This is a genomic window from Micromonospora sp. WMMA1998 (assembly GCF_027497375.1).
Classification (GTDB): Bacteria; Actinomycetota; Actinomycetes; order Mycobacteriales; family Micromonosporaceae; genus Micromonospora; species Micromonospora sediminicola.
Genome location: NZ_CP114911.1, coordinates 2,425,429 through 2,538,368, shown reverse-complemented (window position 1 = coordinate 2,538,368; position 112,940 = coordinate 2,425,429). Strand labels below are relative to the sequence as shown.

Here is a 112,940-nt window from a genome sequence, read left to right as displayed (position 1 = left end):
GGCGCCCGGGTCCTTCGCCTCGCCCTTCAACTCGGCGACGCCGCCGAAGAGCCAGAGCGTGATCCCCTCGACCTCGATGCCGTTGCGCTTGGCCACCACCGCGTGCGACACCTCGTGGGCGAGCAGGCCGAGGAAGAAGACCACCGCGGCGGCCAGGCCGGCGGCGACGTAGGCGAGCGTCGAATTTCCCGGGTACGAGCGCGGGAACAGGCTCGCCGACAGCGACCAGGCGATCAGCACGAAGATCACCAGGACGCTCCAGTTGACGCCGACGGGTACGCCCGCGATCCGGCCGAGCCGGAAACTCGCCCTCATATCCCTGTCATACCCGGCGCGGGCACCCCCACACCAGGGCCGAACGCCACCGCGCGCCGTACCGGGGGAGAGAGTATGCGTCAGCTATGGTGAGAGTATGACGCGGCGCATCACCATCAGCCTGCCCGACGACGTCGCCGAGTACGTCGAGCGGTCGCAGGGGACGACATCCGGGTTCATCGCGGACGTCCTGCGGAGGAAGATGCGGGCGGACGGGTTGCGGGCACGTTGGGCCGAGCACGGTTACGTGGTGACCGACGAGGACGTCGAGCGCGCACGGCGTCGCCTCGCGGAACAGCCACCGATCACCGATGAGCGGCACGACCGGAACATGCAGTGGCTGCGCCAGTTCGGCGACGACGAGGGGGCGGCAGCGGCGTGAACGGGCTCGTCCTGGACACCTCCGCCCTGCTCGCGTACGCCTCGGGCGACAGTGTCGAGCCCGGCGCGCTGCTCGCCCTCGCGCAGGAGGACCCGGAGCAGGCGGTGTGGATCCCGGCGCTCTGCCTGGGGGAGGCGCAGCTCCGGCTCGCCGGGTCGCCGGCGACCGACCTGCTGGACCTGCTCCTGGACGGCGACCGGGACATCGGGATCGCGGTGTACGACGGCCCGACCAGCCGCCGGGTTGCCCGGATAGCGGCGAGCTGCAAGGTGCCCCTCGACGTGGCTCACGCCGTGGCCACGGCCGTCCTCTACCGCTGCTACCTGGTCACCCGGGACGCCCGGACGGTGGCCTCGGCGGCCCCACCCGACCTGGAGATCCTCGACATCTCCGACTCGTGGACCTGAGGACTGCCCGGTGGGGGCAGGTTGTCAGCGTCGGGGTGCCTCGCTGACCACGGTCGGGGAGAACTCGTTCGCCGCCTCCACCGCCCACTCCAGCGCGAAGTCGGCCTCCTCCTCCCAGCCCGGTTCGCCGCCGACGAAGTGTGACCGGCCGGGGAACTCCCGGTAGCTGGTGATCGCGGTGGAGCTGCGGTAGAGGTTGGCCAGGCTGACGGCCAGCGACGGCGGGATGACGTGGTCCTCGCCGCCGGCCGTGATCAAGAGCGGGGCGCGGTCGTCGCGCGTGCGGTCGATCTCGGTCGCCGAGTGCGGGTCCAGGTTGGCGAACGAACCCTCGAACAGCACGTGCCCGGCGCCGGGGACGGCGTACCGCTCCCAGGCGGCGTCGGACTGGTCCTGGCTGATCGTGTTGCCGAAGGCGTACCGGAAGTCCTCGGCGGTGAACGGCACCGCGCGGTGGCGGTTGGCCGGGTTGTGCAGGATCGAGAAGCCGGAGCGCAGCGTGCTCAGCGGCAGCTTGAGCACGCCCTTGACCGGCGCGGGGTGCACGCCGACGACGGCCGCGCCGAGACGGCGGTCGAGCAGCAGTTGGGCGATCAGGCCGCCGAACGAGTGACCCATGACGATCGGCGGGCGGGGCAGCTCGCGGATGATCGCCGCGTAGTGGTCGACGATGGCCGCGATCCGTTGGCCGGCGATCGGGGTGGGGTCGGCGCGCAGCTCGGCCGGCTCCCGGTCCATGCCGGGCCAGGCCGGGGTGAGCACCCGGAAGCCGCGCGCCGCGTAGCGCTCGGCCCAGTGCTCCCAGCTGCGTGAGGTCATCCAGAGCCCGTGGATGAGCACGATCGTGTCGACCCGTCCCGTCGGTACACCCATGCCGCGGGTTACCCGGCCCGGTGGCCCTCACTCCCGGCCGGCGCCGTCGCGGCCAGCCCGTCGATCAGCAGGTCCAGGCCGAAGCCGAAGCGCTCGTCCCCACCGCCGGCCATCAGCTCGTCCAGGTGGCCCAGGATGCGCGGGTACGTCGGCGCCGGCAGGCCCTGGTAGTAGGCCCGGAGCTGCCGGTGCATGGTCGCCCACCACGTGGCCGGGTCCTGCCCGGCGGCGCGGGCCTTCTCCGCGTACAGCGCGCCCTCGTAGGCGTCGCCGGCGATGTAGAGGAAGAGCCGGTCCAGGAACCAGGCCGCCCGCTGGGGCGGTACGCCGCCGGCCAGCAGGATCTCCAGCATCCCCTCGGTGACGCGTAGCGCGTTCGGGCCGGTGGGGATGGTGGCGAGCGAGGCGAGGGCCAGGTTGGTGTGGGTGGCGTAGACCCGGTACGCCTGCCAGGCGACCTCGCGGATCTGCTCGGCCCACCGCGCCGGGTCCGGCGCCGGGACCACGATGTCGGCGCTGGCCCGGTCGACCAGCAGTTCGAGCAGTTCCTCCTTGCCGGAGACGTGGGCGTAGAGCGACGCGGGCCCGGTGCCCAGCTCCTGGGCCACCCGCCGCATGCTCAGCGCGCCCAGCCCCTCGCGGTTGATCAGGGCGAGCGCGGTGTCCACCACCGCCTGCTGGCTGAGCGGCCGGCGGGGGGCCGGCCGGCTGCGGGCGCGGGTACGCCACGGCGGGGCGGGCTGGTCGCTCACGGACACCTCCGACGGTCGGGACTCGAACATCGTACTTGCCGCGAACGCCGTTCGTTGCTAGAACGGTGTTCGAAAACGAACGCTGTTCGACTCGATCGGGGGAGCCATGACCACCGGAACCGTGACGCCGGAGCGGGCGGGCGCGTCCACCACCGGCCACCGCTGGCGCTGGATCGCGCTCGCGGTGATCCTCAGCGCCGAGGTGATGGACCTGCTCGACGTGCTGGTCACCAACCTCGCCGGCCCGGCGATCCGGGCCGACCTCGGCGGCTCGCCCGCCGTCATCCAGTGGCTCGGCGCCGGCTACACCCTGGCCATGGCCGTCGGCCTGGTCACCGGCGGCCGGCTCGGCGACCTGTACGGCCGGCGCCGGATGTTCCTGGTCGGGGTGCTCGGCTTCACCGCCGCCTCGGCCCTGTGCGCGCTGGCCGCCGGCCCCGGCACGCTGATCGCCGCCCGGGTCGTGCAGGGCCTCTTCGGCGCCCTGCTCCTCCCGCAGGGGCTCGGCCTGATCAAGGAGATGTTCTCGGCCGACGAGCTGGCCGCCGCCTTCGGCGCCTTCGGCCCGGTGATGGGCCTCTCCGCGGTCGGCGGTCCGATCCTGGCCGGGTGGTTGGTCGACGTCGACCTGGCCGGCACCGGCTGGCGAGCCATCTTCCTGATCAACGTGCCGCTCGGCCTGCTCGCCGCGCTCGGCGCGCTCTGCTTCCTGCCCGAGTCCCGGGCCACCCGGGCCACCCGCCTCGACCTGCCCGGCGTCCTGCTCGTCTCGCTCGGCGCGGTGCTGCTGGTGTATCCACTGGTGCAGGGACGGGAGCTGGGCTGGCCCTGGTGGACGCTGGCCATGCCGGTCGGCGCGGTCCTGGTCCTCGCGCTCTTCGCCCGCTACGAGCTGGCCCGACAGCGCGCCGGCCGCGACCCGCTGGTCGTGCCGACGCTGTTCCGCCGCCGCGCGTTCACCGGTGGGCTGGTCGCGGGCCTGGCGTTCTTCACCGCGCTGACCGGCTTCTCGCTGGTGTTCAGCCTCTATCTCCAGCTCGGCCTGGGCTGGTCACCGCTGCGCACCGGCCTGGCCTCGGTCCCGCAGGCGCTCGGCATGGTGCTCGCGTTCGTGCTGGCCGGCGCCGGCCTGGCGCGGCGTCTCGGCCGGCGGCTGATCCACCTCGGCCTGGGGGTGGTGGTGGCCGGCGTGGCCGGGATGCTGCTCACCCTGCGTCTGGTAGGCGACGACGTCACCCCGTGGCGGCTGACGCCCGCGCTGCTCGCGGTCGGCTTCGGGATGGGGCTGGTGATGGCGCCCTTCTTCGACATCGTGCTCTCCGGGGTGGACGAGGAGGAGACCGGCTCGGCCTCCGGCACGCTCACCGCTGTCCAGCAGCTCGGCGGCGCGCTCGGTGTGGCCCTGCTCGGCACCGTCTTCTTCGACGCCGCGACCGCGGGGGTCGGCCACGCCGTGCGGGTCACCCTCGTCGCGGAGCTGGGCCTGCTGCTGGTCACGATCGCCGGCGCGTTCCTGCTGCCCCGCCGCGCCCGCGAGGGCGTCGCCCACTGACCGGCACGCCCGGGTGGCGGCCCCGCCGCCCGGGCGGTCCTGACAAATGTCACGGGCGGAAGGTGACGGCTGCTCCCGGGTCCGGTGCGTCGCGGGCCGGAGCATCGTGGACATGACCGACACCGCACCGGCCGTCGAACTGGCCGGACTCACCAAGACCTTCGGCCCGGTGACCGCCGTCGACGGGCTCAGCCTGCGGATCACCCCCGGTGAGGTGGTGGCCTTCCTCGGCCCGAACGGCGCCGGCAAGACCACCACCGTGGACATGCTGCTCGGGCTGGCCCGCCCGGACGCGGGCACCGTCCGGCTCTTCGGCGGCACCCCGGCCGACGCCGTCCGGCTCGGCCGCGTCGCCGCCGTGATGCAGACCGGCGGCCTGCTCAAGGACCTCACGGTCGCCGAGACGGTACGCATGACCGCGCACTTCTACGGCCACACCCGGCCGGTGACCGAGGTGCTGGAGCGCGCCGGCATCGCCGAGATCGCCGACCGGCCGGTCGGGAAGTGCTCCGGCGGCCAGCAGCAGCGGCTGCGCTTCGCCCTCGCGCTGCTGCCCGACCCGGACCTGATGGTGCTGGACGAGCCGACCACCGGCATGGACGTCGAGGGCCGGCGCGACTTCTGGCGGGCGATCCGGGCCGACGCCCGCTCCGGCCGAACCGTCCTGTTCGCCACCCACTACCTGGACGAGGCCGACGCGTACGCGGACCGGATCGTGCTGGTTAGGCAGGGACGGGTGGTGGCCGACGGCACCACCGCGGAGATCAAGAACCTGGCCGCCGGCCGGGTGGTGCGCGCCACCCTGCCCGGCGCCGACCAGGCCGCGCTCGCCGCGCTGCCCGGCGTGCGCTCGGTCGAGGTACGCGGCGACGCGATCCTCGTGCACAGCGAGGACTCCGACGTGGTCGCCCGGCACCTGCTGACCCGGACCGACGCCTGGGACCTGGAGATCACCTCCCGCAACCTCGAGGACGCGTTCCTCGCCCTCACCGCCGCCGCCTGACACCGACCTTCCCGGGAGCATCGCCATGACCGCCACCTCATCGCCCACCACCGCCGAGCCCCGCCGGGCCGACCGCCGGCCCCCCGCGCTCGGTGGCTTCTGCACCCCGGTGCTCGCAATCGAGATCCGCCGGGTGCTGCGCAACCGCCGCACGCTGATGTTCATCCTGGTCATGCCGGCGGTGTTCTTCCTCCTGTTCGGACTGCCCTCGCGCGGCGACAAGCTGGACAACGGCCTGCCGGTCACCGGTTGGATCATGATCAGCCTGGCGGTGTACGCGGCCATGGTCGCCACCACCAGCGCCGGCGCCGCCGTCGCCACCGAGCGCGCGCTGGGCTGGAGCCGGCAGCTGCGGCTGACCCCGCTGCGCCCGGCCGCGTACGTGGCGACGAAGGTGGCCACCGCGATGGTGCTCGGCCTGCTCGGCGTGCTGGTGGAGTTCGCCGTCGGGGCCGCCTCCGGGGTCCGGCTGCCGGCCCACGTCTGGCTGGAGTCCGGCCTGACCGCCTGGATCGGCTCGCTGGTCTTCGCCGCGTTCGGCCTCTTCGTCGGCTACCTCGCCCCGGCCGAGAACGTCATGCAGTTCATGGGCCCGGCGCTGGCCATCCTGGCCATGCTGGGTGGCCTGTTCGTTCCCCTCGACCTGCTGCCCGACGTGATGCGGCAGATCGCCACGTTCACCCCGGTGTACGGGGTCGGTCAGCTCGCCCGCGCGCCGCTGACCGGCACCGGGGTGGACTGGGCGGCGGTCGCCAACGTGGCCGCCTGGACCGCGTTCTTCGGCCTCGGCGCGGCCCGGCTGTTCCGCCGGGACACCACCCGGGTCTGAGCGGGGTCTAGCGTGGTCGGCGTGACGTCGCCGCCCGACCGGGTCCGGCCGGCGAACCGCCACTGGCGGTTCACCGGCTGGCTCCTGGCGGCGGTCTGGCTGTTCTTCCTCAACATCCCGTTCGTCACCGCGCTGCACCAGCCGGAGCTGTGGCGGCGGTTGCTCGGGCTCGCCTCGGTGGTCGCCTTCGGCGTCGCGTACGTGCTGATCTTCGAGTGGGGCCGGGCCTGCCGGCAGCAGCACCGCCCGGTCCCGCCGGGACGGGCCCGGCTGCTGATCGCGCTGCTGCTCGCGCTCGGCCTGGTCGGCATCCCGGGCACCGGCGGCGACTGGCTGGCCACGCTGGTCTTCGTGGCCGCCGCCGCGGTGTTCCTGCTGCCACCGGTGGAGTCGCTGGTCGTGGTGGCGCTGGCCGCGGCGACGCCGCCGGTGACCTCGCGTCTCGTGCCCGGCTGGGAGTCGGAGAGCACCGTCGTCTTCGCGGTGCTGCTCGCCTCGTTCGCCATGTTCGGGGTGAGCCGGCTGGCCCAGCGCAACGCCGAACTCCAGGCCGCGCAGCGGGAGATCCACCGGCTCGCGGTCGCCGAGGAACGCGCCCGCACCGCCCGCGACCTGCACGACATCCTCGGGCACTCGCTGACCGTGGTGGCGGTCAAGGCCGAGCTGGCCGGCCGGCTGCTGGAGCTGGATCCGGCCCGGGCGGCGACCGAGATCGCCGACGTGGAGCGGCTGGCCCGGGAGGCGCTGGCCGACGTGCGGGGCACCGTCGGGGCGTACCGCGGGGTGGACCTCGCGTCCGAGCTGGCCGGCGCCCGGTCGGCGCTGGCCGCCGCGGGCGTGGCGGCGGAGCTGCCGGAGGAGGTGCCGCCGCTGTCGGCGGACCGGGACGAGCTGTTCGGCTGGGCGGTGCGGGAAGGGGTGACCAACGTGGTGCGGCACAGCGGCGCGCGGCGCTGCGTGATCCGGGTGGATCCGACGGCGGTGGAGGTGCGCGACGACGGTCGGGGACCGGCCGGCGAACCGGCCGGGTCCGGGCACGGGCTGGTCGGGCTGCGGGAGCGGGCGGCCCGGCTGGACGCGACGGTGACGGTGGCCCGGTCGACCGGCGGGCGCGGCTTCCTGCTCCGGGTGTCGGTGCCCGCCGCGGACCCGGACGGGGTGCGCGGGTGACCGGGGCGATCCGACTGCTGCTCGCCGACGACCAGGCGCTGGTGCGCGGCGCGCTGGCCGCGCTGCTGTCGCTGGAGCCGGACCTGACCGTGGTGGCCGAGGTGAGCCGGGGCGACGAGGTGGTGCCGGAGGCGCTGCGGACCCGCCCCGACGTGGCGTTGCTCGACGTGGAGATGCCCGGCCTGGACGGGGTGGCCGCGGCGGCCGCGCTGCGCGACGCGCTGCCCGCCTGCCGGGTGCTTGTGGTGACCACGTTCGGTCGGCCCGGCTACCTGCGCCGGGCGATGGAGGCGGGCGCGAACGGCTTCGTGGTCAAGGACACCCCGGCCCGGCAGCTCGCCGATGCGGTCCGCCGGGTGCACGCCGGCCTGCGGGTGGTCGACCCGACGCTGGCCGCCGAGACGCTGGCCAGCGGGTCGAGTCCGCTCACCGAGCGGGAGACCGAGGTGCTGCGCACGGCCCGGGGCGGTGGCACGGTGGCCGAGCTGGCCGCGACGCTGCACCTGTCCGAGGGGACGGTCCGCAACCACCTCTCGTCCGCCATCGGCAAGACCGGCGCCCGCAACCGCGCCGACGCCGTCCGTGTCGCCGAGGCCAACGGCTGGCTGCTCGGGTAGAAGGAAGGGCCCCCTCTTAACGCCTCCGGTAGAGGAAGGGCCCCTTCTTAACGGGGAGTGTTAAGAAGGGGCCCTTCCTTGCACGGCTGGGCGGTCAGGGGAGGCGGTCGACGACCACGAGGCTGGTGCCGGGTTCCAGTTCCGCGAGGAGCTGGCGCTGGGCGCTGCGGGTCAGCCGGATGCAGCCGTTGGTGACGTTCTCGCCGAGTGTGTCGTCGTTGTACCAGCTGTGCAGTCCGATGTGGGCGCCGCGCAGCCCGGTCGGCACCGCGTCCGGGTCGTCGGGGATCGCGCCGAGGGCGAAGATGTCGACGCCGCCGTAGACGTCCTGCGGGGGTGGGGTGCGACCCAGCACGAACGTGCGACCGAGCGGGGTGAGCTGGCCGGACATGCCGAGGCTGACCGGCCAGGAGCGCACCGCGCGCCCGTCCCGGTTCCAGGTGAGCCGGTGCGTGCGGCGCTCCACCAGGATCTGGTCGCGCAGCGCCACGGTGGTCCAGCCGCCGGACGGCAGCCAGCCGACGGTGCGGTTGGCCGAGGGGAGCAGCACCGCGGTCCAGCCGGCCCGGCGTTCGACGATCGGCACGGTCAGCCGGACCCCGCTGATGGTCGGGGCGAGGAAGGCCAGCGGTCGACCGCCGGGCGCGTCGTAGGCGGCCACGTTCCGGTCCGGGCGCAGCCCTTCGCCGAGCGGGCTGGTGTCGGCCGGGGCCGGATCGGCCGGGAAACCGCGGGGCGCCGGGTCGTAGGTGACCACCGGCAGGTCGGCGGGCGCGGGCGCGGCGGGCGGGACGGACTCCATCGGCGACAGGCTCGGCGAGGCCGGCGGGGGCGTCGGAGGTCCGGCCACGGTCGGCGCGGGCGGCGGAGCGGTGGCGCTGAGCGCACGGCCCACCAGCAGCGCGGCGACCAGCAGCAGCGGTACGCCGAGCGCGGCGAGCAACCAGCCGGGAGGCCAACGCGCGGTAAACCGGTCGAACAGCACGAAACTGACTGTAACCGAACGGAAGCCCCCGTACCGCTAAGTGCGGCACGGGGGCTTCCGGGTGAGGTCAGCTCAGCTTCGCGCCCACGTGAATGGCGATCGCGTCGTGCGCGTTGACGGTGGCCGCGAACCAGCCCGCCGAGTCCACGGTGATCACCGGTCCGCTGCACGAGCCGTTGCTGAACGTGCCGTGGATGATGTCGCAGTAGCGCCCGGCCGGCAGGCCGGTGTAGTACGACCGGCCGCTGATCGCGGAGTCCTCGTCGTTGAGGGTCAGGTAGCCCTTGCCGGCCCGGCTGAACGCGATGTGCTGGTAGCCGTTGTCGTACCAGTTGGTGACGCCGGCGCCCTCGGTGGCGTTGCGGAAGCCCACCATGTTGGCGATGACCGGCCAGCGGTGCTCGCACTCCCAGCCCGAGTAGCAGGTGGTGTTGGTGACCTTGTTGCTGCCGTCCGACGGGGGACCCTGGTCCCGACCGGAGTACGTGAAGCTCGACATCACCGCCGGGGTGCCGTACGGCCAGGCCAGCATGAACGCGTTGGCCAGGGCGTACTCGCCGCGGTCGCGGTAGGTGAGCACGCCGCCCTCGCGCTGGGTGTCGTGGTTGTCCGTGAAGACCACCGCCTTCGCGCTCGACAGGTAGCCCCAGGACTCGCCGAAGTTCCGCAGGTACGCCAGCCGCTCGTTGTTGAACATCCGGGCCAGGTCCTTGCCGTACCGGAACTCGTGCACGTCGCCGTTGCCGGTGTACTCGGTCGGCTGGACCGGCTCACCCGCGCCGTAGATGACCTCCTGCACCAGGTACGCCGGCCGGGACAGCTTGGCCTTGATCGCCGCGATGTCGGCGGCCGGCATGTGCTTGCTGCCGTCCAGCCGGAACCCGTCGACGCCGAGCGAGAGCAGGTCGTTGAGGTACGTGGCCAGCCGGGTGCGGACGTAGTCCGACTCGGTCTTGAGGTCGGCGAGGTTGACCAGCTCGCAGTTCTGCACCTCGTACCGGTCGTTGTAGTTGGCGATGTCGTTGTTGCCGTTGCGGCCGCAGTAGTGGAAGTCCTGCGACGAGTAGACACCCGGGTAGGTGTAGTGGCCGTACGACGTGCCGGCCCAGCCGGTGCCGCCGTTCTCCTGCCCGGACATGTGGTTGACCACGGCGTCGACGATCACCTTGACGCCGGCGTTGTGGCAGGTGTTCACCATGGACTGGAACTGGGCGCGGGTGCCCTTGCGGGACTCGATCCGGTAGCTGACCGGCTGGTAGGACACCCACCACGGGCTGCTGTTGACGTGCTCCTGCGGCGGGGACACCTGGACGTAGCCGTAGCCCTTGGGGCCGAGCGTGCTGGTGCACTCGTTGGCCACCGAGGTCCAGTTCCACTCGAAGAGCTGGACGATGACCTTCTTGCTTCCGGGGGTCGCGGCGGCGGCCGGGGGAGCCGCCACTGTGGTCGGGACGAGCAGGCTCGCGGCCAGGCCCAGGACGAGGGCCGCGGCGCGGCATCGGCGTCGATGCATCAGGACTCCTGCGGGGTGCGGGGGTGCGGGGGAGTGGAGCCTGGGGAGGGCGTCAGTGCCGGCTTCTTGCAACCGACGCTGAAATTTTCCGCAAGGTTACGAGTGTGTTGCAAGGACTGTCAATGCATGGGCATCCGTCGTTGCGTTCCGTGCTACACGCGCGCCCGGTCGGGACGGTTCGAGGAATCGACCGAGAAATTCCTTACCGGAGGTGATCCGTCCGGGGCGTCGCTCCGTACCTGAGGTGGGAGCAGGGTCGGCCGGTGGGGGCGCCGCCGCGAGACGATCGAGGAGCAGATGGCCCGGGCACAGCAGAACGAGAAGGCGACGACCGTCCGGACCACCACCACCAGCCGTGGTGTCCGGACCATGTCGAAGTCCGCGATGGTGGCGCTGACCGCCTCCGCGCTCGGCCTCGCGTGGGCGGGTGTCGAGCTCGCCGGCGCCGGCGGCGTCATGTACTCGTACGGATTCTTCTTCACCGAGTTCTTCGCCGGGGTGGTCGCCCTGGTCTCACTGAGCCTCACCGTGATGCTGGGGCTGCTCGCCACCGACCGGCTGGTGCTGCTCATCCGACACCGGGTGCTGCTCCAGTCGGCGCACCGGGCCACCGGCGTGCTCGGCGTGGCCGGGCTGCTCTTCCACGTCATCACCAAGATCGCGATCGGGCGGGCCGGGCCCACCGACGCGGTGGTGCCGTTCGTCGGCGGCAGCGGCCTCTACGTCGGGCTCGGCACTGTCGCCGCGATGCTGATGGTCAGCGTGCTCTGGACCGGCCTGATCCGGGTCCGGTTCGCCGGCGTCGGTCCGAAGTGGTTCTGGCGGGCGCTGCACTCGATGGCGTACGTGTCCTGGCCGTTCGCGCTGCTGCACGGGCTCAACGCGGGCCGGACGGCGGCCGGTTGGGTGGTGCTCAGCTACCTCGCCTGTGTGCTGCTCGTGGTGATGGCGCTGCTGGTGCGCCTCTCCGTCCACCTCGGCAAACGCAGCCGCGAGCAGCACCAGGCCGCCGCGCTGAACAAGGCGATGGCGGGCAAGGGCGAGGAGCGCACCGGCGTGTTCGCCGCGCTCGGCCGCAAGAAGGCCGCTGACAAGGAGGAGAGCGGCACCGACCGGGGCCGCTGGGCCGAGGCGACCGCCACCTGGACCGCGCCGGCCGGCACCGCCCGCCGGCGGGACCCCGAGCGGTTCGCCGTACCGGTGGTGCCGGAACCCGGATCGTTGCGCGAGCCGGTGCGCGCGGCCGCCGCCCGGCGGCGCGGCGGGGAGACGGACGCGCCGGAACGCCGCGTCCGGACGCAGGAGGTCCCGGTCGCGCGGCGCACCTCGCGGCGCGGGGACGACGAGCGCGAGCCGGTACGCCGCGGCCGGGACTCCGAGCGGGTGCCCGCCGTCCGGCGGAACACCGAGGAGTTGGAGCCGGTCGGCCGGCGGGACGGGGAACGGTCCCGTCGCCGCCGCCGGGACGACGAGGAGCGGGTGAGCCGCCGGTCCCGGGCCGACGAGGACATGGTCGCGCAGTACTCGGCCCCGCCGGAGAGCGGCGGCCGGCACTCCGCCCCGCCGGACACCGGCGGCCGCCACTCGGCCCCGCCGGACAGCAGCCGGTACGCCACCCCCGCCGAGGTGGCCCGCTACTCGGCCCCGCCACGTCCGACGGACGAGGCGGAGGAGCCGTGGGACAGCCCGCGCCGCTGGGAGAGCCGCCCGGTCTCCGGCGAGCCGATCTCGGCCGGACCGATCTCCGGAACCCCGGTCACCGCGGAGCCGCGCAGCGGTTCCGGCCGGCGCTACCGCGACGAGGAGGAGGACGTGCCGGAGGAGCCGGACTACTGGCGGCCGCCGGCCCGCTACGCCGCCGACGACGAGTTTGTCGACGACACCCCCACGCTTGTCGACCTGGCCTCCCGCCGGGCGCTGCGGGCCACCAAGGAGAGCCGCTCCAGCCGGCGCAAGCGGGCCGACGCGGACGCGGTCGACGGCGCCTACTGGGCCGGGCTGCGGGGTGAGGCCCGATGATGCGGACGACCGTTCCCCCGGTCGCCTGCGTCGGCGAACCCCGCCTGACCGCCGGCTTCGCCGAGTTCGGCCGGCTCGACCTGCTCGCCCACGAGGAGGTGCACGGCCCGATCGGTCCGATGGAGCCGGCGGCGCTGCTGCGGCTCGCCGAGGCGATCGACCTCAAGGGCAAGGGCGGCGCGGGCTTCCCGTTCGCCCGCAAGCTGCGCGCGGTGCTGGAGTCCTGCGAGCGGCAGGACCTGTCCGCCGTGGTGGTGGTCAACGCCAGCGAGGGCGAGCCGGCCAGCTGGAAGGACAAGGTGCTGCTCACCCGGGCCCCGCACCTCGTCCTGGACGGCGCCGCGCTGGCCGCGTTCGCGCTGGACGCCGACGAGATCGTGATCGGGGTGGCCGACGACGACGTGGGCCGGCCATCGCTCACCGAGGCGTTGCAGGAGCGGCGGATGCCGGTGCCGACCACCATCGTCACCGTGCCGCACCGGTTCATCTCCGGTGAGGGCGGCGCGCTGGTCAACGGCATCAACGGCCTGCCGCACATCCCGCCCGGCACCAAGAAGCGCTCCAGCGACTCCGGCGTCGGCGGGCTGCCCACCCTGCTCTCCAACGCCGAGACGTACGCCCAGCTCGCGGTCGCCGCCCGGATCGGCCCGTACGAGTACGCCGCGCTCGGCACCGACGACGAGCCGGGCACCGTGCTGCTCACCGTCACCGGGTCGGCGAAGCGGCCGGCCGTGGTGGAGTGCGCGGCCGGCACCCCGCTGCGCGAGATCCTCGACCTGTGCGAGGTGCCGCCCGGGCCGGGCATCCTGATGGGCGGCTACCACGGCAAGTGGATCACCGCCGAGGCGGCGGAGCGGGCCGAGGTCTCCCGCAAGGGACTGGCCGCGGTGGGCGGCACGCTCGGAGCCGGCATCATCGTGCCGCTCGGCACCGACACCTGCCCGCTCGGCGAGGCCGCCCAGGTGGTCCGCTACCTGGCCGGTGAGTCCGCCGGGCAGTGCGGCCCGTGCAAGATGGGGCTGCCCGACCTGGCCCGCTCCGTCGACCTCGCCGTCTCCGGCAGCGCCCCGATCGAGCTGGTCCGGGCCGCCGCCGGCGACGTGAAGGGGCGCGGCGCGTGCAGCCACCCGGACGGCACCGCCCGGTTCGCACTGTCCGCCATGGAGGTGTTCGCCGACGACCTGCGGCTGCACGCCACCGGGGAGGGCTGCGGCAGACGGGTCAAGGGCACGATGGGCCTGCCCGGCGCGCCCGACGGCAACCCGCAGAAGCTCACCCTGGACTGGTCCCGCTGCGACGGGCACGGACTCTGCGCGCACGTGGTGCCGGACTTCATCCGGCTCGACGGCAACGGCTTCCCCGCCTTCCCCGCCACCCCGGTGCCGACCTGGCTGCGCGAGGGCGCGCTCAAGGCGGTCAAGGTCTGTCCCGAACTCGCGCTCCGGCTGGTCAAGGCGGAGTGACGACCACGTCAGGAGCGTCGATGGCAGCACACACCGTTCGTCGTCTCGGGGCCGCCGCCCTGCTGGCCGCCACGCTCACCGTCACGGCGGCCTGCGCGGTCGGCCCGGAGCGGACCACGTCGGTCGGTGCGGTGGCCGCCCCGTCCGCCGCCGCGCCGGCCGCCGCCGCGAGCGCGCCGGCCGGCCCGTCGTCGACCGCCCCGTCGCCGTCCGCGCCGGCCCGGGTGCCGAAGACGCTGGCTTTCGACGCGAAGACCCTCGACGGTACGGCGTTCTCCGCCGCCGCCCTGGCCGGGCGGCCGGTGGTGCTCTGGTTCTGGGCCCCCTGGTGCGCCACCTGCGCCAGCCAGGCGTGGACCGTCGCCGAGATCGCCCCGACCTACCGGGACACGGTGCCGATCGTCGGCGTCGCCGGGCTCGGTCAGCAGAAGGCGATGAGGGAGTTCGTCACCGAGTTCGACCTGGCCGGCACCCCGCAGCTCGACGACCGCGCCGGCGCGGTGTGGCGCCGCTTCAAGGTGGTCGAGCAGAGCACGTTCGTCATCCTCGACCGGGACGGCAAGGTGGTCCACCAGGGCTTCCTCGACGGCGAGTCGCTCACCCGGCAGGTCGAGACGCTGGCCCGGGGATGACCGGCGCACTGCTGCTCGCCCGGCGGCTACGTCGCCTGGTACGGCTGGTACGAGGTGCGCCTCGCCCGGGGCCGCCACGACGCCTTCACCGACCCGATGATCCGCACCGCCGCCCGAGCGCAGCAGGCCCTGGTGGGCGCCGTCGACACTCTGGGCCCCGCCGTCCTCACGGCCCTCCTGAGCCTGCTCCTCCTAACCACCCTCACCCCCCGCCCCCGCCCCCCGCTCCCGCTCCCGCTCCCCCTCCCGCGATCTTGCAGTTGGTGCCCGGGCGGAAGGGGTGAAGCGGACTTCCCGCGGGCCGAAAGTGCAAGATCGCGGGGGAGAGGTGGGGGCGGCGGGGGAGCGGGGGCGGGTCAGCGCGGCGTGAGGCGGTCGGTGCCGAGCTTGTCGCGCAGCACCTCGGGGACCACGACCGAGCCGTCGGGCTGCTGGCACTGCTCCAGGATGGCCGGGAACAGCCGGCTGGTGGCCAGCGCCGAACCGTTGAGCGTGTGCACGAACCGGGTCTGCTTCGCGCCCGGCTCGCGGTAGCGGATGGCCGCCCGGCGGGCCTGGTAGTCGCCGGCCCAGGAGACCGACGACACCTCCTTGTACTTGCCGGTGCTCGGCATCCACACCTCGACGTCGAGCGTCTTCTTCATCGAGGCGCTCGCGTCACCGGCGGCGAGCAGGCTGGTCTGGAAGTGCAGACCGAGCTTGTCGACCAGGCCCTCGACGTGCCCGACCATCGCCTCCAGCGCCTCGCCCGCCTGCTCCGGCAGCGTGAACTGGAAGATCTCCACCTTGTTGAACTGGTGGCCGCGCACCGTGCCGCGCTCGTCCGAGTGCGAGCCGGCCGCCTCGCGGCGGTAGCACGGGGTGTAGGCGAACGCCTTGACCGGCAGCCGGCCCGTCTCCAGGATCTCGTCCTGGTAGGCGCCGAGGATCGCCGTCTCCGACGTGGGCAGCAGGAACTGCCCGCGCGGGGCCGACTGCCGGTCCAGGTGGTAGACGTCGTCGTAGAACTTCGGGAACTGCCCGGCGGCGAAGCCGGCGGTGTCCAGCAGCAGGTGCGGCGGGAGCAGGAACTCGTAGCCGGCCTGGATGTTCTGCTCGATCAGCCAGTTGACCAGCGCCCACTCCAGCCGGGCGCCCATGCCGGTGTACATCCAGAAGCCCGAGCCGCCGAGCTTCACGCCCCGCTCGTGGTCGACCAGGCCGAGCGCGCGGCTCAGCTCCACGTGGTCGCGCACCTTCTCGATGGCCGGCGGCTCACCGAACGTCCGCACCACCCGGTTGGCCTCCTTGCCCCCGGCGACCACGTCGTCGGCGGGCAGGTTGGGCAGCTCGCTCATCGCCGAGCGGAGCCGGGACTGCACCTCGTCGAGCTGGGACTCCAGCTCCGCGAGCTGCTTGCGCTCGGCCTCCGGGGCGACCGGCTGCGGCGTGGTGCCGGACCGCTTCGCCTCCGCGTACGCGCGCGCCTCGGCCTTGCGGCGCTGCCGCTCGGCGTCTATCTCCGTGATCAGCGCGCGTCGTTCCTGGTCGAGCCGCTGGATGTCGTCCAGCGCCCGGGTGACCTCGGCGGGATCCAGACGCTTCGCCAGCGCGGTCGCCACCGCCTCGCGATCCTTCCGGATCAACTCCATGTCGAGCATGCTGCTCGTACGCCTCCGTCCAGGCAGTCAGGTGGGACCCCCAGATGCTACCGTCGCGGCCCCGCCGGCCCGGGCCCGCCCGGTCTACAGGCGCACGGGCATGAGGACGGAGAACGCGTGCGCGTCGTCGGCCCGGCGCACCGCCAGCGGGGTGATCGGCCCGTCCAGCTCCAGCACGAGCTGCCCGCCGCCGGCGTCCAGCGCGTCGAGCAGGTACTCCCGGTTCACCCCGACCCGCAACCCGTCCGCGACCGGCGCGGCCTCCGGGTCGACCAGGCGCAGCTCGCCCCGGCCGTCCAGGCCCAGGGCCACCACCTCGTGCGCGACCCCGTCGTGCGCCCGGTGACAGACCGGGACGTCGGCCGCGGTGAGCGCCGCGCGCAGCGCCGCGCCGTCCACCGGGATCCGGTACGCGGGCGCGTCGCCGACCCGCGCGCGCAGCAGCCGGCGGACGTCCGGGAAGTCGTACGGCAGCGGGACGGCGGTCACCGGCCGGTCCCCGACCGAGACGGTCACCCGGTCCGCGGCGACCTCGGCCGCCACGGTCGGCCCGGCGTCGGTGTCCAGCGCGGCGCGCAGTTCGTCGACGGCGGCCACCGGCAGCAGCGCGGTCACCGGCGGACCGTCGACCGTGGCGTCGACCCGGGCCACGGCCATCCGGAACCGGTCGGTGGCGGACAGGTGCACGCCGTCCGGCTCGACCGCCAGCAGCACGCCGGACAGGGCCGGCAGCTCCGGATCGGCGCCGACGGCGAAGCGTACGGCGTCCACCGCCTCGGACAGGGCGGCGCGGGACAGCACGAGTCGGGTGGTCACGGTGGTCTCCTCCGGGTCGATCAGTCGACGGATCCGGGAGAGCTCGCGTCGCGCGTCGGTGAGGCCGTCCTCCAGCCGCCGCAGGTGCGCGTCGAGCAGGCGGTGCACCTCGGCCGGCCGGTGCCGGTGCCGCAGCGCCTCGGCGATCCCGGCCAGCGGCATGCCGACCCGCCGCAGCCCGGCCACCAGGCGCGCCGGCGCCACCTGGTCGCCGGTGTACCAGCGGTAGCCGGTCACCGGGGCCACCCGGGCCGGCGTCAGCACCCCGGAACGGTCGTAGAACCGCAGGGCGCTGATCGTCAACCCGCTGGCCCGGGCCAGCTCACCGATGCTGCGAAGTTCGCTCTCCACGGCCGTCATCCTGTGACCTCGACCAGGTCGAGGGTCAACGTCCCTCGGGCAGGGTGCGGAACGTGATCCCGGCCCGGACCAGCCGGTCCAGCAACGCGTCGCCCATCGCGGCCACCGGGGTGACCTGGCCGGCGGTCTCCGGCAGGTCGTCGAACGCCAGGCAGAGCGCCGACTCGGCGAGCATCTTGGCGGTCTCGTCGTAGCCGGGGTCGCCGCCGGCCACCTCGGTCACCACCCGCCGGCCGCCGCCGGCGCCCACGAACCGCACCCGGAACCAGGACTTCGCCCGCTGCTCGGCGCTCGGCCCCTGGCCGGAGGCGAGCCGACCGAGCAGCCAGCGTCGGGTCGGCGGCACCTTGACCAGCCCGAGCACACCGGCCAGGCCGGCACCGGCCACCAGCACGGTGGGCAGCCGCTTCACCGCCGCGAAGTGCCGGTAGCGGAAGTCCGGGCCGTACTCCGGGCGGGCCGCCGCGGACCGGCGGACGACCTGCGGGTCGATGGTGGGCAGCGGGACCGCCCACTGGTCGAACTCGCGGACCCGGCCCACCTTGCCGGGCACCGCCCGCACCCGCCGCCCCTCCGGTCGCGGCTCCACCGCCCGGCGGGCCCGGGCCGCCCGGCTCGCCTCGCCGGTGCGGGCGAACGCGGTCAGCGCCGAGTGGTACGTGCCGGCGGAGAAGCGGCCACCGGCCCGCACGTAGCCGTCCACCGTGACCGGGCCGTCGGTGGGAAGCTGCTTGACCGTGTACCAGACGCCCAGGTCGTGCGGGATCGAGTCGAAGCCGCAGGCGTGCACCAGGCGCGCGCCGGTGCGCACCGCCTCGGCGTGGTGCCGCACGTACATGAGGTCGACGAACTCCGGCTCGCCGGTGATGTCGAGGTAGTCGGTGCCGGCGCCGGCGCAGGCGGCCACCAGCGGGGCGCCGTGGTGCACGTACGGGCCGACGGTGCTGGCGACCACCCGGGCGCTCTCCGCCACCGCCCGCAGCGACGCCGGGTCGGTCACGTCCGCGGTGAGCAGGGGCAGGTCCGCCAGGCCGGGGTCGATCGCGGCCAGCCGGTCGCGGACGGCGGCGAGCTTGGCCGGGTTGCGCCCGGCGAGCGCCCAGCGCAGCCGGTCCGGCGCGTGCCGGGCCAGGTACTCCGCGGTCAGGCCGCCGGTGAAGCCGGTGGCGCCGAACAGGACGAGGTCGTACGGACGGTCTGCGCGCATCCGCCGAGTGTGCCATCCGCGCCCGCCCGGATCACGGGGTGAAGACCACCCGGACGCAGCCGTCGGCCCGGTCCCGGAACAACGCGTACCCGTCGGCGCCCCGCTCCAGCGGCAGCCGGTGGGTGGCCAGGTGCTCGGTCACCAGCTCGTCCCGGGCCATCCGGTCCAGCAGCTCGGGGATGGCGCCCGGCCCGGCGCGTCGGCCGCCGCGCACCACCAGACCCTTCTCCGCCACCGCGCCGACCGGGAACCGGTCAACGAACCCGGCCCCGCCGTCGAGCACCACCACCGTGCCGCCCTTGCGGCAGGCGTGCACCGCCTCGCGCAGCGCCACCCCGCCGTCCGGCTCGCCGGTCGGCCACCGCGTCGGCCCGGCCGGCGGACCCGCCGCGTCCACGCACACGTCCGGTCCCCGGCCGCCGCTGCGTTCCCGCAGCTCGGCGAGGACGTCCACGTACCGGTGGTTGAGCGCCTCGACGCCCGGATTCCGGGTCACCATCCGCAGCCGGTCGTCGTGCTCGTCGACCACGACCACCCGGGCCGCGCCGCGCGCCACTGCCGCCCCGGCGGTGAGCTGGCCCACCGCGCCCGCGCCCCAGACGGCGACCACGTCGCCGGGGCCGATGCCGCCCAGCTCCGCCCCGTGCCAGGCGGACGGGGCGGCGTCCGCGGCGAACACCGCCCGGTCGTCGTCCACGCCCGCGGGTACGGCGAACGCGCCCACGTCGGCGTACGGCACCCGGACGAACTCGGCGTGACCACCGGCGAAGCCACCGAGCCGGGCCGGCCGGCCGTAGCAGCCGGCGGTGGGCGGACCCCACTCCGGCTCGGCCGCCCCGCCGGACGTCCCGTTGTCGCAGCAGGCCAGCAGACCCTGCCGACAGAACCAGCACGCCCCGCAGGCCACCGACGCGCCGACCACCACCCGGTCCGCGACCCGGTGTCGCCGCACGTCCGGCCCGACCTCGACCACCTCGCCGACGAACTCGTGGCCGAGCACCTCGCCGGCGGCCGCCTCCGGTATCCGCCCGGCCAGCAGCGGCAGGTCACCGCCGCAGGTCACGCTGCGACGCACCCGGACGATCATGTCGTGGGCGTTGCGCAGCTCGGGGTCGGGGACCCGGCGCACCGCGAGCGCGTCCGCGCCCTCCCAGCAGAGCGCCCTCACCCGGCCGCCCCGGGCCGGTCCAGCGCCGAGCGGTCCGCCCGCAGCACCTCCCCGGTCTCCAGGAGCTGCTTGGTCTCCCGCAGCACCTGGCGCAGGAACCGGCCCGGGTCGTCGCCGACCAGGTGCGCGGCGAACCCCGGCAGCGTCGGCTCCCCGCCCAGCGGGCGTACCGCCAGTTCGGTGCCGCGTCCACCCGGGGCCGGACGCGCGTGGACCTCCACCGCGCCGTCCAGCCGGCGCAACGGCTCGGGCCACCGCCCGGGTGGCAGCACCTGGTCGGGCCGGCCGGTCACGGTCACCACCTGCCAGCGCCCGGGCCTAGGGTCCGTGCCGGGGCGGCGTGCGCGCCGACGTGCCAGGACGTTCGCGCCGCCGGCCGCCAGCGCGAGCGCGCCGCCGGCCCACCGTCCGGTCCGCGCCACCTGCCCTCCCGAGGTCGTGGGTCGCCGGGCGGCCGGAGCTGGATGGCCGGCCGCCCGCGTACCCCCAGGGTGGGGGTGGTCCGGGTGAGGCGGGTTCGCCCCGAAGGGGTGAACCGGTCCGCTCCGGGTAACCGTCCCCCGCGCCGACGGGGGAGGGGGACGCATGCCGGAGGAGGCCGACCAGGTCCGGTTCGCCACCGCGCCGACCGACGCCACGACGGAGGTCTCCGGTACGCCGGAACCGCCCACCACCGATGCCGCCGCGCCGCTGCTGGCGTCCCGGCTGACCCCGCCCGTGCCGCCCGAGCCGGTGGTGCTCCGCCCACGCCTGCTGGAGCGGCTGGAGCGCGGCGCGGGCGGACCGGTCACGCTGGTCCTGGCCCCGGCCGGCTGGGGCAAGACGACAGTGCTGTCCGGTTGGGCGCGCGGGGAGCGGGACGGCCCGGCGCCGGTCTGGGTGACCGTGGCGGGGGGCGACACCACCGGGCGGCTCTGGGCGTACCTGGCCGCCGCGCTGCGCGCGGCCGTCGCCGAGGAGCCGGACGAGGGGTCACCGCCGGTGCCGGACGGTCCGCCCCGGCCGGAGCAGCTCGAGACGCTCGCCGCCGCGCTCGCCACGCGGGAGCGGCCGGTGCTGCTGGTCCTGGACGACCTGCACCGGGTGACCGACCCGGCGGCGCTGGCCGGGCTGGAGTTCCTGCTCCGCCACGGTGACGGGCGGCTGCGGCTGGTGGCCGGCGCCCGGCACGAGCCGCCGCTGACCCTGCACCGCTGGCGGCTGGCCGGTGACCTCACCACGATCGGTCCGGACGAGCTGGCGTTCCGCACCGACGAGGTCGCCGATCTGCTGGTCGCGCACGGGGTGCCGGTGCCGGCCGAGGCGGTGCCCCGGCTCGCCGAGCGGACCGCCGGTTGGCCGGCGGGGCTGCGTTTCGCCGCGCTGTCGCTGGGCGCCGGGGCCGACCCCGCCCGCGCGGTCGAGCGCTTCGGCGGCGACCAGCCGGACGTCGCCGCGTACCTGCGCGACGAGGTGCTCACGCCGTTGGACCCGGCCGCCCGCGACGTCCTGCGCCGCTGCGCGGTGACGGTCGCGGCCAACGCCGACCTCGCCGCCGCGCTGACCGGCCGGGCCGACGCCGGGCACCTGCTCGCCGAGGCGGCCCGGGAGGGCGGTTTCGTCCAGCGCGACGGCGGCGAGCCGCCCTGGTACCGGCCGCACCCGCTGCTGGCCGACCTGCTCCGCCACGAACTGGACCGGCTCCCCGCCGAGGAGGTGCGCGAGCTGCACCGGCGGGCGGCCGGCTGGTGCGCGGCCCACGACCGACCGGCCGAGGCGCTGCGCCACGCGCTGGCCGCCGCCGAGTGGGACGACGCCACCACGCTGCTGCTGACGCGCTGGCCCGAGCTGGCCCCCGACGAGCCGGCCCGGGCCGCCGCCCCGGCCCCGCCCGAGCCGCCGGCCGAGGCGGTACGGCGGGATCCCGAACTGGCGCTGGCCGCGGCGGCCGAGCGGGCGTACGCCGGGGACCCGGCCGCCGCCGACGGGCAGCTGCGGCGGGCGGTCGCGCACGCGGTCGACCTGCCGGAACCACGTCGGGACCGGTTCCGGCGGCTGGCCGCCGCGGTGGAGCTGGGCCTGGCCCGGCTCGCCGGCGACCACGAGGAGGTACGCCGGGCCGCCGACCGCCTGCTCACCACCGCCGCACCCCCGGTCGGCGGGCCCGGGGCCGGCGCGCCCGGGATCGGGGTGCCCGCCGCCGACCCGCGCGCCGGGATCGGCGAGGAGGACGACGTACGGGCCGTCGCGGATGCCGCGCTGGGGCTGGTGGCGCTGGCCGAGGGGGCGCTGACGACGGCGGGGGCGCGGTTCGGGACGGCGCTCGTGGCGGCGCGGCGGGCCGGCCGGCCCCGGATCGAGCTGCTCTGCGCCAGCCGCTCAGCACTGCTGGAGGCGGCCCGGGGCGCGCTGCGGGCCGCCGACGAGCACGCCCGGGAGGCGCTGGCGATGCCGCCCTGCCAGGGCTGGTCGTCCCGGCGGGACTGCGGCCACGCGTACCTGGCGTTGGCGCTCGTCTGTTGGCAGCGGGACCGGCCGGCGGAGGCCGCCGCGCACCTGGCGCTGGCCGGGCCGGCGGGCGCGGAGCCCGGCGCGGCGGCGCTGGCCGCGCTCTGCCGGGCCGGGTTGCTGGCCGACGGCGGGGAGCCGGCGGCGGCGCTGCGTACCCTCGCCGCCGCCCGGGCCGGGGCACCGGGGCCGGAGCTGGGCGCCTGGCTGAGCGCCGCCGAGGCCCAGCTCCGCGCGGCGGTCGGTGACCTGGAGGGCGCCCGCGCGCTGCTGGACGTGGTCGGCGACGGTGGATCACCCGATCCCGCGCTGGCGCTGGCGTCCGCCCGGCTGCGGCTGCGGGTCGGTGATGCCCGCGGGGCCGAGCGGGCGTTGCCCGACTGGACCGCGCCCGAGGCGGCGGACTGGCCGCTGCCGGTGCGGCTGGGCGCCGGGCTGCTGGAGGCGGCGTCGGCCGGGTCGGCCGGCGACGGGCGGCGGGCCGGACGGCTGCTGGAGGAGGTGCTGGCGCTGGCCGAGCCGGAGGGCTGCCGGCGCGTGTTCACCCGGGCCGAGCCGGACGTCCGCGACCTGCTCGCCACGCATCTGGACTCCGGGACGGCCCACTGGGCGACGGTGAGCGACCTTCTCCGCGACGTGGACGCGCACCGGCCCGAGGCGACCCCGGACGCCTCGGCGCGGGCCCTGGACGAGCCGCTCACCGAGCGGGAGCTGACCATCCTGCGCTACCTGCAGAGCATCCTGTCCAACGTGGAGATCGCCGCCGAGCTGTCGCTGTCGGTCAACACCGTCAAGACGCACGTCCGCAACATCTACCGCAAGCTCGACGCGACCCGCCGGCGGGAGGCCGTCCGGCGGGCGCGCGAGCTGCGGTTGATCTGACCGGTCAGGCGTTCGCGGCGGCGTCCACCACGGCCAGCAGCTCGGCCAGCTCGTAGCCGCCGTCGTGTCGGACGTCGTTGACGAACAGCGTCGGGGTGCCGTTCACCCCGCTGCGGATGCCGCCCACGAAGTCCTGCCGGACCCGGTCCGCGTGGGCCTGCCGACCCACCTCCGCGCCGACCTCCTCGGGCGGCAGCCCGAGCTGCTCGACGCCGAGCGACAGGTGCACCGGGTCGAGCTGGTCCTGGTGCTCGAAGAGCCAGTCGTGCATCTCCCAGAACCGGCCCCGTTCGCCGGCCGCCTCGGCGGCCTCCGCCGCGCTCTCCGCGTACGGGTGGACGTTGGTGATCGGGAAGTGGCGGTACGCCAACCGCACCAGGTCGGCCCGCTGGCGCAGCACCTCGGCCAGGTTCGGGTACGCCGCGCCGCAGAACCGGCACTGGAAGTCGCCGTACTCGACGATGGTGACCGGCGCGTCGGCCGGCCCACGGACGTGGTCGCGTTCGGACACCGGGATCCGCAGTCGGGCGGTGGTGACCTGCAACGGCGTCGTCATCGGGTGCTCACCCGCCGATCCGTGCCCAGCTGCTCCAAGGCGTCGAGGATGCCGTCCACGCCCGGGTTCACCTCGGGCGGGGAGAGGTGGCTCCAGGCCACCCGGCCGTCGGGGTCGATCACCACGAGCGCCCGGTCCGACTGCCCGCGCGGCGCGTACGCGCCGTAGCGGCGAGACACCTCGCCCTTGGGCTCGAAGTCGGCCAGCAGCGGGAAGCGGATGCCCCGGCTCTCCGCGAACGCCCGGTGCGAGTCGACGCTGTCCACCGAGATGCCGAGCAGCGTCGCGTCGTACCGCTCCAGCTCGGGCAGGGCGGCCTGGTAGAGGGCCATCTGGTCGCCGCAGACCGGGGTCCAGTCGGCGGGATAGAAGGCCAGCACCACCGGACGGCCACGGAACTGTCCGGGGCCCACCTCCCGCCCGTCCGGCGACGCCGGCAGGGTGAACCCGGGCGCCGCCCGCCCGGGTGCGATCAGCCCGTTCGGATCACTCATACCTCCCACCCTGGCCCGGGTCCGGGTGAGCCGGGCTCACCCGGGCCGGGTGGTTCGCCGGCTCACCGCCGGACCGACAGGTGGTTGTGCACCTCCCGGATGCCGGGGGCGTTCCAGACCACCCGCTCGATCTCGTCGCGTTCGGGCCCGGAGTGGACCTGGCCCTCCAGCAGGACGGTGTCGCCGTGGACCCGGACGCCGACCTGTTCGGCCTCGGTCGCGCCGTTGCGGGCCAGCGCGTCCACGATCTGTTCGGCCAGGTCCCGCCCGTCCGCGCGGACCGCCGGCCGGACGGTGATCCCGTTGCTCAGTCCGCGTACGCCGGTGAGCCGGGCGACGGACCGTTCGGCGGCGCGCCGCTGGTACTCCCACTCGACCTCGCCGTGCAGGGTGACCCAGCCGTCGGCCACGGTGACGTGCAGCGCCTCGACCGGCACGAAGGCGTCCCACTCCAGGGCGCGGGCGGCGGCGACGGCGATCTGCGGATCCTCCCGGCCGGCGGCGGTGTCGATCCGGACGGCGAGGTCGTTGGCGACCGCGCGGACCCGGGCCACCCGGTGCGCGGCCCGCTCGGCGGCCCACTTCTTGGCGTAGCTGTCGACCCGCCCGGTCAACGTCACCACGCCGTCGGTGACGGTCACCCCGATCTCGTCGGGGCCTACCCGGGGTTCCCAGGTCAGCTCGTCGAGCACGGCGGACTGGATGTCCCGGTCCGTACGCGTGGTCGTCTCGGTGGCCATCCGGCTCTCCTCCCCGTCGGTCGGCGACGCGGGCACGTACTCCCGCACCACCGATCCTGGGCCCGGACCGGGTGACCCGCCCTCACCCGGTCCGGGCGAGGAACGCCCCCGCCGGGTGGTGGAGACGCCGGTGGCCGCCCCCCCCGGGGGTCGGGGGGCGGCCACCGGCCGGCTCGTAGGGTCCCGGTCAGCCGTCCAGGCCGGCGGGGGAGTTGGGCCGGTCGACGTCGACGAACTCGATCTCGTCGGCGACCCGGTCCCGGCTGCCGGCGGCGCGGGCGGCGGTGCCGGCGGCCCAGCCGACGGCGGCGCCGGCCAGGGCCGCGGCGATCAGCAGCGTCCAGGGCAGCGCGGGCCGGCGGCCGGCGAGCGCGTCGAAGGCGAGGCTGGCCCGCCGGCGCGCCTCGTCGGCGGCGGTGCCGACCAGGTCGGTGGCGTCGTCGGCCAGGCCGGAGGAGTTGCGACGGGCCGCCCGGGTGGCGTCCCGCACGCTGTCACCGGCGGAGCCCACGGCGGAGAGCAGGTGCTGCCACGCCTGGTCCGCGACCCGCTCGGGCTTGCTGCGGCGGTCCATCAGGCTGGATCCGAACATCGTTCTACCTCCTCGGGTGCCGAAGCCCGGCGGCCACTTCGGACTCCGGTGTTCATCCGGCGCGTCAGGGTTCACTCCCCGTGGGCTGTGCCCCATCGGGGCCCGCGCCAAACCCGTCCCGACGGCGGCCCGGGTCCGCCGCCGGGGCGAACCGGACGAACTGTGGAGAACGTGTCGGGGACCGGGTGTCCGCGCGAGGTGCGCGGGCCCGCTACCCTGGGTCGGCGGATCGGCCGGTCCGGCCCGGTCGTTCGGCCGGTCCCGGTCCGCGTCGAAGGGGAAATTGGAACCCGGAGGTCCGGATTGGGTTCGCCCAGGTGTGCCCACTCCGCGAATTGCTCATCCCGGGGGGTGGCGACGAGGGCCGTCGGAGGAATACTCTCGGTCGCGGCCCGCGTACTGATGAGGCGCCCGTACGGGCGAGTGGAGGTGCTCGCGTGAGCCTGTCGATCGTGAAGTCGGTGCGTCCGGGTGGTGTCGTCCAGATCGCGCCCCGTGGGGAGATCGACGTCGACACCGCGTACGAGGTGCGGGAAGCGATCGCCGAGGTGCTCGCGAAGGCCCGTCCCGCCCGGATCGAGCTCAACATGCGGCTCGTCACGTTCATCGACTCCGTCGGCATCAGCGCCATGGTCGCCGGCTTCCAGACGTGCGAGGTCAGCGGCGTCAAGCTCGTGGTCACCGAGCCGAGCCGGTTCGTGCACCGGCAGCTCTGGGTGACCGGCCTGCTCGGCCTATTCGGCGCGCCCGAGCCCTGGTTCGCCGACGACGCCCCCGAGGTGCTGCCCGGCGCCTGAGCGCCGCCCTCGACCCCCCGGCCTGGGGACCTTCGACCCGTTGCCAGCCCGGCTCCGGTACGGGACGATCGTCGCGACCCACGACGGCGAGGGGGATCGGTTGCAGAGCAGCGACAGCTTCAGCTACACCGTGCAGGCCCGGTGCACCCGGGCGGACGCGGTGGCCCTGCTCGGCGACCTGAGCCGGCAGGGCGAGCTGCATCCGCTGATCGTGCGGGTCCGGCAGGTGCCGTCGCGGCCCGGAGCGCTGACCAGCTATGCGATCACCGACCGGCTGGAGCTGGGCCCGCTGCACTTCCCGGTGACCTACCAGGCGGACGTGCTGGTCGCCACCGAGGACGAGGTGGTCACCGTGGCCCGGCAGCAGCCGGCGACGACGGTTCGCAACCACACCCGGCTGCGCGACGAGCCCGACGGCGTGGTGCGGATCGACGTGGAGATCACCCTCACCGCCCCGGCCCCGCTGTTCGGCTACGCGTTCCGCCAGGCCCGCGCCGCCCACCTGGGCCTCGCGGCCCGTCTGGGCGCGACCCTGGAGGGCCGGCCGGCCTGACTCAGCCGGCCCGTCTGGGCGCGACCCTGGAGGGCCGGCCGGCCTGACTCAGCCGCCCCCACGGCTTCCAGGTGGACAGCACGGTGGCCACGAGCAGCAGCGTGGTGGAGACGGCGGGCGGCACCACCAGGTCGATCCGCAGGTGCGCGTCGGCCGCGCCGGCCAGCGCGCCGAGGTGCCGGACCCGGGGCGTCAGCAGGAGCAGCACCAGCCCGAGCATCACGGTGGTGAGCGCGAACTTCACCAGCACCCACCGCCACCGCAGCAGCCCCCACGGGGTGAGCAGCGCGCTGGCCACCCCGATCAGCCAGACCGCGACGCTCAGCGGCGCGAACAGCCAGGTGACCAGCAAGGCCGCGGCGGGGTAGACGACCTCCGGGTCGGCGCCGCGCAGCCCGGCCACGCCCAGCGCGAGCAGCCCCAGGTCGACGCCGAGCCAGCCGAGCGAGGTGACCAGGTGCGCGGTGAGCAGCGCCTTGCGTCCGCCGGGGGAGAGTCGTCTCATGCCACCGATCGTCGGCCGTCGCGCGGCCCACGTCGTGGGCCGCGCGACGACACCCGGGGTACGTCGGGGAGCGTAGTGCTCAGTAGACCGACAGGTGCACGTGGTTGGTGTGGTCGCTGGACGGGTCGCCGTTGCCGCCGCTGTACGACTTCCAGCCGCTGCTGGGCAGCCAGATCTGCTTGAACCAGATCACGTAGAGCACGGCGAGCGGGTCGGCGTTGCGCACGAAGTACGCGGCCAGGTTGTTGCCGTACGTCCTGTCGCCGCCGCTGGCCACCCCGCCGAAGCCGTTCTTCTGGGCGGCGAAGTCGCAGGCGCGTCCCTTCGGGTGCTCGCCGGAGCCGCTGGGCCGGTGGCAGGAGACGTACCGGGTGAAGCCGGCGGCCTTGGCCTGGTTGAGCGCGTGCAGGGTGCGCGGGGTGATGCAGCCGTCGGCCGGCGTCGGGTCGTTGACGCTGCACGACTCCGCCGGCCAGGAGCCGTCGGAGTTGCGCTTGGCCGGCGTCGCGTTCGCCGTCGAGGTGCCCCGGACGCCGCCGCTGCCGGCGGACGGCCGGTCGTTCGCCACCTCCAGCGCCCGCTCGGCCTGCTGCTTGCGCTTGGCCATCACCGTGACCTGCTTGCGCTGCTCCCGGATCTCGCCGTCGAGCGCCGCGCGGGTCCGGGTCGCCTCGTCCCGGGTGGTGATGAGGTCGCGTAGCGTCCGGTCCTCGTGCGCGGCGACCTGCTCCAGCGCGGCCGCCCGGTCCATGAAGCCCTCCGGGCTGCTGCTGCCGAGCAGGGCCGCGGCGGTGCCCATCCGGCCGGTGCGGTACGCCACCTCGGCGATCTCGCCGACCTTGGCGTCGCGTACGGCCAGCTCGGCGCCGACCGCGTCGAGTCGCTCGGTGAGCTGCTTCTGCCGGGCCACCGACCGGCTCAGCGCGGCCTTGGCCTCCAGCCAGCCCTTGCTGGCCGCGTCGAGTTGGGCGCGCAGTTCCGGCGTGCCGCCCTCGTCGTCGCCGCCGGGGGCGGCGAGCAGGCCGGTCGGGGCGGCTGACCACGTCGCCGCGGCGGGGGTGGCCGGCACGGTCACGACGCCGAGGGTCAGCATCGCGGCGAGCAGGGCCGCCATCCGGGCGGCCGTCCGTCGTACAGGTGCCACTGGGGGCATTCACATGTCCTTCCGTCAACCGCCGACCGGGTTAGCTGACGGGTTCGGGACGGAAGATCCCTACCGCTGACGCGGATGCACCCCACGTACGTGGTTCCCCGGCTCGCCCTGCGGGCGATTAGGCGACGGCCGCTCCACCGGCGCCGGGGTGGCACCCGCGGTGTGGCCGCGACCGAGCCTACCGGCGCTGCCCGGGGCCGGCTCCGTCGCCCGGAGCGGTGATCCCGGCAAAGCCGGCATTACGCCACAATAGCGGCCGAGATTTAAGTTTGCCCTAATTACCACTCGGTCGGGCCGCACGCTCCGGTCGACGCTCCGGGTTCGATCTGCAACGTGGCGTGATCGATCGAGAAGTCCTCGTGCAGGGCGGCGCGGGCGGCGGCCAGCACCGTGGCGACCTCGGCGCCGGGATCGGTGGTCAGGTGCGCCGAGGCCACCTCCATGCCCGAGGTGAGCGTCCAGACGTGCAGGTCGTGCACCTCCGCCACGCCCGGCACAGCGGCCAGCCGGTCGTGCACCGCGGTCACCTGGAGGTGTTCCGGCGCGGCCTGCACCAGGATGCGTACCGCCGCCCGGCCGAGCCGCCAGGTGCGGGGCAGGATGAACAGACCGATCGCCACGGCCACCAGCGGGTCGGCCCACCACCAGTCGGTGACCGCGATGACCAGCGCGGCGCCGATCACCCCGAGCGAGCCGAGCAGGTCGCCGAGCACCTCCAGGTACGCGCCGCGCAGGTTGATGCTCTCCTGCGCCCCGGCGCGCAGCAGCGCGAAGGCGCCGACATTGGCGAGCAGGCCGAGCACCGCCACCACGAGCATCGGGCCGGCCAGCACCTCCGGCGGGTCACCGAACCGGCGTACCGCCTCGACCAGGACGTAGACCGCGACCGCGCCGAGCAGCACCGCGTTCGCCAGCGCCGCGAGGACCTCCAGCCGGTAGAGGCCGAACGTGCGCTGCGGATCGGTGGTGGCGCGCCGGGTGGCGGTGATCGCGGCCAGCGCCATGCCGATGCCGAGCACGTCGGTGAACATGTGCCCGGCGTCGGAGAGCAGCGCCAGCGAACCGGTCGCGAAGGCGGCCACCGCCTCGACCAGCATGAGGGCGGTGAGCAGCGCGAACGCCGCCCAGAGCCGGCCCCGGTGACGGTGCGCCGCGTTGGTCACCGCACCGCTGTGGTCATGACCTGCGCCCACGCACACACCCTTCCCTCCCGCACCCCGGCCAGGCCTAATGTATGTTCACATCGCTATGTGTGCAAGTGAGGGTGGGTCACCCGGTCGGGTCGAGCGTGGTGAGGCGCTGGGTGGCCCGGGACAACGCGACGTAGAGCGTGCGCACCCCCGAGCCGGGGTCGGCCCGGATCTCGCTCGGCGCGACCAGCACCACGCCGTCGTACTCCATGCCCTTGGCCTGCAGGCTGGTCACCACCTGGAGCCGGCCGGCGCCGAGGCCGTCCAGCCAACCGGCCACCTCGTCCCGGCGCGGCACCGGCGTGATCACGCCGACGGTGCCCTCCACCTCGCCCAACAGGATCCGGGCCGCCTCGACGGTGCTCGCCGGCAGCTCGGCGGCGGGCACCGTGCGCTCGACCGGCGACACGCCGGTGGAACGCACCGCGTCGGGCAGCGTCAGGTCCGGATACAGCCGGCGGATCTCCGCCGCCGCCACCGCGAAGATCTCCGCCGAGTTCCGGTAGTTGGTGGTCAGCTCGTAGCGGTGCCGGCGGCGCCGCCCCAGCGCCTGGTCGCGGGCCCGGTCCAGCTCCTGCGGGTCGCCGGTCCAGGCGGTCTGCGCCGGGTCGCCGACCACCGTCCAGGACGCCAGCCGGCCCCGGCGCCCGATCATCCGCCACTGCATCGGCGAGACGTCCTGCGACTCGTCCACCACCACGTGGGCGTAGTCGCGGTAGTCCGCCGGACGCTCCCGGGCCGCCGCCCGGGCGGCGCGCTGCCGGTCGGCGTACGTGCTCAGCTCGCGCACGCCGCCGGCCAGCTGGTACGGGTCCCGCTTCGGCTTCGCCCGCCGCACCGGAGTGCCGAGCAACGCGTCCAGCTCGTCCAGCAGGGCGATGTCGGCGACGGTCGGCCCGTCGGCGTCGAGCGTCCGGTACGCCTCGGTGAGCGACCGGATCTCGGCCGAGGAAAGGATCCCGCCGGCGTAGCGGCGCAGCCGATCCGGGCGGGCGAGCCACCCCAGCACGTGGCGCGGGTGCAACCGGGGCCACCACGCCTTGAGGAACTCCCGGAACTCCGGCCGCTCGATGATCTCGTCCTCGAACGCGGGCTGCTCCGGCAACCGGCCCACCCGCAGCGTGCGGGCCTGCGCGTAGAGCGCGGCGAGCACCGCGTCGAACGCCGACCGGCGCACCTCGTTGCGGCGCGCGCCCCGGGTCAGCGTCCGGTCCCGGATGCCGTCCAGCGCCGGCCGCTCCAGCCGCAGCAGCTCACCGCGGTAGAGCAGGCGCAACTCCGCCGGGGAGTCCGGCACCGCGTCCCGCACCGCCCGCTCCAGCACCCGGCGCATCCGCAGCGACCCCTTGACCGCGGCCACCTCCGGCGGATCGGTCCGGGTCGCCGACATCCCCGGGAAGAGCGAGCCCAGCGAGTGCAGCGTGGCCGTCTCCTCGCCGAGCGAGGGCAGCACCGAGGCGATGTACTCGACGAAGACGCCGGACGGCCCGACCACCAGGATGCCGCCGCCGGCGTAGCGGGCCCGGTCGGAGTAGAGCAGGTACGCGGCCCGGTGCAGCGCCACCGCCGTCTTGCCGGTGCCCGGGCCGCCGGAGACGATCGTGACGCCGCTGGCGGGGGAGCGGATCGCCTCGTCCTGCTCCCGCTGGATGGTGGCGACGATGTCCCGCATGCCCCGGCCGGTGGCCCGGGACAGCGTGGCCAGCAGCGCGCCGTCGCCGACCACCGCCATGTCCGCCGGGGCCGCCTCCGGATCGAGCAGGTCGTCCTCGATCCGGGTGACCTTTTCCGCGGCCGACTGGATCGTGCGCCGGCGTACGACGCCGCGCGGCTCGGCGGGCGTGGCCTGGTAGAACGCCGCCGCGGCCGGCGCCCGCCAGTCCACCACCAGCGTCTCCGCGTCCTCGGCGCGTACGCCCAGCCGGCCCACGTGCAGCACCTGCCCGGTGCGCAGGTCCAGCCGGCCGAAGACCAGCCCCTCGTGCTCCGCGTCCAGCACGTGCCGCCGCTGGGCGGCGTGGAAGACCATCGCGTCCCGCTCGACCAGGGCGCCGAAGGTGCCCACCCGGGCCAGCCGGTACCCCTCCCGCTCGGCGTCGGCCGCGGACCGGCGCAGTTCGGCCAGCCGGGCGTACACCCGGTCGAGATGCCGCTGCTCGGCGGCGATCTCCCGGTTCAGCGTGGTCTGGTCGGTCAACGCGGTGCTCCTGGGGTCGGACGGCACGACGGGCTGAATGAGGGTACGGGCCGCCGGCAAGGCGGACGTCGGGGCCATGCCGCCGGCCGGGGCCGCGTCCACGGCGGTTGCCCGTTATCCGGTCGTTCCCACCCGTTTTCCGGGCCGTCGCACCGCGGCCGGGCATGGCACCGCGACGGTGGCCGTCAGGGTGTGACGGCGGCGGCGGGGCCGCCCCCACCCCCGCCCGGCGTGGCGAGGACCCGGTCCAGCACCCCGGCGACGGCCGCGTTGACAGCGTCCGGCCGTTCCATCATCAACATGTGACCGGCGCCGGGGCAGACGGTCAGCTCGGCGGTCGGCAGCGCCGCCGCGATGGACTCGGCACAGGGCGGCGGGGTGAGCCGGTCCCGGTCGCCGACCAGCGCCGCCGCCGGCAGCCCGCCCAGCGCGGTCAGCGTCTCCAGCCGGTGCTGGGCGCCGATCGAGGCGCGGAACCCGCCGATCGACCGCAGCGTGGCGTGCGCCACCGCCGAGGTGACCAGCCGGATGTCCGCCGGGTCGCAGCGGTCGCCGAAGAGCATCCAGCGGATGCTCGGGCGCAGCGCCCGCAGCAGCGCGTGCGGGGGACGCCAGCCGCCGCAGCGGGCCAGCACCCCGGCGCCGGTGGTCTCGGCGAGGCGGATCAACCGGGCGATGCGGGGCGAGAGCCCGTAGACGGTGTGCGTGTGCCCCTCGGCGGTGGTCGAGACGAAGACCAGGCCGGCGGTGCGCGCGGCGAACCGGTCGGGGTGGCGGTGGGCGTACTCCATCACGGTCATCCCGCCCATCGAGTGCCCGACCAGCACGACCGGCCCGGACGGAGCGATCTCGTCGACCACCGCCGCCAGGTCGTCGCCGAGCTGCGCGAGGGTGGCGTCGCGCAACGCCAGGCAGCTCGACCGGCCGTGGCCGCGCGCGTCGTAGGTCACCAGGCGCACCCGGTCGGCGAAGCGCTCCCGCAGCTCGGCGACCTGGTGGTGCCAGCTGCGCCCGTCCAGCGTCCAGCCGTGCAGCAGAACGACGGTGACCTCGGCGTCGACCGGTCCGCTGACCGTGACGTGCAGGCGCACGTCGTCGGAGAGCCGCAGTTCCCGATGCTCCGGCATCGTCCACCTCCCCGGGGCCGACCGGCGCACGCACCGGAGTGACCCGGCGGTAACACCGGCGTTACCCGCCATGACACCACGGCAACCGGGGTGGGGAGAAGATTCGACGTCCGGCCCCGCCCGGTCGGATCGGTGACCAGGCTGGAGACATGCCCGCCACCCCCGCCGCCCGCAGCCCCCGGGCCGCCCTGGCCGAGCTGCTCACCGGCAACCGCCGGTTCGTCAGCGGCCAGCCGCTGCACGGGCACGACGTGACGGCGGCCGCGGCGGTGGCCTCCGGCGACCAGCAGCCGTACGCGGTGCTGCTGGGCTGCATCGACTCCCGGGTGCCGCTGGAGGCGATCTTCGACCAGACGTTCGGGTCGATCTGTGTGATCCGCACCGGCGCGCACGTCCTCGACCGGGCGGTGTGCGGCTCGATCGAGTACGTGGTGGGCCAGCTCGGCGTACGGCTGGTGATGGTGCTCGGCCACGAGCGCTGCGGCGCGGTCGGCTCGGCGGTCGACGCGCTGCGCACCGGGCGGCGGCCCGGCGGCGCGTTGGCGTACGTGGTGGACCGGATCGCGCCGGCGGTGGTCGAGGTCGGCGTGGACGACCCGGCCGCCCATCCGCTGGCGATCCGCCGCCACGTCCGGCGCACGGTGGCCGCGCTGCGCGCCGACGACCTGCTCGCCGGACCGGTGCGGGCGGGGGAGCTGGCCGTGGTTGGGGCGCTCTACGACCTGGCCACCGGCGAGGTCACCCTGCTGCCGGAGGAGGAGACGCGGAACCGCCCGCCGGGGTGATCCCCGACGGGCGGTCCGGTTGGTGCGGGTGAGGGCGCTCAGCCCTCGAAGACGCCGGCCTCGACGAGACGCTTCTCGGCGGCGTCCCAACCGTGACCCGGGTGGGCCGCGGCCAGGCCGTTGATCTCGGCGCGGATCTTGGCGGCGTGGCCGGCGGCGGCCAGCACGCGGATCTCCTCGACGAAGGCGTCGGAGTCGGTGCGCAGGTGCACGGTCTTGCCGTTGGTCAGGTTGCGCACGTAGGCGTGCTTGCCGCCGTTGAGCGGGATCAGGTACTTGAACTCGCCCAGCACGCTGAGGGCGCCACCCTGGCCAGCCTGGCCGGCCCGGACTGACGCGCGCGCGGTCTTAGAGGTGTTGCTCGCCACGGAGGTACTCCTTGCAGACGTACGGTGGGGACGGGATCCGTCCGGGGGCTGTGCGAGTGACGCCCGGGGTGAGCGCCGGCCCGCGAAGACGTGCGGCGGCACAGAACCGCCCAGAGAACTGTACACGAACCCGACGCCTGGCTGGTCGTCGCGCCGTCACGGTGCACAACCGGGTCAGCCGCCCGGGTATTTCCCGCCGCCCGGCCGCGGCGAATTTTCCGATTCGCTGGCGCACCACCTGTCACAGCGGTCATCATGTGTGCCAGGGACCACTCGGGTGACGAGGTCGTAGGGGAAGACGCACCTCGGCTCACCGGGAGGTCACCGTGCCAACGCGTGGCGTCGTATACGTCCACTCGACCCCGCTCGCCGTGTGCTCGCACGTCGAGTGGGCGATCGCGCGCGTCCTCGCCGCGCCGGTCAACCTGCACTGGACGGCGCAGCCCGTCGATCCGGGCGCCCGACGCGCCGAGTGCGGCTGGACCGGCAGCCCGGGGACGGGCGCCGAGCTGGCCGCTGCCCTCCGGCAGTGGCCCATGATCCGTTTCGAGGTGACCGAGGAGCCCAGCCCCGGCGTCGACGGCGAGCGCTTCATGTACGTCCCGGGCCGGGGCCTGTTCCGGGCCACCGTCGGGGCGGCCGGCGACATCCAGCTCGGCGAGGACCGGCTGCGCGCCCTGATGGCCGCCGCCCGCGCGCCGGAGGCGCTCGCGCACGCGCTCGACAAGGCGCTCGGCACCGCCTGGGACGCCGAGCTGGAGCCCTACCGGTACGCCGGCGACGGCGCGCCGGTGACGCTGCTCACCCGGGTGGGATGACGCCGGCCGAGTTGCCCCGATACGGTGGGACGCGTGTCGATTTCCCCGCGACGCTCCGCCGTCGCGCTCGCCGCACTGACCGCGCTGGTCCTCTCCGGCTGCTCGGACGGGCCGGACCGGCCCCGCCCGGCGCCGTCGACAGCGGCGCCGTCGTCGGCCGCGCCGACCCCCACCGTCGACGACCCGGCCGCCCGGGCCGCCGCCCTGGTCGCCACGCTCTCCGACGAGGACCTGGTCGGGCAGGTGCTGATGCCGTACGCCTACGGCAGCTCGGCGACCGACGTGTCCGCCGGGTCGGCCGCCGGCAACCGGGCCCTGGCCGGCGTCGACACCCCGGCCGAGATGGTCGCGAAGTACCGCCTCGGCGGCGTGATCCTGGTCGGCTTCAGCGCCGACGACCCGACCTCGGGCAACCAGGCCACCACCAACGTCGACAACCCGAAACAGGTCCGCGCGCTGACCGACGGGCTGCGCGCCGCCGCCGGGAAACTGCCCGCCGGCGCCGCGCCCTTCCTGGTCGGCACCGACCAGGAGTACGGCGTGGTCACCCGGATCACCGACGGCGTGACCCAGCTGCCCAGCCCGCTCGCCGCCGGCGCGGCCGGCAACCCGGCGCTGACCGAGGCGGCCTGGCGGGCCGCCGGCGCGGAGCTGGCCGCGATGGGGATCAACATGGACTTCGCCCCGGTCGCCGACGTGCTGGCCACCCGCAGCACGGTGATCGGCTCGCGTTCCTTCGGCGCCGACCCGGCGACCGCGTCGCCGCAGGTGGCCGGCGCGGTACGCGGGCTGCAGGCCGAGGGCGTCGCGGCCGCCGTCAAGCACTTCCCCGGGCACGGACTGAGCGCCGCCGACTCGCACACCGAGCTGCCCGTGGTCGGCCAGTCCCGGGCGGTGCTCGACCGGACCGCGTTCCCGCCCTTCCGCGCCGGGATCGACGCCGGCGCGATGGCGGTCATGTCCGCCCACCTGAACGTCAAGGCCGTCGACCCGGGCACCCCGGCCACCTTCTCCCGCAAGCTGCTCACCGACGTGCTCCGCGGCCAGCTCGGCTTCCGCGGCGTGGTGATCACCGACGGGATGAACATGGCGCCGGCGAAGAAGTGGTCGCCGGGCGAGGCCGCGGTCCGGGCGCTCAACGCCGGCAACGACCTGATCCTGATGACCCCGAACGTGGGCCAGGCGTACGACGGGCTGCGCGCCGCGCTGACGGACGGCTCGCTGCCCCGCACCCGCCTGGTCGAGGCGGTCACCCGCGTGCTGACCATGAAGTTCCGGCTGGCCGGAAACACCCAACCGGCGCTCGGGACGCTGGACGACGCCGGCCACCGCAAGGCCGCCGCCGACCTGGCCGCCGCCGCGGTGACCGTGCTGCGCGGCCGGTGCGGCGGCGCGGTGCCCGGGCCGGTCAGCGTCACCTCCTCCGGCGGCCGGGACCGCACCCGGGCCGTGCTGACTGAGGCGCTCACCGCCGCCGGGGTGAAGGTGGTGCCGTCCGGCGGCACCGTGGTGCACCTGGTCGGCTACGGCGACGGGGCGAAGGACCTGCGGGCCGACGCCGACGTGACGGTGGCGATGGACACCCCGTACGTGCTGTCCGGGGCGAAGTCGCCGACGGTGCTGGCCACCTACTCGTCCACCCGGGCCTCGATGACCGCGCTGGCCGCGGTGCTCGCCGGCAAGGCCCGCCCGACCGGCCGCTCCCCGGTCCCGGTCCCCGGCCTCCCCGCCACCACCTGCGGCGCCTGAGATGTAAGGAAGGGCCCCCTGTTAACGCCTCCGGTAGAGGAGGGGGCCCCGCTTAACACCCCGGGCGGCGGAAACCGGATGCGGCACCGGGTGTCCGGCTGGCAGGGTGAGCGCCCATGGGAGAGCCAGCACAGGGTTTCCGCTACGTCGAGCGCGCCGACGGCACGGTGGTGATCACGCATCACGGGCGGGTCGCCGGCACGCTGCGGGGCGGTCGGGCCGCGCAGTTCCTGGCCGAGGTCGAGGACGACGCGCAGCTGGTGATGGCCCGGTGGACCGGCAACTACCGGCGCGGCAACGAGCGGACCGCGCGGCAGCACCCGCGCAACCGCGCCTGATGTGGGGAAGGGCCCCTAGAAGGGGCCCTTCCCCACATCAGGGCGGCTCAGGGGCGGGTGAAGACCAGCGCCACGTTGTGACCGCCGAAGCCGAACGCGTTGTTCAGCGCGGCCGGGATCTCCAGGTGACGCGCCTTGTGCGCGGCCACGTCCAGGCTCAGGCCCTCGTCCGGGTCGTCCAGGTTGATCGTCGGCGGGATCACGCCGTCCCGGATGGCCAGGATGGTGGCGATCGACTCCAGCGCCCCCGCCGCGCCGAGCAGGTGCCCGGTCATCGACTTGGTGGCGGTGAGCACCGGGTGGTCGCCGAGCGCCTGCCGCAGCGCGCCGATCTCCAGCATGTCGCCCACCGGGGTCGAGGTGGCGTGCGCGTTGACGTGCACGATGTCCGTGCGGGCCACGTCCGCGTCGGCGACCGCCCGGGCGATGGCCCGGACCGCGCCCTCGCCCTCCGCGTGCGGCTGCACGATGTCGTACGCGTCCGAGGTGATTCCGGCGCCGGCCAGGCGCGCGTACACCCGGGCGCCGCGGGCGGCGGCGTGCTCGGCCCGCTCCAGGACCACCACGCCCGCGCCCTCACCGAGCACGAAGCCGTCCCGGCCCTTGTCCCACGGCCGGGAGGCCCGCTCCGGCTCCTCGTTGCGGGTCGACATGGCCCGCATCGAGCTGAAGCCGGCGATCGGCAGCGGGTGGATGACCGCCTCGGTGCCACCGGCCACGACCACGTCGGCCCGGCCGGCGCGGATGATGTCCAGGCCGAGCGCGATCGCCTCCGCGCCGGTCGCGCACGCGCTGGCGACCGAGTGCACCCCGGCCTTGGCGCCCATCTCCAGCCCGACCCAGGCGGCCGGACCGTTGGGCATCAGCATCGGGATGGTGTGCGGGGAGACCCGCCGCGGGCCGGACGCCTCCAGGATGTCGTCCTGGGCGAGCAGGGTGGTGGCGCCGCCGATGCCGGAGCCGACGCTGACCGCCAGCCGCTCCGGGTCGGGCCCGGCGTCGGCCAGCCCGGCGTCCGCCCAGGCCTGCCGCGCGGCGATGATGGCGATCGCCTCCGAGCGGTCCAGCCGGCGCAGCTTCACCCGGTCCAGCACCTCGGCCGGGTCCACCGCCAGTTGGGCGGCGATCCGGACGGGCAGTTGCGCGGCCCACTCCTGGGTGAGCGCACTCACCCCGGAGCGGCCGGCGAGCATGGCGTCCCAGGTCGACGCGACGTCCCCGCCGAGCGGGGTCGTCGCGCCGAGCCCGGTGACGACGACGTCGGGGCGACTCATGATCAGGACTGCGCCTCGATGTAGCTGACCGCGTCCCCGACGGTCTTCAGGTTCTGCACCTCGTTGTCCGGGATCTTGACGCCGAACTTCTCCTCGGCGGCCACCACGACCTCCACCATGGAGAGCGAGTCGACGTCGAGGTCGTCGGTGAAGGACTTCCCCTCGGCCACGTCGTCCGGGTTCACCCCGGCAACCTCTTCGAGGATCTCGGCGAGGCCGGCGGTGATCTCGTCACGGGTCATTGCGGTTGGTTCCTCTCATCGGGGGTTCTCGGTGCCCGGCGTCGCCGGGCACCGCACCTGGAGCGCGTGTGCGCCCGAGGGGGTCTTCAGGGGCAGCGGACGACCTGACCGGCGTAGGTCAGGCCGCCGCCGAAGCCGAACAGCAGCACCGGGGCGCCCGAGGGCACCTCGCGCCGCTCGACCATCTTCGACAGGGCCAGCGGGATGCTCGCCGCCGAGGTGTTGCCGGACTCGACGATGTCCTTGGCGATGATCGCGTCCGGGATGTTCAGCCGCTTGGCGATGCCGTCGATGATCCGGGCGTTCGCCTGGTGCGGCACGAACGCGGCCAGCTCGGACGGGTCCACCCCGGCCCGCTCACAGGCCTGCAGCGCGAGCGGGGCCAGCGCGGTGGTCGCCCAGCGGAACACCGACTGCCCCTCCTGGGCGATGTACGGCCGCCAGCCCTCGATCCGGACCGCGTCGCTCTTCTCCGGCGCGGAACCCCACACCACCGGCCCGATCCCGGCCGGCTCGTCGTCGGCGGTCGCGGTGACCACCGCCGCGCCGGCGCCGTCGCCGAAGATGATGCAGGTCGAGCGGTCGGTCCAGTCGGTGAAGTCGGAGAGCTTCTCGGCGCCGACGACGATCGCGTTGCGCGCCGCGCCGGCCCGGATCGCGTGGTCCACCGTGCCCAGCGCGTACGCGAAGCCGGAGCAGGCGGTGTTGACGTCGTACGCCCCCGGCGCGCTGATCCCCAGCTTGGCCGCGACCCGGCAGGCCACGTTCGGGCTGCGGTCCACGGACGTGCAGGTCGCCACCACGACCAGGTCGATGTCGGCGGCGGTGAGGCCGGAGTTGGCCAGGGCCTTGCCGGCCGCGGCGGTGGCCATGTCGGCCACCGTCTCGTCGCCGGCGATCCGCCGGGTGACGATGCCGACCCGATCCCGGATCCACTCGTCGTTGGTGTCGACCATCTGCGCGAGTTCGTCGTTGGTGACCACGCGGGAGGGCTGGTAGTGCCCCATCGCGGCGATCCGGCTGCCGGCCATCTAGTGCGATCCTCCGATGCGGACGAGGGGCTGGCCCGGGGCGACCGGGTCCTCGTGGTGCGCGAGCCACTCGGTGAGCGGCCCGCTGTCGTGCGCGGTCACCTCGACCGGCCCCTGCCGGCCGGTGACGTGACCGACGACCTGGCCGGCGCGCAGCTCGGCGCCCTCGGCCAGCTCGGCCACCGGCCGGAAGACTCCGGCGGCGGGGGAGACCACCACCCGGAAGTGGAACGCCGGGGGGCGGGCGACGACGCCGCCGTGCCGGGCGATCAGGGCGCGCGCGGCGGGCAGGTCGTCGGGGGTGTTCAGGGTGACGATCTCCGGCGCGCCCTCGCCCTTGAGCTCCCGCTTCACCAGGCCGGCCAGGGTGCCGGCCGGCGGCAGCTCGACCACGCCGGTGACGCCGAGGTCGGCCAGGGAGCGCATGCACAGGTCCCAGCGGACCGGGGCGGTCACCTGCCGGACCAGGCGGCGCACCGTCTCCCGGCCGTGCCCGACCGGGGCACCGTCCAGGTTCGACAGGAGGATCCGGGTCGGGTCGGCCACGGTCACGCCGGCGGCCACCCCGGCCAGGGCGGCCTCGGCCGGGGCCATGTACGGCGTGTGGAACGCGCCGGCCACCTGGAGCCGGATGATCCGGGCCCGGGTCGGCGGCTCGGCGGCCAGCTTCTCCAGCCCGCCGACCGCGCCGGCGGCGACGATCTGCCCGGCGCCGTTGCGGTTGGCCGGGTGCAGCCCGTGCGCCTGGAGCGCGGCGAGCACCTCGTCCGGGTCGCCGCCGAGCACGGCGGCCATCCCGGTCGGCTCGAGCGCGCAGGCGGCGGCCATCTCCCGGCCGCGTACGCCGGCGAGGGTCACGGCCGCCTCGGCGGGCAGCACCCCGGCCAGGGCGGCGGCGCCGAGCTCACCCACGCTGTGCCCGGCGACCAGCCCGACGTCGTGCATCGGCAGGTGCTCGGCGGCGAGCAGCGCGGCGGCCACCAGCAGCGGCTGGGTGCGGGCGGTGTCCTTGATCTCGTCCGCGTCCGCCCGGGTGCCCAGGTGGACGAGGTCGACGCCGGCCAGCGCCGACCACCAGCGCAGGCGCGCCTCGACGTCGGCGAGGTCGAGCCAGGGGGTCAGGAAGCCGGGCTTCTGCGAGCCCTGTCCGGGGGAGAGTACGGCGAGCACGTGTACGACTCTGACGGATACTCGCGGGTCGCGCTGTAACGCACGGCACGAAACCGCACTAGAAGCTTTAGAGGAAACCTACAAAGATCGGTGGCGATCATCGCCGCTCTGGGTGGTTTTCCGGCCCCCTGGGTTCCCTGTCTGGCTCGGGACGGGTGCGACTGCCGGTACCACCGGGTCCAGCCTACCGACCGTCAGCGCGACCTGCAGCGCGAAGGCGTCCCGCGGGGCGAGCGGCGAGAAGCCGGTCACCTCGGCGATCCGCTTGAGTCGGTAGCGCACCGTGTTCGGGTGCACGAACAGCGCCCGGGCGGCGCTCTCCAGCGTGCCGCCGGCGGCGAAGAACGCGTCCAGCGTCTCCAGCAGCTCGCCGCCGGAGCGGGCCAGCGTCGCGTACACGTCGTGTCGCAACCGCCGGCGGGCCTCGGCGTCGCCGGCCAGGGCCCGCTCGGGCAGCAGTTCGGCGGCGGCGACCGGGCACGGCGCGGTCGGCCAGGCCGGCGCGGCCCGGAACCCGGCCAGCGCGGCCCGGGCGGACTCGGTCGCCTCGTCCAGACTGGGCACGGCCGGACCGACCACCACCGGCCCGTCACCGAACGCGGTCCGCAGCTTCTCGGTGGCCGCCAGCGGGTCGGCCGCCCCGCCGAGCACGATGACCAGGCGGTCGCCGTGCACCCCGCCGATCACCTCGACGCCGATGCGTCGGGCCTGCCGGTAGACGGTGTGCAGCACGGCCGCCACCTCACCGCCGGGCGAGCGGCCCACCGCCACCGCCACCGGCGGGGCGTCCGACCAGCCCAGCGCGGCGGCCCGGCTGGCCAGCACGTCCGGCGAGTCGCCGCGCAGCAGCGCGTCGACCAGCAACGCCTGGAGCCGGGCGTCCCAGGAGCCCCGGCTCTCGGCGGCGCGGGCGTAGACCCGGGCGGCGGCGAACGCGATCTCCCGCGAGAAGCGCAGCACCGCCTCCCGCAGCGACTGCTCCTCGCCCGGCACGGCCAGGTCCGACACCTGCTCCTCGACCACCTCGATGGTCACCTTGATCAGGGCCACGGTCTGTTGGAGGGTGATCGAGCGGGCGAGCGCCTGCGGCGCGGCGGCGAAGACCTCGTCCGAGACCTCCTGGGTGCGGTCGGTCGCGCCGCCGCCCTGGCGCAGCCACTGCACCAGTGACCGCACGCCGGCCTGAGCGACCAGCATGACCCAGGAGCGCTGGTCGGCCGGCAGCTCCCGGAACCAGGGCAGCGTCTCGTCCATCCGGGCCACGCTGGCGGTGGCCAGGCCACCCGCCGCCCGCTCGATGCGGCGCAGCGTCGCCGACGTCTCGGTCCCGCCCGATTCGCTCACCGCCCCAGCCTGACACGCCGTGACCAGCGGTTCCACTCCGAGGCCGGTCCGCGTGACCGCCGGGCGGAGAGGTCAGCGGCGCGGTGGCAGGCCGCGCACCCCGACACCGGCCAGCGACCGGGTGAGCTTCCTGCCGTCGCTGTGCAGCAGACAGAGCACCCTCTGCTCACCGGCCGCCAGGTCCTCCTCACGCGGCGGCAGAAAGAGCGGCCGTAGCCGACGTCGGATCTCGTCGTCCTCCCCGAGACCGACGTGCCGGGCGATGACCCCGTAGCAACCATTCATCATGGTGTCGCTCGGGATCTCCTCGCCGTAGGGCACGCTGTCGTCCCGCCAGACGCCGGCGAACTCGGTCCGGTGCGGCCCGGTGCACGAGGCCGGGGGCAGCGAGGTGATGGCGCCGTACTCGTCGAGGGCCGCCGTGTAGCAGGCGTGCCGCAACGGGGAGGACGGCGACTCCAGCGCCCCGCGCAGGCTGTTTGCCCGGGGATTCGGCTCGTAGAGGTCGAGCGCGACGAACTCCACCACGTCGCAGCGGTACCACCGTTCGTCCGCGGCCCACCCGTCGGCGGTCGGGAGGACCAGCCGCACCGACAGTCGGCCCTCGGCCACGTCGTCACCGAGGAAGTCCGATGCGCCGGCGGTGCAGGACCAGTAGGCGCGGACGGCCGCGAGGCTTCCGGTTGCCGGCGGGCCGTCCGACTCGGCGTCCTCGCCGGCGAACGCGCCCACCATGACCGTCTCGGCCTCGTGCCGCTCGGTGCAGCGCACCGGCCGGTAGGCGTCGCCGTCGGCGTTGTCCCCTGGCTTCAGGTGACACATTCCGGCCTGCGGGCGGAACCCGGAGGGCGGTGGCCCGCCGAGCGCGTCGCACGCGGTGACGGGTACCAGGACGAAGATCGCCAGCAGTGTCAGGACCGCGCGTAACCTCATGTCCGCCTTCCCCGAGATCATCGACGGCGAAGCGTACGACGGGAGCGCCCGGGCCCGCGGCCCCCGATCGGACGATCTCCACCGGTACGCGCTGACGATCTCGTCCGGCCGGGCCAGTACGGTGTCAGGGCGCGTCGGGGCGTTCCGCCCGGCGGGCGACGGCGAGATGGAGGAGACCGGGATGGCGCACGGGGAGGCCGAGCACGGCTGCGCCCAGGGCGAGCCCTGCCGGCCGGGTCACGAGCAGCCGGCGGCGGCCAAGCACCCGCGCCGGGCGGGCCTGACCCACACGGGTGAGCCCGCGGTCGGCCGGGGGCCCGAGCGCGCCGACGACGAGCCGGTGATGCCGCGTCAGCGCGCCGCCGAGCCGTCGCCGCACGCCGGCGATCCGACACCGGTGCCGAGCTGCCGCAGCGACCGGGCCGGCTGGGCCGGGGCCCACCGGCACGGCGCGGTGCGCCCGGGCAACCGCACGACGCGCCGGGAGCGGCCGCCGCGCCGCTGGTGCTGACCACGCGAGCGCCGCCCGGCGGTTAGCGTGGGTGGGGTGAAGGCGATCGCGATCGACGCGTACGGGCCGGCCGACCGGCTGACCCTGCGGGAGCTGCCCACCCCGCCGGTCGGGCCGGACACGGTCCTGGTCCGGGTGCGGGCGGCCGGGGTGAACCCGGTCGACTGGAAGGTCCGCGAGGGGCACCTGGCGGGCGCCTTCCCGAGCCACTTCCCGCTGGTGCCGGGGTGGGACGCGGCCGGGGTGGTGGAGGCGGTCGGTCCGGCGGTGGCCGGGTTCGCCGTCGGCGACGAGGTGATCGGCTACGTCCGCCGCGACGACGTGCAGCACGGCACGTACGCCGAACTGGTCCCGGCCCCCGAGCGGTGCCTGGCCGACAAGCCGGTGCGGGCGTCCTGGCCGGAGGCGGCCGGGCTGCCGCTGGCGGGGCTCACCGCGTACCAGGCGTTGCAGCTGGCCCGTACGGGCGCCGGTGACACGGTGCTGGTGCACGGCGCGTCCGGCGGGGTGGGGCACCTCGCGGTGCAGGTGGCCCGCGCGCTCGGCGCGGACCGGGTGATCGGCACGGCGAGCGAGGCCAACCACGACTTCGTCCGGTCGCTGGGCGCGGAGCCGGTCGTGTACGGCGACGGCCTGCGGAACCGGGTCCGGGCGGTCGCGCCGGACGGGGTCGACGTGGTGCTGGACCTGTTCGGCGGCGACGCGCTCGACGTCTCCGCGGAGCTGATCACCCGGCCGGCCCGGATGATGTCCACCGCCGATCCCGAGCACGTGACCCGGCTCGGCGGCACCTACCTCTTCGTGAAGCCGTCCGCGGCGGACCTGGCGGTGCTGGCCGGGTTGGTCGACGCGGGCCGGCTGACCGTGCACGTGGCTCGCACGCTTCCGCTGGCCGAGGCGGCCGAGGCACACCGCCTCGTCGAGGCGGGGCACGTCCGGGGCAAGGTCGTGCTGACGGTCTGAGTCGACGCTCAGCGGGTGCGGCGACGGACCAGCAGCGCGATGCCGGCCAGCCCGGCCGTGATGACCACCACCACGCCGATGTTGAGCAGCAGCAGCCGCTGCAGCTCGCCGAGCGCGGTGTCGAGGTCCTGCACCGGGTCGAGCGCGTCCTCCGGCAGGACCCGCTCGCCGCCGCCGATGCCGCCGGAGAGCGTGTCGAACCGCGGCTCCAGCGGCACCCCGACCGAGCGCAGCGTCTCGGACATGGTGAGGCGCCCGAAGAACCAGCCGGCCCGGGGGTGGCTCAGGTCGGGCTGCTTGGCCGGCCGGTAGACCCGGGGACCGCCCTTGGCCAGGGGGAAGAGGTCGAAGGTGTTCTTCGCGGTGCCGGCGACGAGCACCACCACCGTGTACTTCGGACCGAGGTCCTTGGCGGCGGGACCGCGCAGTTGACCGGTCGCGCCCAGCCACCTGACCTGGTCGACGATCAGGTTCACGTCGGCCGGGCGGGTGTCGGCCCGCAGCTGGAGCGGCTGGTCGAGCCGGTCGCCGGTGATGTCCACCCCGCTCGGGGCGAGCTTCGGCTTGGGGGCGGCCTGGACCGCCGCCGGGCCGGCCAGGGCCAGCGAGCACACCAGTGTCACCGCCGCCCCGGTCAGGACGGTCAACAACCGTCTCACCTTCCGGACCATCGCCGCCTCCTCGCCCCGTTCGATGGCTGGCTTTCGCTGCGGGTCACACTGGACCTGTCCACCTCAAAGACTCCGCGGAACGTCGCCTGGTTGCAGCTGGTGGAAGAGTATTTGGAACTATCTGCGAGCTGAGACCGACCAATAGCCGGCCGATGATCAGCGGCCGGATCCTACCCGGATGGAGGGGCTCATGGGGGGCAGGGTTGCCCGTATGGCGCGTACCTGGCTGGTGGTCCTCGGGGTGGCGGCGGGAGCGTCGCTGCTGCTGCCGGCCGCGCCGGCCGCCGCGCACAATTCCCTGACCGGCAGCGATCCGCAGAACGGGGCCCGGCTGGCCGCCGCGCCGAAGCGGATCGAGTTGCGGTTCCTGGCCACACCGAAGGAGGCCACGACGAAGGTCACCGTCACCGGGCCGGACAACGTGGCCGCCGCGGGCGGCGCGCCGACGTTCGCCGGCAAGCGGGTGAGTGTGCCGTTCAAGCCCGGCGCCGCGGGGCTCTACATCGTGACCTACCAGCTCGCCTCCGACGACGGACACCCGGTCAAGGGGGAGGTCCGGTTCACCCTGACCACCGGCACGCCGGCCGAGCCGCCGTCGGCGAGCGCCGCGCCCAGCAGCGCCGCGCCGACCACCGCGCCGGCATCCACCGCCGCCGGCTCGCCGTCCGCCGGGTCGCCGTCCGCGGTGAGCCCGTCCCCGGCCGCCGCCGGGGACGACGACGGGGGTACGGGCTGGCTCTGGACCGTCGTCCCGGTGGTGGTGCTGGGGCTGCTCCTGGTCGGAGCGCTCGTGCTGCGCCGTCGCGCCACCCGCCGCTGACTTGGGCGAGTACGCCGAACACGCCGCGTGACGGCCGCGGAAGAAGGGCGCCCGGACGAGCGATATACCGCTGAGTCATATTTATGACCCAGCGGTATATCGCTCGCAGTTGTATCGGCTTCCGGCCGCGACACGCCTGCAGACGACACGCCGGCAAGCTCCCCACCCGGTGCCGGGCGCCGGGCGGGTCAGACCAGGCGCACCCGGGCGGCGCGCAGTCGGGTGAGCGTCCGGTCGCGGCCGAGCACCTCCAGGGACTCGAACAGCGGCAGCCCGACGGTGCGTCCGGTGACCGCGACCCGGACCGGCGCCTGTGCCTTGCCCAGCTTCAGCCCGCGCTCCGCGCCGACCGCCTCCAGCGTGGCCTTCAGCGACTCGGCGTCCCACGAGCCGAGCGCGTCGAACGCGGCGATCGCGGCGTCCAGCAGCTCGGCGGCGCCTTCCTTCATCGCCTTCGCCCAGGCCGCCTCGTCGATCAGCGGGTCGGCCAGGAAGAGGAAGTCGACGTTCGGCACGATCTCGCTGAGGACCGCGATCCGGGTCTGCGCCAGCGGGGCCACCGCGGCGAACGCGGCCGGATCGAACTCGGCCGGCTGCCACGGCGGCGGGGCGATCGTGTCGGTGCCGGTGAGCCACGGCTGGCAGGCGGCGACGAAGTCCTCCACCGGCAGCGCCCGGATGTACTCCCCGTTGAAGGCCCGCAGCTTCTTCTCGTCGAAGAAGGCGGGGGAGGGGTTGACCTCGTCGAGCCGGAACTCGTCCTCGATCACCGACCAGGGCACGATCTCCCGGTCGCCCGACGGCGCCCAGCCGAGCAGCATCAGGTAGTTGCGCATCGCGTCGGCGAGGTAGCCCTCGTCCCGGTACGCCTCCAGGGCGACCTTGTCGCGCCGCTTGGACAGCTTCTGCCGCTTCTCGTTGACCACCACCGGCACATGCGCCCAGATCGGCGGCTTGACCCCGAGCGCGTCCCAGAGCAACTGCTGCTTCGGGGTGTTGGGCAGGTGCTCCTCGGCCCGGATCACGTGGGTGATCCCCATGGTCATGTCGTCGACCACGTTGGCGAGCAGGAAGACCGGCGACCCGTCGCCACGGGCGATGACGAAGTCCTCGATCAGCTTGTTCTCGAACGTCGGCTCGCCCCGGATCAGGTCGACCACCACCGTCTCGCCCTCGTCCGGCGTACGGAAGCGCAGTGCCCGACCCTCGCCCGGCCCCAGGCCGCGGTCGCGGCAGAAGCCGTCGTAGCCACGCTGCTGGGGGCCGGTACGCGCCTGCACGTCCTCGCGGGTGCAGTCGCAGTAGTAGGCCCGGCCGCCGTCGTACAGGCGCTGGGCGGCGGCGCGGTGCTCGCCGGCGTAGGAGGACTGGAAGTACGGGCCCTCGTAGCTGCCCCGCGAGATGCCGATCCAGTCGAGCGCGGAGAGGATGCCCTCGGTCCACTCGGGCTTGTTGCGGGCCGCGTCGGTGTCCTCGACGCGCAGCACGAACACCCCGCCCTGCTGCTTGGCGAAGATCCAGTTCTGCAGCGCCGAGCGGGCGCCGCCGACGTGGAACATTCCGGTCGGGGAGGGGGCGAAGCGTACACGTACCGTCACGTCCCCCAGCCTACGGCGGGCTGCCACCGAGAAAGGAAGGGCCCCTTCTTAACGCCTCCGGAGGTGAAGGGGCCCCTTTTTAACACGCACCGACAGGCGCGACGGCCGGTGGGCGTCACGGCACGGAGCGGATCTTCACCACCAGGGCGCTGCCGAGCAGGGTGACCGCCGCGGTCACCGCGTACAGCGTCGGGTAGCCGCCGAGGTGCACGACGATCGGCGCGGACAGCGCCGGACCGAGCACCTGCGGCGCCGAGTTGGCAATGTTGATCACGCCGAGGTCCTTGGCCCGGTCGGTGGCGGCCGGCAGCACCTGGGTGATCAACGCGGCGTCCACCGCCAGGTAGACGCCGTAGCCCGCGCCGAGCAGCAGCGCGGCCACGATCGCCATCGGCCAGACCGGCGCGACGGCGAGCAGCGTCGCCGCCACCGCCATGATCAGCCCCGACACGATCACGAAGACCTTGCGCCGGCCGGATCGGTCGGAGAGTCGCCCGGCGACCACGGCGGTGAGCATCATGCCCAGCGTGTAGAGCAGGATCAGCACCAGCAGCGAGCCCTCGGGGTCGGTCACCCGTACCCCGTCGGTGAGGAAGTAGAGCAGGTAGAGCGTGCCGAGCGCGTTGCCGGTCTGCACCAGGAAGCGGGTGAACCAGGCCCAGGCGAAGTCGGGGTGGCGGCGCGGGCTGATCCACATCGAGGCGAGCAGGGCGCGCAGCCGCACCGGCGACCGGTGCTCCCGGGGCAGCGGGTCGTCCTGGGTGAGCAGTGCGAACGGCAGCGACAGCAGCAGCACGGCGAGCGCGATCGCCGCGTACCCGGCGGCGTTGCCGGTCACCACGGCGGTGACCAGCACCGCGCCCAGCACCAGGCCGAGCGCCTGCGGAATGCCCACCCAGCCCGAGACGCCGCCGCGCTGGGCCACCGGCACCCGGTCCGGGATCGCGGCGGTGAGGCTGGCCAGCATCGCGTTGAAGCAGACCTGCGCGGCCACCCAGGCCACCGCCACCCCGGCGATGCTGTCCTGGCGGGCCAGCAGCACCAGAGCGGCCGCGCCGACCACCGCGCCGGTCGCGGTCCAGACGTGCCGGCGGCCGAAGTGCCGGTTGGCCAGCCGCAGCGAGGTACGGTCCGACAGCGCGCCGGCGAGCGGGTTGGCCAGCACCGCGGCGAGCGCGCCGAGCCCGGTCACCACCGCCAGCATGGCCTCCTTGTCGCCCGGCGCGATCCGTTCCACCTGCTGCGGCAGCAGAACCTGGATCGGGGTGAAGAACGCCATCCAGACGCCCAGGTTGGCCGCGAAGATCAGCGCGATCCAGCTCCTCCGGACCGGCACCGTCGGCTCGGCGAGCGCCGCCGGCAGCGAGGCCGGCGTCGGGTTCACCGTGGTCATCGCCGCACCAGGTCACGGAACCAGGCGTACGACGACTTCGGCGTGCGCCGCTGGGTCGGGTAGTCGACGTGCACCAGGCCGAAGCGCTTGGTGAACCCCTCGGCCCACTCCCAGTTGTCCAGCAGCGACCAGACGAAGTACCCGGTCACCGGTACGCCCGCGCCGATCGCCTCGTGCACCGCGCGCACGTGCCCGTCCAGGTACGCGATCCGCTCCGGGTCGTCCACCCGGCCGTCGGCGTCGGGCGCGTCGTCGTAGGCGCACCCGCTCTCGGTGACCTGGATCGGCGGCAGCGCGTCACCGTACCGGTCCCGTAGCTGGAGCAGCAGCTCACGCAGGCCGTCCGGGGCGACCGGCCAGTCGAACGCGGTACGCGGGTAGCCGTCCAGTGGCACGATCTCGAACGGCAGCGGCGACCCTTCCTCGGGCGCGCGGATGCCCGTCGGGTTGTAGTAGTTCACGCCGAGCACGTCGATCGGCGCGGCGATGACGTCCAGGTCGCCGTCGCGGACCACGGTCGGGTCGACGCCGGGCGCGTCGGGGTAGCCGAGACCGAGCAGCGGGTCGGTGAAGAGCCGGTTGTGCAGCGCGTCGTACGCCGCGGCGGCGGCCCGGTCGGCGTCGCTGTCCCCGGCCGGCCGCACCGGCGAGTAGTTGTTGGCGATCGCCACCGGGCTCGCGGTGCGGGCCCGCAGCGCGGCTACCGCCAGACCGTGCCCGAGGAGCTGGTGGTGGGCGACCGGGAAGGCGTCGAAGAGCAGCACCCGGCCGGGCGCGTGCACGCCCATGCCGTGTCCGAGGCTCATGTGGATGAACGGCTCGTTGAGGGTGATCCAGAGCTTCACGCGGTCGCCGAGGCGGGCGGCGGTGACGTCGGCGTACTCGGCGAAGCGGGCGGCGGTGTCCCGGTTCAGCCAGCCGCCGGCGTCCTCCAGCGCCTGCGGCAGGTCCCAGTGGAAGAGCGTGGCGACCGGGTCCACGCTGGCCGCGAGCAGACCGTCCACCAGCCGGTCGTAGAAGTCGAGGCCGGCCGTCAGGGCCTGACCGGCGCCGGTGGGCTGGATCCGGGGCCAGGAGATCGAGAACCGGTACGCGGACACCCCCAGCCCGGCCAGCAGCGCGGTGTCCTCGGCGTACCGGTGGTGGTGGTCGCACGCCTCGTCGCCGGTACTGCCGTCGACGATCCGGCCGGGCTCGCGGGCGAACGTGTCCCAGATGGACGGCCCGCGACCGTCGACGGTGGTCGCCCCCTCGATCTGGTACGCGGAGGTGGACACCCCCCAGCGGAAGTCGGCGGGGAAGTCGGGCATCGGCGCGGTCGTCAAGTCACCCTCCCGAGACGTGAAGCGTGTTCGCGACTCTAGGGCTCGGACGACCGCCGCGCCATAGGCCGGAGAGTGCCGACGGCACAAGGGGTTTCGGCGTGTCTTTTCCGAACCCGTCCGCTTAAGTCCGATTTACACATAGAGTGCCGAATATCGCGGATGTGATTTAAGTGGGGGAAAGATACTCATGATCCTCGTGGAACGCAGCGCACACGTGGCGGCGCCTGTGGAAGTGGTCTGGGACGTCGTGCAGCGGGCCGAGCAGCTGCCGGCCTGGCTGGCGGGGGTCCGCGCGGCCGAGGTCCTCTCGGGGGAGGGATTCGGCCGGCGACAACTGGTCCAGGCCGGACGCGGCTCCGCGCACGAGGCCGAGGTGATCGCCTACCAGGAGCCGACCCTGATCGGCTGGCGCGAACGGGCCAAGGGCGCGGGCGCCCGGGCCGAGGCGCGTACCGAGATCTACGTCCAGCTGACCGCGGACGAGGAGGACGGTGGCACCGTCGTACGACTGATCGTCGTGCGGTGGCCCGCCGGCCCCGTCAAGGCCGCCCTGCTGCGGCTCGGCCTGCGCCGGGTCGGCGCCGACCTGGAGGACTCGCTGGCCCGGCTGACCGACCTGGCCGCCGTCGGCTGACCGAGCCCGTCCCGGCGTCGCCCGCGATGGTGATGGTCCGGCGTCCCCGCCAGGGACGCCGGACCATCGTCGTCTGTGCCCGAAGTGTTAAGAAGGGGCCCCTTCTCTACCGGAGGCGTTAAGAAGGGGCCCTTCCTTTCAGCTGTCGCCGCCGGTTTCGCCGACCGGGGCGGCGGTGACGTCGTCCAGCGCGTACTTGCGGGCGGCGTCGGCCGGCACGTGGGCCGGCACCGTGCCGCGCAGGGCGAGCTGGCGCAGCGTGGCGACAGCGATCGACTCGGCGTCGACGTGGAAGTGGCGGCGCAGCGCGTGCCGGGTGTCCGACATGCCGAAGCCGTCGGTGCCGAGCGAGGTGTAGTCACCGGGCACCCAGCGGGAAATCAGGTCCGGCACCGCGCGCATCCAGTCGCTGACCGCGACCTTCGGCCCGTCGGCGTCGGCCAGCTTCCGCGCGATGTACGGCACCCGCTGCTCCTCGCCCGGGTGGAGCAGGTTGTGCTCCTCGCACTGCACCGCGTCGCGGCGCAGCTCGGTCCAGGACGTCACCGACCACACGTCGGCGGACACACCCCAGTCCTCGGCGAGCAGCTGCTGGGCCTTGAGCGCCCACTGCATGCCGGTGCCGGAGGCGAGGATGTTCGCCTTCGGCGCGTCGTCACCGACCTGCGGCGCCGGCGAGTAGCGGTGGATGCCCTTGAGGATGCCCTCGACGTCCACGCCCTCCGGCTCGGCCGGCTGGAAGATCGGCTCGTTGTAGACGGTGAGGTAGTAGAAGACGTTCTCCTGCTCCTCGCCGTACATCCGGTGCAGGCCGTTCTCCATGATGTGCGCCAGCTCGAAGGCGAACGCCGCGTCGTAGGAGACCACCGCCGGGTTGGTGGCGGCGAGCAGCAGCGAGTGGCCGTCCTCGTGCTGGAGGCCCTCACCGTTGAGCGTGGTCCGGCCGGCGGTGGCGCCGAGCACGAAGCCCCGCGCCATCTGGTCGGCCGCCGCCCAGAAGCCGTCACCGGTGCGCTGGAAGCCGAACATCGAGTAGAAGATGTACAGCGGGATCATCGGCTCGCCGTGCGTGGCGTACGCCGTGCCGGCGGCGGTGAACGAGGCGACCGAACCGGCCTCGTTGATGCCCTCGTGCAGGATCTGCCCGGTGGTCGACTCCTTGTAGGACAGGAACAGCTCCCGGTCCACCGAGGTGTAGCGCTGGCCGTGCGGCGAGTAGATCTTCTGGGTCGGGAAGAGCGAGTCCATACCGAAGGTGCGGGCCTCGTCCGGGATGATCGGCACCCAGCGCTTGCCGAACTCCTTGTCCTTCATGATGTCCTTGAGCAGGCGGACGAACGCCATCGTGGTGGCGACCTTCTGCTTGCCCGACCCACGCTTGACGTCGGAGAACCGCTCGCTGCCCGGGACGGCCAGCGTCTTGCGCGCGGTGTTGCGCGTGGGCAGGTAGCCGCCGAGCTGCTGCCGCCGGTCCTTGAGGTAGGCGATCTCGTCCGACTTCTCGCCCGGCGTGTAGTACGGCGGGAGGTAGGGGTTCTCCTCCAGCTGCTTGTCCGGGATGTCCAGGTAGAGGCGGTCGCGGAAGAGCTTCAGGTCCTCCAGCGTCAGCTTCTTCATCTGGTGGGTGGCGTTGCGGCCCTCGAAGTGCGAGCCCAGCGTCCAGCCCTTGATCGTCTTGGCGAGGATCACGGTCGGCTGGCCGGTGTGCTCCGTCGCCGCCTTGTAGGCCGCGTAGAGCTTGCGGTAGTCGTGACCGCCCCGCTTGAGGTTCCAGATCTCGTCGTCGGAGAGGTGCTCGACCATCCTGCGGGTGCGCGGGTCGCGGCCGAAGAAGTGCTCCCGGACGTACGCCCCGGACTCCGCCTTGTAGGTCTGGTAGTCACCGTCGGGCGTGGTGTTCATCAGGTTGACCAGCGCGCCGTCGGTGTCCGCCGCGAGCAGCGGGTCCCACTCCCGGCCCCAGACGACCTTGATGACGTTCCAGCCAGCGCCCCGGAAGAACGCCTCCAGCTCCTGCATGACCTTGCCGTTGCCGCGGACCGGTCCGTCCAGGCGCTGGAGGTTGCAGTTGATCACGAAGGTGAGGTTGTCCAGCTCCTCGCGGGCGGCCACGCCGATCGCGCCGAGCGACTCGACCTCGTCCATCTCACCGTCACCGAGGAACGCCCAGACGTGCTGCTGGGAGGTGTCCTTGATGCCCCGGTGGTGCAGGTAGCGGTTGAACCGCGCCTGGTAGATCGCGTTCAGCGGGCCGAGGCCCATGGACACGGTGGGGAACTCCCAGAAGTCCGGCATCAGCCGCGGGTGCGGGTACGACGGCAGCCCGCCGCCGGGGTGCGACAGCTCCTGCCGGAAGCCGTCGAGCTGGCCCTCGCTGAGCCGGCCCTCCAGGAACGCCCGCGCGTACATGCCGGGGGAGGCGTGACCCTGGTAGAAGATCTGGTCGCCACCGCCGGGGTGGTTCTTGCCCCGGAAGAAGTGGTTGAAGCCCACCTCGTAGAGCGACGCGGAGCTGGCGAACGTGGAGATGTGGCCGCCGACGCCGATCTCCGGCCGCTGCGCCCGGTGCACCAGCATGGCGGCGTTCCAGCGGATGTACGCCCGCAGCCGCCGCTCGATGTGCTCGTCACCCGGGAACCACGGCTCCCGCTCCGGCGCGATCGTGTTGATGTAGTCGGTGGTGGTCAGGGACGGCACCCCGACCTGGCGCTCGCGGGCCCGCTCCAGCAGGCGCAGCATGACGTACCGGGCGCGCTTGGTTCCGCGCTCGTCGATGACACCGTCGAGCGACTCGACCCATTCGCTGGTCTCTTCAGGGTCGATGTCCGGAAGCTGGCTCGGCAGACCAGCGGTGATCACCGGGCGCTTGCGTTCCGTAGCCACAGGCGTTCCCTCGGTTCTGTGTGGGATAGGTCTCTAGCGCCATCCTGCCCCCTCGTGGCGCTCGTCGTCACGTCTCCCTCCCCCAGACGCGACGCTGAACACAGGTACCCACCAGTAACTTTGTGCGATCACCGGGTGCGCTAGCCGGCCCCGCCGGCACGCGGCGGGAACCGGCCGGCTGCGGCAGAATGCGCCGTATGCGCAGTGAGGTGATCAGCGTCCGGACCGGGTCCCGGCCGACCGTCCGGGACATCACGGCCGAGGCCGAGCGGTTCGTCGCCGGGGCCGGCGACGGGTTGCTGCACGTCTTCGTGCCGCACGCCACGGCCGGACTGGCGATCATCGAGACCGGCGCCGGGTCGGACGACGACCTGCTCCGGGCGCTCGACGACCTGCTCCCCACCGACGACCGGTGGCGGCACCGGCACGGCTCGCCCGGGCACGGCCGCGACCACGTGCTCCCGGCGTTCGTGCCGCCGTACGCGACGCTGCCGGTGCTCGACGGGCGGATCCAGCTCGGCACCTGGCAGTCGATCTGCCTGGTCGACCCGAACGGCGACAACCCGGACCGCCAGGTGCGCTTCTCGTTCCTCGCCGGCTGAGCCGGCCGGGGCCGGGACGACGCCCCGGCCCGGCCGGACCCGTCACGGGCGGACGGTCTCCGCCTCCACCGTCTGCCGGCCCTGGTCCGCCTCGGGAGCGACGGTCCGCGCCGCGGCCGGCGGCCGGTCGTACGTCAGGTTCAACCCGGGGACCCGGTCCTCGATCACGAACGTGGCCCGGGTGTACGCCGGCGCGTCCGGGCGGCTCACGTACGGGAGCACGTCGAAGTTCGCGGTCAGGTCCCTCGGGGTGATCGTGGTGCGGACGTACCCGCGCAGGTTGTTCTGGAAGCGCAGGTGCGGGTTGAACGCCAGCCACGGGTGCGAGCCGGTGGGCGAGTCCGCGCCGTCCCCGGTCGAGGTGATCGAGGAGCAGACCAGCTCGCTGCCGACCGTGCGCGACGTCGGGTCCGCGTAGTCCAGTTTCAGGTCGCTGGCCCAGTGGGCGTGCACGTCGCCGGTGAGCACCACCGGGTTGCGCACCCCGGCGGCCACCCAGCCCCGGGTGATCCGGTCCCGCGAGGCGACGTACCCGTCCCAGGCGTCCATGCTGGTGACCGTCAGCGGACCGGAGTTGTTGTCCCGCTGGGCGAAGAAGACCTGCTGGCCGAGCAGGTCCCAGCGGGCCTCGGAGCGGCGGAACCCGTCCAGCAGCCACGCCTCCTGCGCGGCGCCGGTGATCGACCGGGCCGGGTCGGACGCCGCCGCGCAGTCCTTGTAGCCGTCGCCGCACGCCTGGTCGTCCCGGTACTGCCGGGTGTCGAGCATGTGGAACGTGGCCAGCCGACCCCAGCGCACCCGCCGGTAGAGCTGCATGTCGATGCCGCGGGGGATCGAGGTGCGGCGCAGCGGCATGTTCTCGTAGTACGCCTGGAACGCCGCCGCCCGCCGGGTGAGGAAGTCCGGGTCGGGCGCCTCGGGCACCTCGTCGGCCCAGTTGTTCTCCACCTCGTGGTCGTCGAAGACCACCACCCAGGGCGCGACCGCGTGCGCCGCCTGCAGGTCGGTGTCGGTCTTGTACTGGGCGTGCCGCTGCCGGTAGTTCGCCAACGTCCGGGTCTCCGGGCCCTCGTGGTCGCGCGGGTTGCCGCCGGGGACGGTGTAGGTGTCCTTGGCGTACTCGTACTGGTAGTCGCCGAGGTGCAGGATCAGCTCCGGCTCGGTCTCGGCCAGCCGGCGGTAGGCGGTGAAGTAGCCGTGCTCGTACTGCGAGCAGGAGACGAAGCCCATGGCCAGCGCGGACGGCATCAGCCACGGCGCCGGGGCGGTGCGGGTGCGGCCGACCGGGGAGAGCCAGCGCTCGGCCCGGAACCGGTAGAAGTACTCCCGCCCGGGGAGCAGGCCGTCCAGCTCGACGTGCACGCTGTGCGCCGACTCCGGCCGGGCCAGCCGTACGCCGCGCCGCACCACGTGCCGGAAGCGCTCGTCGGCGGCCACCTCGAAGGACACCGGCACCACCCGGGACGGCATGCCGCCCAGGCCGTCCTCGGCCAGCGGCTCCGGCGCGAGCCGGGTCCAGAGCACGAAGCCGTCGTGGTCGGGGTCGCCGGAGGCCACCCCGAGCGTGAACGGGTCGCGGCGCAGCGGGCCGGGCGACGCGGCGGCCGCGACCGGCAGGCCGGCTGCCGCGCCGGCGGCGCCGAGCGCCGCGCCGCTGAGCAGGATGGTACGTCGGGACAGTGCCACGGTTTCCTCCCCGGAGTCCGGTTCGTCGACTCCGGGCAGCCTCGCGAGCGTCGATGGCCGTCAGGTGACACCGAGGCGACCGCACGGCACTTTCCGCCGAACAGCGGTCGGCGGACGAAAGGCGGCGACGTCAGCCGAGCAGTCGACGCAGATCGCCCGGCGTGTGGCCGAGGTGGGCGCGGACCGTGCGGGTCAGGTGCGCCTGGTCGCTGAAGCCCAGCTCGCCGGCGAGGTCGGCCAGGCGTACGTCACCCTGCTCGATCCGGTCCAGCGCCCGGGCGACGCGCAGCCGGTTGCGGTAGCGGGTGAGCGGCACCCCGGTGCGGGCCTGGAACTCGCGGCTGAGCCGGTAGGGCGACACGTCGAGCGCCCGGGCCAGCGGGAGCAGCCCGGCGGCCTCCGGGGAGTCGTCGTGCAGCGCCGCCCGGGCCCGCTCCACCAGCCGCCGGCCCGGCCCGCCGCCGCCGTCGACCGGCGTGACGGCGCGCCCGACCAGCCGTACCAGCCGCTCGGCGGCGGCGTGGTCGGGATCGGCGGCGTCCCGCAGCAGGAGCCGGTGGGCCAGGTCCAGCGGGCCGTCCACGTGCACCGTGCCCGGCGCCGGCCGGTCGTCGAACAGCTCCCGCCACAGCCGCTCCGACAGGTGCACCGACGTGCACTCGTCGCCGCCGGCCGGGTGCGCGAACCGCTCCTCCTCGCCCGGGACCGTCAGGTAGGCCACCGTCGACCCGACCCACGTGGCCCCGTGGCGACCGGCCCGCCGGAAGGCGCCCCGCCGGGCCAGCACCAGGCCGTACGCGTCGGCCGGCTCGGGCGCGGACCAGCCGCGGTGGTCGTCCCGGCAGCGCACCACGGTGACCCGGAAGTCCGGTCGGGCCAGCAGCCGGGTGGCGGTACGCATGCGGGTCAGCGTAGGCCGCCGCGACGACGGAAACGCCCCGCAAGGATCGACAAGACCGGGGACGGCCGGCCCGGCAGGGTGGCCGGCGTGACCACTTCGCCCCGCCGACCCGCCGCCCTGCTCGTGGTGCTGCTCACCGGGCAGGCCATGGCTTCCATGGACACCTCGATCACGGCCGTGGCCGCGCCGGCGATCCGGGCCGACCTGGGTGGCTCCGCCGCCGTCCAGCAGCTCGTGCTGGCCGGCTACACGCTCACCTTCGCCGTGCTGGTGGTGGTCGGCGCCCGCCTGGGCGCCCGGCACGGCGGCCCTCGGATCTTCCTGCTCGGCCTGGCCGGCTTCACGCTCGCCTCGTTGGCCTGTGGCCTGGCCCCGACCCCGGTCACGCTGGTGCTCGCCCGCGTGGCCCAGGGCGCGGCGGGCGCGCTGATGGTGCCGCAGGTGCTCGCGCTGATCCGGGCCGCGCTGCCGGACGCGGCCCGGGCGCGCGCGATCGGGGCGTACTCGATGGTGCTCGCCCTCGGCGTCGCCGCCGGTCAGGTCCTCGGCGGGCTCCTCGTCACGCTCGACCTCGGCGGCCTCACCTGGCGGCTGGCGTTCCTGGTCAACGTGCCGGTCGGCGTTGCTCTCCAGATCGTCGGCCGGCGGGTGCTGGCCGGCCCACCGGCCGCGCCGCCCCGGCGGGAACCGCTCGACCTGGCCGGCGCGGCGCTGCTGGCCGCGGCGATGCTCACCCTCGTGCTGCCGCTGGTGCTGGACACGGACACCGGGATCCGCGTCGCCGCGGTGGCCGCCGGCGCCGTCGGGCTGCGGCTCTTCCTCGGGTACGAGCGCAGGCGGGCCCGTCGGGGCGACGCCCCGCTGCTGGACGTGACAGTGCTGCGTCATCCCGGCGTCCCGGCCGGACTGCTCGCCTGCTGCGGGGTGATGGGCTGCTACGCGGGCTTCCTGTTCGTGTTCACCCTGCGGGCGCAGGACGCGCTGGGCCTCAGCCCGCTCGCCGCCGGGCTGGCGTTCCTCCCGTACGCCGCGGGTTTCGCCCTGTGCGGTCTGGCGGTCGCACGACTGCCGGAGGCGACCCGCGCGGTCCTGCCGGTGGCCGGGCCGCCGGTGCTGGCCGCGGTGACGGTGCTCCTCGCCGCGCTCTCCGCCCGGGGTTGGCCCTGGGTGGCCGGCGGCGCGTTGCTGCTGCTCGGCGGCGCGGCGCACGCGGCGGCGTTCAGCCCGCTGGTCACCCGGCTCACCGACGCGGTGCCGGCGGGCGCGGCGGCCGCCCTGTCCGCGCTCGTCTCCACCGGCACGCTGCTCGCCGCCGTGCTCGGGGTGACCGTGGTCGGCGGCGTCCACCTGGCGCTGACCGCGGCCGACCTGCGGGGGGCCGCGCTGGCCCTGCCGCCCGCTGTCGTCACCGCCGGGTTGCTGCTGGCCGGCGCGGTGGCCGCCCGGCGGGCGCTCCGGCCGGCCCGACCGGTCGCGCCGGCGGATATAGTGGAGCAGGTCAATTGTTGATCGGTCACGTACGATCGAGGCATGGAGTCGCCGTCCCCCGACGACCGACCCGGCCTGGCCGGGGACACGGTGCGCCGGATCCTGCACGTCGCCGCCGCGCTGCGGCACCACCAGGACGAGGCGGTCGCCGCGCTGGGGCTCACCCCGGCGGCCGCCCGGGCCCTGCACGAGCTGGACCCGGACCATCCGCTGCCGGCCCGCGACCTCGCCGAGCAGTTGGGCTGCGACCGGTCCAACGTCACCGGTCTGGCCGACCGGCTGGAGCAGGCCGGGCTGGTCGAGCGGCGGGTCGACCCCGCCGACCGGCGGCAGAAGACGCTGGTGGTCACCGGGCACGGACGCGAGGTCCGCGAGCGGGTGGGGCGGGTGATGTCGGACTCCCGACTCCTCGACGGGCTGACCACCGCCGAGCTGGCCGCCCTGCGCGAGCTGGTCTGGAAGATCTCCGACGGCGGCTGCCCCGAGGAGTGCGGCGAGGTCTGAGCCACACCGGGCGGAACGTGTCCGACTGGGCGCGGCGGCCCGGAGTCGGTAATGCTGTCCGACGTGACCACCCCGCACGATCTCGACGACCGGCTCCGCACCGACCTGGCCGCGCTCGGCGCGCCGGAGCGGCGGCGTGACCTGGCCGAGCCGCTGCCCGACGGCGGGCCGCTGACCGGGGCCCACCTGCTGGCCCTGTTCGACGCGCAGCTCACCAGCCGGCTGCTCGACCTGGCCGGGCGCTGGCTGCGCGGCTTCGGCGAGGGCTACTACACGATCGGCTCGGCGGGTCACGAGGGCAACGTCGCGGTCGCCGCCGCGCTCCGGCCGACCGACCCGGCGCTGCTGCACTACCGGTCGGGCGCGTTCTACTGCCTGCGGGCCGCCCAGGCGGCCGGCGACTTCCCGCCCGTCCCGCCGCCCCCGCTTCCCGACGCACCGTCGTCCGACGATTCGGCGGCGCCCCTCCCCGACGACGATCTGGATCCGGCGGCCGGCACCCGTCCGCGGGGTGAGCAGGGCGGTCGGCCAGATGTCGAGGGGATCGAACCGTCGGCCGAGGCCGTGCGGCTCCCGCCCGGAGCCGGCGTGACCGTGGACGCGGACGGCGACGCGACGGTCGGCGTACCCGATCTGCCCCCGCCGGCCCCCGACGACGCCTACGCGGACGCGGCCCGCGACGTGCTGCGCGGAATGGCCGCCTCGGCCGCGGAGCCGATCGCCGGCGGCCGGCACAAGGTCTTCGGCCGGGCCGACCTCGCGGTCGTGCCGACCACCTCCACCATCGCCTCGCACCTGCCCCGGGCGGTCGGCCTGGCACTGGCCCTGGAGCGTCCGCGCCGGGGCGGTCCGCGCGCCGACGGCGAGCCGGCGGCGACGTCCTGGCCGGCGGACGCGGTGGTGGTCTGCTCGTTCGGCGACGCCTCGGTCAACCACGCCAGCGCCACCGCCGCGTTCAACACCGCCGGCTGGTACGACCACGCCGACGTGCGGGTCCCGGTCCTGTTCGTGTGCGAGGACAACGGGCTCGGCATCAGCGTGCGCTCGCCCGAGGGGTGGGTGGCGGCCACGCTGCGGTCCCGGCCCGGCATCCGCTACTTCGCCGCCGACGGGACGGACGTGGTGCAGAGCCACCGGGTGGCGGCCGAGGCGGCGGACTGGGTGCGCCGGCACCGCCGGCCCGCCGTGCTGCACCTGGACACGGTCCGGCTGATGGGCCACGCCGGCGCGGACGCGGAGACCGCGTACCGCAGTCCCGCCGAGATCGCCGCCGACGCGGCCCGGGACCCGCTGCTGGTCACCGCGCGGCGGCTGGTGGAGGCCGGGTACGCCGGCGGCGAGGACCTGCTCGCCCGGTACGACGAGCGGGGCTGGCAGCTGCGCCGGATCGCCGAGGAGGTGCTCGACGAGCCGAAGCTGGCCTCCCCGGTCGAGGTGGTGGCGGAGTTGGCGCCGCGTCGGCCGGCGCGGGTGTCCCGGGCGGTCGCGGAGGCGGCGGCCCGGGCGGTGGGTCCGGGCGCCGCCGCCCGCGCGGAGGCGTTCGGCGGCAAGCCGCCCGAGCTGACCGGGCCGCTGACGCTGGCGCAGAGCATCAACGCGGCGTTGGCCGACGGCATGCTCGACGACCCCGGGATGGCCGTCTTCGGCGAGGACGTCGCCGTCAAGGGCGGGGTGTACGGGGTCACCAAGGGGCTGCGGGACCGGTTCGGCGCGGCCCGGGTGTTCGACACGCTGCTCGACGAGACCTCGATCCTCGGGCTCGGGCTGGGCGCCGGGCTGGCCGGCATGCTGCCGGTGCCGGAGATCCAGTACCTGGCGTACCTGCACAACGCCGAGGACCAGCTGCGGGGCGAGGCGGCCAGCATGCGCTTCTTCTCCCGGGGCGCGTTCCGCAACCCGATGGTGGTGCGGGTGGCCGGCCTGGCCTACCAGGAGGGCTTCGGCGGGCACTTCCACAACGACAACTCGGTGGCGGTGCTGCGCGACGTGCCGGGGCTGGTGATCGCGGTGCCGGCCCGGCCGGACGACGCCGCGCCGATGCTGCGGACCTGCCTGGCGGCGGCGCGGGTGGACGGCAGCGTGTGCGTCTTCCTGGAGCCGATCGCGCTCTACCACGCCCGCGACCTCTACACCGAGGGCGACGGCGAGTGGACCGCCGGGTACGCCGAGCCGGGCGCCTGGGCGGACCGGCACGTGCCGGTCGGCCGGGCCCGGGTGTACGGGGTCGGCTCGGCCGAGGACCTCACCGTCATCACCTTCGGTAACGGGGTGCGGATGTCGCTGCGCGCCGCGGCCACCCTCGCCGACGAGGGGATCGGCACCCGGGTGGTGGACCTGCGCTGGCTCGCCCCGCTGCCGGTGGCCGACATCATCCGGGAGGCCTCCGCGACCGGCCGGGTGCTGGTGGTGGACGAGACGCGGCGCTCCGGCGGGGTGGGCGAGGGGGTGCTGGCCGCGCTGGTCGACACCGGGTACGTGGGGGCGGCGCGCCGGGTGGCGGCACTTGACTCGTTTGTACCATTAGGTCCGGCTGCCCGTCAGGTTCTGGTCTCGGAGGAGGCCATCACCCAGGGTGCCCGTACGCTGCTGGCACGGTAAATTCCGTTCCACCCGGTGCGCCACTTGCGCGGCGAGCCGCAACTGTGTGGACTGGGCGCGACGGCGTCGCACGACGCCACGAGCAGGGATGAGATGAGGAGGCACGCGACAGTGAGCGCGACCGCTGGTCAGGCCGCCGACGGGGTACGCAGCCTGGCGGACCGGTTCGGGATCGAACCGGGCATGGTCGTCATGGAGATGGGCTACGACGACGACGTCGACACCGATCTCCGGGACGCCCTGACCGACCGCTGTGGAGAGCTTGTCGACGAGGACACCGACGAGGTGGTCGACGCGGTTCTGGTCTGGCACCGCGACGGCGACGGTGACCTCTTCGAGCTCCTCGTCGACGCCCTCGGGCCGCTGGCGGACAACGGGGTGGTCTGGCTCCTGACGCCCAAGGCGGGCCGGGACGGCCACGTCGAGCCGAGCGAGGTCGCGGAGAGCGCGCAGACCGCCGGCCTCCAGCAGACCTCCACCATCAACGCCGGCCGCGACTGGAGCGGCGCCCGCCTCGTGCTGCGGCGCGGGTCGAAGAGCAAGAAGTAGGGTCTCCCTGATCATTTCCAGACCCGATCCCGAGGGAGCGCGCATGCCCATCGAGGTTGGCGCCGAGGCGCCGGACTTCCTGCTCAAGGACCAGAACAACCAGGAGGTCCGGCTCTCCGACCTCCGCGGTCGCAAGACCGTGCTGCTGGTCTTCTACCCGCTGGCCTTCACCGGCATCTGCCAGGGCGAGCTGTGCGAGGTGCGGGACAACCTCAACGAGTACGTGAACGACGACGTCCAGGTGCTGACCGTCAGCGTCGACTCGGTCTACGCCCACAAGATCTGGGCCGACCGGGAGGGCTACCAGTTCCCGCTGCTGGCCGACTTCTGGCCGCACGGCGCGGTCGCCCAGGCGTACGGCGTGTTCAACGAGGTCGCCGGCATCGCCAACCGGGGCACGTTCGTCATCGACAAGGCCGGCGTGGTCCGGTTCGCCGAGATGAACATGCCCGGCGAGGCGCGCGACCAGCAGGGCTGGCGCAAGGCGCTGGCCGAGGCCGTCGCCGCCTGATCCACCCCGGGCACGTCGTTCGACCGGGTCGGAGGCCGGCAGGTAAGCTTGCCGCTCCGGCCCGCCGTTCGGGCGTTCCGGGCGCGTAGCTCAGTGGGAGAGCACTCGCCTTACAAGCGAGGGGTCGCAGGTTCGAAACCTGCCGCGCCCACCACACACCGCCAGCGGGCGACGGCAGCGGTAGCAGTCATGAAAGCCGCCTGTCGAGGTTGCCAAGGGCGGCCTGCCGGCGAGGCCGGGGCTCCAGGTGGTGCGTTCCGCCGGCGTCGGAGGACAACGGGATGCTCTCGGACTACCAACAGCGGCTGCGGGCGAGGTTTCTCGCCGCTGAGGTCGTCGCGCCGCCGGAGCCATGGCGGCACCTCGACCGGACGCGCCGGTGCGTACCGGTGGGCGGGCTGCAAGGCGTCGGCTTCGGTGCCCACCCGCGGACCGGCGTCGACCTGCTGATGGTCGTCTCGACGGACGGCTTCGGCCTGATCGACGCGACAACGGGTGCGACGATCGCCCGGGACCGTGACCCCGACCCCGACGACGCGTCACCGTCCGGGCCGGACCTGGCCTGTCCGGGCATCGGCGTGCTGGTGGGCACGCGGGTACGCGTCGCCGGGTTGTTCGGCGGTGGCCTGCACGTCACGACCGGCGACGGGTGGACCGTCGACGTGGTGGCGCCCGAGTGGCCGAACCATCGTGTCCTGCTGTCCGCTGACGGCGGTGCCTGCAAGGGCCCACCCGGCACGTCCTGGTGGCACGTCTTCCACGCCGACTACTCCGAACTGCGCGCCGTCGGCTTCTCCCCGTCCGGCCGAACCCTGGCGATCGCCACCAGCAGCGACGTGACACTCATCGTCCGCCCCGAGTTCGCGTGAGGGCTCGGGACGCGGGTGCCACGTCCGGCGACGTGGTCGCGGCGCTCACAGGCGTCCGCGTTCCCGAACTGCGGCCTCGAAGCGCAGCAGCAGCCCGCTGACCAGCGTGACGGCGGCCACGAAGCGCCACTCGGGGAAGCCGCGGGAGGAGGGCTTGACCTCAAGCGTGGTTGAGCGACGAGCGTCGTCGTCATGCGCCGACTCATCCATGTGATCCGCGACGTTCTGGCAGTACGCGGTAGGACGGAGTGGAACCGCACCGCACGTGTTGTGGCGGCGGCCGATCCGACCGTACCGCCGCTGGCTCGTCTCCTTCTGCTCGCCCCGGAGTTGTCCGGGCGGACCACTGGGGAGTCCGGACGGGCGGGCGAGGGCCGGTGACCGCATCAGCCCTTACGAGAGCCGTCGGGCCGACCCGACGGGTCACTGATCCGGACGCCGTGGGAGCGCAGAAGCTCCTCCACCCGGTCCCGGGTCGCCGGGTCCGGTGCCCGCAACTGCCAGACCCGCCCGACCATGACGGCGTTGTTCGGCCCCGGCACGTCCCACGGACCGCCCTCCGGGAACACGGCGAGCGCGAGCCGGGCGAAGCCGGGCCGGGCGATCCCGGCCTCGCGGATCTCGGTCCATCGGTAGCTGCGGGTGACCTGTCCCCGGTGCCGGACCAGCAGTCCGAGGTCGTCGGCGAGCAGCGCGCCGTCGCGCTGGTACCACGCCGCGACCACGGTGGCCGCCGTCAGCCCGCTGTAGGTGAGCACCGAAGCGGTGTGCAGCCGGAAGCCGATCGCGATCGTCGTCGCCAGGATCCCGAGGGGGACGAGCACCGCCGGCCACCACCGCGACGCGAACAGCACCACGGGCTCCACGCCGGCCCCCCGCTCCTCCGCCACCCGACGGTGGTGCCCGCATCGGTCGCGATCGACACCTGCGGCGGCGGCCCGGAGCACCATGCCCCGGAGAGCGATATGACTGCTGGTCATATTTATGACTCAGTGGTATATCGACCAGAACGCCATGCTCCTCCGGGCTGGCACAATCGCGGGATGACCGAGCGACTGGCGCCGATCCTGCGGGTCCGCGACGCCGACGCCGCCGCGACCTGGTACGCCCGTCTCGGCTTCGCCCGCCTGTGGGAGCACCGGTTCGCGCCCGACCTGCCGCGCTACACCAGCATCGGCCGGCCCGGCATGGAGATCCACCTGTCCGAGCACGCCGGGGACGCCCGGCCCGGGACGCTGCTCTACCTCTATGTGGACGACGTGGACGCGGCGGCGGCGGCCTGCGGCGGGGTCGAGGTGCGGAGCCAGGAATGGGGGCGGGACTTCGAGGTCACCGACCCGGACGGCAACCGCGTCCGGGTCGGGACCGTGCCGTCCTGAGTGACGGTCACTGGCGTCGGCGGGCGTCGGCCTCGGCGTCGAGCAGGTCGTTCAGCGCTAGCGCCGAGTTGATCAGGGAGAGGTGGCTGAACGCCTGCGGGTAGTTGCCGATCTGCTCACCGGTGGCGGCGATCTCCTCGGCGTACAGGCCGAGGTGGTTGCTGAAGGTGAACATCTTCTCGAAGGTGAGCCGGGCGTCGTCCAGGCGGCCGGACCGGGCCAGCGCCTCGACGTACCAGAAGGTGCACATGTTGAACGTGCCCTCGTGTCCGGGGAGGCCGTCGGGGGAGTGCACCGGGTCGTAGCGGTGGACCAGGCTGTCGGAGACCAGGTCCCGCTCGATCGACGCCAGTGTGGACTGCCACAGCGGGTCGCTGGGCGTGACGAAGCCGACCGCCGGCATGGCCAGCAGCGCGGCGTCCAGCACGTTCTCGTCGTACGCCTGCACGAAGCTGCCGCGTTCCCGGTGGTAACCGCGGGCCATGACCTGGTTGTAGATCCGGTTGCGCTGTTCGACCCAGCAGGACATGTCGCCGGGGCGGCCGGTGCGGGTGGCCAGGCGGATCGCCCGGTCCAGCGCCACCCAGGACATCACCCGCCCGAACGTGTAGTTGCGGGGGTGGTGGCGGCTCTCCCAGATGCCGGCGTCAGGCTGGTCCCAGTTGTGACAGAGCCAGTCGACGAGCCGAACGGTGCTCTTCCACACCTGGTGCGACACCCGGATGCCCTGCTCGTCGGCGAGGTGCATGGCGTAGAGCGCCTCGCCGTGGATGTCCAGTTGGAGCTGGTCGGCGGCGCCGTTGCCGATCCGCACCGGGCTGGAGCCGCGGTAGCCCTCCAGGTGGTCGAGCACCTCCTCGTGCAGGTCGGAGGAGCCGTCCACCCGATACATGATCTTCAGTGGGTCCTGGTGGTCGCCGGCCTCGCGGATGCGCTCGTCCAGCCAGTCCATGTACCGGCTGACCTCCTCGGTGAAACCGAGGCCGAGCAGCGCGTGCACCGAGAACGACGTGTCGCGTACCCAGGTGTAGCGGTAGTCCCAGTTGCGGGTGCCGCCGACCAGCTCCGGCAGCGCGGCGGTGGGCGCGGCGATCATCGCGCCGGTCGGCGCGTACGTCATGAGCTTCAGCGTGATGGCCGAGCGCTCGACCATCTCCCGCCAACGGCCGGTGTAGCGGGAGCGCTCGACCCAGCGCCGCCAGTAGTCCCGGGTCCACTCGAACATGCCCTGGACCTCTTCGGGCGGGATGATGCGCGGTTCGATGCCGCCCGTCTCCAGCACCACCCCGCCGGTGTCACCCTCGTTCAACGTGCCGTACGCGACCAGGTCGCCGTCGTCCAGGTGCACGTCGCCGGTCTGAGAGATGAGCCGCCGCACCGGGTCGACCGGGTGGAAGGTGAGCGACTCCGTGCGGCCGCGGAAGACGTAGCCGTTGCGGTGCCGCTCCAGCTGGTGCTTGTCCCGCGCGTAGTCGAACCGGGGCCGGCACTCCACTTTGAACCGCATGCTGCCCCGCACCATGTTGACGATGCGGACCAGGCGGTGCGAGTCGGTCGCCCGCTCGCCGGTGACCGGCATGAAGTCCATCACCTCGGCGACGCCGTCGGCGCTGATGAACCGGGTGATCAGGATCGGCGTGCCGGGGAGGTAGAGCTGCTTGGTCACGTACCGGACGTCGTGCGGGGCGATCCGGAAGTAGCCGCCCTTCTCCTTGTCCAGCAGCGCGGCGAAGACGCTCGGCGAGTCGAAGCGCGGCGCGCAGAACCAGTCGACGGTCCCGTCACAGGTCACCAGCGCGGCGGTCTGCAGGTCCCCGATGAGCCCGTGATCCTCGATCGCCGGATAGCTCTCCACGTCGCCCCCCGGTCTCGACTGCCTCCTGCGCCTTCAACCTAGGGGAAGAATTGTCGGGTTAGGCGGGATTCGCGGTGAGCCCACCCACCCGCGCGCGCCGGTACGCCTCGACGGCCCGGCGGGTCTCCTCGGCCACCAGGTCCGCGTTGATCATCGCGGCGGTCCGGGCGCCGGCCGCGGCGGCGGCGCCGACCTGCGCGGACAGGTCGGTCACGTTGCCCGCGACCCACACCCCGGGAACCTCGGTACGCCCCGTCGGGTCGGCCGGCACGTACTCGCCCGCCCCGCTCGCGTGCGGCGCCGGCCGCAGGCCCAACCCGGTCAGGAACCCGGCCCGCGCCACCATCCGGGGCGCGACGGTCAGCACCTCGCGGGCGACTGTACGGCCGTCGCGCAGGCGTACCCCGGTCAGGTGGTCCCCGGCGACCTCGACGGCCGCGACCTCGCCCTCGACCACCGGCACGCCGCGCGCGGCGAGCTGCTCGGCCTGCTCGTCGGTGAGCGGCGGCGCGCTGTGGCGGAGATAGACCACGTCCTCGCTCCACTGCCGGAACAGCAGCGCCTGGTGCACCGACAGCGGGCCGCTGCCCAGCACCCCGATCGCGCGGTCGCGCACCTCCCAGCCGTGGCAGTAGGGGCAGTGCACCACGTCCCGGCCCCAGCGCTCACGCAGGCCCGGCACCTCCGGCAGTTCGTCCACCAGGCCGGTGGTGACCAGCAGGTGGGCGGCGCGCACCCGGCGGCCGTCGGCCAGCGTCACGTGGAACCCGTCGCCGTCGCGGGACACCGCCTCGACCTCGCCGGTGAGCAGGTGCCCGCCGTAGCCGCGCACCTCGTCCCGGCCGCGTGCCAGCAGCTCGGCCGGCGGCATGCCGTCGCGGGCCAGCAGCGCGTGCACCCCGTCGGCCGGGGCGTTGCGCGGGCTGCCCGCGTCGACCACCAGCACCGACCGCCGGGCCCGGGCGAGCATCAGCGCCCCGCTCAGGCCGGCCGCGCCGCCGCCGATCACCAGGACCTCGTAGCCGTCCGTCCGTACCTCGGTCATCTCGACCACCTCCGCGACCAGCCTGCGGCCGCCGCCGGCAAATCTGCAAACCCCGTTGCCGATCTGGCAAACTGGCGGGATGGACGACGACCTCGACGGCGCGCTCGACGCGGTCGGCCCGCGGCTGCGCGCGTTGCGCCGCGAGCGGGAGACCACGCTCGCCGACCTCTCCGCCGCCACCGGCATCTCGGTGAGCACGCTGTCCCGGCTGGAGTCCGGCGGCCGCCGGCCCACGCTGGAGCTGCTGCTCCCGCTCGCCCGGGCGTACGGCGTCACCCTCGACGAACTGGTCGACGCGCCGCCCACCGGCGACCCGCGCATCCACCTGCGGCCGGTCGCCGCGTACGGGATGACCATGCTGCCGCTCACCCGCCGGCCCGGCGGCATCCAGGCGTACAAGCTGATCATCCCGGCCGGCGGCCGGGCCGTGCCCGAGCCGAAGACCCACGAGGGGTACGAGTGGGTCTACGTCCTCAACGGGCGGCTGCGCCTGGTGCTCGGCGAGCACGACCTGGTCCTCCAACCGGGTGAGGCGGCCGAGTTCGACACCCGGGTGCCGCACTGGTTCGGTCGCGCCGACGACGGGGGCGTGGAGTTCCTCAGCCTCTTCGGCAGCCAGGGCGAGCGCGCCCACCTGCGCGCCCGCCCCCGTGCCCGGGAGTGATCCTGCCCACGCCGGGCGCTCAGCGGCAGGTCGGACGGGGTTACCGGCCGGTTAGGGTGGCGGCGCGAAGTCGCTCCCGACGACCGGGACGCGGCTTCGTAGTGCTTCACGGCGTCCGTGGAGCCCAGCCGTCCCGACGTTCTCCGGGCCAACCGCACCGGGACGGCTGCACCCCCACCGCCCGTCCGGCACGACCGGCGGGCCAACCCGGAACGGAGTAAGCCACGCCATGAGCGTGACGACGCAGGATCATGCTGCCCCGGTGGAGCCGACCGAACCCGCCCCGCGGGGTCGCCTCGACCGATACTTCGAGATCACCCACCGCGGCTCGACCGTGCGGCGTGAGGTGCTCGCCGGGCTCACGACGTTCGCCACGATGGCGTACATCGTGGTGCTCAACCCCCTGATCATCGGCACCGCGCCGGACGCCGACGGCAGCCTCCTCGGCATCGCCCCGGTCGCCGGCGTCACCGCCCTGGTGGCCGCCGTCATGACGATCATGATGGGTGTCGTCGGCCGGGTGCCGTTCGCCGTCGCCACCGGCCTCGGGCTGAACGCGTTCGTGGCGTACGCGGTGGCCTCGCAGATGTCCTGGGCCGAGGCCATGGGCCTGGTGGTCGTCGAGGGCCTGATCATCACCGTGCTGGTGCTCACCGGCTTCCGCAAGGCCGTCTTCCGGGCCATCCCGGCCGAGCTGAAGGCCGCCATCGCCGCCGGCATCGGCCTGTTCATCGCCATGATCGGGTTCGTCGACGGCGGCCTGGTCCGGCGCGTGCCGGACGCGGCCGGCACCACGGTTCCGGTGCAGCTCGGCGGCGACGGCACGCTGCGCGGCTGGACCACCGTGGTCTTCCTGGTCGGACTGCTGGTCACCGGCATCCTGGTCGCCCGCAGGGTCAAGGCCGGCGTGCTGGTCGGCATCGTGGTCACCACGGTGGTCGCGGTGATCGTGAACGCGCTGGCCAAGCCCGGGCCGGCGTTCGTCGACGGCAAGCCCAACCCGGAGGGCTGGCGGCTGAACGTGCCGACCCTGCCCGACCCGCTGATCCAGAAGCCCGACCTGCACCTGCTCGGCAACGTCTCGTTCGGCGCGTTCGCCAACGTCGGCCTGATGACCGCGCTGCTGCTGGTCTTCACGCTGGTGCTGGCCGACTTCTTCGACGTCATGGGCACCACCGTCGGGCTCGCCAAGCAGGCGAACCTGGCCACCGAGGACGGCACCGACATGCCCCGCCTGGGCAAGGTGCTCTTCGTCGACGGGGTCGCCGCGGTCGCCGGTGGCGCCGGCAACGCGTCGTCGGCCACCACGTACGTGGAGTCGTCCTCCGGCATCGCCGACGGCGGCCGCACCGGCCTGACCAGCGTGGTCACCGGCGTGCTCTTCCTCGGTGCGTTGCTGCTCACCCCGCTGGTGTCGCTGGTGCCCAGCGAGGCCGCCGGGCCGGCGCTGGTGGTGGTCGGCGCGCTGATGATCCGCCAGGTGAAGGACATCGACTTCACCGATCTCGGGGTGGCCGTGCCGGCGTTCCTGACCATGACGCTGATGCCGTTCACCTACTCGATCACCAACGGCATCGGCGCCGGCTTCGTGAGCTGGGTGGCGATCCGGGTGGCGCAGGGCCGGGCCCGCGAGATCCACCCGCTGCTCTGGGCGGTCGCCGTGGCGTTCGTGGTCTACTTCGGCATCAACCTGGTCAAGGCCGTCACCGGCGTCAGCTGACCGCGCCGGCGGGTGCGTCTGCGGTCGGCGGGACGACCGCAAACGCACCCGCGGCGCGGCCCGCGGCGGCACGATCAGCCGGTGGGCTATGCGGACGTGGGTGGGCGGCGGGTCTGGTACGAGGTGCACGGCGCCGGCCGACCGCTGGTGCTCCTGCACGGCGGTTACGGCTCGACCGAGACGTTCGCGCCGGTCCGGCCCGCGCTGGCCGCCCGCCGGCGGCTGATCGCGGTCGACCTCCAGGGGCACGGCCGGACCCCGGACGCGGACCGGCCGCTGCGCCACGAGGCGATGGCCGACGACCTGGCCGCCCTGCTGCGCCGGCTCGACCTGCCCGCCGTCGACCTGCTCGGCTACTCGCTCGGCGGCGGGGTGGCGCTGCGTACCGCGATCCAGCACCCCACCCTGGTCCGCCGCCTGGTGGTGGTCTCCGCGCCGTGCCGGCGACGCGGCTGGCACCCGGAGGTGCTGGCCGCGATGTCCGCCCACGACGAGCGGGCCGCCGAGCGGATGCGCGGCACCCCGGCGTACGAGCGGTACGCGCGGGTCGCGCCCCGACCGCAGGACTGGCCCACGCTCTGGGCCAAGAGCGGCGACCTGCTGCGCCGCGACTACGACTGGTCGGCCGAGGTGGCCGCGCTGCCGATGCCGGTGCTGCTGGTCTTCGCCGACGCCGACGCGGTCCCGACGAGCCACGTGGCCGAGTTCTACGGCCTGCTCGGCGGTGGGCACCGCGACCCGGGCGGCGACGGGTCCGAACGTCCCGCGTCCCGGCTGGCCGTGCTGCCCGGGCTCACCCACCGGGAGGTGGTCGCGTCCCCGGCACTGCCGGCGGCGGTGCTGCCCTTCCTCACCCACACCGCCCGCGCCCCCGGCTGACCGGCCCGGCCCGCCCGGCCGGGTCAGGCGGCGAGCGCGTCCGCGTTCTCCGCCGGGGCGGCGCTCGCCGTCACGCGCGGGCGCAGCAACGCGTACGCGAGGACGACGGCGACCACGACGAGCCCGGCGCCGACCGTGAACGCGAGGTGGAAGCCGCTGGTCAGCGCGGTGGCCCGGTCGTCGCCGTGCGCGACCCGGTCGGCGGTGCGGGCGGCGGCCAGGGTGGACAGCACCGCGACGCCGAGCGCCATGCCGAGCTGCTGGGTGGTGTTGAACAGCCCGGAGGCCAGACCGGCGTCCTCGGCGCGGGCGGCCGACATGCCCAGCGCGGTCAGCGCCGGCAGCACCAGACCGAACCCGGCGGCGAGCAGCATCACCGGCAGCACGTCGACGAGGTAGCTCCCGTCCGCCGGCACCCGGGCCAGCAGCGTGAACATGGCGACGAGCAGGACGAGCCCGGCCACCAGCACGGCCCGCTCGCCGAAGCGTCCGTTGAGTCGGGCGGAGAAGCCGAGCGACACCGCGCCGATCGTCACCGCCGCCGGCAGCAGGGCCAGCCCGGTGCGGGTGGCGTCGTAGCCGAGCACCTGCTGGAGGTGGAGCGTCACCAGGACCTGGAACGCGAACGTCGCGGCGACGGTGAGGACCTGGACCACGTTCGCCACGGCGACGCCGCGGGAGCGGAGGATCCGCAGCGGCATCAGCGGCCGGCGCGCGGTCGCCTGCCGCAGCACGAAGCCGGCGAGCAGGGCGACGGCGAGGGCGCCCAGGCCGAGGGTGCGGGCGGACGTCGCCCCGTACCGCTCGATCGTGACCACCGCGTAGATGCCGGTCACCAGGCCGGCGGTGACCAGCAGCGCGCCGGCCACGTCGGCGCCGGCGGCGAGCCCGATACCCCGGTCGGCCGGCAGCGTGCGGGCGGCGAGCGCGATCGTGACCAGGCCGATCGGCAGGTTGATCAGGAAGATCCAGTGCCAGCCGAACGCGTCGGTGATCAGGCCGCCGGCGACCTGACCGATGGCCGCGCCGGCGGCGCCGGTGAAGCTGAACAGGGCGATCGCCCGGGCCCGCTCGGCGGTGCCGGGGAAGAGCGTGACCAGGATGCCGAGGCTCACCGCGGTCGCCGCCGCGCTGCCGACGCCCTGGAGGAACCGGGCGGCGACCAGCACGGCGGGGGAGCCGGCCACGCCGGCCAGCGCCGAGGCCGCGGTGAACAGCGCGGTGCCGGCCAGGAACATCGCGCGGCGGCCGAGCAGGTCACCGAGGCGGCCGGCGAGCAGGAGCAGACTGCCGAACGCGATCAGGTAGGCGTTGACCACCCAGCTGAGGCTCGTCGGTGTGAAGTCCAGGTCGCGCTGGATGGCGGGCATCGCGATGGTGACGATGCTGCCGTCGAGGATGGTCATCAGGGCGCCGGTGGCGAGCACGCCGAGGGCAAGGCCGCGAGACATGGGGTCCTCCTGTCGGAAGGGGCGACAGGAGGACCGTAACGGATAGTTCCGTTACAGACAATCTTTTAGAGAACTACTGGCGTGCGCGGCGAACCGGTCGGGGATTCTGCGCCGGGGTGGCCAGGTGGTCGGCGGCGAGGCGCTCCAGCGCGCGGACGAGGGCCGCCCGCTCGTCGTCGGGCAGGCTGGCCAACGCCTCGGCGTGCACCCGGTCGACGATCTCCTGGCTGCGCTCGGCCACCCGGGCGCCCTCCTCGGTCACCGCGATGATCCGCGCCCGCCGGTCGGTGCTCGACGGACGGCGGACGGCCAGCCCGGCCTGCTCCAGCGCGTCCACGGTCACCACCATGGTGGTCTTGTCCATGTCGCCGATCTCGGCGAGCTGGATCTGGGTGCGCTCCTCGGGCAGCGCGTGCACCAGCACGCAGTGCATCCGAGCGGTCAACCCGATCTCGGCCAGGGCCGCGGCCATCCGGGTGCGCAGCACGTGGCTGGTGTGGTCGAGCAGGAAGGACAGGTCCGGGGTGGTACGCGTCGGGCCCATGGCGGTCATGACACCAGCGTACCGACGGGTCCGTGCCGGATGATCCGGCACGGAACGGCCGCCGGCCGCTTGGCGTCAGTGCGCCGGCCCGTCCAACCGGCGGGCCAGCCAGGGCAGCAGCGCGTCGCCCTGCAACCGCTGGAACGCCCGGACGGTCGGGATGCCGGGCGGCGGCGGTTGGCGGGCGCCGTCGAGGAAGAACCCGGTGAGGCCGGCCAGGACGCCGGTCAGGTCGGTCGGGTCGACGTGCGCGGTCAGCGGGCGGGTGGCCAGCAGCTCGTCCGGGTCGTGCCCGCCGTACACCTGCACGTTGACCACGGTGAGCAGGGTGTCCAGCCAGGCCGGGCCGCGACAGGCCCAGGGCCAGTCGACGACCGTCACCGCGCCGTCCGGGCCGAGCAGCAGGTTGTCGGCGCGTACGTCGAGGTGGCAGAGCGTGTCGCCGGTCAGCGCGGTGAGGCCGTGGTCGGCGGCGGCGCACAGGTCGGACAGGTGGGCCCGGGCCCACGGATCCAGGTCGGCGGGCGGGTCCTCGGCGATCCGCCGCCAGCCGCCGAAGTCGGTCGCGAGCCGCTCGGCGGCCGTGGCGGTCGCGGCGGCGGGGGCCGGGGTGAGCGCCGCGGCCATCGCCTCCAGCGTGGACAGCGCGGAGTCCAACTCGCCGGCGTCCCACGGGGTGACCGGGTGCCGGCCCTCGACGTCGGCGAAGACCAGCGCGATCCAGTCGCCGTCGTCGTGACTGCCGAGCAGGCGGGGTGTCGGCGCGTCGGCGGGCAGGGCGGCGGCGATCCGGGCCTCGGCGCGGTGCATGTCGGGGCTGCGGTCGTTCTGCGCCGTGCTGACCGCCTTGACGAAGGCCCGGCCGCCGCGCGCGGTGCGGACCCGGTCGGCGGTGCCGGGGGAGAAGCCGCCCGGCTGCGACTCCGCCGCCACCACCCGGTCGTCGAGAATGGCCTCGATCGCCGTGCGGACGTGGGCCGGCAGCTCGTGCCAGTGGAGTCGGGTCTTGCTCGGGCCGGTCACCGCCCCACGGTGACGTGTCGCCGCCCGCCGCGGCAACCGGATTGCAAGGAGGGGCCCCTTCTTAACGCCCCCCGTTAACAAGGGGCCCTTCCTCTACCGGATGCGTTAACAGGGGGCCCCTCCTTACCGCGTGTAGCGCAGCGCCACCACGCCGCTGTCGAAGGGGCGCGTGGCGGTGAGCGTGAACCGGCTCGGCGAGAAGCCCCGGTCCACCAGCGGGATGCCGCTGCCGGCCACGACCGGGTTGAGCTTGACCACCAGCTCGTCGACCTCGTCGAGCAACTGGCCGGCGAGTTGCCCGCCGCCGCAGAGCCAGATGTCCGCCCCGGGCTTCGCCTTCAGCTCGCGGACGAACGGCACCGGGTCGCCGGCGACGATCCGCACCTCCGGATGGTCGGCCGGGGCGAGGGAACGGCTGAAGACGTACTGCGTCAGGTGGTCGTAGGGGCTGGGGAAGCCGAGCCTCAGGCCGGGTTCGTAGGTCGCGCGTCCCATCAGGACGGTGTCGAAGCGGCCGGCGGGCGGCGAGTCCACGCCGAGCTGGGCGTGGGCGAACGTGGGCAGCGTCTGGGGCCACTCGGAGACCAGGTAGGGCGCGACGTCGGGCTCCAGCGGAAGGAAGTCGAAGGACCCGTCGGGGGCGGCGATGAAACCGTCGAGGGTGCTGGCGACGAAGTACACGAGCTTACGCAAACCGACTCCGATGTCCGGGGCTTCCACGACGGGTGTCGTGGTTCGCCGACGAATGTACAACACCTGTCGTGGTTTTTGCTACTGTGTTCGCGTGGCCAGGAACCCGCAACGCCGTACCCAGCTCGCCGACGCCGGCCTGACGGTCCTCGCCGCCGCCGGCGCGCGCGGGCTGACCCACCGGGCGGTCGACGCCGAGGCAGGCGTGCCGACCGGCACGACCTCCAACTACTTCCCGTCCCGGGCGGCGCTGCTCGCCGGCCTGGCCGAACGGATCTTCGACCGGGTCGCGCCCGACCCCGCGGTGCTGGCCGACCTGGGGCGCCGGGAGCCGTCGCTCGCGCTGATGACCGACTACCTGCGCGACATCGTCGCGCGCACCACCCGCGAGCCCGACCTCACCCGGGCGCTGATCGAACTGCGGCTGGAGGCGGCCCGCCGGCCCGAGCTGCGGGCCGCGCTCGGCGGCGTGCTCCGCCGGGGGTACGCCGACGACGTCGCCTTCCACATCGCCGCCGGCCTCCCCGGCGGGGCGTACGAGATCGCGCTGCTGCACTACGCCGTCGACGGGCTCCTGCTCGACCTGCTCACCACCTCGATCGACGCCGGATTCGACCCCGACCAGGTGGTCTCCACCCTCGTCTCCCGTCTGGTGGGAGCCGCCCCCGACTGAGCGCCGTCGCCGGCCCAGCGCCGACCCGGCAAGTTATGCCGGCCCGGCCAGCGGGAACGCGGGCCGGGACGTTCCCCGGGAAGGAGCAACGGATGCCGGATCGCACCGGACTGACCATCGGCGTGCTCGGTTCGTACGGCGGTCGCAACCTCGGCGACGAGGCGATCCTCACGGGTCTCCTGGCCGACCTGCGCCAGCACGAGCCGAACGCGCGGATCATCGTCTTCTCCCGCAACCCGGCGCACACCGCGCTGGCGCACCCCGACGTCGAGGCGGTGCCGTGGGAGGGCGTCAGCCGGGTCGACTCCTCCCAGGTGCTCAACCAGCTCGACCTGCTCATCCTGGGCGGCGGCGGCATCCTCTACGACAAGGAGGCCCGGCGCTACCTGCGGGTGGTCCGGGTCGCCCAGGAACGCGGGCTGCCCCTGCTCACCTACGCGGTCGGCGTCGGCCCGCTCACCGACGGCGTGGACACCGGCATGGTGCGCGAGACGCTGGCGCAGGCGGTCGAGGTGACCGTCCGCGACCAGGAGTCGCGGATGGTGCTGGAGGAGGCCGGCCTGGTCAACCCGATCACCGTGACCGCCGACCCGGCCTTTCTGCTGGAACCCGAGGAGTTCCCGGCGCAGTGGCTGCGCGAGGAGGGCGTGCCGGCCGGTTCCCGGCTCGTCGGCCTGAGCGTGCGGGAACCCGGGCGCGCCGCGGAACGGCTCGACGTCGACGGCTACCACCGGCTGCTCGCCCAGATCGGCGACTTCCTGGTGCACCGGATCGACGCGTACGTGCTCTTCGTGCCGATGGAGCGCGACGACATCCGGCACTCGCACGGGGTGCTGTCGCACATGATCGCCGCCGACCGGGGCCGGATCCTGCACGGCGACTACCGGCCGGCGCAGATCCTCGGCCTGATGCGCCACTTCGACCTGGCGGTCGGCATGCGGCTGCACTTCCTGATCTTCGCCGCCATGATGAACACGCCGTTCCTGCCGCTGCCGTACGCGGGCAAGGTCTTCGACCTGGCCCAGCGGCTCGGCGTGCCGGCGCTGCGCGGCGTGGAGCGGGAGGTGGAGGGCCCGCTGCTGGCCGAGGTGGACCGGCTGTGGGACGAGCGGGCGACCCGGGCCGACGAGACCGCCCGGCGGGTGGCCGAGGTGTGCGACCAGGCGCGGGGCACCTCGCAGGTGACCCGCAGCGTGCTGGACAGCATCCGGGCCCGGGCGTTGACCCCCGCGGTCTGACCGGGTCCGGTCAGACCGCCGGGCCGCGCCAGGTGTAGACCCACTCGTGGTCCGGCCGGTCACCCGACTCCAACTCGTAGATCTGCGCCTCCGCCAACCCGCCCGGCCCGAGGTGGTGGTGGGTCAGCGGCGGACGGCCGTTGCTGTCCAACTCGACCGTGACGGTCTCGCCGTCGGCCGTGCCGCCCACCAGAGGGATGTGCACCGAGGAAGCCATGCGCCCATCCTGCCCCGGCCGGCCGGGGCGCGCAGCGGATCACGGGGCAGCGGGCGGGCCACGGTGGCGACTAGGGTCCGGGAATGGCGCACCCGACGATCGATCCGACACTCGGTCCGGTCCTCGCCCGCACGGGCGACGAACGGGCGATCCTCGACGCGTTCCTCGACTTCCACCGCGCCACCGTGCTGCGCAAGGCACGCGGCCTTCCCGACGCCGACGCCCGCCGGCGCCTGGTGCCCTCGCTGACCACCCTGGCCGGGCTGCTCAAGCACCTGACCCTGGTCGAGGGCAACTGGTTCGCACGGCTGTTCGCCCCGGAACCGGGTGACATCTACCTGACCTCGCAGGAGGAGGCCGACGCCAGCTTCACGCTCGGCCCGGCCGACACGGTCGAGGCGCTCGCCGCGGCCTACGAGGCGGCCTGCGACCGGTCCCGGGCCATCGCCGCCCGGTTCGACCTCGACCACGTGGTGCCGCACCCGCAGCTCGGCGAGGTGTCGCTGCGCTGGGTGCTGGTCCACCTGATCGAGGAGACCGCCCGGCACGCCGGTCACGCCGACATCCTGCGGGAGCTGACCGACGGCGAGACCGGCGCGATCTGAGGCTCAGCGCCTCGGGAGCAGCCCGTCCGGATACTCCATCCCGTCGTGCGTGCACGCCGCGGCGGCCACCCGGGCGGCGTAGCGGGCCGCGTCGAGCGGGGCGGCGCCGCGCAGCCGGGCCGCGATCAGGCCGGCGGCGAAGGCGTCCCCGGCGCCGTTGGTGTCCACCACCGGCGCCGGCGGCTCGGCCGCGGGCACGTGCGCCGGCGGGGCGTCCGGGGCGTACAGCGTCGCGCCGGCGGACCCACCGGTGACCAGGACCGTGCGCGGCGCCAGTGCGGCCGCCTCCTTGCCGGCCCGCTCGCCCAGCTTGACGTCACTGACGAAGACCAGGTCGGCGGCCTCGGCGAAGGGGCGGTGGTAGTCGTTGTCGCCGTCCCAGTCGTGCAGGTCGGTGGAGAGGGAGGCGGCGGCGCGCAGCACCGGCAGCGCGTCCCGGGCCCAGTCCATGATCGACACGTGTACGTGGGCCGCGCCGGCGACCAGCGCCGCCAGCTCCGCCTGCGGGAACGGCGCCGGACCGGACCAGGGCCGCGGGTCGTAGAGCGACATCCGCCGGCCCCCCGGGTCGACCAGGTTCACCGAACGGCGGGTGCCGGCGGGCGCGTCGACCAGCACGGTGCGCACCGAGGTACGGGCCAGCGCCGCCCGGACCACGTCGCCGGCCGGGTCGGCGCCCAGCACGTCGACGAGCGTCACCCGGAGGCCGAGCGCGTGCGCGGCCAGCGCCACCCCGGCGCCGGTGTTGCCGATCCGCAGCTCGACCGGGGGCACGGTCAGCGAGTCGGCGGCGGGCAGCGGCAGGGCGGGCACCCGGGCGCGGACGTCCACGCCGAGTCCGCCGATCACGAGGAGGTCGACCATGGCGCCGACGATAACGCCGACCGGCCGCCTATCCTGACCCCCGGGCGTCGTCGAGGGGGAAAGCACGTGCTGGTCATCCACGGGCTGTGGCTGCCCGGCGCCGGGCTCGCCCTGTGGGCCGAGGACGGCACGCTGCCGGCCCGGGCGCCCCGCCGACCCGGCCGCGTGCCGCGCGAACGACCGCACCCGTTCGCCGCCGACCACGCCACGCTCGCCGCCGCGCTCGACGGGCCGCCGGGCGAGCCGGTCTCCGTCCTGCTCGGCCTGCCCACCCGCGCCGGCTCGCCGGTCGACTCGCCCGAGCTGGTCCGGGCCGCCGTCGAGGAACCGGGCCGCGGTCCGGTCACCCGCGCCGGCTGGCGGGTGCCCGCCCTGGCGTACGCCCCGGACGACGCGTACGCGCTGCTGCGCGCGGGATGGCCCGGCCCGGTCGGGGCGAGCCTGCGCCATCTGGGTGAGCTGGCCGACTTCGCCGCCGACCTGGTGACGCGGGGTCGAGTGCTGCCCGGCGTCGTCGACGCGTACCCCCGGGGTGGGCGGCCGGCGTCCGGCCGACGGGCCGACGGGCCGGGCGGCGCGGTTCCCGGCGGGCCGCCGTCGACGGCGCTCGCGGGCCCGGACGGGTCGGCGTCCGGACGGCAGCCGTCGGCGGCGGTCAGGGCCGGGGGCGGGCGAGGGCTGCGGGTGGTGGCCGAGACCGACGTGGCGACCGCGCTCGCGGTCTGGCGGCCGCTGCTCACCGGCACCGACGCGGCGTGGGCCCGCGACCTGGCCCTGGCCCTGCCCCCGGCGGCGCGGGCGGCCCGCGAGTGGCAGCAGGAGACCGCGGGTGCGCCCGTGGTCGCCCCGGCGACGACAGGCGCACCCACCGCAGCCGGGGCGGGGGCGGGGGCGGTGGCGCTGGTCGCGGAGGCGCTGGACGCGCTGGTCGACGCCGCCGCCCGGGTGGCCCTGGCCGACACCCGGCTGCACCGGGGAATGCGCCCCGGCGGGCCGGTTCCGCGCTGGCTGGCCGCGCTCACCGGTCCGGAGCGCGCCTTTCCCGCCGAGCCGGCCGCGCTGGAGACCCTGCGGGCCGAGCTGGACGCGTGGCAGCGCGACGCCGCCGGCGGCGCGGTACGGGGCACGTTCCGCCTGGTCGAGCCGGCCGTCGATCCGGTCGCCGAACTGGTGGAGGGCGCCGCCTGGCGGGTGGAGTTCGGCCTGCACCCGGCCGACGAGCCGGGGCTGGTGGTCGACGCCGGGCACATCTGGCAGCGACCCGCGCCCGCGCTCGCCGCACGGGGCGTGGACCCGCAGGAGACGCTGCTGGCCGAGCTGGGCCGGGCCAGCCGGCTCTGGCCGGAGCTGGAGGCCGCGCTGCGCTCCGCCGCCCCCGAGGGAATGGAGCTGGACGCCGAGGGCGCGCACCGTTTCCTGCGCGAGGGCGCGCCGGTGCTGCACGCGGCCGGCTTCGGGGTGCTGCTGCCGTCCTGGTGGCGGCGTTCCTCGTCGCGGCTCGGCGCGCGGCTGCGGGCGCGTAGTCGCACCGCTCCCGGCGCGGTGGCCGCCACCGCCGGCGGCCTCGGACTGGACGCGCTCGTCGACTACCGCTGGGAGTTGGCGCTCGGCGACCAGCCGTTGACCGCCGAGGAACTGGCCTCGCTGGCCGACCTGAAGTCGCCGCTGGTCCGGCTGCGTGGCCGGTGGGTCGAGCTGGACGCGCAGCGCCTGGAGGCCGGGCTCCGGCTGCTCCGCTCCTCGGGCGAGCTGACCGTGGCGGACCTGCTGCGGATGGGGCTCTCCGGCGACGACCGGGCCGGTGAGCTGCCGGTGCTCGACGTGGTCGCCGACGGGGCGCTGGGCGAGCTGCTGGCCGGCGAGGCGGAGCGGCGGCTCACCCCGGCCGACCCGCCGCCGGGCTTCACCGGGACGCTGCGGCCGTACCAGCGTCGCGGGCTGGCCTGGCTGGCCTTCCTCCAGTCGCTCGGGCTCGGCGGGATCCTCGCCGACGACATGGGCCTGGGCAAGACCGTGCAGCTGCTCGCGCTGCTCGCCGGCGACCCGCCGGAGGTCGGACCCACGCTGCTGGTCTGTCCGATGTCGCTGGTCGGCAACTGGCAGCGGGAGGCGGCGAAGTTCGCGCCCGGGCTGCGGGTGCACGTGCACCACGGCGCCGAACGCGCCCGGGGCGAGGGCTTCGCCGCCGCCGTGCGGGAGTCGGACCTGTTGCTCACCACGTACTCGGTGGCCGCCCGGGACGCGTTCGAGCTGGCCGGCGTCGACTGGCACCGGGTGGTGGTGGACGAGGCGCAGGCGATCAAGAACGCCGCGACCCGGCAGGCCGAGGCGGTCCGGTCGCTGCCCGCGCGGCACCGGGTCGCGGTCACCGGTACGCCGGTGGAGAACCGGCTCGCCGACCTCTGGTCGATCATGCAGTTCGCGAATCCGGGGCTGCTCGGCCCGGCGGCGACGTTCCGCAAGCGCTTCGCCGAGCCGATCGAGCGGCACGGGGACGCCGAGGTGGCCGAGCGACTGCGCCGGATCACCGGCCCGTTCGTGCTGCGCCGGCTCAAGACCGACCCGTCGATCATCACCGATCTGCCGGAGAAGCTGGAGATGGAGGTGGTCTGCAACCTCACCGCCGAGCAGGCCGCCCTCTACCGGGCCGTGGTCGACGACATGATGGCGAAGATCGAGTCCAGCGACGGGATCGAGCGCCGGGGACTGGTGCTGGCCACCATGACCCGGCTCAAGCAGGTCTGCAACCATCCCGCCCAGCTGCTGCACGACGGGTCCGCGCTGGTCGGCCGCTCCGGCAAGCTGGAACGCCTCGACGAGATCGTCGACGAGGTGCTCGCGGCGGGGGAGAAGGCACTGCTGTTCACCCAGTACGCCGAGTTCGGCGGCATGCTGCGCGGGCACCTGTCGGCGCGTACCGGCCGGGAGGTGCTGCTGCTGCACGGCGGCGTCGGCAAGGCCGAACGCGACGCCATGGTGACCCGCTTCCAGTCCCCGGACGGGCCACCGCTGTTCGTGCTCTCCCTCAAGGCCGGCGGCACCGGCCTGACGCTGACCGCCGCCAACCACGTGGTGCACGTGGACCGGTGGTGGAACCCGGCGGTCGAGGACCAGGCCACCGACCGGGCGTTCCGCATCGGACAGCGCCGCCGCGTCCAGGTCCGCAAGTTCGTCTGCGCCGGCACGGTGGAGGAGAAGGTGGCCGCGATGATCGCCGACAAGCGCAGTCTCGCGCGATCGGTGGTGGGCAGCGGCGAGCAGTGGGTCACCGAGCTGTCCACCGCGACGCTGCGCGAGCTGTTCACGTTGGAGTCCGGGGCGGTGGTCGAGTGACCACACCGGACGACCGGCCGGCCCGCCGGTTCGACGAGTACGGGCCGCCGCTGCGGGTCGAGGGCGGCCTGCGGGCCCGCAGCACCCGGGGCGCGATCGGCCAGTCCTGGTGGTCGCGTCGCTTCCTGGAGGTGCTGGAGTCGTTCGCGCTCGGCTCCCGGCTCACCCGGGGCCGGGCGTACGCGCGCCGGGGGCAGGTGATCCGGCTGGACGTCTCACCCGGGGAGGTCACCGCCGAGGTGCAGGGGTCCCGGCCGAAGCCGTACCCGGTCCGGATCGGGCTGGCCGCCTATCCGGAGAAGGTGTGGCGGCGGATCGAGGCGGAGCTGGCCGGGCAGGCGTTCTTCAGCGCCCGGCTGCTCGCCGGCGACCTGCCGGCCGAGTTGGAGGGGGTGTTCGCCGAGGCGGGCGCGCCGTTGTTCCCCGAGCGGGTGGGCGAGTTGACGCAGCGCTGCGGCTGCCCCGACTTCGCGGTGCCGTGCAAGCACCTGGCGGCCACGTTCTACCTGCTGGCCGAGGCGTTCGACGCGGACCCGTTCCAGCTGCTGCACTGGCGCGGCCGGTCCCGGGCCGACCTGCTCGACCGGCTGCGGTCGCTGCGCGGGGCGCACCCGGCCGACACCCCGCCGGACGCCCTCATGCCGAACGTCCTCATGCCGGACGCCGGTGGCGCGGTGCCGGTGCTCGGAGCCGCCCGCGCGTTGGCCGGGCTGCCGGCCGTCGATCCGGACGAGGAACTGGCCCGGTTCTGGCTGTCCCCGACACCGTTGCCGGACCGGCCGCCCACCCTCGCCACCGGGCCGGAGCTGCTGCTGCGCCAGCTCGGCCCGCCGGGTGCCGGGATCGGCGGGCCGGGCCTGGCCGAACGGCTGCGGCGGGCGTACCGGGAGTTCGGTCGCGGCGAAGCCGCGTCGCCCAGGGAGTTCGGTCGCGGCGAGGCCGCGTCGCCCAGGGAGTTCGGTCGCGGCGAAGCCGCGTCCGAGCGTTAAGCGGGGGCCCCTCCTCTACCGGAGGCGTTAAGCGGGGGCCCTTCCTTACGCTCACAGCAGGCGGCGGCGGAACCGCCACATCAGGGCGGCGTTGGCGACCAGCACCACCGCGCAGATCGCACCGGCCAGCCTCCCGGCCAGCACGGTCATCGCCGGCAGCGACGCCCACAACACGATCGTCAGCAGCATCATGTACCGGCCCCGGCGACCCTTGACCCGGTTGTCCAACCGGGCGAAGAACCGCGGATCGCTCTCCCGCAGCTGGCGGGTGATCTGTTCGAACCTGCGCTGATCCTCTTGGCTGAGCATGGCGGCGCCTTCCCCTCACGGCTTCAGCGGTTCGGCGGCATACCCGGATCGAAGGGCGGTCACGCGCCGCCGCTGCTGCTGTTTCGACGAGCCGGACACGAGTGCACACACGGCCCGGTGGCCGGTCGCGGCCGGGACGACGACGCCGCGGAGTGCGATGTACCGCTGAGTCATAAATATGACCAGGCGGTATATCGCCCAAAAATCGTCGTCCCGGCCGTCCAGCAGTCCGGATGTCCGGGACCTCAGCGCAGGCTTATCCCTACCTTAAGTTTGCGTGAGGTGGTGAACGCGGCCGGCAGCGTCACGGCGGGTCGAAACGTCACGTCCGGGCGGTCGACGCCCGGGTAGCCCCTGCTCCGGACGGTCGGCGGTTGGCTTCCCGGTGCCCGGCCCCGTGCAGACGGCCTGAGCACCGTCTTAAGTGCGCGCGCGGGCGCTTCCGGCGCGCCTTGAGCGGCCGGGGAGCGCTGGCTACTTTCCCGTAGCAACTCTCCGGCAACCGTCGCCGCCCCTCCGCCACCCAACCCCCGGGTGGCCGGCGTGCCGGCGCTCGAAGAAAACGGGATAGGTACATGGCCGACCTGAACGTGCCACCGCGTCGACCCCGGGACGACCGCGGCTGGGACGGATACCAGCACCCCCATCCGGACGGGTACCGAGACTCCGCCGCGCCGTACGCCGGCGGGCACCCCGCCCCGCAGTCCGGCGCGGGCCCGCAGTGGGTCGGGCCGAACGGCTTCGCCTCCGCCGGCCACGCGCCCGGCGGCTACGCCCAGCCCGCCGCGGGCGGGTACGCCCAGCCCGCGGCCGGTGGCTACGCTCAGCCCGCCGGCGGGTACGGCCCGCCGCCCGGCCCGGGACTGCCCAGCCTGGACGACGACGGGGACGACGCGCCGCGCCGCGGCCGGCGTCGCGCCCTGGCGACCCTCGGTGGCGCGGCGGTGGTCGCCGGCGGCGCCGCCCTGGCCCTGTCCCCGCAGATCCGTGGCCTGTTCACCGACGAGGCGGCGGGCGACGCCACCGGCACGGTGACCACCGACGGCACCACGGCCCGGCCCAGCGGCCAGCAGCCCAGCACCGTGCGGACCTACACCGAGCAGAACGAGAGCTACATGGGCTCGCGGGCCGGCGCGGCGCTCAAGCGCAACGCCCCGGCCGGTGGCCGCCTGTTCGGCAGCCCGGCGGCGGCCGCCGAGGCGACCGAGGTGACCGTGAAGACGGTGCTCGCCAAGGACCCGATCCGCCACCTGGCCAGCCGGACCACCTTCGGTCCGACGGCCAAGGTGATGGCCGACATCAAGCGGCTGGGCATCGACGACTGGCTGCGCCAGCAGTTGGAGCCGGAGAAGATCGCCCCGACCAAGGCCGAGCTGAAGCTGGCCGAGCTGCCCTCGCTCAAGCTGAGCCCGACCCAGCTGCGCGACCAGCGCGAGCAGCTCAACGAGCGTGGCGTCGACCCGGCCCGGGAGACGGTGGACGCCACCATCGCCCGGCAGATCTGGTCCGACCGCCAGCTCTTCGAGGTGATGGTCGACTTCTGGAACGACTTCCTGCACGTGGCGGCCGACTTCGACGGCGGGGAGAACTACCGCAACGCGTTCGACCGGGACGTCATCCGCAAGCACGCGCTGGGCAACTACCCGGACATGCTGGTCGCCGCGAACAAGCACCCGGCGCTGCTGCTCTACCTGAACCAGGTCGACTCGCGCAAGGACGCGATCAACGAGAACCTGGCCCGGGAGAACCTGGAGCTGTACTCGGTCGGCGTCGACGGTGGCTACACCGAGAAGGACGTGCGCCAGGCCGCGATGCTGCAGACCGGCCGGGGCGTCGCCGACGGCAAGTACATGTTCTTCGCCGACCGGCACTACGTCGGCAAGGTGAAGATCCTCGGGTTCGCCCACGCCAACAACTCGAGCGACCCGAAGGTCGCCGACCAGGTGATCGACTCCTACATCCGGTACATCGCGCTGCACCCGTCGACCGCGAAGTACGTGGCCCAGAACCTGGCCACCCGGTTCGTCTCCGACACCCCGCCGAAGTCGATCGTGGACCGGCTGGCGAAGGCGTACACCACCAACAAGGGCAACATCCGCCCGGTGCTGGCGACGCTGTTCAGCTCGTCGGAGTTCTGGGCCGCCGTCGGCCAGAAGGTGCGCCGGCCGATGGAGTACCTGGTCGCCACGTACCGGTCGCTGGGCGTGGGCCCGGACGCGGCCGCCGGGTTCGAGGGCGACAAGCGGCGTACGCCGTTCGCCCAGGGCCTGCGGCAGATCCAGGACAAGATGCGCGAGCTGGGCCAGTACCCGATGGGTAAGCCCACCCCGGACGGCTACGCCGACGTCTACCTGGCGTGGACCTCGGCCGGCACCATGATCGACGGCTGGAACGAGGCCGGCGACCTGCTCGGTGGCTGGCGTAAGCAGTTCACCTACGTCAAGCCGGAGAAGCTGGTGGCGAAGCCGCCGGCGACCGCCGGGGCGTACGTGGACGCGCTGGCGCAGAAGCTCGTGCACCAGAAGCTGAGCGCCAAGGAGAAGAAGCTCTTGCTCGCCGTGGCCGGGGCCACCGAGAGCACCAAGGTCGACGCCACCTTCAACGGGGCCATCGCCGCGGTCGCGCGGACGATCCTCGCGTCCCCCCAGCACCACCTCCGGTGAGGCATTCGATGGAGATGACCGTGAACCCGTACCCCCTGCACCCCGAATGCCCCGACCTGCGGCGGCTGGCCGACAACCCGGCCGAGGCGCTGCTGCGCGCCGAGGCCGACATCGTCGCGGCCGAGAACGCGGCCGAGGCCGACCGGTACCGCCGCCTGGAGGAGGTCGAGGAGGCCCAGCAGGACGGCCGGGGCGTCACCCGGCGCACCTTCGTCGCCGGCGCCGCGGCCACCGCGACCGCGCTGGCCACCGCCCAGTTCGTCACCACCTCGGCGTCGTTCGCGGCGACCAAGACCGGCACCCTGATCCACGTCTTCCTCTACGGCGGGCTGGACGGGCTCAGCCTGGTCGCGCCGGCCGACGACCCGGTGCTCGCCAAGGCCCGGCCCGACCTGCTGCTCGGCAACGACTCGCTGGCCCTGGGCCGCGGCTTCAAGCTGACCAGCGCGTTCGCTCCGCTGGACAAGTGGCTCAAGGCCGGCCAGCTCGGTTTCGTGCCGGCGGTCTCCGACCCGCGGCTGTCGCGCAGCCACTTCCAGGCCGCCGACGCCTGCAACCTGGGCGGCCTGCCCGGTGAGACCGGTGGCCGGGGCTGGCTGGACAGCCTGGTCGACACGCTCGGCAAGGGCACCGCGTTCCGCAGCGTCGGCATCGGCAGCACGCTGCCCCGCTCGCTGGTCGGCGTGAACGGCGCGATCTCCCTGAACAGCGTGGGGGAGTTGCGGCTCAACGGCGACGACAAGTACCGCGCCGCCACCGAGAAGGCGATCCGCGGCCTGTTCACCGGGATCAACCACCCGGTGGAGGAGTCGGTCATCGAGGGGATGGGCGCGCTGGCCACCGCCCAGAAGCTCGCCGCGAAGCCGTACACCGCCGCTCCCGGGGTCGAGTACCAGGGCGTCGGGAACGCGTTCAAGCAGCTCGCCCAGCTCATCAAGGGCGGGGCGAACGTGCGGGTGGCCACCGTCGGGATGGGCGGCTACGACACCCACGAGAACCAGGGCACGCGCGAGGGTGGTCAGCTCTGGCGGCGGCTCAACGAGCTGGCCAACGCCATGGCCGCGTTCTTCACCGACCTGGGCGACCGGGCGTCGGACGTGACGATCATGGTGTCCAGCGAGTTCGGCCGCCGGGTCGGTTCGAACGGCGGCGGCACCGACCACGGGCACGGCGGCGTGGTCACCGTGCTGTCCGGGCGCAAGCTCGCCGGCTCGCTGCTCGGCGCCTGGAACGGCCTGGACAAGCTGGACAGCGGCGACGTGCCGGAGTACAACAACATGTTCAACGTCTACGGGTCGGTGGCGCAGGGCCGGTTCGGCCTGACCGCCGCCGAGGTGGACAAGGTCTTCCCCCGGCAGAAGTTCACCCCGATCAAGATGTACGCGTGACGTATCAGGACACCCGCGCCGCCGGCCGCCGTACCGGGCACTCCGCCCCGTACGGCGGCCGTCCGGCTGCTCCCGTACCGCCGGGCCGGCCGCGCCGCGGGCCCGGCGGCCGGCGTGCGCTGGCGGTGGTGTTCTGGCTCGGCCTGGCCGCCGCGGTCCTGCCGTGGTGGCTGGACACCCCGGCCGGCTCGCTGACCGACACCGCCGACGTGCTCACCGCCGGCGGTCGGGTCACCGGCCTGGTCGCCGGCTACCTGCTGCTGGCGCAGGTGCTGATGATGAGCCGGCTCGGCGTGCTGGAACGCACGCTCGGCGGCGAGCGGATCTCCCGGCTGCACCGGGACCTCGGCGCCACGCTCCTGGTGGCGGTGCTCACCCACATGGCGCTGCTCGTGGTGGGCTACGCCCGGCAGGAGAAGAACTCGGTCCTCGGCGAGGTCGGCGCGCTGCTGACCGACTACGAGGACATGGTCTCCGCGTTCGTGGCCGCTGGCGTCATGGTGGCGGTCGGGGTCACCGCGGTGCGTGGCGTGCGCCGCCGGCTGCCCTACGAGCTCTGGTACGTGCTGCACCTGACCAGCTACCTCACGCTGCTGCTCGGGTACGCGCACCAGTTCAGCAACGGCGCCCAGCTCTACGAGCCCGGCCCGGCGCGTACCGGCTGGATCGCCGCGTACCTGCTGGTGGTGGCCGCGCTGCTGTGGGGGCGGGTGATCGCACCGCTGGTGTTCAACCTGCGGCACCGGCTGCGGGTGGCCGACGTCGTGGCGGAGAGCCCGGACACCATCTCGATCTATCTGACCGGGCACCGCCTCAACCAGATCGACATGCTCGGCGGCCAGTACTTCCGCTGGCGGTTCCTCAACCCCGGCTGCTGGTGGGAGTCGCACCCGTTCTCGGTTTCCGCGGCGGCCAACGGCCGCTGGCTGCGGCTGACCGTGAAGGTCGTCGGCAAGCACACCGCCGAGCTGCGGGACCTCACCCCGGGCACCCGGGTCTGGGCCGAGGGCCCGTTCGGCACGTTCACGGCGGCGCACCGCACTCGGGAGCGGGCCCTGCTCATCGCCGGCGGCAGCGGCATCGCGCCGCTGCGGGCGATGCTGGAGGAACTGCCGCCGGGCGCGGCGCTGATCTACCGCGCACGGCAGCCCGCCGACGTGCTGCTGCACCGGGAGCTGGACTGGCTCGCCCAGGCCCGGCAGACCTCGGTCTGGTACGTGATCGGCCGTCGCGACGACCCCGGCCCCCGGCAGGTGATGAACCCCGAGGGCCTGCGCCGGCTGGTGCCCGACCTGACCCGACGCGACGTCTACCTGTGCGGCCCCGGCGGCCTGGTCGACGAGGCTGTCAAGGCGCTGCGCGCCGCCGGCGTGCCCCGCCGCCAGATCCACCTCACCGCGTTCGAGCTGTAGGAGAGGCACCATGCGTCGCGCGCTCCTCGCGATCACCGGCCTGGCCGCCGGCACCACCGCGCTGGTGGTGCTCAAGGGCGCCCCGGGCACCGGGCAGGCCGCCCAGGACCTGCCGGTCGCGCTGGCCCCGGCCGCCCCGGGCGGCTCGCCCGCGCCCGGCGGGCCGACCCCCACCGCGCCCGGCGGGGTGACGCCCTCGGCCGCGCCGAGCGTGTCGGCGAAGCCCAGCGCCAAGCCCTCCGCCGACCGGAAGCCGGCCAGCCGGGGCGGCACCCGGACCAGCAGCGCTCCGGCCGCGCCGAAGACCACCACGAAGGCGCCGCCGAAGCCGACCACCCGCACGGTGACCGGCCCGTCGGTCAGTTACAAGTACGGCTCGCTCCAGGTGAAGATCACGCTGAGCGGCAGCCGGATCGTCGACGCCACCGCGATCGGCATGCCGCTGGGCGGGCAGTCCGGCCAGCGCAGCGACGACGTGCAGGCCCGCTACAGCGGCAGCTCGGGCGAGGTGGTGGCGAAGCAGAGCGCGAACCTGAGCACCGTCTCCGGCGCCACCTACACCAGCACCGCCTACAAGCAGTCGCTGCAGGCCGCGATCGACAAGGCCTAGGCTTGACCGCCGCCGGTCGGCCCGGGCTGCGCCGGGTCGAGCAGATCATGGGTACGGCGATCAGCCTCGACCTGGCCGACGACCGGCCCGCCGCCGTCCTGCGCGAGCTGGCCGAGGACACGTTCGACTGGCTGCGCGAGGTGGACGCGCGGTTCAGCACCTACCGGGACGACAGCGAGGTGTGCCGGCTGGACCGGGGGGAGTTGGCGCTGGCCGACGCCTCCGAGCACCTGCGGGCCGTGCTCGAGTGCTGCGCCGACCTGTGGACCGCCACGGACGGCTTCTTCGACGCGTACGCGACCGGGCGGCTGGACCCGTCCGGCTACGTCAAGGGCTGGGCGGCGCAGGTGGCGTCGGACCGGCTGCTGGCCGCCGGCGCCCCGAACCACTGCGTGAACGCCGGCGGCGACGTGCGGGTACGCGGCCACACGGCCAGCGGTGAGCCGTGGCGGATCGGCGTGCGGCACCCCTGGGACCCGGCGGCGACCTGCCTGGTGCTGACCGGCACCGACCTGGCGGTCGCCACGTCCGGGGTCTACGAGCGCGGGCACCACGTGGTGGACCCGCGCCGGGGGACGCCCGCGGTCGGACTGCGGTCGGTCACCGTGGTCGGCCCGGACCTGGGTCTGGCGGACGCCTACGCCACCGCCGCCGTCGCCATGGGCGACCCCGGCATCGCCTGGCTGGACCGGCTGCCGACTCCCTGGCAGCACGCCGTGGTCACCGACACCGCCCGCCTCCTGCACTCCCGCACCCTCCCGGTGACCCCGTGACCTCCCCGCACTCCGGGGGCATGGTCAGCGGAGGGGGCGGTGGAGGATGGCGGGGCGGGAGCCCGGCGGCCGGGGGCGGCCGGGGCGGGCGCCGCGCGGGCGGGTGAAGCCCCACGGGTGCGGGCGGCGGCGGTGCCGCGGTGGCTCGGTGCCGCCGGTGTGGCGGGCCGCGTCGTCCCTGGACATCGTCAAACCCCCGCTCTGGCGCGTGCGCGCCCTCGGCAGGCACAACGAGTGCGGTGCCGGGGAGGTCGCTGTCGGGCAGTTGTCCCGGGTCAGCGGCCTCGGCGGGGCAGGGGGAGATGGCCGGGGAGCAGGTCCGGGGTGAGCGTCACCCCGGCGGCCCGTAACGCGGCGATCAGCGCGTTCTGCACCAGGTAGGAGTCGGGGAGCTGCCACCGGGCCTGCTCCGGCGCGACCGCCCAGCGCACGGTCCCCTCCGGCAGCCGGGTCGGCGGCGCCGGGATCCACGAGCCGGGGCCGTGCCGCACCACGTGGAAGCAGTGCTCCAGCTCCGGCCGGAGCGGGTCGCCGGGGCGGACCAGGAACATCCAGCGGCCGGTCGGGGTGACCAGCACCGGCCCCCGTACGCCGAGACCGGCCGGGTGGGTGGCGACCGTGTCCAGCACCCGCCGGCCGAGGTGGGCGGCGACCTCCAGCACGTCGAACGCGTGTCCGGTGGGCAGCAGCACCCCGTGCGGGCGGTCCCGCCACCAGGTGGCCACCCGGGCCGGGTCGGCGCTGGCCGCGCGCTCCCAGTCCTCCAGGGCGGGATGGCAGCCCACGGTGGGACAGCCGGCCCGCCCGCAGACGAAGCGGCTGTTGGCCAGGCAGGCCCCCGGGGTGACCGGCCAGCCGTGCAGCGCGTACCGGACGGCGACCCGGCGCAGCCGGACCCGCTCCAGCGGCGACAGGTGAGCGACGCGCGGTCGGACGTTCCCCCACATGTGTGCCATCCCCTCTCGCCCCGCCGAACCGTCCACATGCCACACGTCGAAAGCCGTCACTGCCGTAACCCACGTTCGTTGAGCTGACGAACGGCCGGTGCAACTTGCACGAAAACTACGAGAATTGGCTGGACGGCTGACGCACAACCTGTGCGACCAGGGCAAACCTGATGGACGTGGGGGGACCGGCCGGCGCCGTGAGGGGGAGGGAGCAGGGATGGACGAACTACCCATAGGCCGGCGGGTGGCGTACTGGCGGAGTCGCCGCAAGATGTCCCAGCAGGTCTTCGCCGACCGGCTCGGCAAGTCCAAGAGCTGGGTGGACAAGGTGGAGCGCGGCGTCCGCCGGCTGGACAAGTTCTCGGTGCTCTACGAGATCGCCGACATCCTCCAGATCGACGTGCAACTGCTGCACGGCAAGGACCCGGAGCGGCGCACCGACGCGCTCAACTGCATCGACCAGGTCGAGGTCGAGGAGATCCGCACCGCCCTGGAGCGGTACGACTCGATGAGCGCCTACTTCGACGCCGCGCCCTACCCGCCGCCGCTGGTCGACATGCACAAGGCGGTCAACCACGCCTGGCTCACCTACCAGTACGGCCGCTACGGCATGCTCACCCGCGCGCTGCCCAAGCTGCTGCGCGACGCCCAGGCGGCCGACGCCGGGTACGGCGGCGACGACCAGGCCCGGGAGGCCGCCCACCTGCTCGGGCAGGTCTACCAGATCGCCTCCTCGGTGCTGCGCAAGCTCGGCGAGTGCGACCTGGCGTGGCTGGCCGCCGACCGGTCCATGGCGGTGGCCCAGCGGGCCGACGACCCGCTGCTCGCCGGCATCGCCACCACCCGGGTCTGCAACGCCCTCGTCGCGATGGGCCGCCCCCGCCCGGCGCTCGAACTCAACGTGCGGATCGCCAACCGGCTCGCCCCCGGCGGCGACAACGACGTCCGGCCCGAGCGCCTGTCCGTCTACGGCATGCTGCTGCTCCAGGGCGCGATGGCCGCCGCCCGGATCGGCGACTCGGCGACGGTCGACGACCTGCTCACCGGCGCGGGGGAGGCGGCCACCCTGCTCGGCGCCGACCACAACCACTACTGGACGTCGTTCGGCCCGACCAACCTGGAGCTGCACCGGGCCGCCGCGGCCGTCGAGCTGGGCGACGGCGGCCGGGCGGTGGAGACGCACCACCGGCTGGCCGAGCCCGCGTTCAACGCGCTGCTGCCCGAACGCCGCGCGCACCACCTGCTCGACCTGGCCCGGGGCTACGCCCAGATCGGCGACGTCGCCAACGCCGGCGACATGCTGCTGCGGGGCGACCGGCTCGCGCCCTCCGAGATCCGTTGCCGGCCCATCGCCCACGAGGTGATGTCGGACGTGCTCCGTCGCACACGGGGTGCGCCGCCTCCGCCGATCGCGGAGTTGGCTGAGCACATGGGAGTAGGAGTATGAGCGCGGGTCGGGCCGGATGAGCGGTCCGCACACCAGCAACGGGCGCCGCCGGGTGCTCTACGTCATCGCCTGCGGCTCGCCGCTGGCCCGTCACGTCGGCCGGCTGGTCGACCTCGCCCAGCGAGACGGCTGGACGGTCTGTGTGGTCACCACGCCGGACGGCGCGAAGTTCGTCGACCGGACGGCGCTGGCCCGGCAGACCGGCCACCCGGTCCGGACGCACTACAAGAACCCGGGCGACCCGGACGTGCTGCCCCCGGCCGACGCGATCCTGGTCTGTCCGGCGACGGTCAACACGGTCAACAAGTGGGCGGTGGGCATCACCGACACGCTGGCGCTCGGCCTGCTGGTCGAGGCGCAGGGCCTCGGGGTGCCGATCGCGGCCGTCCCGTACACCAACGAGGCGATGGCCGGGCACCCGGCGTTCCGGGCGAGCCTGGCCCGTCTCGGCGAGTGGGGCGTGCGGGTGGTCTTCGGCGACCACGTCGTCCGCCTGCACCCGCCGGGGACCGGTGAGCGGCACCTGGACGCCTTCCCCTGGGACGCCGGCCTGGCCGCCCTGGACGGCGCGGCGCGGCCGGTCGCCCCGGTCAGCTGACGGGTGGGCGCGGGGCCGGTCGACGTCCGACGGCCCCGCGCCACCGCGGTGGGCGTGTCCCCGGCCGGACGCCGGTAAGCTGGCCGGCCGTGAGCACAACCGGATCGCCGCCCACCGTCGCCGACGTGGTGGCCGCCCTGGACCGCCGCTACCCGCCGGCCTGGGCCGAGGAGTGGGACCGGGTCGGCCTGGTGCTGGGCGAGCCCGAGCACCCGGTACGCCGCGTCGCCTGCGTGGTCGACGTGGTCCCGGAGACGGTGGACGAGGCGCTCGCCGCCGGCGCCGACATGATCGTCGCGCACCACCCGCTGCTGCTGCGCGGCGTCTCCTCGGTGGCCGCGACCACGTACAAGGGCCGGATCGTGCACCGGTTGATCAAGGCCGACGTCGCCCTGTACGTGGCGCACACCAACGCCGACGTGGCCGCCCCCGGGGTGTCCGACGCCCTGGCCGCCCGGTTCGGGCTGACCGGGCTGCGCCCGCTGCACCCGCCCCGCCCCGGCTCGCCCGCCGACGGACCCGGCCGGGGCATCGGCCGCATCGGCGAGCTGCCCGCCCCGACGACCCTCGCCGAGCTGACCCGGCGGGCCGCCGACGTGCTCCCGGTCACCGCCTGGGGCGTTCGCGCCGCGGGCGATCCCGGGCGTATGGTTCGTACCCTCGCCGTCAGCGGTGGCTCGGGGGACAGCTTCCTCGCCGAGGCGACCGCGGCCGGGGTGGACGCGTTCCTCACCGCGGACCTGCGCCACCACCCGGCCGGCGAGCACCTCGCCGCCGGCGGCCCGGCCCTGCTGGACGCCGCCCACTGGGCGACCGAACGACCCTGGCTGGACGACCTGGCCGCCCACCTGCGGGACGAGATGGGCGTCGAGGCCGTGGTGTCCGACCTGGACACCGACCCGTGGACCGTGCACGCCGCCGCGCCCCGACCGGACGACAAGGAGCCCCGACCGTGAAGGCTGACCCGAAGGTGCAGCGTCGCCTGCTCGACCTGCAGGCGATCGACACCACCCTGGCCCAGCTCGCGCACCGCCGCCGGAGCCTGCCGGAGCGGGCCGAGCTGGAGGCGCTCGCGCGTGAGCTGTCCGCGCTGGAGGACGAGCGGGTCCGCGCCCAGGTGGCCGTCGACGACCTGGACCGGGACATCGCCCGGCTGGAGAAGGACGTCGACCAGGTGCGGGCGCGCAAGAGCAAGGACGAGGCCCGGCTGGCCTCGGGCAGCGGCCCGGCCCGGGAGCTGGAGGCACTCCAGCACGAGTTGGTCTCGCTCAACCGCCGGCAGAGCGACCTGGAGGACGCCGAGCTGGAGCTGATGGAGCAGCGGGAGACCGCGCAGGGCGTGCTCGACGGCATCGAGGGCCGGATCGCCGACGCCCGGGAGCGGCGGGCCGCGGCCGAGCAGCGCCGCGACGACGCGTTGGCCGAGATCGCCAAGGAGGAGGAGTTCAAGCGCACCTCCCGCCAGCCGCTCGCCGGTGACCTGCCGGCGGACCTGGTCACCCTCTACGACAAGATCCGCGAGGACACCGGGCTGGGCGCGGCGCTGCTCACCGGGGGCCGCTGCGGCGGCTGCCGGCTGGACCTGTCCGGCGCCGACCTGGCCCGCATCCGCAAGGCCGACCCGGACGACGTGGTCCGCTGCGAGGAGTGCCGCCGGATCATGGTCCGGACGAACGAGTCGGGACTGTAGCCGCCGTGGCGGTGCGCGCGGTCGTGATCGAGGCCGACGGCGGCTCCCGGGGCAACCCGGGGCCGGCCGGCTACGGCGCGGTGGTCCGGGACCCGGAGACCGGTGAGGTGCTGGCCGAGCGGTCGGCGTCGATCGGCACGGCGACGAACAACGTGGCCGAGTACCGGGGCCTGATCGCCGGGCTGGAGGCCGCCGCCGAGCTGGGCGCGGTCGAGGTCGAGGCGCGGATGGACTCCAAGCTGGTGGTCGAGCAGATGTGCGGCCGCTGGCAGATCAAGCACCCCGGGCTGCGTCCGCTCGCGGCCCAGGCCGCCGGGCTGGTCGGCCGGTTCGCCGCCGTACGCTTCGTCTGGGTGCCCCGGGAGCGCAACCGGCACGCCGACGCGCTGGCCAACGCGGCGATGGACGCGGCGGCCGCCGGCGCGCCGGCCGAGGCCGCGGCGACGCCGCCGCCCGCGGCGACGGTGGCCCGGGCCACCGGCACCGACCCGGCCACCACCCCCGCCTCGTGGGAGCCCCGCCCGACCGAGGAGGGCACCCGGCTGATCCTGGTGCGGCACGGGGAGACCGAGCGCACCGTGCAGAAGCGCTACTCCGGCCGGGGCGACGTGCCGCTGACCGAGCGCGGCCGGGCGCAGGCCGGGGCCACCGCCGCCCGGGTGGCCGAGCTGGCGCCGTCCGTCGCGGCCGTGGTCAGCTCGCCGCTGTCCCGGTGCGTGGCCACCGCCGAGGCGGTCGCCGCGCGGGTCGGCGATCCGCCGGTACGCACCGACGACGACCTGATCGAGTGCGACTTCGGGATCTGGGAGGGACGCACGTTCGCCGAGGTGCGCCAGGGCTGGCCGGGCGAACTGGACGCCTGGCTCGCCTCGACCCGGGTCGCGCCCCCGCAGGGCGAGTCGTTCACCGAGGTCGCCGAGCGGACCGGACGCGCGGTGGACCGGCTGCGGTCGGCGTACCCGGGGGAGACCGTGGTGGTCGTCTCCCACGTCTCGCCGATCAAGCTGGTGCTGCGCGACGCCCTCGCCGCCGGCGACGCGTTCCTGCACCGGCTCTACCTGGACACCGCGGGCGTCTCGGTCCTCGACCTGTACCCGGACGGCGGCGTCGCGGTCCGCCTCGTCAACGACACCGCGCACCTGCGGAACCTCTGAGCCCCGGGCGGCCGTTCGGCGCACGCCGGCGGCCGCTCGGCGCATCGGCGTCGGTCTGTCGAACGTGACCGCGCTCACAGGGTCGTAGCCTCCGGCCGTCACATGGCCCGCTACGACTGCCCGGAGGGTGTCACATGGCCACACCGGAACCGGAGGCGCTGGACACGGCGCGATCCAGGGCGAAGGACAAGAGTCCCTGGAACTGGTTGCTCTTCATCCCGATCGTGGTGCCGCTGATCCCGGCCTTCTTCAACGCCGACTCGCCCCGGCTGTTCGGCTTCCCGCGTTTCTACTGGCTGCAACTGGTCTGGATCCTGCTGGGCGTCGGCACCACCACGCTGGTCTACCAGATGACCAAGAAGAAGCGGGGTGACCGCTGATGTGGCGCGACCACCTCACCGAGATCATCGTCTTCTCGCTGCTGTTCCTCCTGGTCAGCGCCATGGGTTTCGTGGCGGCCCGGTGGCGGCGACCGCAGGACATGGCCCACCTCGACGAGTGGGGTCTGGGCGGGCGCAGCTTCGGCGGCTGGATCACCTGGTTCCTGGTCGGCGGTGACCTCTACACCGCGTACACGTTCGTGGCGGTGCCGGCGCTGATCTTCGGGGCGGGCGCGGCCGGCTTCTTCGCCGTGCCGTACACGATCGTGATCTATCCGCTGGTGTTCCTGGTGCTGTGCCGGCTCTGGTCGGTGTCGCACCGGCACGGCTTCGTCACCCCGGCCGACTTCGTGCGCAACCGGTTCGGCTCGCCGATCCTGGCGCTGCTGGTGGCGATCACCGGCATCGTCGCCACCATGCCGTACATCGCGCTCCAGTTGGTCGGCATCGAGGCGGTGCTCAAGACCATGGGCGTCACCGGCGACAGCGCGCTGGCCCGGCACCTGCCGATCATCATCGCGTTCGCCATCCTGGCCGCCTACACCTACCAGTCCGGGCTGCGCGCGCCGGCGCTGATCGCCTTCGTCAAGGACTCGCTGATCTACGTGGTGATCCTGGTGGCGGTCGTCTACCTGCCGTACAAGCTCGGCGGCTGGGGCAGCATCTTCGACGCCGCGGACGCCAAGTTCGCCGCCTCACCCAACCCGAACGACGGCATCCTGCTCAACGCCAACAACCAGCTCCAGTACGTGACGCTGGCGTTCGGCTCGGCGCTGGCGCTCTTCCTCTACCCGCACAGCATCACCGGCGTGCTGGCCAGCCGGAACCGGGACGTGATCAAGCGGAACATGTCCGCGCTGCCGGCGTACAGCCTGCTGCTCGGGCTGATCGCGCTGCTCGGCTACATGGCCATCGCGGCGAACGTGAAGCCGCTGCCGGGCGCGAAGGAGGGCAGCGTCGACGGCAACACGGTGGTGCCCCTGCTGTTCGACCAGCAGTTCCCGGACTGGTTCGCCGGTGTGGCGTACGCGGCCATCGGCATCGGCGCGTTGGTGCCGGCGGCGATCATGTCGATCGCGGCGGCGAACCTGTTCACCCGCAACATCTACAAGGAGTACCTGAAGCGGGACGCGACGCCGGCCCAGGAGGCCAACGTCTCGAAGATCACCTCGCTGGTGGTGAAGGTCGGCGCGGTGGCCTGCATCGTCTTCCTCGACCCGCAGTTCTCCATCGACCTCCAGCTCATCGGCGGCGTGATCATCCTCCAGACGCTGCCGGCGGTGGCGCTGGGCCTCTACACCCGCTGGTTCCACCGGGGCGCGCTGATCGCCGGCTGGGTGGCCGGCATGGGCCTGGGCATGTGGATGCTCTACCAGATCGGCAACCCGGCGACCGGGAAGAAGCACTTCGCCGGCTCGGCCTTCCCGCTCTCCGAGTTCGGCTTCGACACCAAGAAGACGATCTATGTGGGGATCGTGGCGGTGCTGGTGAACCTGGTGGTGGCCGCGTTGGGCACGCTGGTGCTGCGGGCGGCGAAGGTGGCCGACGGGCCGGACGGCACCACGCCGGACGACTACTTCGCCGACGAGGGCGACCCGAGGGTTTCCACCTCCACCGACAGCGCCGACGCCGCGCGCGAGCCGGTCGCGTGAAAGGAGGGGCCCCCTCTTAACGTATTCGGTAGAGGAGGGGGCCCCTCTTAACAACCGCGTCAGCGGCGGCGGTTGCGCGCGTCGAGCGCCTCGTTGAGGCGGTGCAGCAACTCCGCCAGGGTGTCCCGGTCCGACTCGGACCAGGAGGCCAGCATCTCGCCGTAGAGCCGGGTGCGGGCGGCCCGCACGGCCGCCATCCGCTGGAGCCCGGCCGCCGTCGCGGAGATCACCGTGCCGCGCCCGTCGGCCGGGTCGGGGGTACGCGCGATCAGGCCGTCGCGCTGGAGCGCGGAGACCTGCCGGGTGACCGTGGACCCGTCCAGGTTGAGCCGGGCGGCCAGCGCCGAGACGTTCTGCGGCCCGGCCACGTCGAGGTGCCGCAGGATCACGTACGCGGCGCGGTCGAGCAGCCGGTGCTCCATGGTGCCGGTGCCCCGCCGGGTCGCCTCGCCCAGTCGCATCAGCAGCGCGACCTCGGTCTCGATCCGGCCGAGTGTGACCTCGTTCTCGTGGGCGTCGTCGCTCATAGCTGTATGATACAAGGAAATTACCTGTACGATACAGCTATCTGGGGAGGTTGCGGAGTGGATCGCCGATCCGAGCCCAACCGCAGTGCCATCTACGCCACCACGCTCGTGGCGTTCCTCGCCATCGCCGGCATCGCCGTGGTGGACCCGATCCTGCCCGCCATCGGCGAGGCGATCGGCGTCACCGCGTGGCAGGTCGAGCTGCTCTTCACCGCGTACATCGCGGTCATGGCCGTCGGCATGATCCCGGCCACCCTGGCCAGCGGGCGCTTCGGCTTCAAACCGGTGCTGATCACCGGCGTCTCGGTGGTCGGCCTGGCCGCCATCCTCGCGTCGTTCAGCAACGACATCGTCCAGCTCTCCGTGCTGCGCGGCGTCTGGGGCCTGGGCAACGCGATGTTCTTCGCCACCGCCATGGTGGTGCTGGTCAACCTCGCCAACGACCGGGAATGGGTGGTCGGCCTCTTCGAGACCGCGCTCGGCCTCGGCTTCGCCGTCGGCCCGCTCATCGGCGGCCTGCTCGGCGAGGTGAGCTGGCGGCTGCCGTTCTTCGTCTGCGGCGTGTTCATGGTGCTCGCGCTCGGCGTCGCCGCCCGCAAACTCCGCGAACCCGCGACGCAGCAGGCCCCCGTACGCGTGGGCCAGATCTTCGCCACCTACCGCAAGCCGGCGTTCGTGACGCTCTGCGTGGTCACCGCCGCCTACAACTTCGTCTTCTTCGTGGTGCTCGGCTACACGCCGCTGTTCCTGCGCCTCGACGTCATCCCACTGGGCCTGGCGTTCACCGGCTGGGGCCTCGGCCTCGCCGCCGGCATCCTGCTGATCGGGCACCGGCTCGCCCACCGCATCGGCGCGGTGCAGACCGTCGGCGTGGCCATCGTCGGCCTGCTGGTCTGCATGGTCCTGTTCGCCACCAGCACCGGCACCGCCATGTCGCTCGTCGTCCTGGTCGTCGCCGGCCTGTTCATGGGCCTGGCCAACGCCAACCTCACCGACCTGGCGCTCGGCCTCGGCTCCGCCGACCGCCGCGTCGCCACCGGCGCGTTCAACCTGATCCGCTGGGGCGCCGCCGCGCCCGCCCCGATCATCTCCGGCAAGCTGGCCGAGCACGGCCTGGCGCTGCCGTTCTGGGTCGGCTTCGGGGTGCTCGCCGTCGGCGTGCTCGTCTACCTCGGCTTCGGCCACCTGATGGCCGCCGGCTACGGCGAGCGGGTGGTGTGGAACCGGGCCGCCCGCACCGCCGAGCACGCCCCGGAGGAGCCGGTGGGGGAGGCGTACTGACCGATCGTCAGGTCAGCGCGCGCCACAGCAGGTAGAGGCCGATGGTCGTGCCGAACAGCACGATGACCGTCTTCAGCACCACCGCCGGGAGCCGGCGGGCCAGCCGGGCGCCCGCGTACCCCCCGACCAGGGTGGCCGGCGCGACCACCGCGACGGCCACCCAGTTCACCGGGCCGAACAGGGCGAACACCACCAGCGTGGTCAGCCCCACCACGGCCGAGAGCAGATTCTTCACCGCCGTCACCCGGGCCAGCGAGGCGTCCAGCACCAGGGCCAGCCCGGCCACCAGCATCACCCCGAGCGCCGCGCCGAAGTAGCCGCCGTACACCGTGCCGACCGCGACCATGACCTGCACGGTGACCGTACGGCGGCGCGGGCTCAGCTGCGCCGGATGGCCCACCAGCCGGCGCAGCGGGTCCTGGAACGCCAGCACCGCCGTGGCGCCCAGCACCAGGAACGGCACCACCAGCTCGAACGCGCGGGCCGGAGTGGCCAGCAGCAGCACGCAACCGACCACCGTGCCCACCGCGGCGGTCGGCAGCAGCGACCACAGGGCCCGCCCGCGCGGCAGGTCCGCCCGGCTGCCCGCCACACTGGCCAGGTAGCCCGGGAAGACCGACACGGAGTTGGTGACGTTGGCCGGCACCGGCGGCAGGCCGCTCGCGATCAGCGCCGGGAACGTGATCAGCGAGCCGCCGCCGGCGACCGCGTTCACCGTGCCCGCGGCGAGCCCGGCGGCGAGCAGCAGCGCGGCGTCGGAGAGATCCATGATCCCCAGAGGCTAGTACGCCCCGGGCCGGGTCGCCTGCCTGGTTCGGGCTCGGGTTGCGCCAGGGTCCCGGCCGGGGTCCGGCGGCTGTGTCCACGGCCCCGCGCTGCCGCCACCTCGGCGAACTCGCGGTCCGCCGTCGCGCCCGGGCCGGAAATGCGCGTGACGGGTGCGTCGTTAGGATGAGAGCGCGACGGACGAGTCGACCGGGCGGTCGCGTCGACGGGCTCCGGCCCGTCGCCGAGGAACGTCCGGACTCCACAGGGCAGGGTGGTTGCTAACGGCAACCCGGGGTGACCCGCGGGACAGTGCCACAGAAAACAGACCGCCGGCCCGTCACGGGACGGTAAGGGTGAAACGGTGGGGTAAGAGCCCACCAGCACCCCGGGTGACCGGGGTGGCTCGGTAAACCCCACCCGGAGCAAGGCCAAGAAAGGGCCGTCACCGCAAGATGACGACCCGCGCAGACGCTTGAGGGCTGCCCGTCCGATGTCTGCGGGTAGGCCGCTGGAGCCTGCCGGCGACGGCAGGCCTAGATGGATGGCCGCCGCCGGCGCGTTTTCGGACGCGCCGGGCACAGAATCCGGCGTACAGGTCGACTCGTCCGTCGCCCACCAGCTCAGAGACCTGATCAAGGCTATGAGCTGGTTCTATGTTCGGGCGTCGATGGTCGTTCTTGGTCAACTTTGGCCGGCGTTTGACGCCCTGACGACGCCCTGACGCCCTGGAGACGCCCTGAGTGCCGGCTCAGTTGACCTCTTCTCGGGTCGGGCCGGATGCGCCGCTGTGGGCCGTCTGAGGGGCCGCCGCTCGATGGTTCCGGAGCGGGGCCGGCGGCTGTGGGGGAAGGGTCGGGGACGTCCTGGCGGTGGAGCTGGTGCCGTGACTCTGCGACACGGTGGCAAGCCAGTCCCGGGGTTGGACTGGCGCGGCAGCCGGAAGCCCTGACCACTTGGTCAGATCGCCCCGCCGGCTTCCGTCACGGCCTCGCTGAGGCTGGTTCCTTCGCCCGTGGGGGCGGTGTCCCGGCGGGTGTCGGTGGCTCACCGCCCCGGCGCCGTAGGCGGCCGGGGCGGCTTGCCGCCGGCCGGGCTTGCCGCCCCGCACCGCGCGGAGCGCGGTGCCTTGATCCTTAAGAGGTATATTCGGCAGTCGCCGGCTCTCGGACACCGGCTCTCGGAGTCCTGTAGCACTATGCCTATCCACTGCGGCCGGTCCGCGTGCTTATGTGCAGAAGCATGCGTCACTGCATCGCTTCGTCGATCACGCGTCGCGATTTGTCATCGACCTTATACAAGCGGTAGACCGCTTCGTCCAGCCCAGAACGGATCGCCTCGAGTCGTCTTGCTACTTGAACTTTTTCGCGTTCCGACCGACAGGCGTCAAGTTTCGCGGTAGTTTCGATCATCGCCTCGGCAAAATCGGAAACTTGGTTCGGCGCGTCAAGACTCGTTTTCTCGACCTGTGACGGAAGTCGAAGAGGGAGAGCGTTTACGCCGGTGCTAGTGAACCTCGTAAAACCACCAAGTTTTGGAGGGCAGACGGCTCTTAAGTGATATCCGATCAGTCTTGAATTCAAGATGCCGAGAAGCTCTAGCTCGACACGGCGCGACACGCCAGCCAAAGGCATCCCTGGAACATTGTTGCCCTTAAAAGAACTGTCCGCTCTCAACCAGCCAGCGGAGCATCGCGTGTCGATTCCCTTAAGGATTAGCTTTCGTGGCCTGATCAGACGGAATGATCCTGCGCGCAGATGTCGGTACCAATCCTCGCCCGCTGCGTATAGGCGACGGCTGTCCTTGCGCAGCCGCAAATCGTTCTCGAAGGCCATGAGGTGTTCGTACACCGGCCGGTATCGATTCCGCATTGCAGAGGGCTCCAATAATGCAGCCCTTCCGTCGGCCATCTCTTGATAAGGATAAATGACCCACTTAATGATCTGAGTGTCGGCGAACCTGCTAACGCCCGCGCCTTCTCCCGCATAGGGAAGTATGATATCGCACATCAGCTTTGAAGCCTGCACTTCGTCAAGTACGAAGGCGTCATCCATGCCGGTCAGATCGCCGACAGCGAAGGAGCCGATCGAATTGAGTGGTGAATGGTCAAGCTTCAATTCTTCGATGTGCTCAAATAAGTCGAACGGTTTCAAGTTCCAGGGTTTGGCGCCAAGTCGTTTGAGCGGGACCTCTGTTTCGGTTGCGGATAAAATTGCCTCAAGTCGAAGGTCTGTGCGGTGAGAAATCTCGCGCATCAGGACAGAGGGCTTGGTCTGATGACCAAAAATAAAAATGGCGGGATAAGTCTCTGCATCCTCGAAAACCGGAAGGGAGCCGAAATTGACCACTTCATGCAGTCGGCCCGAGCCAAGGTGCTCCCGTACCTTTCGTCCGTAGTCGGTCGCCGTCCACTGGCTCGTAGAGATGAAGCCCGCTTTGCCGTCTTTGTGCAACAGGCCGAGCGCGCGTTCGATAAAGACAGTAGACAGATCCGTCTTTCCGACTACAGTATTGTATTTCGAAAACAGATAATCGGCTTGGATGTGGGGTATGCGTTGAACTCGAACATAAGGCGGATTCCCTAGAACGACATCGAAGCCGCCACGTTGAATAATTTCTGGAAATTCGTCGCGCCAAGAGTAGGGGTTGACTTCTTCGGCGATCGATTCAGCCACATCTGCTCCGTATTTCAAGTAGATGTCGGGTTCGATCAAGCTGTTTCCCCACCGGATATTTGCATCAAGATCCGGAAGAACGCGCTCCTGAATTAGCTCAAGCTGCTTTGATTGGATCTGATCGGATTCACCCTCTAGGACTTTTAGTAAGAGTGAGAGCTTCGTGGTCTCGACGGCTTGATAGTCTTTGTCGACGCCGAATATATGGGTAGTGAGAATTCTTTTTCGTTCAGTAAGTGTGAGCCGCCACGCGCCGTCTGCACCTCGGTATAGGCGTGCGGGACGGCCGCGAGCATGCCGTTCCGGTTCCAGCAGGTACTGATCTCTGTACCAGCGAAGCAGTACCTCGTACGCGCCAAGGAGGAAGCTTCCGGATCCGCAGGCTGGGTCGACGATGGTAATTGGCTTGGAAGATGAACCGCGGCCGTTTACGTCTTCATAGGATTTGCCCGAAAGCCATACATTGATTGTACGCTGAGCGATGTACTGAATAATATACTCCGGCGTGTAATAGACTCCGCCGGCAAGCCGCACATCGGGCTTCTCCTCGACCGTCGCTCGGCGTCCTTCTGAAATGACTATAGACTTTCCGAGGAATTTCTCATAAACGCGGCCCAGGATTTCTGGAGGTAACACTGAGAATTCGTATGGCGAATCGGGGTAGTAAAGGCCGTCGATCAGCCTTCTCAAGATTTCGTCATCTATCTCAAGGCTGACGCTTTGGGTGTCCGGAAGAGCTGCTCTTCGAGCCTCGCGGCGAAAGTGGAAAAGGCCAGAATTGTATCGGTCGTCCGCGCGCTTGAACAGTTCAAAAAGCTCGCGATATACACCCGTCTTCCGCCTGCGCTTTACTGCGCGTCGGAGTTCACCATAAGGTTCAATGCCTCGGTCCTCAGCAATGCGCAGGAAGATTACTCGGTCCAGTAGTCGCGCTACCGCGTCGTTTAGTTCACTCGCGGTAAGAGATAAGTTCCTGGGCGCCATGTCGACTGCTAGCATTGAGCGCCAGCTTTCGATGTCGGTGAGAAATGCGCGATCGACACCCGATGTACCGCGACGCTTGCTGGAGTCCAGAGCATACTTGTCAAAGCTGCCAAGCATAACGGCCTGTGGTGAAAACGTAGCGGTTAACCACTCCCAGTTTTCCTCATACTGTTCGGCCGTAAAGTATGCCAGACGTGACTTTGCTGCGGAATCGGATTCGGCTGGGCGATCGCGCGTATCGTAGACGGCAAACTCGTCGAAATCCGTAAGAATGCTGAGGCTCAGTCCCATTGAGAACGCATAGCGTCGCAGCTGAAATGAGCTCGTTGCTGACTCACGTATTTTGACTTGTGGACGCTTCGCCTCAACCAAAAACTTAATTGTAGTGCCGACTCGGAAGGCGTAGTCGGGCGCTCCTGTTGCCTCGCCAAGCCGAGTGGGAAGCTCCGTAACTACATCCTTGTAGGCTTCGGCATATCCTCGCTTATTTTGAACATCCCAACCAAGATTCTCAAATAGTGGATTGATGAACTCACGACGGACTTCATCCTCCCGATAGCGTCCACTGCGGTAGTCATCTCTATTACGCAGAAAGGTCTCAACACGCTCTCGGATGCTGTCAGGGAAGGTCACGCGAGCATCCTAGCGGTTTGGGACGTCAGAGAGAAGCACTCGGTAGGTTCTGACAACTCTCCCGACCGTTCCGTTGGTCCGGTCTACTCGTTGTTGTTCTATGAGTGCTGCACCTACATCAACATCGAAGATCGCTGCAAGCTCAGGGTCCGCGGGAACTCGCCGCTGCCGTGTTTCTGAGGCAACGGTCTCGCCTTGTGGGCCTTCGAGTCGCTGAGTCTTGGCGTAGGTGCCGCGCCCATGTTCAGTGGCGACTAAGTCTGCGTCTCGCAGGACTGCTATGGCCTGACGGATCGTGCCACGCGATGCCCTGAATTCGACACTAAGGGTGCCTTCGGTCGGCAGGAGAGTGCCTGCCGGGATGGCGCCGCTCTCGATACGTTGTCTCAGCGCGTCGGCGATGGCGCGGTAGCGGGGTGTTCCGTAGTGCGGGGTAGGCACCCGCTCACCGTACCTGGCACTTGTCTTACCAAGTGCCAACCAAGCGACCCGTTTCGACGTCTAGACAACTCATTCACTTGTAGATACGCTTCGTGGTGTGCGGCCAGGGTGACGGCTCGTGTCAGGGGTGGTCTCGTGCTGGCCCTGGTCGCACCTGATGCGCGGCGTCCTGTCGGACCGGTTGCGGTAGCCGCGCGGACAAGTTGGCTCGGCGATACCCGACCCGTCCTGGTCGGACGGTGCGCCGTGCCTTCATCCGAGCCGGTGGCCGGCTGAATTCCCCCGTGGTCGGCCGCCGGCTCTCTTCTACCTGTGGAGGTGCGATGCCCAGCCGTCCTCATCGACGCCGCCGGCTCTGCCTGTGGTGGCCCCGAAAGCGGTACCCGACGCGGTCAGCCAAGGGCAATGTCCCACCGGGTGCGTGCCCGGCGGTCCCGCTGTCGGCACGATGGTCGGTCGAGCAGGCACGGGAGTCGCCGCCTACCCCGCTGATCGTGCGAGTCCAGATTTACCGGGATGGCGCCGGGCGGTGGCTGCGGTGACGCCGACGAACAAGCGTGGCGACGTGACGAGCCATCCGGACTGGTGTGCCCCCGAACGCTGCGGTCACCTCGTGCCGCCGCTGATGACGGAGATGACTCGCCACCATCGCGGTGCGATGCACCGGGTCGGCAACGCTCGCGTGGGCGGCATGGTGGTCGCGTACCTCATCGGCGTCGACGCTCGGACGCCCCTGATCGCGGTGCATGCGACGTGTCGGGCCGGTATCGGCTGGGCTGAGCTGTCCCTGACACAGGCCGTTCGACTGATCGAGTGCTTACGCGGCCTGGTGGTCGAGGCGGGCGGAGATCCCGGGAGCCACGATGACTGATTCCGAGAGCATGCCGGAGTACGCCCTGGGGTCGGTGACGGACGTCGTCGGATGCCCCGCGTGGTGCCAAGGGTGCGGACCGAACGACCCGATGCACCGAGGCTTCCTCGCCACCGTCGGCCAGGAGCGGACGGGCTGGGTCAGCGTTCAGATGCTGCTCGACCGGTTCGGGCGACGGGACCTGGCCGTGAAGCTCGACGCCACCCGCGACGGCGCGACCCAACCCGTCCTGCTCGACCGGGTCCGTCTGGACCGCCTCATCTACGAACTGACCTACGTCCGCCTGGTGATGATGACCAAGGGCCTACATCTGGAAGAGCACGATGAACACCCCTGATCGCCGGCACACCGGCCGGCCTCCCTCCCCAGCCGGGCAACGGACCAAGCGGCGTGCGGCGCCGGTCGCTCCAGTCCCCGAACGCCCGGCCGGCGGGACCACCTGGCAGACGTTGGAACGTCTAGGGGGTACGGTGGCCGGTGTGCAAGGTCGGGACTGGCGCCCTCGATACCTGCAACTCGCCGAAGAGTTGCGGGCAAAGATCATGGGCGGAGAACTGGCCCCCGGCACCCTGATGCCGAGCGAGACCGAGCTTGCCGAGTCCTCCGGCCTGTCCCGCACCAGCGTGCGCAACGCGATCCGCCAACTCCGCGAATGGGGCCTGGTCCGCGCCGAGCAGGGACGCGGCACCTACGTGCGGGCACCCCGCCAACGGGTACGCCGACGCAACGCCGAGCGCTACCAGTGGGAGAAGGACCGGGTCCTGCTCGACGAGGACGAGCGGCTGAAGACCGGCGCCACCGAGCACGACACCGGCCTGACCGTCGACGACCTCAAGTTCCACGCCGAGTACACCCGTGTCGAGGCTGATGCGGAGATGGCTGCGGCCTTGCAGGTCGGCCCGGGCACAACGCTGCTACGCCGGGTCTACTGGACTTCCTCCCGGCATGAGAACGCGCCGCTGACCGTGTCGTACTCGTACCTCCCGTACGACCTCGTGGCCGCGAACCCGGACCTGCTCGACGAGGGCAAGGAACCGTGGCCGGGCGGCACCCAGCACCAGCTCCACACCATCGGCATCGAGCTGGACCGGATCGACGACGAGATCCGCGCCCGCCCGCCGTCGCCGGATGAGGCCGAACTTCTGGACATCGACCCAGGTGTCTCCGTCCTCACCGTCCGCAAGACCTCCATCGACACCACCGGCCGAGTCGTCGAGGTCGCCGACGTCGTGATGCCGGGCGACCGCACCGAGCTTGTCTACTCCCACAAACTCCAGCGGTGGAAAACTTGACGCAGCTCGTCTCGGTCATCACCCCGGTCCACGCGCCCAGCATCGAGCACCTTGCCGGCGCCTACGAGTCGTTGGCCAAGCAGGAAATGCCCACCGGGTGGGACTGGCAATGGCTCGTCCAAGAGGACGGCCAGACCGGCGCCCTGGCCGACGAGCTGCCCGACGATCCCCGGATCAGCCTCGGCGCCGGCCGTTCCGGTGGGCCTGGCGTCGCCCGCACCCTCGCCCTCTCCCGCGTCTCTGGTGACCTCATCAAGGTCTTGGACGCCGACGACCAGTTGACCCCCGGCGCGCTCGCCCGAGACATCGCCGCCTTCGACGCGCACCCACAGATCGGGTGGACCACCTCGCGGGTACTCGATCTGCTGCCCGACGGGTCAACCGCCGGCTGGGACAAGGATCCAGCCGGCGGGGTCGTCGACCGCGGTGCGGTCCTGTCGTTCTGGCAAGCCAACGGCTACCGGGCATCAGTGCACCCGGCCACGCTGTGCCTGCGGCGGGATCTCATCTTCGCCCTGGGCGGTTGGATGGCGCTACCCGCCTCCGAGGACACGGGCCTACTGCTCGCCGCCAACGCCGTCAGCGCCGGCTACTTCACGCGGGAGTACGGGCTGCTCTACCGCAAGTGGCCCGGCCAGGTCACCAGCCAGGCCGCGCACCGCGAACCGGCCGAGTATCAGGCCCGAATGAGGATCATCGAGGCCAGAGCCAACGCCCTGGCCTCGATGCTGCCGAACGGTCTACCGCTCACGCCTCTGGCGTAACCTCGTTCCCCGGCATGCCGGGGGTACGACGCCGATCCTTCGCCTCCACCTCGTAGATGTGCCTAGCTCGCCACTGCATCTTGATCTGCAGCTTCGGCGTCCTTAGTGGCCTGCCACATCTTAGGGTGTTCGCCCCACGACAAAAAGCCTTCTATTTTTGCCTGCTTTAAAAATTCGAGGTCGGGAAAGGATTCCTCGTCAAGCCAAAGCTCCCCTTCGAAGCGAGCATCAAGGAAGTTGGCCCGTCTGCCGAACGTTGCCTCGGCGAACCATGCGGTTTCCAAGAATCGGGCTTCGCGGAAGTTGCCTTCGCAGCTGAAAGTTGCATTGCAGAACATTGTGTGATCGGTGAAGGTGGCCAGCTCGAATCTGGCGTCGCCGCCGAACGTTGCAAACTTAAACCAAGCCCAATCGGCAAATGTGACCCAGTTAAACCAGGCGGTATCGTTAAACGTCGCTGCTTCGAATCCGACCTTGTTAAATACTGCCTTCTGGAAGCGGGCTGGGCCTATGAACGTCGCGCGATCGAAGCGAATGTTGTGAAGGACGCAGTCTTCTAGTTCGAAATTTACTAGGGTTGCTTCGGAGAGATCCAAGGTCATTTTGTCCCAGTAGAATGGATTTGGCTGCTCATCGGTGGTCAGCGGCCGAAGATGCTGAGCAAGGATGCGCTGTGCTGCGATCCGAACCTGCCGTTCCTCGCGCCAATTCTCGCTTGGTTCTAGGGCTGGTGCATCCCGCTGGAGTGGCCTCGGGGTGGCGCACCCAATCGTCCTTGCTTTACTTGGTTCGTTCTCCAGATTTCGGTCGGCTTCTGTGGGTTGGGAATAGGGCATGCGAAGGTATGCGCAAATAACCTCGATGATGCTTTGGCGGTGGGCTGGATTGTCTTGCGCCAGGCGTTCCAAGGCGTATAGGCCCGAGAGTCTTACCGGGGCCTTCTCTGCTCCGAGTTGGTCTGCGGCCTTGACATACAGCTCGGTGACGCGTTTCTCTCCGGCATCGTACTCGGTTGCCTGCTGAGTGCGCTCTGCCAACTGTTGTCGACGCAGCGCTAGTAAGAGGGCGAGAGCTCCTGCTGCCCCCGCGCCGATGGAAAGACCTGTCTTGATTGCCTCAACCTGGAGGCTGGCCTTTTCAATTGGGTTAGCGCCATGGGGGATGGTGCCCTCTAGCCACCGAACGGCAGCCAGAGTAATCGAAGCAATCAGTGCTGCGCCTGCGGGTACGAGCCACGAGGGAAGGGGTTGTAGTGGTCGGCGTGGAGGCGTGGGTGCTGCCGAAATTGCCCACCCTTGTCGAGATTGACGACGAAGCCATCCCGTGAAGAGTCCGATCAGACTCAAGATAGCCAGGCCGATCACCCAATGCCGGGACAGTATCGCGTGCGAGAGGGCTGTCCACGCGGAGCCCGGCAGCAGCGCCAGCCCTACGGCGAGCAAGCCGAGTGCACCTGCGGCCATGAGTGCCGTATCTACACGTTTCGTCACGTTGAGATCGTGACAAGTGCATGCCAGTTCCGAACGTGCGCCACCGGGCCGCCGGAGTAGCCCGACATCTCATTGACTTGTCTGCCAAGTGCCGTCTACCTTGGAGTCTCAACTTGGCAGACATGCCAACAACCTGGAGGTTGAGCGATGGCTCTGCGTGGCGGTACGAGGTTCGCCGTGCGTTGCGAGGACGTGTTCCCGGCTGGGTGCGCGTTGGTGCCCGAGTCGATGGGTGAGGTCGAGGACTACGACGAGAAGACGGGCCGGCGTAGCCCGGCGAAGGACAAGCTGACCGGCCAGCGGGTGTGGCAGGTGCGGGTGATGGACCTGGACCCGGAGCTTGGCAAGCGGTCCCGAGAGACGACGGTCAAGATTTCCGCCGACTACCAGCCGGTGCCGCCGACGGGCGCCCCGTTCGAGGCAGTGGAGTTCGACGGCATGACGGTCACGCCGTACGTGACCAACAGCAACCGGATGGCGTACTCGCTGCGGGCGACCGGCATGCGCGCTCCGGCGGGTGTGGCCAAGAAGGCGGCGGCGTAGCCGCATCTGGTGGGGGCGGGGCTGTCAGGTCTTGGCGGACGGCAGCCCCGCCCCCTGTGTCTCTTTCCCCTGCTCTGTCGAGAGAGGTAGTGACGTGTCCAAGGGTATGCGTCCGGCTGGCCGTGGCTGGCCTCGGTGTGGTGTGTGTCAGTCCCGGTTCGATCCGGTTACCGGTGTCGATGGTCGGTGTGAGGGCTGCGTGGGGCAGCTCGTGCTTCCGTTTCCTGCGGTCCGGGATGCGTCGGGCCGGTTCGTGTCGCTGCGGGGTGCCAAGTGATGGGGCGGCCTCGCGGTGAGGTGGTGACGACCTCGGCCGGTGACCTGATCGTGTTCCGTCCGAGGCGGTTCGAGCTGCCGATGTGGGCGGTGGTGCTCGGCCTGGTGCTGCGCTGGTCGGGGCGGCTGCTGTGGTGGTGCCTGCGGCATCCGGTGGCAACCGGCGCGGTGGTCCTGGAGCTGTGGCTGTACGTCGAGTTCGACTGGCCGGGCCTGGTGGTGCCGCTGGTGGTGGCGTCGGCGGTGTCGGCGGTGTGGCGCTGGCGGGATGAGTCGTCCTGGTGGGCGTGGCTGGCGGGTCCGCTGCTGGGGGCGTTCCGGCGGGTGTTCGTCTACCGGCGGGTGTGGCGTGAGGCCATGACGCTCTGCGGGCTCGCGGAGACGTTCGACCGGCGGCACGTGCTCCCTGACCTGCTGCGGGTCCGCTCCGATCAGGCCCTGGACGTGTTGACGGTGCGGATGGTTCGGGGGCAGACACCGGAGCAGTTCCAGCGGGTGAGCGCGAACCTGGCGCACGCCTTCGGTCGCCGGCATGCCCGGGTCTACGCGGAACGTCCCGGTGATCCGCCGACCCGTGCCGGTCGGTGGGGCTGGGTGCTGCGGTTGGCGGATCGGGTGCGGTATCGGGACCGGCCGACGGTGGTCTACGTGGCGTTGGTGCGTACCGATGCGCTGCGCACGCTGGTGCCGCCGTTCCCGGTGCCGGCGGTGCCGGACTTCACCGCGCTGCCGCTGGCCCGGCGGGAGGACCTGCGTCCCTGGTCGCTGCATCTGCTCGCGACTCACGTCCTGGTGGGCGGCGCCACCCGGTCGGGGAAGGGCTCGGTGCTGTGGTCGCTGGTCCGGGTCCTCGGCGGCGGCGTCGCCTCCGGGCTGGTGCGGCTGTGGGTGGTCGACCCGAAGGGCGGGATGGAGTTCGCGCTCGGCCGGCCGATGTTCGCCCGGTTCGCCTGCAAGTCGTTCGAGGCCATGGCGGACCTGCTCGACGAGGCCGTGACCGTCCTGCGGGAGCGTCAGACCCGCCTGGCAGGAACGGTTCGGGTGCACACGCCGACCGAAGTGGGCCCCCTGGTCGTGGTCGTCGTCGACGAGATGGCCGCGCTGACCGCCTATTTGCAGGATGTCGAGCTGCGCAAGCGCATCGCGTCGTCGCTCGGGTTGCTGCTGTCGCAGGGGGCCGGCGTCGGCGTGCTGGTGGTGGCCGCGTTGCAGGACCCGCGCAAGGAAGTGCTGCCGTTCCGGGACCTGTTCCCGACCCGCATCGCGCTCGGGCTGACCGAGGCGTCACAGGTCGACATGGTCCTTGGTGACGGTGCCCGCAACCGGGTTGCGCTGGCGGATCAGATGCCTCGGTGGGCGAAGGGCGTCGGGTACGTGATCCTCGACGGCACCCCCGACCCGATGCGGGTGCGGTTCTCCTACGTCAGCGACGACGACATCCGCGACATGGCCCAGCGGTTCCCGGCGCCGGCTGACGCCTCGGACATCCTCGCCCAGGTCGGCCGGGAAACCGCCACCGAACCGGTACGCCTTCCGTTGCCGCGTAAGCCGTCCGGGCCACTACTGCCCGACGCGTTGCGCAACCTCCTCGACCGAGACGGCGGGGGTGAGCCGCGGTGACCACCCTCCCGGACGGTCGCCGGTTCTACCGGCTGCGCACCCCCGAACCGGTCACCGCCGTGTCCGTCCGCGTCGACCCGGAACGGCCCGACCCGTACCCGGTGTATCTGGCGGTCGGGGCGGGCCGGCGACGGATGTCCCTGACCCCCGACGAGGCGTGGGCGCTGTGGCGCTGCCTCTCCGAAGCGGTCGCCGCGCTCGGCGCCCCTCCGGACTACATCCGCACCGATATCCGACCGGCCAGGAGGTAACCGCGATGACCACCCTCACCCGCATCGTCAACCGGCTCCGTCGTCCGCTGCGCATCCGCCTGGTGGGCCCGGCCGATCAGACCGCCGCCGCCCTGCACGGCCTGGCGCGCATGGTCAACCGCCGCCCCGACATGGCCGACCGGCGTATCCGCATCGACCTGACCATCCGCGAGAAGCCGTTGCAGGAGTGGCGATGACCGAGCGCACCGAATCGGGCGTACGTCTGGTGATCCTGCTCGCCATCGGTGGCATGGCCGGCGCCGCCGCCTTCACCCACGTCCACGACCTGTCCGTCGCCCACGGCCAACCGAACTGGATCGGCTGGGCCAACGCCGTGGCGGTCGAGCTGATGACGATCTACCTCGGCCTGGAACTGCGCGCCCGACGTCGCGCCGGTCGGCCGGTGGGCCTGGTGGGCTCGCTGCTGGTGGCGTTCGCGGTGCTGTCCCTCGCGGCCCAGGTCGCGGAAGCCGAATCGTCGGTGTGGGGCTGGGTCGTGGCGGCGGTACCGTCGCTGGCCTTCCTCGCCCTGGTGAAGGTCGTCCTGTCCAACGCCCCGGTCACGCCGCCGGCTGTCGAGCCGGACCAGCCCGACGCGTACCGCTACGAAGAGCCGGCGGAAGCCACCGAGGTCGAACCGGTCCCCCGGCCCGTGCCGGCGTCGCCTGTCGTCCCGGCGGTCCTGCCTCCCCGCGCCGTCGCCCAGTCGAACCGGCCGCACGTCGTCGGGATCATCCGATGACCGCTCCAACGCTGCCCGGCCTCGCGCCGGCCGCCCCGACCCCGGCTGCTGCTCCTCGG

109 protein-coding genes, 1 tRNA gene, 1 other RNA gene and 1 riboswitch (2 of these 112 only partly in view) are annotated in these 112,940 nt (G+C 73.1%); of the genes, 62 read left to right on the top strand and 49 right to left on the bottom strand.

Features of this window, described 5'->3' with window-relative positions:
* A protein-coding gene (locus O7600_RS11085; RefSeq protein ID WP_281593513.1) for a site-2 protease family protein crosses the window boundary here: on the bottom strand, positions 1-315 show its beginning. It extends 825 nt beyond the left edge of the window; the window shows 315 of its 1,140 coding nt (coding positions 1-315); the start codon lies at positions 313-315; its stop codon lies off the left edge, out of view.
* 97 nt (positions 316-412) lie between these two features.
* Between O7600_RS11085 and O7600_RS11080 the strand changes: the two genes are divergently transcribed.
* Both O7600_RS11080 and O7600_RS11075 read left to right on the top strand, forming a co-directional pair.
* Positions 413-697: a hypothetical protein gene (locus O7600_RS11080; protein WP_281593512.1), complete on the top strand. Its 285-nt coding sequence runs from the start codon at positions 413-415 to the stop codon at positions 695-697.
* Positions 694-1,104: a PIN domain-containing protein gene (locus tag O7600_RS11075; protein ID WP_281593511.1), complete on the top strand. Its 411-nt coding sequence runs from the start codon at positions 694-696 to the stop codon at positions 1,102-1,104. The genes O7600_RS11080 and O7600_RS11075 overlap by 4 nt, the downstream gene beginning before the upstream one ends.
* Positions 1,105-1,128: 24 nt before the next feature.
* Here the strand turns inward: O7600_RS11075 and O7600_RS11070 are convergent, their stop codons facing one another.
* Complete coding sequence (locus O7600_RS11070; protein ID WP_281593510.1) at positions 1,129-1,977, bottom strand: alpha/beta fold hydrolase; 849 nt, start codon at positions 1,975-1,977, stop codon at positions 1,129-1,131.
* An 8-nt stretch (positions 1,978-1,985) separates the two neighbouring features.
* Positions 1,986-2,729, bottom strand: a complete 744-nt coding sequence (locus tag O7600_RS11065) for a TetR/AcrR family transcriptional regulator (RefSeq protein WP_281593509.1) — start codon at positions 2,727-2,729, stop codon at positions 1,986-1,988.
* A gap of 106 nt (positions 2,730-2,835) precedes the next feature.
* Here O7600_RS11065 and O7600_RS11060 point away from each other — a divergent pair, with 106 nt between their 5' ends.
* The 5 genes from O7600_RS11060 to O7600_RS11040 all read left to right on the top strand — a co-directional run bounded on the left by O7600_RS11060 (position 2,836) and on the right by O7600_RS11040 (position 7,900).
* On the top strand, positions 2,836-4,281 hold the full coding sequence (locus tag O7600_RS11060) for an MFS transporter (protein WP_281593508.1): 1,446 nt from the start codon (positions 2,836-2,838) through the stop codon (positions 4,279-4,281).
* A 112-nt stretch (positions 4,282-4,393) separates the two neighbouring features.
* On the top strand, positions 4,394-5,284 hold the full coding sequence (locus O7600_RS11055; RefSeq protein ID WP_281593507.1) for an ABC transporter ATP-binding protein: 891 nt from the start codon (positions 4,394-4,396) through the stop codon (positions 5,282-5,284).
* 25 nt (positions 5,285-5,309) lie between these two features.
* Positions 5,310-6,113, top strand: coding sequence for an ABC transporter permease (locus O7600_RS11050; RefSeq protein ID WP_281593506.1), 804 nt, complete (start codon positions 5,310-5,312; stop codon positions 6,111-6,113).
* Positions 6,114-6,134: 21 nt separating this feature from the next.
* Positions 6,135-7,283, top strand: a complete 1,149-nt coding sequence (locus O7600_RS11045) for a sensor histidine kinase (protein ID WP_281593505.1) — start codon at positions 6,135-6,137, stop codon at positions 7,281-7,283.
* A complete protein-coding gene (locus tag O7600_RS11040; protein WP_281593504.1) occupies positions 7,280-7,900 on the top strand; it encodes a response regulator transcription factor in 621 nt (206 codons plus the stop codon). Before O7600_RS11045 ends, O7600_RS11040 begins: the two co-directional genes overlap by 4 nt.
* A 94-nt stretch (positions 7,901-7,994) precedes the next feature.
* Here O7600_RS11040 and O7600_RS11035 read toward each other — a convergent pair whose 3' ends face one another.
* Positions 7,995-8,885 (bottom strand): L,D-transpeptidase, encoded by an 891-nt coding sequence (locus tag O7600_RS11035; protein WP_281593503.1) that lies wholly within the window; start codon positions 8,883-8,885, stop codon positions 7,995-7,997.
* 67 nt (positions 8,886-8,952) lie between these two features.
* On the bottom strand, positions 8,953-10,398 hold the full coding sequence (locus O7600_RS11030; protein ID WP_281593502.1) for an alpha-amylase family glycosyl hydrolase: 1,446 nt from the start codon (positions 10,396-10,398) through the stop codon (positions 8,953-8,955).
* A 297-nt stretch (positions 10,399-10,695) separates the two neighbouring features.
* On the opposite strand from O7600_RS11030, the gene O7600_RS11025 reads away from it, so the two are divergent.
* From O7600_RS11025 to O7600_RS11015, 3 genes are read left to right on the top strand one after another with little or no spacing between them, the layout of a single operon-like run.
* Positions 10,696-12,417: a ferric reductase-like transmembrane domain-containing protein gene (locus O7600_RS11025; protein ID WP_281593501.1), complete on the top strand. Its 1,722-nt coding sequence runs from the start codon at positions 10,696-10,698 to the stop codon at positions 12,415-12,417.
* A complete protein-coding gene (locus O7600_RS11020) occupies positions 12,414-13,880 on the top strand; it encodes an NADH-quinone oxidoreductase subunit NuoF family protein (RefSeq protein ID WP_281593500.1) in 1,467 nt (488 codons plus the stop codon). The genes O7600_RS11025 and O7600_RS11020 overlap by 4 nt, the downstream gene beginning before the upstream one ends.
* Positions 13,881-13,900: 20 nt before the next feature.
* On the top strand, positions 13,901-14,512 hold the full coding sequence (locus O7600_RS11015; RefSeq protein ID WP_281593499.1) for a redoxin domain-containing protein: 612 nt from the start codon (positions 13,901-13,903) through the stop codon (positions 14,510-14,512).
* A gap of 356 nt (positions 14,513-14,868) precedes the next feature.
* On the opposite strand, the gene serS is transcribed toward O7600_RS11015, so the two are convergent.
* From serS to O7600_RS10990, 5 genes are all read right to left on the bottom strand, one after another.
* Entirely contained in the window at positions 14,869-16,152 is a 1,284-nt protein-coding gene (serS, locus tag O7600_RS11010) for a serine--tRNA ligase (protein ID WP_099164115.1), read from the bottom strand.
* Between the two features lie 84 nt (positions 16,153-16,236).
* Positions 16,237-17,328, bottom strand: a complete 1,092-nt coding sequence (locus O7600_RS11005) for a MerR family transcriptional regulator (protein WP_281593498.1) — start codon at positions 17,326-17,328, stop codon at positions 16,237-16,239.
* A 25-nt stretch (positions 17,329-17,353) separates the two neighbouring features.
* Complete coding sequence (locus O7600_RS11000) at positions 17,354-18,535, bottom strand: saccharopine dehydrogenase NADP-binding domain-containing protein (protein WP_099164117.1); 1,182 nt, start codon at positions 18,533-18,535, stop codon at positions 17,354-17,356.
* A 31-nt stretch (positions 18,536-18,566) separates the two neighbouring features.
* The gene (locus tag O7600_RS10995) at positions 18,567-19,703 is read right to left on the bottom strand and encodes an alcohol dehydrogenase catalytic domain-containing protein (RefSeq protein ID WP_281593497.1); all 1,137 of its coding nucleotides are present in this window, start codon (positions 19,701-19,703) and stop codon (positions 18,567-18,569) included.
* Positions 19,700-20,086, bottom strand: coding sequence for a hypothetical protein (locus O7600_RS10990; RefSeq protein WP_281594126.1), 387 nt, complete (start codon positions 20,084-20,086; stop codon positions 19,700-19,702). Before O7600_RS10990 ends, O7600_RS10995 begins: the two co-directional genes overlap by 4 nt.
* 202 nt (positions 20,087-20,288) lie before the next feature.
* On the opposite strand from O7600_RS10990, the gene O7600_RS10985 reads away from it, so the two are divergent.
* On the top strand, positions 20,289-23,072 hold the full coding sequence (locus O7600_RS10985) for a LuxR C-terminal-related transcriptional regulator (protein ID WP_281593496.1): 2,784 nt from the start codon (positions 20,289-20,291) through the stop codon (positions 23,070-23,072).
* Positions 23,073-23,076: 4 nt separating this feature from the next.
* On the opposite strand, the gene O7600_RS10980 is transcribed toward O7600_RS10985, so the two are convergent.
* From O7600_RS10980 to O7600_RS10965, 4 genes are all read right to left on the bottom strand, one after another.
* Positions 23,077-23,628, bottom strand: a complete 552-nt coding sequence (locus O7600_RS10980) for a DsbA family protein (protein ID WP_281593495.1) — start codon at positions 23,626-23,628, stop codon at positions 23,077-23,079.
* Positions 23,625-24,122 carry a redoxin domain-containing protein gene (locus O7600_RS10975; protein WP_281593494.1) on the bottom strand — a complete coding sequence of 166 codons (498 nt, stop codon included), beginning with the start codon at positions 24,120-24,122 and terminating at the stop codon, positions 23,625-23,627. Before O7600_RS10975 ends, O7600_RS10980 begins: the two co-directional genes overlap by 4 nt.
* Positions 24,123-24,184: 62 nt before the next feature.
* Complete coding sequence (locus tag O7600_RS10970; protein WP_099164965.1) at positions 24,185-24,862, bottom strand: BON domain-containing protein; 678 nt, start codon at positions 24,860-24,862, stop codon at positions 24,185-24,187.
* Positions 24,863-25,049: 187 nt separating this feature from the next.
* Complete coding sequence (locus O7600_RS10965; RefSeq protein WP_091572514.1) at positions 25,050-25,454, bottom strand: hypothetical protein; 405 nt, start codon at positions 25,452-25,454, stop codon at positions 25,050-25,052.
* A 437-nt stretch (positions 25,455-25,891) separates the two neighbouring features.
* On the opposite strand from O7600_RS10965, the gene O7600_RS10960 reads away from it, so the two are divergent.
* Together O7600_RS10960 and O7600_RS10955 are read left to right on the top strand one after the other, a co-directional pair.
* Positions 25,892-26,251, top strand: coding sequence for an STAS domain-containing protein (locus O7600_RS10960; RefSeq protein WP_091572519.1), 360 nt, complete (start codon positions 25,892-25,894; stop codon positions 26,249-26,251).
* Positions 26,252-26,291: 40 nt separating this feature from the next.
* The gene (locus tag O7600_RS10955) at positions 26,292-26,804 is read left to right on the top strand and encodes an SRPBCC family protein (protein ID WP_281593493.1); all 513 of its coding nucleotides are present in this window, start codon (positions 26,292-26,294) and stop codon (positions 26,802-26,804) included.
* Between the two features lies 1 nt (position 26,805).
* Here the strand turns inward: O7600_RS10955 and O7600_RS10950 are convergent, their stop codons facing one another.
* The 5 genes from O7600_RS10950 to O7600_RS10930 all read right to left on the bottom strand — a co-directional run bounded on the left by O7600_RS10950 (position 26,806) and on the right by O7600_RS10930 (position 32,976).
* The gene (locus O7600_RS10950) at positions 26,806-27,309 is read right to left on the bottom strand and encodes a hypothetical protein (RefSeq protein ID WP_281593492.1); all 504 of its coding nucleotides are present in this window, start codon (positions 27,307-27,309) and stop codon (positions 26,806-26,808) included.
* A 79-nt stretch (positions 27,310-27,388) separates the two neighbouring features.
* Positions 27,389-28,462, bottom strand: a complete 1,074-nt coding sequence (locus tag O7600_RS10945) for a hypothetical protein (protein ID WP_281593491.1) — start codon at positions 28,460-28,462, stop codon at positions 27,389-27,391.
* A gap of 4 nt (positions 28,463-28,466) precedes the next feature.
* Positions 28,467-28,597: riboswitch (cyclic di-AMP (ydaO/yuaA leader) on the bottom strand.
* Between the two features lie 143 nt (positions 28,598-28,740).
* A complete protein-coding gene (locus O7600_RS10940; RefSeq protein WP_281593490.1) occupies positions 28,741-29,655 on the bottom strand; it encodes a cation diffusion facilitator family transporter in 915 nt (304 codons plus the stop codon).
* A gap of 76 nt (positions 29,656-29,731) precedes the next feature.
* Positions 29,732-31,849, bottom strand: a complete 2,118-nt coding sequence (locus tag O7600_RS10935) for an AAA family ATPase (protein WP_281593489.1) — start codon at positions 31,847-31,849, stop codon at positions 29,732-29,734.
* 185 nt (positions 31,850-32,034) lie between these two features.
* A complete protein-coding gene (locus O7600_RS10930) occupies positions 32,035-32,976 on the bottom strand; it encodes an alpha/beta hydrolase (RefSeq protein WP_281593488.1) in 942 nt (313 codons plus the stop codon).
* A 149-nt stretch (positions 32,977-33,125) separates the two neighbouring features.
* Here O7600_RS10930 and O7600_RS10925 point away from each other — a divergent pair, with 149 nt between their 5' ends.
* Positions 33,126-33,761 carry a carbonic anhydrase gene (locus tag O7600_RS10925; RefSeq protein ID WP_281593487.1) on the top strand — a complete coding sequence of 212 codons (636 nt, stop codon included), beginning with the start codon at positions 33,126-33,128 and terminating at the stop codon, positions 33,759-33,761.
* 38 nt (positions 33,762-33,799) lie between these two features.
* On the opposite strand, the gene O7600_RS10920 is transcribed toward O7600_RS10925, so the two are convergent.
* Positions 33,800-34,129 carry a hypothetical protein gene (locus O7600_RS10920; RefSeq protein ID WP_091572545.1) on the bottom strand — a complete coding sequence of 110 codons (330 nt, stop codon included), beginning with the start codon at positions 34,127-34,129 and terminating at the stop codon, positions 33,800-33,802.
* A 326-nt stretch (positions 34,130-34,455) separates the two neighbouring features.
* Here O7600_RS10920 and O7600_RS10915 point away from each other — a divergent pair, with 326 nt between their 5' ends.
* From O7600_RS10915 to O7600_RS10905, 3 genes are all read left to right on the top strand, one after another.
* A complete protein-coding gene (locus O7600_RS10915) occupies positions 34,456-34,947 on the top strand; it encodes a DUF3145 domain-containing protein (protein WP_089157965.1) in 492 nt (163 codons plus the stop codon).
* Between the two features lie 24 nt (positions 34,948-34,971).
* Positions 34,972-36,696 (top strand): glycoside hydrolase family 3 protein, encoded by a 1,725-nt coding sequence (locus tag O7600_RS10910; protein ID WP_281593486.1) that lies wholly within the window; start codon positions 34,972-34,974, stop codon positions 36,694-36,696.
* 116 nt (positions 36,697-36,812) lie between these two features.
* Complete coding sequence (locus O7600_RS10905) at positions 36,813-37,034, top strand: hypothetical protein (protein ID WP_281593485.1); 222 nt, start codon at positions 36,813-36,815, stop codon at positions 37,032-37,034.
* A 47-nt stretch (positions 37,035-37,081) separates the two neighbouring features.
* On the opposite strand, the gene fabF is transcribed toward O7600_RS10905, so the two are convergent.
* From fabF to O7600_RS10875, 6 genes are all read right to left on the bottom strand, one after another.
* A complete protein-coding gene (gene fabF / locus O7600_RS10900; RefSeq protein WP_281593484.1) occupies positions 37,082-38,308 on the bottom strand; it encodes a beta-ketoacyl-ACP synthase II in 1,227 nt (408 codons plus the stop codon).
* Between the two features lie 2 nt (positions 38,309-38,310).
* A complete protein-coding gene (locus O7600_RS10895; protein WP_007072348.1) occupies positions 38,311-38,550 on the bottom strand; it encodes an acyl carrier protein in 240 nt (79 codons plus the stop codon).
* 86 nt (positions 38,551-38,636) lie between these two features.
* On the bottom strand, positions 38,637-39,581 hold the full coding sequence (locus O7600_RS10890) for a beta-ketoacyl-ACP synthase III (protein ID WP_091572567.1): 945 nt from the start codon (positions 39,579-39,581) through the stop codon (positions 38,637-38,639).
* Positions 39,582-40,751 carry an acyltransferase domain-containing protein gene (locus O7600_RS10885; protein WP_281593483.1) on the bottom strand — a complete coding sequence of 390 codons (1,170 nt, stop codon included), beginning with the start codon at positions 40,749-40,751 and terminating at the stop codon, positions 39,582-39,584. It abuts the gene before it with no gap.
* 78 nt (positions 40,752-40,829) lie between these two features.
* Positions 40,830-42,122 carry a helix-turn-helix domain-containing protein gene (locus tag O7600_RS10880; protein ID WP_281594125.1) on the bottom strand — a complete coding sequence of 431 codons (1,293 nt, stop codon included), beginning with the start codon at positions 42,120-42,122 and terminating at the stop codon, positions 40,830-40,832.
* A gap of 45 nt (positions 42,123-42,167) precedes the next feature.
* Positions 42,168-43,028, bottom strand: coding sequence for a septum formation family protein (locus O7600_RS10875; RefSeq protein WP_281593482.1), 861 nt, complete (start codon positions 43,026-43,028; stop codon positions 42,168-42,170).
* 181 nt (positions 43,029-43,209) lie between these two features.
* Between O7600_RS10875 and O7600_RS30115 the strand changes: the two genes are divergently transcribed.
* Entirely contained in the window at positions 43,210-43,539 is a 330-nt protein-coding gene (locus O7600_RS30115; protein WP_091577112.1) for a hypothetical protein, read from the top strand.
* A 36-nt stretch (positions 43,540-43,575) separates the two neighbouring features.
* Positions 43,576-44,502, top strand: coding sequence for an NADP-dependent oxidoreductase (locus tag O7600_RS10865; protein WP_281593480.1), 927 nt, complete (start codon positions 43,576-43,578; stop codon positions 44,500-44,502).
* An 8-nt stretch (positions 44,503-44,510) separates the two neighbouring features.
* On the opposite strand, the gene O7600_RS10860 is transcribed toward O7600_RS10865, so the two are convergent.
* The gene (locus O7600_RS10860) at positions 44,511-45,173 is read right to left on the bottom strand and encodes a hypothetical protein (RefSeq protein WP_281593479.1); all 663 of its coding nucleotides are present in this window, start codon (positions 45,171-45,173) and stop codon (positions 44,511-44,513) included.
* A 211-nt stretch (positions 45,174-45,384) separates the two neighbouring features.
* On the opposite strand from O7600_RS10860, the gene O7600_RS10855 reads away from it, so the two are divergent.
* Positions 45,385-45,993: a copper resistance CopC family protein gene (locus tag O7600_RS10855; RefSeq protein WP_281593478.1), complete on the top strand. Its 609-nt coding sequence runs from the start codon at positions 45,385-45,387 to the stop codon at positions 45,991-45,993.
* 188 nt (positions 45,994-46,181) lie between these two features.
* Here O7600_RS10855 and gltX read toward each other — a convergent pair whose 3' ends face one another.
* The 3 genes from gltX to O7600_RS10840 form a co-directional block, all read right to left on the bottom strand.
* Positions 46,182-47,591, bottom strand: coding sequence for a glutamate--tRNA ligase (gene gltX, locus O7600_RS10850; protein WP_281593477.1), 1,410 nt, complete (start codon positions 47,589-47,591; stop codon positions 46,182-46,184).
* 115 nt (positions 47,592-47,706) lie between these two features.
* The gene (locus O7600_RS10845) at positions 47,707-48,984 is read right to left on the bottom strand and encodes an MFS transporter (protein ID WP_281593476.1); all 1,278 of its coding nucleotides are present in this window, start codon (positions 48,982-48,984) and stop codon (positions 47,707-47,709) included.
* Entirely contained in the window at positions 48,981-50,294 is a 1,314-nt protein-coding gene (locus tag O7600_RS10840) for a GH1 family beta-glucosidase (protein ID WP_281594124.1), read from the bottom strand. The genes O7600_RS10845 and O7600_RS10840 overlap by 4 nt, the downstream gene beginning before the upstream one ends.
* 202 nt (positions 50,295-50,496) lie before the next feature.
* Here O7600_RS10840 and O7600_RS10835 point away from each other — a divergent pair, with 202 nt between their 5' ends.
* Positions 50,497-50,943 (top strand): SRPBCC domain-containing protein, encoded by a 447-nt coding sequence (locus O7600_RS10835; protein WP_091572600.1) that lies wholly within the window; start codon positions 50,497-50,499, stop codon positions 50,941-50,943.
* Between the two features lie 138 nt (positions 50,944-51,081).
* Here O7600_RS10835 and aceE read toward each other — a convergent pair whose 3' ends face one another.
* Complete coding sequence (gene aceE / locus O7600_RS10830; RefSeq protein ID WP_348651371.1) at positions 51,082-53,826, bottom strand: pyruvate dehydrogenase (acetyl-transferring), homodimeric type; 2,745 nt, start codon at positions 53,824-53,826, stop codon at positions 51,082-51,084.
* A gap of 197 nt (positions 53,827-54,023) precedes the next feature.
* Here aceE and O7600_RS10825 point away from each other — a divergent pair, with 197 nt between their 5' ends.
* Positions 54,024-54,428 (top strand): YjbQ family protein, encoded by a 405-nt coding sequence (locus O7600_RS10825; RefSeq protein WP_176558923.1) that lies wholly within the window; start codon positions 54,024-54,026, stop codon positions 54,426-54,428.
* 42 nt (positions 54,429-54,470) lie between these two features.
* Here O7600_RS10825 and O7600_RS10820 read toward each other — a convergent pair whose 3' ends face one another.
* Both O7600_RS10820 and O7600_RS10815 read right to left on the bottom strand, forming a co-directional pair.
* The gene (locus O7600_RS10820; RefSeq protein WP_281593475.1) at positions 54,471-56,114 is read right to left on the bottom strand and encodes an alkaline phosphatase D family protein; all 1,644 of its coding nucleotides are present in this window, start codon (positions 56,112-56,114) and stop codon (positions 54,471-54,473) included.
* Positions 56,115-56,244: 130 nt separating this feature from the next.
* Complete coding sequence (locus tag O7600_RS10815) at positions 56,245-57,015, bottom strand: AraC family transcriptional regulator (protein ID WP_281593474.1); 771 nt, start codon at positions 57,013-57,015, stop codon at positions 56,245-56,247.
* A gap of 87 nt (positions 57,016-57,102) precedes the next feature.
* On the opposite strand from O7600_RS10815, the gene O7600_RS10810 reads away from it, so the two are divergent.
* The 7 genes from O7600_RS10810 to O7600_RS10780 all read left to right on the top strand — a co-directional run bounded on the left by O7600_RS10810 (position 57,103) and on the right by O7600_RS10780 (position 63,534).
* Positions 57,103-58,524 carry an MFS transporter gene (locus O7600_RS10810; protein ID WP_281593473.1) on the top strand — a complete coding sequence of 474 codons (1,422 nt, stop codon included), beginning with the start codon at positions 57,103-57,105 and terminating at the stop codon, positions 58,522-58,524.
* Positions 58,525-58,545: 21 nt separating this feature from the next.
* A complete protein-coding gene (locus tag O7600_RS10805) occupies positions 58,546-59,007 on the top strand; it encodes a MarR family transcriptional regulator (RefSeq protein WP_281593472.1) in 462 nt (153 codons plus the stop codon).
* Between the two features lie 51 nt (positions 59,008-59,058).
* Positions 59,059-61,605, top strand: a complete 2,547-nt coding sequence (locus tag O7600_RS10800; RefSeq protein ID WP_281593471.1) for a thiamine pyrophosphate-dependent enzyme — start codon at positions 59,059-59,061, stop codon at positions 61,603-61,605.
* A gap of 111 nt (positions 61,606-61,716) precedes the next feature.
* Complete coding sequence (locus O7600_RS10795) at positions 61,717-62,154, top strand: DUF3052 domain-containing protein (protein ID WP_091572628.1); 438 nt, start codon at positions 61,717-61,719, stop codon at positions 62,152-62,154.
* 43 nt (positions 62,155-62,197) lie between these two features.
* Positions 62,198-62,665: a peroxiredoxin gene (locus tag O7600_RS10790; RefSeq protein ID WP_091572632.1), complete on the top strand. Its 468-nt coding sequence runs from the start codon at positions 62,198-62,200 to the stop codon at positions 62,663-62,665.
* Positions 62,666-62,744: 79 nt separating this feature from the next.
* Positions 62,745-62,819, top strand: a tRNA-Val gene (locus O7600_RS10785).
* Between the two features lie 127 nt (positions 62,820-62,946).
* Entirely contained in the window at positions 62,947-63,534 is a 588-nt protein-coding gene (locus tag O7600_RS10780) for a hypothetical protein (RefSeq protein ID WP_281593470.1), read from the top strand.
* 45 nt (positions 63,535-63,579) lie between these two features.
* On the opposite strand, the gene O7600_RS10775 is transcribed toward O7600_RS10780, so the two are convergent.
* Both O7600_RS10775 and O7600_RS10770 read right to left on the bottom strand, forming a co-directional pair.
* The gene (locus tag O7600_RS10775) at positions 63,580-63,744 is read right to left on the bottom strand and encodes a hypothetical protein (protein WP_281593469.1); all 165 of its coding nucleotides are present in this window, start codon (positions 63,742-63,744) and stop codon (positions 63,580-63,582) included.
* A 176-nt stretch (positions 63,745-63,920) separates the two neighbouring features.
* Complete coding sequence (locus O7600_RS10770) at positions 63,921-64,424, bottom strand: hypothetical protein (RefSeq protein WP_281593468.1); 504 nt, start codon at positions 64,422-64,424, stop codon at positions 63,921-63,923.
* 153 nt (positions 64,425-64,577) lie between these two features.
* Here O7600_RS10770 and O7600_RS10765 point away from each other — a divergent pair, with 153 nt between their 5' ends.
* A complete protein-coding gene (locus O7600_RS10765) occupies positions 64,578-64,913 on the top strand; it encodes a glyoxalase superfamily protein (RefSeq protein ID WP_281593467.1) in 336 nt (111 codons plus the stop codon).
* Positions 64,914-64,920: 7 nt separating this feature from the next.
* Here the strand turns inward: O7600_RS10765 and O7600_RS10760 are convergent, their stop codons facing one another.
* Together O7600_RS10760 and O7600_RS10755 are read right to left on the bottom strand one after the other, a co-directional pair.
* Positions 64,921-66,768 carry a glycoside hydrolase family 15 protein gene (locus tag O7600_RS10760; protein ID WP_281593466.1) on the bottom strand — a complete coding sequence of 616 codons (1,848 nt, stop codon included), beginning with the start codon at positions 66,766-66,768 and terminating at the stop codon, positions 64,921-64,923.
* Positions 66,769-66,826: 58 nt separating this feature from the next.
* Positions 66,827-67,813, bottom strand: a complete 987-nt coding sequence (locus O7600_RS10755) for an NAD(P)/FAD-dependent oxidoreductase (RefSeq protein WP_281593465.1) — start codon at positions 67,811-67,813, stop codon at positions 66,827-66,829.
* A gap of 79 nt (positions 67,814-67,892) precedes the next feature.
* Between O7600_RS10755 and O7600_RS10750 the strand changes: the two genes are divergently transcribed.
* The 3 genes from O7600_RS10750 to O7600_RS10740 all read left to right on the top strand — a co-directional run bounded on the left by O7600_RS10750 (position 67,893) and on the right by O7600_RS10740 (position 71,076).
* Complete coding sequence (locus tag O7600_RS10750) at positions 67,893-68,477, top strand: XRE family transcriptional regulator (RefSeq protein ID WP_281593464.1); 585 nt, start codon at positions 67,893-67,895, stop codon at positions 68,475-68,477.
* Positions 68,478-68,706: 229 nt separating this feature from the next.
* Positions 68,707-70,197, top strand: coding sequence for an NCS2 family permease (locus O7600_RS10745; RefSeq protein ID WP_281593463.1), 1,491 nt, complete (start codon positions 68,707-68,709; stop codon positions 70,195-70,197).
* A gap of 81 nt (positions 70,198-70,278) precedes the next feature.
* Positions 70,279-71,076, top strand: a complete 798-nt coding sequence (locus tag O7600_RS10740; protein ID WP_281593462.1) for an alpha/beta fold hydrolase — start codon at positions 70,279-70,281, stop codon at positions 71,074-71,076.
* A gap of 23 nt (positions 71,077-71,099) precedes the next feature.
* On the opposite strand, the gene O7600_RS10735 is transcribed toward O7600_RS10740, so the two are convergent.
* The 4 genes from O7600_RS10735 to O7600_RS10720 all read right to left on the bottom strand — a co-directional run bounded on the left by O7600_RS10735 (position 71,100) and on the right by O7600_RS10720 (position 74,814).
* Positions 71,100-72,527 carry an MFS transporter gene (locus O7600_RS10735; protein WP_281593461.1) on the bottom strand — a complete coding sequence of 476 codons (1,428 nt, stop codon included), beginning with the start codon at positions 72,525-72,527 and terminating at the stop codon, positions 71,100-71,102.
* Positions 72,528-72,600: 73 nt separating this feature from the next.
* Positions 72,601-73,080 (bottom strand): MarR family transcriptional regulator, encoded by a 480-nt coding sequence (locus O7600_RS10730; RefSeq protein WP_281593460.1) that lies wholly within the window; start codon positions 73,078-73,080, stop codon positions 72,601-72,603.
* Positions 73,081-73,146: 66 nt separating this feature from the next.
* On the bottom strand, positions 73,147-74,094 hold the full coding sequence (locus O7600_RS10725; protein WP_281593459.1) for a phosphotransferase: 948 nt from the start codon (positions 74,092-74,094) through the stop codon (positions 73,147-73,149).
* 123 nt (positions 74,095-74,217) lie between these two features.
* Positions 74,218-74,814 carry a dihydrofolate reductase family protein gene (locus tag O7600_RS10720; protein WP_281593458.1) on the bottom strand — a complete coding sequence of 199 codons (597 nt, stop codon included), beginning with the start codon at positions 74,812-74,814 and terminating at the stop codon, positions 74,218-74,220.
* A gap of 64 nt (positions 74,815-74,878) precedes the next feature.
* On the opposite strand from O7600_RS10720, the gene O7600_RS10715 reads away from it, so the two are divergent.
* Complete coding sequence (locus tag O7600_RS10715; protein WP_281593457.1) at positions 74,879-75,457, top strand: TetR/AcrR family transcriptional regulator; 579 nt, start codon at positions 74,879-74,881, stop codon at positions 75,455-75,457.
* A gap of 92 nt (positions 75,458-75,549) precedes the next feature.
* Complete coding sequence (locus O7600_RS10710) at positions 75,550-76,695, top strand: polysaccharide pyruvyl transferase family protein (RefSeq protein ID WP_281593456.1); 1,146 nt, start codon at positions 75,550-75,552, stop codon at positions 76,693-76,695.
* Positions 76,696-76,705: 10 nt separating this feature from the next.
* Here O7600_RS10710 and O7600_RS10705 read toward each other — a convergent pair whose 3' ends face one another.
* Positions 76,706-76,912: a hypothetical protein gene (locus O7600_RS10705; protein ID WP_099164155.1), complete on the bottom strand. Its 207-nt coding sequence runs from the start codon at positions 76,910-76,912 to the stop codon at positions 76,706-76,708.
* 83 nt (positions 76,913-76,995) lie between these two features.
* On the opposite strand from O7600_RS10705, the gene O7600_RS10700 reads away from it, so the two are divergent.
* Positions 76,996-77,517, top strand: a complete 522-nt coding sequence (locus O7600_RS10700; RefSeq protein WP_281593455.1) for a DinB family protein — start codon at positions 76,996-76,998, stop codon at positions 77,515-77,517.
* Between the two features lie 3 nt (positions 77,518-77,520).
* On the opposite strand, the gene O7600_RS10695 is transcribed toward O7600_RS10700, so the two are convergent.
* Positions 77,521-78,381: a PfkB family carbohydrate kinase gene (locus O7600_RS10695; protein ID WP_281593454.1), complete on the bottom strand. Its 861-nt coding sequence runs from the start codon at positions 78,379-78,381 to the stop codon at positions 77,521-77,523.
* Between the two features lie 66 nt (positions 78,382-78,447).
* Here O7600_RS10695 and O7600_RS10690 point away from each other — a divergent pair, with 66 nt between their 5' ends.
* Positions 78,448-81,714 (top strand): DEAD/DEAH box helicase, encoded by a 3,267-nt coding sequence (locus O7600_RS10690; RefSeq protein ID WP_281593453.1) that lies wholly within the window; start codon positions 78,448-78,450, stop codon positions 81,712-81,714.
* Positions 81,711-82,703 (top strand): SWIM zinc finger family protein, encoded by a 993-nt coding sequence (locus tag O7600_RS10685; protein WP_281593452.1) that lies wholly within the window; start codon positions 81,711-81,713, stop codon positions 82,701-82,703. Before O7600_RS10690 ends, O7600_RS10685 begins: the two co-directional genes overlap by 4 nt.
* A 51-nt stretch (positions 82,704-82,754) precedes the next feature.
* Here the strand turns inward: O7600_RS10685 and O7600_RS10680 are convergent, their stop codons facing one another.
* The gene (locus O7600_RS10680) at positions 82,755-83,012 is read right to left on the bottom strand and encodes a DUF3040 domain-containing protein (RefSeq protein WP_091572710.1); all 258 of its coding nucleotides are present in this window, start codon (positions 83,010-83,012) and stop codon (positions 82,755-82,757) included.
* Between the two features lie 575 nt (positions 83,013-83,587).
* Here O7600_RS10680 and O7600_RS10675 point away from each other — a divergent pair.
* Genes O7600_RS10675 through O7600_RS10655 form a run of 5 tightly spaced genes read left to right on the top strand, consistent with a single transcriptional unit; the run spans position 83,588 to position 89,858 of the window.
* Positions 83,588-85,675, top strand: a complete 2,088-nt coding sequence (locus O7600_RS10675) for a DUF1800 family protein (RefSeq protein WP_281593451.1) — start codon at positions 83,588-83,590, stop codon at positions 85,673-85,675.
* A 14-nt stretch (positions 85,676-85,689) separates the two neighbouring features.
* A complete protein-coding gene (locus tag O7600_RS10670) occupies positions 85,690-87,063 on the top strand; it encodes a DUF1501 domain-containing protein (RefSeq protein WP_281594122.1) in 1,374 nt (457 codons plus the stop codon).
* Positions 87,060-88,475, top strand: a complete 1,416-nt coding sequence (locus O7600_RS10665) for a ferric reductase-like transmembrane domain-containing protein (RefSeq protein WP_281593450.1) — start codon at positions 87,060-87,062, stop codon at positions 88,473-88,475. Before O7600_RS10670 ends, O7600_RS10665 begins: the two co-directional genes overlap by 4 nt.
* A 10-nt stretch (positions 88,476-88,485) precedes the next feature.
* On the top strand, positions 88,486-89,085 hold the full coding sequence (locus O7600_RS10660; RefSeq protein WP_281593449.1) for an FMN-binding protein: 600 nt from the start codon (positions 88,486-88,488) through the stop codon (positions 89,083-89,085).
* 47 nt (positions 89,086-89,132) lie between these two features.
* Complete coding sequence (locus O7600_RS10655) at positions 89,133-89,858, top strand: FAD:protein FMN transferase (protein ID WP_281594121.1); 726 nt, start codon at positions 89,133-89,135, stop codon at positions 89,856-89,858.
* Between the two features lie 275 nt (positions 89,859-90,133).
* On the opposite strand, the gene O7600_RS10650 is transcribed toward O7600_RS10655, so the two are convergent.
* On the bottom strand, positions 90,134-90,805 hold the full coding sequence (locus tag O7600_RS10650) for a bifunctional DNA primase/polymerase (protein WP_091572730.1): 672 nt from the start codon (positions 90,803-90,805) through the stop codon (positions 90,134-90,136).
* A 217-nt stretch (positions 90,806-91,022) separates the two neighbouring features.
* Here O7600_RS10650 and O7600_RS10645 point away from each other — a divergent pair, with 217 nt between their 5' ends.
* The 7 genes from O7600_RS10645 (at position 91,023) to O7600_RS10615 (ending at position 97,726) form a co-directional block, all read left to right on the top strand.
* Positions 91,023-92,252 carry a helix-turn-helix domain-containing protein gene (locus tag O7600_RS10645; protein WP_281593448.1) on the top strand — a complete coding sequence of 410 codons (1,230 nt, stop codon included), beginning with the start codon at positions 91,023-91,025 and terminating at the stop codon, positions 92,250-92,252.
* Between the two features lie 16 nt (positions 92,253-92,268).
* Complete coding sequence (locus tag O7600_RS10640; protein WP_281593447.1) at positions 92,269-92,850, top strand: flavoprotein; 582 nt, start codon at positions 92,269-92,271, stop codon at positions 92,848-92,850.
* An 89-nt stretch (positions 92,851-92,939) separates the two neighbouring features.
* Positions 92,940-93,806, top strand: coding sequence for a Nif3-like dinuclear metal center hexameric protein (locus O7600_RS10635; protein ID WP_281593446.1), 867 nt, complete (start codon positions 92,940-92,942; stop codon positions 93,804-93,806).
* Positions 93,803-94,540 (top strand): C4-type zinc ribbon domain-containing protein, encoded by a 738-nt coding sequence (locus O7600_RS10630; RefSeq protein WP_281593445.1) that lies wholly within the window; start codon positions 93,803-93,805, stop codon positions 94,538-94,540. Before O7600_RS10635 ends, O7600_RS10630 begins: the two co-directional genes overlap by 4 nt.
* 5 nt (positions 94,541-94,545) lie before the next feature.
* Positions 94,546-95,694, top strand: coding sequence for a bifunctional RNase H/acid phosphatase (locus O7600_RS10625; protein ID WP_281593444.1), 1,149 nt, complete (start codon positions 94,546-94,548; stop codon positions 95,692-95,694).
* Positions 95,695-95,828: 134 nt separating this feature from the next.
* Entirely contained in the window at positions 95,829-96,074 is a 246-nt protein-coding gene (locus tag O7600_RS10620; RefSeq protein ID WP_281593443.1) for a DUF3311 domain-containing protein, read from the top strand.
* Entirely contained in the window at positions 96,074-97,726 is a 1,653-nt protein-coding gene (locus O7600_RS10615; RefSeq protein ID WP_281593442.1) for a sodium:solute symporter, read from the top strand. Before O7600_RS10620 ends, O7600_RS10615 begins: the two co-directional genes overlap by 1 nt.
* A 59-nt stretch (positions 97,727-97,785) precedes the next feature.
* On the opposite strand, the gene O7600_RS10610 is transcribed toward O7600_RS10615, so the two are convergent.
* Positions 97,786-98,253, bottom strand: a complete 468-nt coding sequence (locus tag O7600_RS10610; protein ID WP_281593441.1) for a MarR family transcriptional regulator — start codon at positions 98,251-98,253, stop codon at positions 97,786-97,788.
* A gap of 57 nt (positions 98,254-98,310) precedes the next feature.
* Here O7600_RS10610 and O7600_RS10605 point away from each other — a divergent pair, with 57 nt between their 5' ends.
* On the top strand, positions 98,311-99,534 hold the full coding sequence (locus O7600_RS10605) for an MFS transporter (protein ID WP_281593440.1): 1,224 nt from the start codon (positions 98,311-98,313) through the stop codon (positions 99,532-99,534).
* 7 nt (positions 99,535-99,541) lie between these two features.
* Here the strand turns inward: O7600_RS10605 and O7600_RS10600 are convergent, their stop codons facing one another.
* The gene (locus O7600_RS10600; protein ID WP_281593439.1) at positions 99,542-100,303 is read right to left on the bottom strand and encodes a sulfite exporter TauE/SafE family protein; all 762 of its coding nucleotides are present in this window, start codon (positions 100,301-100,303) and stop codon (positions 99,542-99,544) included.
* Positions 100,304-100,501: 198 nt separating this feature from the next.
* On the opposite strand from O7600_RS10600, the gene rnpB reads away from it, so the two are divergent.
* Positions 100,502-100,910: RNase P RNA component class A (rnpB, locus tag O7600_RS10595), an RNA gene on the top strand.
* 636 nt (positions 100,911-101,546) lie between these two features.
* Here rnpB and O7600_RS10590 read toward each other — a convergent pair.
* Positions 101,547-104,591: an N-6 DNA methylase gene (locus O7600_RS10590; protein WP_281593438.1), complete on the bottom strand. Its 3,045-nt coding sequence runs from the start codon at positions 104,589-104,591 to the stop codon at positions 101,547-101,549.
* A 979-nt stretch (positions 104,592-105,570) separates the two neighbouring features.
* Between O7600_RS10590 and O7600_RS10585 the strand changes: the two genes are divergently transcribed.
* The 4 genes from O7600_RS10585 (at position 105,571) to O7600_RS10570 (ending at position 107,959) form a co-directional block, all read left to right on the top strand.
* A complete protein-coding gene (locus tag O7600_RS10585) occupies positions 105,571-105,903 on the top strand; it encodes a hypothetical protein (protein ID WP_281593437.1) in 333 nt (110 codons plus the stop codon).
* On the top strand, positions 105,896-106,240 hold the full coding sequence (locus O7600_RS10580; protein WP_281593436.1) for a hypothetical protein: 345 nt from the start codon (positions 105,896-105,898) through the stop codon (positions 106,238-106,240). The genes O7600_RS10585 and O7600_RS10580 overlap by 8 nt, the downstream gene beginning before the upstream one ends.
* Before the next feature lie 142 nt (positions 106,241-106,382).
* Positions 106,383-107,195: a GntR family transcriptional regulator gene (locus O7600_RS10575; protein ID WP_281593435.1), complete on the top strand. Its 813-nt coding sequence runs from the start codon at positions 106,383-106,385 to the stop codon at positions 107,193-107,195.
* A complete protein-coding gene (locus tag O7600_RS10570; protein WP_281593434.1) occupies positions 107,183-107,959 on the top strand; it encodes a glycosyltransferase in 777 nt (258 codons plus the stop codon). Before O7600_RS10575 ends, O7600_RS10570 begins: the two co-directional genes overlap by 13 nt.
* A gap of 62 nt (positions 107,960-108,021) precedes the next feature.
* On the opposite strand, the gene O7600_RS10565 is transcribed toward O7600_RS10570, so the two are convergent.
* Complete coding sequence (locus tag O7600_RS10565; protein WP_281593433.1) at positions 108,022-109,449, bottom strand: pentapeptide repeat-containing protein; 1,428 nt, start codon at positions 109,447-109,449, stop codon at positions 108,022-108,024.
* Between the two features lie 147 nt (positions 109,450-109,596).
* Between O7600_RS10565 and O7600_RS10560 the strand changes: the two genes are divergently transcribed.
* The 6 genes from O7600_RS10560 to O7600_RS10535 form a co-directional block, all read left to right on the top strand.
* Positions 109,597-109,992 carry a transcriptional regulator gene (locus O7600_RS10560; protein ID WP_281593432.1) on the top strand — a complete coding sequence of 132 codons (396 nt, stop codon included), beginning with the start codon at positions 109,597-109,599 and terminating at the stop codon, positions 109,990-109,992.
* A 276-nt stretch (positions 109,993-110,268) separates the two neighbouring features.
* Positions 110,269-111,888, top strand: a complete 1,620-nt coding sequence (locus O7600_RS10555; protein ID WP_281593431.1) for an FtsK/SpoIIIE domain-containing protein — start codon at positions 110,269-110,271, stop codon at positions 111,886-111,888.
* Complete coding sequence (locus O7600_RS10550; protein ID WP_281593430.1) at positions 111,885-112,139, top strand: hypothetical protein; 255 nt, start codon at positions 111,885-111,887, stop codon at positions 112,137-112,139. Before O7600_RS10555 ends, O7600_RS10550 begins: the two co-directional genes overlap by 4 nt.
* A gap of 5 nt (positions 112,140-112,144) precedes the next feature.
* The gene (locus O7600_RS10545) at positions 112,145-112,336 is read left to right on the top strand and encodes a hypothetical protein (RefSeq protein WP_281593429.1); all 192 of its coding nucleotides are present in this window, start codon (positions 112,145-112,147) and stop codon (positions 112,334-112,336) included.
* A complete protein-coding gene (locus O7600_RS10540) occupies positions 112,333-112,881 on the top strand; it encodes a DUF2637 domain-containing protein (RefSeq protein WP_281593428.1) in 549 nt (182 codons plus the stop codon). The genes O7600_RS10545 and O7600_RS10540 overlap by 4 nt, the downstream gene beginning before the upstream one ends.
* Positions 112,878-112,940: the beginning of a replication initiator gene (locus tag O7600_RS10535; RefSeq protein WP_281593427.1), read on the top strand. The gene runs 1,689 nt beyond the window's last position; 63 of the gene's 1,752 nt are visible here — the first part of the coding sequence; the start codon lies at positions 112,878-112,880; its stop codon lies beyond the right edge, outside the window. The genes O7600_RS10540 and O7600_RS10535 overlap by 4 nt, the downstream gene beginning before the upstream one ends.

Excerpts from the sequence above, each read along its gene's own strand:
- O7600_RS11080 (WP_281593512.1), top strand. The coding sequence starts at position 413 with ATGACGCGGCGCATCACCATCAGCCTGCCCGACGACGTCGCCGAGTAC.
- O7600_RS11070 (WP_281593510.1), bottom strand. The coding sequence starts at position 1,977 with ATGGGTGTACCGACGGGACGGGTCGACACGATCGTGCTCATCCACGGG.
- O7600_RS11060 (WP_281593508.1), top strand. The coding sequence starts at position 2,836 with ATGACCACCGGAACCGTGACGCCGGAGCGGGCGGGCGCGTCCACCACC.
- O7600_RS11055 (WP_281593507.1), top strand. The coding sequence starts at position 4,394 with ATGACCGACACCGCACCGGCCGTCGAACTGGCCGGACTCACCAAGACC.
- O7600_RS11050 (WP_281593506.1), top strand. The coding sequence starts at position 5,310 with ATGACCGCCACCTCATCGCCCACCACCGCCGAGCCCCGCCGGGCCGAC.
- O7600_RS11030 (WP_281593502.1), bottom strand. The coding sequence starts at position 10,398 with ATGCATCGACGCCGATGCCGCGCCGCGGCCCTCGTCCTGGGCCTGGCC.
- O7600_RS11025 (WP_281593501.1), top strand. The coding sequence starts at position 10,696 with ATGGCCCGGGCACAGCAGAACGAGAAGGCGACGACCGTCCGGACCACC.
- O7600_RS11020 (WP_281593500.1), top strand. The coding sequence starts at position 12,414 with ATGATGCGGACGACCGTTCCCCCGGTCGCCTGCGTCGGCGAACCCCGC.
- O7600_RS11015 (WP_281593499.1), top strand. The coding sequence starts at position 13,901 with ATGGCAGCACACACCGTTCGTCGTCTCGGGGCCGCCGCCCTGCTGGCC.
- serS (WP_099164115.1), bottom strand. The coding sequence starts at position 16,152 with ATGCTCGACATGGAGTTGATCCGGAAGGATCGCGAGGCGGTGGCGACC.
- O7600_RS11005 (WP_281593498.1), bottom strand. The coding sequence starts at position 17,328 with ATGACGGCCGTGGAGAGCGAACTTCGCAGCATCGGTGAGCTGGCCCGG.
- O7600_RS11000 (WP_099164117.1), bottom strand. The coding sequence starts at position 18,535 with ATGCGCGCAGACCGTCCGTACGACCTCGTCCTGTTCGGCGCCACCGGC.
- O7600_RS10985 (WP_281593496.1), top strand. The coding sequence starts at position 20,289 with ATGCCGGAGGAGGCCGACCAGGTCCGGTTCGCCACCGCGCCGACCGAC.
- O7600_RS10980 (WP_281593495.1), bottom strand. The coding sequence starts at position 23,628 with ATGACGACGCCGTTGCAGGTCACCACCGCCCGACTGCGGATCCCGGTG.
- O7600_RS10975 (WP_281593494.1), bottom strand. The coding sequence starts at position 24,122 with ATGAGTGATCCGAACGGGCTGATCGCACCCGGGCGGGCGGCGCCCGGG.
- O7600_RS10970 (WP_099164965.1), bottom strand. The coding sequence starts at position 24,862 with ATGGCCACCGAGACGACCACGCGTACGGACCGGGACATCCAGTCCGCC.
- O7600_RS10965 (WP_091572514.1), bottom strand. The coding sequence starts at position 25,454 with ATGTTCGGATCCAGCCTGATGGACCGCCGCAGCAAGCCCGAGCGGGTC.
- O7600_RS10950 (WP_281593492.1), bottom strand. The coding sequence starts at position 27,309 with ATGAGACGACTCTCCCCCGGCGGACGCAAGGCGCTGCTCACCGCGCAC.
- O7600_RS10945 (WP_281593491.1), bottom strand. The coding sequence starts at position 28,462 with ATGCCCCCAGTGGCACCTGTACGACGGACGGCCGCCCGGATGGCGGCC.
- O7600_RS10930 (WP_281593488.1), bottom strand. The coding sequence starts at position 32,976 with ATGCCGGAGCATCGGGAACTGCGGCTCTCCGACGACGTGCGCCTGCAC.
- O7600_RS10925 (WP_281593487.1), top strand. The coding sequence starts at position 33,126 with ATGCCCGCCACCCCCGCCGCCCGCAGCCCCCGGGCCGCCCTGGCCGAG.
- O7600_RS10905 (WP_281593485.1), top strand. The coding sequence starts at position 36,813 with ATGGGAGAGCCAGCACAGGGTTTCCGCTACGTCGAGCGCGCCGACGGC.
- fabF (WP_281593484.1), bottom strand. The coding sequence starts at position 38,308 with ATGAGTCGCCCCGACGTCGTCGTCACCGGGCTCGGCGCGACGACCCCG.
- O7600_RS10895 (WP_007072348.1), bottom strand. The coding sequence starts at position 38,550 with ATGACCCGTGACGAGATCACCGCCGGCCTCGCCGAGATCCTCGAAGAG.
- O7600_RS10890 (WP_091572567.1), bottom strand. The coding sequence starts at position 39,581 with ATGGCCGGCAGCCGGATCGCCGCGATGGGGCACTACCAGCCCTCCCGC.
- O7600_RS10875 (WP_281593482.1), bottom strand. The coding sequence starts at position 43,028 with ATGAGGTTACGCGCGGTCCTGACACTGCTGGCGATCTTCGTCCTGGTA.
- O7600_RS30115 (WP_091577112.1), top strand. The coding sequence starts at position 43,210 with ATGGCGCACGGGGAGGCCGAGCACGGCTGCGCCCAGGGCGAGCCCTGC.
- O7600_RS10860 (WP_281593479.1), bottom strand. The coding sequence starts at position 45,173 with ATGGTCCGGAAGGTGAGACGGTTGTTGACCGTCCTGACCGGGGCGGCG.
- O7600_RS10855 (WP_281593478.1), top strand. The coding sequence starts at position 45,385 with ATGGCGCGTACCTGGCTGGTGGTCCTCGGGGTGGCGGCGGGAGCGTCG.
- O7600_RS10845 (WP_281593476.1), bottom strand. The coding sequence starts at position 48,984 with ATGACCACGGTGAACCCGACGCCGGCCTCGCTGCCGGCGGCGCTCGCC.
- O7600_RS10840 (WP_281594124.1), bottom strand. The coding sequence starts at position 50,294 with ATGCCCGACTTCCCCGCCGACTTCCGCTGGGGGGTGTCCACCTCCGCG.
- O7600_RS10835 (WP_091572600.1), top strand. The coding sequence starts at position 50,497 with ATGATCCTCGTGGAACGCAGCGCACACGTGGCGGCGCCTGTGGAAGTG.
- O7600_RS10825 (WP_176558923.1), top strand. The coding sequence starts at position 54,024 with ATGCGCAGTGAGGTGATCAGCGTCCGGACCGGGTCCCGGCCGACCGTC.
- O7600_RS10815 (WP_281593474.1), bottom strand. The coding sequence starts at position 57,015 with ATGCGTACCGCCACCCGGCTGCTGGCCCGACCGGACTTCCGGGTCACC.
- O7600_RS10805 (WP_281593472.1), top strand. The coding sequence starts at position 58,546 with ATGGAGTCGCCGTCCCCCGACGACCGACCCGGCCTGGCCGGGGACACG.
- O7600_RS10800 (WP_281593471.1), top strand. The coding sequence starts at position 59,059 with ATGCTGTCCGACGTGACCACCCCGCACGATCTCGACGACCGGCTCCGC.
- O7600_RS10790 (WP_091572632.1), top strand. The coding sequence starts at position 62,198 with ATGCCCATCGAGGTTGGCGCCGAGGCGCCGGACTTCCTGCTCAAGGAC.
- O7600_RS10780 (WP_281593470.1), top strand. The coding sequence starts at position 62,947 with ATGCTCTCGGACTACCAACAGCGGCTGCGGGCGAGGTTTCTCGCCGCT.
- O7600_RS10775 (WP_281593469.1), bottom strand. The coding sequence starts at position 63,744 with ATGGATGAGTCGGCGCATGACGACGACGCTCGTCGCTCAACCACGCTT.
- O7600_RS10765 (WP_281593467.1), top strand. The coding sequence starts at position 64,578 with ATGACCGAGCGACTGGCGCCGATCCTGCGGGTCCGCGACGCCGACGCC.
- O7600_RS10755 (WP_281593465.1), bottom strand. The coding sequence starts at position 67,813 with ATGACCGAGGTACGGACGGACGGCTACGAGGTCCTGGTGATCGGCGGC.
- O7600_RS10750 (WP_281593464.1), top strand. The coding sequence starts at position 67,893 with ATGGACGACGACCTCGACGGCGCGCTCGACGCGGTCGGCCCGCGGCTG.
- O7600_RS10745 (WP_281593463.1), top strand. The coding sequence starts at position 68,707 with ATGAGCGTGACGACGCAGGATCATGCTGCCCCGGTGGAGCCGACCGAA.
- O7600_RS10735 (WP_281593461.1), bottom strand. The coding sequence starts at position 72,527 with ATGTCTCGCGGCCTTGCCCTCGGCGTGCTCGCCACCGGCGCCCTGATG.
- O7600_RS10730 (WP_281593460.1), bottom strand. The coding sequence starts at position 73,080 with ATGACCGCCATGGGCCCGACGCGTACCACCCCGGACCTGTCCTTCCTG.
- O7600_RS10710 (WP_281593456.1), top strand. The coding sequence starts at position 75,550 with ATGCCGGATCGCACCGGACTGACCATCGGCGTGCTCGGTTCGTACGGC.
- O7600_RS10705 (WP_099164155.1), bottom strand. The coding sequence starts at position 76,912 with ATGGCTTCCTCGGTGCACATCCCTCTGGTGGGCGGCACGGCCGACGGC.
- O7600_RS10700 (WP_281593455.1), top strand. The coding sequence starts at position 76,996 with ATGGCGCACCCGACGATCGATCCGACACTCGGTCCGGTCCTCGCCCGC.
- O7600_RS10695 (WP_281593454.1), bottom strand. The coding sequence starts at position 78,381 with ATGGTCGACCTCCTCGTGATCGGCGGACTCGGCGTGGACGTCCGCGCC.
- O7600_RS10680 (WP_091572710.1), bottom strand. The coding sequence starts at position 83,012 with ATGCTCAGCCAAGAGGATCAGCGCAGGTTCGAACAGATCACCCGCCAG.
- O7600_RS10675 (WP_281593451.1), top strand. The coding sequence starts at position 83,588 with ATGGCCGACCTGAACGTGCCACCGCGTCGACCCCGGGACGACCGCGGC.
- O7600_RS10670 (WP_281594122.1), top strand. The coding sequence starts at position 85,690 with ATGACCGTGAACCCGTACCCCCTGCACCCCGAATGCCCCGACCTGCGG.
- O7600_RS10660 (WP_281593449.1), top strand. The coding sequence starts at position 88,486 with ATGCGTCGCGCGCTCCTCGCGATCACCGGCCTGGCCGCCGGCACCACC.
- O7600_RS10655 (WP_281594121.1), top strand. The coding sequence starts at position 89,133 with ATGGGTACGGCGATCAGCCTCGACCTGGCCGACGACCGGCCCGCCGCC.
- O7600_RS10650 (WP_091572730.1), bottom strand. The coding sequence starts at position 90,805 with ATGTGGGGGAACGTCCGACCGCGCGTCGCTCACCTGTCGCCGCTGGAG.
- O7600_RS10645 (WP_281593448.1), top strand. The coding sequence starts at position 91,023 with ATGGACGAACTACCCATAGGCCGGCGGGTGGCGTACTGGCGGAGTCGC.
- O7600_RS10640 (WP_281593447.1), top strand. The coding sequence starts at position 92,269 with ATGAGCGGTCCGCACACCAGCAACGGGCGCCGCCGGGTGCTCTACGTC.
- O7600_RS10620 (WP_281593443.1), top strand. The coding sequence starts at position 95,829 with ATGGCCACACCGGAACCGGAGGCGCTGGACACGGCGCGATCCAGGGCG.
- O7600_RS10615 (WP_281593442.1), top strand. The coding sequence starts at position 96,074 with ATGTGGCGCGACCACCTCACCGAGATCATCGTCTTCTCGCTGCTGTTC.
- O7600_RS10610 (WP_281593441.1), bottom strand. The coding sequence starts at position 98,253 with ATGAGCGACGACGCCCACGAGAACGAGGTCACACTCGGCCGGATCGAG.
- O7600_RS10600 (WP_281593439.1), bottom strand. The coding sequence starts at position 100,303 with ATGGATCTCTCCGACGCCGCGCTGCTGCTCGCCGCCGGGCTCGCCGCG.
- O7600_RS10580 (WP_281593436.1), top strand. The coding sequence starts at position 105,896 with ATGACTGATTCCGAGAGCATGCCGGAGTACGCCCTGGGGTCGGTGACG.
- O7600_RS10560 (WP_281593432.1), top strand. The coding sequence starts at position 109,597 with ATGGCTCTGCGTGGCGGTACGAGGTTCGCCGTGCGTTGCGAGGACGTG.
- O7600_RS10555 (WP_281593431.1), top strand. The coding sequence starts at position 110,269 with ATGGGGCGGCCTCGCGGTGAGGTGGTGACGACCTCGGCCGGTGACCTG.
- O7600_RS10545 (WP_281593429.1), top strand. The coding sequence starts at position 112,145 with ATGACCACCCTCACCCGCATCGTCAACCGGCTCCGTCGTCCGCTGCGC.
- O7600_RS10540 (WP_281593428.1), top strand. The coding sequence starts at position 112,333 with ATGACCGAGCGCACCGAATCGGGCGTACGTCTGGTGATCCTGCTCGCC.